Raw genomic sequence first — 115343 nt, 5'->3', positions numbered from 1 at the left:
AGCTTTTGCGTCAGATCTGACAGGGCTTCTAGACTAGCTGCAACCCAATCAGCAGGGTTTTGCTCAGTCCAACCAGGTTGTGGTGTTAACAGGGGATAGCTTCTCGTCGTCTGCGCGATCGGTTTCCCTTGGAGATCGACTGCGATCGCTCGCACCCCTCCCGTACCCAAATCTAAACCAATAACAACTTCAGCCAACCGCTTTTTCCCAAATTCACAAATCCTATCTTAGCGATTTTAAAATGGCGATTGGTTTAAGCTCAGAAGAGAAATAAAATATTACCTCTGAAGCCAACGCCAATAATAGCGATTCCACTGATAAATTCCCTGAATTTCATACTCCATACCCGTATTTATTAAACGAATGATGCAACTAGTAATAATATCTTCACCATTACGAACCTCGTTAACTTGAAGCACGGTACAGACAAACCATTGACGGCTGCAAGGTCCTTCATCTTGAACCCACTCCCACAAAGCATTAGAGACCTCAATGCGATCGCCTACTTTCAATTTCATTGGCGGTTCGTCATCAATTTCTACATATTTTTCAAAATGAGATGGTTCGATCCGATTGAGCCAAGATAAGCCAAAGCGATCGCGAATAAATTGGACGCTGCCTGAATCTCGCTCTTGCAGCCAATCGTTCATTAGTTGAACTTTCCAAGGTCGTTCCTGTCGCTCCTTTTCCCTCACAAACTGTAAAAAACTTTGTCGTTGTTCGAGAGTCAATTCGTCTAGAGGATTTATTTCCTGCCACTCCTGACGATTGCTATTTATCAACCCTTCTTTACAGAGTGATTCCAACACCACTTGCCGCAGAATTTGTTGCTGCTGGGGATTCAAAGGGTAATTCATGGCATCGCAGCGGGCGATCGCTGCTTGCAAGGCTGCTTCTATCTCACCTGGAGTCATAGCCAATAGCACGTTACTGCTAATTTCTATTTTCTTAATTATTACAGAGGGACGAGGAGTGAGGAGACAAGGCAGCGGGGGGAGACAAGGGAGACAAGGGAGACAAGGCAGACAAGGGAGACAAGGCAGACAAGGCAGACAAGGGAGACAAGGGAGACAAGGGAGACAAGGCAGACAAGGGAGACAAGGCAGACAAGGCAGACAAGGCAGACAAGGGAGACAAGGCAGCGGGGGGAGACAAGGGAGACAAGGAAGAATAATTACCGTCAACTGTCAACCAATTACCCATTACCAACTACCAATTACCACTGGTCACCGATAACTGGTCACTGGTCACTGATTAGGGTAAGCTGAGGTTCTAGTCCCGATTAAGATTACAGTTAAAAATATGCGGCGGATTCTGGCTTTAGTTTTCTCTTGCTTTGTGGGAGCGATCGCCTGGTTTAGCCCCTGGTTATATATACCCCCTGCTCATGCCCTGACTCAAATTAAATTAACTAATCTTGATTATCATGAGTGTCCCGCCGAGCTAGCAGCAGGAGCAGTGACAAGTGGTGGTAACACCAGGGCAGCAAAGTGCTTTATTGTCACTGGTAAAGCTGAAAATTCCACGAATAAAACTGTTTATGATGCTGATATTTTCGGACGAGTTTACGATGCTAATAACGACCCGATGATTCAAAACCGCACTCGTCTGGGTTCAATTCCCGAAATCCCACCAGGAGTTAGCGATTTTGAAATGCGACTCTCCGTTCCGGCAAATCAGCCTTTACCTTTACAGTTGAAACAATTTAAAGCAGCGGGTTTTGCTGCCCAAATCCGTAAATAAAGAGGGAACAGGGAACGGGGAACAGGAAATGGGCAAAACTGTTCCCTTCGCTTATTTCCTTCTATAGCCTTTTTCAATTGGATGAAATACAAGATCTGTAGGGGCGCACAGCTGTGCGCCCCTACGAATGTATCGCATCATAACGAGAATCGTTATATCTTAAAAACCCATTGTCGGAGATCCGCTCAATCCACCGACCAAACTACCCGCCAAATTGAGTAAAAGAATTGCCAAGATGGGAGAAATATCAATCCCACCTAGAGGCGGGATAATTGAGCGAAACAAGTTTAAGTAGGGGTCTGTAATTTGGCTCAACGCTGCGAAAGGCTGATTGTACCAGTCAATACTGGGAAACCAGGTCAGCAAAATCCGAATAATAATGAGAACAGAATAAATTTGGATGAAGGTTGCAAGTGTATTTACCAGCAGCTGGGTTGAACTCATAGATGGGTAACTTTCCTGTCAAATATCAATAGTCACAATTCTTTTCAATCTAACCGATCTTTGCGACTAGCAAAGGAGAGAACTGGTTGAGGGTGACATCATCCGTTAGTATCAGCAACCTGAATAGAATAATACTATTCTAGGGCGCGATGTCTTCTTCTCGGTGCGGGACGCGCTCGGAATCCCCTACTCGTTCCCCATTGACTTGTCCTAACGTCAAGCGTACTTCGTCAATTGTCTCATTCAACTGGGCAATTTTATCTTCTAAGCTGCGGCGGGCAATTTCGATACTTTGTTCCGAAGCAGCTTTAAATTGTCGCCGCGATCGCCTGTTGTTAGATCCGGCTAGATTGGCATTGCGTCGATCTGGATCGGCTGCTTGTTCTGACGATCTTTGGGTAACTAGCAGTGCGCCGATCGCACCTCCTAACACACCTCCTACAATCGTCCCGGCGATAAATCCAGTGCTAAATCCATCACGCTGACTCACAATCTCACCATCCCAAAGAATACGATCCCAGCTGCATCTTACCTTATGTGCTGAACCTTATGTACCGAAGGTGCGATCGCCTGCGTCTCCCAATCCTGGCACAATAAACCCTTGGCTATTCACTCCCTCGTCAATGGTTGCCGTGTATACAACTAAGCCGGGATACGCCACACTTAATTTTTGTAAAGCTGGGGGAGCGGCAACAATGGAAATAATTCGTGTTAGCGCCGGATCGACTCCCCGTTTGGTTAGTTCGCTCATTGTCATCATAATCGAACCTCCCGTTGCTAACATCGGTTCGGTAATCAACACCCGCGTCCCAGGTGGAAACTGAGCTGGTAATTTATTCAGATAGCAACTTGCTTCCAGCGTTTCTTCATTACGCACCAAACCGAGATGGTAAATCGATGCTAAAGGTAATACAGTTTGCGCTGACTCTAGCAATGCTAAGCCCGCTCGTAAAATTGGGACGATCGCGATCGGCACTGTAGGATTAATCATTGTTGCCGGACAAGTAGCTAGAGGCGTTTGCACGGTTAATTCCTCTGTTGGCAACCATTCGCGTACTGCTTCGTAGGTCAACCATCGTCCTAGTTCTGTCATTGCGCTTTTAAATAGCACAGAAGGGGTATCAGCATCGCGAGCAACACCCAACCAATGCTGAATTAATGGGTGGGGAGGAACGTAAACGCGCAGTTGCAATGTCATGAATCTCTAGAAGGCAAGGTGATGCAATTGTTGAATCATCATACTCTGTAGAGACACAAAATTTTGCTAACGGGTAGACACGCGAAATTACTCTCCCTTACATCAGGTAGGTCATCTTGGCAATAGTTGAGAATATTTTTCATTAGTATTGACATTTATTCTCAATCAAGTTTATATTGTTTCTCAAGTGTTCTCCTCTCTTTAAGGATCGGCAGACGGGATTGGTCAGCAAGTGCGGCTAATCCCTATTTTTTTAGGGGTGAGGAGCGAGGAGCGAGAGGAAGAAAAGGTACACTATAAATTCAGTAAAGACTTTTAAAGTGCTAACCCCATGCCTGCTGTTCTACCTGCCTCTAACCCTTACTCCTCACCCCTCACTCCTCACTCCTCATTTGATGCCATCATCATCGGCTCGGGCATTGGGGGATTGGTGACAGCAACTCAACTAGCAGCCAAAGGCGCTAAAGTCTTAGTATTAGAACGCTACTTGATTCCTGGTGGTAGTGCAGGATACTTCGAGCGAGAAGGCTACCGTTTTGATGTTGGGGCATCGATGATTTTTGGCTTCGGCACGCAAGGAACGACTAACTTATTAACTAAAGCCTTAGCCGCAGTTGATGTGAGCCTGGAGACAACTCCCGATCCCGTGCAAGTTCAATATCATTTACCCAAAGGTTTAGACTTAAAAGTTCACCGCAATTATGAGAAGTTTTTGCAAGAACTGACAGCCTATTTTCCCCACGAACGCCAAGGCATCCGCAAATTTTACAACGAATGCTGGAAAGTTTTCAACTGTCTCAACAGTATGGACTTGCTGTCGTTAGAAGAACCTCGGTATTTGACGCGAGTTTTCTTTCAGCATCCTTTTTCTTGTCTGGGGTTAGCCAAGTATTTGCCTCAAAATGTTGGCGATGTGGCACGACGTTATATTAAAGACCCGCAACTGTTGCAGTTTATTGACATAGAGTGTTACATCTGGTCGGTCGTTCCTGCCAACATGACACCGATGATTAATGCAGGGATGGTGTTTTCAGACAGACACTATGGCGGGATTAATTACCCCAAAGGGGGTGTGGGTCAAATTGCGCTGAAATTAGTAGAGGGGTTAGAAAAGGCTGGCGGGAAAATTCAGTATGAAGCGAGAGTGACAAATATTCTGACTGAAAACGGACGGGCTGTAGGCGTACAACTGACATCAGGAGAAGTCTATCGTGCCAAGCGCGTTGTTTCTAATGCGACTCGTTGGGATACATTTGAAAAATTACTGCCAGCCGAGAAAATGCCTCCCTCGGAACAGAAATGGCAGCAAAGATATCAAAAATCTCCTGGTTTTCTCAATTTGCACTTGGGAGTTAAAGCAGATGTGTTAGCACCAGGAACCGAATGCCATCACGTTTTATTAGAAGATTGGGACAAGATGGAGGCAGCAGAAGGAACGATTTTTGTTTCGATTCCAACTTTACTAGATCCCCAGTTAGCACCTGATGGATATCATATCGTCCACACTTTTACTCCTAGCTGGATAGAGGATTGGCAAGGATTATCGCCTACTCAGTACGAACAGAAGAAAGAAGATGCAGCCGGACGTGTAATCGATCGCCTCGAAAAGATTTTTCCTGGTCTAGATGCAGGTTTAGACTATATGGAGGTAGGCACGCCTCGCACCCATCGTCGCTTTTTAGGACGAGATGACGGGACGTATGGACCCATACCTCAGCGTAAGTTATTGGGATTGTTAGGAATGCCATTTAATCGCACGGCTGTACCTGGGTTGTATTGCGTCGGCGATAGTACATTTCCAGGGCAAGGATTGAATGCAGTTGCGTTTTCGGGGTTTGCCTGCGCTCATCGAATTGCTGTCGATCTGGGATTGTAGCGTTTAAATAGCAGCATTACGGCAGTTTATCTGATTGCTTTAACTGGGCTTTGGCACGCTGCCAGAGAGCTTCTAATTCTTCTAAAGAGTAATCTGTTAGGGGACGACCTGCTAATGTTTCGACTTGAGATAAGCGCTGAATAAAACGCTGATTTGTACCTTGTAAGGCAGCATCAGGATCGAGATCGTACCACCGCGCTAAATTAATAATGACAAATAGCAAATCTCCCAGTTCTTCTTGTTGCCTTGCAGGAGATTCATGGGCGATCGCCTGTTGAAATTCTGCCAATTCTTCGTTAAATTTTTCCCAGACTCCTTCTACATTGTCCCATTCAAAACCGACTGCCGCAGCTTTGCGCGAAATCTTCATTCCGGCGGTGAGGGGTGGGAGTGTTCGAGCATATCGTAAAAGTTTATTGGTCAGTTTTTCTGCTGCAATTGGCGATTCACCTTTTTCCGCAGCTTTGATTGCTTCCCAATTTTGCCGCACTTGTTCGACGTTTTCTACAGTGACATTGCCAAAGACGTGAGGATGGCGGCGAATTAGTTTTTGGGTAATGCCTTGAGCAACTTCTGCCAAACTAAAATCACCCACTTCTGAAGCAATTTGGGCTTGCAGAACGACTTGTAATAGTAAATCTCCTAGTTCTTCCGCGATCGCATTTTTATCTCCACTCCGAATCGCGTCAACGACCTCATAAGCTTCTTCAGTAACGTAGGGAATTAACGTTTCTGGTGTTTGGACTAAATCCCAAGGACAACCACCATCAGGCGATCGTAATTTGGCTACTACATTAATTAGATCTTGTAAGGCGGCGAGAATTCGCTCTTTTGTCATTGGTAGTTGGTAGTTGGTAGTTGGTAGTTGGTAGTTGGTGAGCAAATTACGACTTACGACTTTTCCTTTGCTCCCTCAGCTTCCTCAGCTCCCTGGGCTCCCTCAGCTCTCTTCTATCTCCTGTCTCCTTTTTTCTGACTATTTTGCCACGTTGCGGTGGGAGATTGCGGTTTTTTTGTTTCTGCTGGCGTTTATAGGTAGAATGGCTCCAATCGCTAATAACGTGGCTCATCGCTCCTAATTCTAGTCCGAGACAGAGCGCGATCCATTCGGTGGTATGGTGAGTTAGCGATCGCTTGACCGTTTCCCACCAGGTCTGCCAGTGCCATCCCACATTCCACACAAATTGAGCAATTCCCAAAAAGAAAAGTCCTAAAATACTTAACCAGATAGCAAGGTAGATGAGGCGTAGGATCGTGCCGATCGCGAATCCGTGAGACAGTATGGAACGGTGCTTGACGGTTTTTTGATAAGGTATCCAAATCCAGCGCGCGTAACCCCAACGCTGGTACTGTCGAGAGTAGAGATCCAAGTCGGGACCAAACATCAGCCCGCTGAATAAATATGCCCCTGATAAGATTAATGTAATATTGCCGCTCTGAGTTTGTCCGAAGGCGATCCCGGCAACTACAGGTAAACTCCAGAGAGTGATGCGATCGTGTGTTTGACCAGAGGGCATGGGCTTGTTTTGGGTTAATTATTCGTAATTGGAACAAGGGGGACAAGGGGGACAAGGGAGACAAGGGGGACAAGGGAGACAAGGGGGACAAGGGAGACAAGGGGGACAAGGGAGACAAGGGGGACAAGGGAGACAAGGGAGACAAGGGGGACAAGGGAGACAAGGGAGAATGGTTTGTGGCAAACAAAAAATTTTTGGAAAAACTGGATCTAAATCGTAGATGTTTGCTATGATAAACATCCGTGAGAAAAACGGCTACACGGGCGATTAGCTCAACGGTAGAGCGCCTGCCTTACAAGCAGGATGTTACAAGTTCGAATCTTGTATCGCCCATAAGTTATCAAAAAATAGAGGTCAAAACTGCTATGGGACAACAACCATAAGTTGTCCCATTCAGATAAGACAATCCCCCCTAGCCACCTAACAACAGGTAGAACAATGTCCCCCTTTTTAAGGGGGGTTGGGGGGATCTTCGAGGATCGATCGCTTTTAACTGAACCGTATTGCTGTATAAGAGTAAAAAATAAAAAGTAGAGACGTTGCATAACACATCTCTACTTTTTGTAAGTTGCCTAACTTGACAGCTAAAATGCTAGCTCTGACCTTATTTAGGCATTTTGACTTTTGACTGATGTACGGACGGGTTTAAGGCAGAATGCTCGGTTCTAGAACAGATCTCTTCTAAAAACCCGCCCCTACAAATGCTTGCCTTTTGACTTTTAACTTTTAACTTTTGACTTTTGTGCTAGATTTTGGCTTCTTCTTTGACTAACTTGTCCCAACCCAAGTCTTTGAGGTTGTTATTGCGACGTAGGGGTCGAGTTACCAATTCGAGAATATCGCGGGCGTTGGTAAAGCCGTGAATTTGCGCAAATGTGAACTCTACAGACCACTTGGTATTGATTCCCCGTGCTTCTAGGGGGTTAGCATGTGCCATACCTGTAATTACCAAATCAGGCTTCAACTCATAAATCCGCTGGACTTGGTTGTAGTTGTCCGGCTTCTCAACAATTTTAGGTAAGGCTACGCCCATTTCTTGACAAGTTTTTTCTAGCATTGCCAATTCAGCCGCTTGGTAGCGTTTATCCATATATGGAATGCCGATTTCGGGTACGGTCATGCCACAGCGAATCAGGAATCTTGCCAAAGAGATTTCGAGTAAATTATCTCCCATGAAGAAGGCAGATTTACCGCGAATCAATTGCACGTAATCTTCTAAATTTGCCCAAATTTGAGCTTCTCGTTCGTCTAACCCTTTGGGAGTGATGCCAAATACAGAGCAAATTTTTTCAACCCAAGCGCGAGTGCCATCGGGACCAATTGGAAAGGGTGCGCCGATGAGTTTGCACTTGCGACGACGCATTAAAGTTGTTGCCGTCCGCGATAAGAAGGGGTTGACACCAACGACATAATACCCTTCTTCTAGAACTGGTAGTTCGGTGTAACGCTTGGCAGGTAGCCAGCCAGAAACTTTGATCCCCTGTTTTTTTAATTCCAAGGTAAGTTGGGTAACAACCGGATCGGGGAGAGAACCAAATAATACTAGTGGCGGATGATTGACATACTCAGATTCTTCTTGGGCAAGTTCTTCTTTTTTCTTCCCAAAGTGGAGCAGTTTTTGAATCGCGTTGCGTTCGTTTTTCTCAGTCTCGGCTACAGGTGCTTCATTCGGACAACGGGCTGCCATTGCTGCTAGAACTGTATCTTCCCCTTGGGTAAAGGCGTAGTCTAAGCCATTTGCCCGCGCTACTACGATGGGGATACCGATCTCGGATTCTAACTTGGGTGCTAAGCCTTCCAAGTCCATTTTGATGATTTCGGTGGTACAAGTGCCGATCCAAACAATCACGCTGGGGTTGCGATCGCGCTTAATTTGCTCGCACAATCGCTTTAACTCCTCATAATCGTTCAACTGGGCGGAAATATCCCCTTCTTCTAGTTCTGCCATCGCATAGCGAGGTTCGGCAAAAATCATCACCCCCATAGCATTTTGCAAGAAATAGCCGCAGGTCTTCGTCCCAATTACCAAAAAGAAACTATCTTCAATTTTTTGGTAAAGCCAAGCAACGCAACTGATTGGGCAAAATGTATGATAATTGCCAGTTTCGCATTCAAAATTGAGTGCTTCCGGTTGTGCCAAAGTCATAAATCGGTGTTCTCCCCTTCTGATTTAAAGGATGAATGGGGAGCCGAGAGACACGGGAGACAAGGAGGACAAGGGAGACAACGGAGGAAAGATTCATTCAATATCTAAAATTCCCCGACTCCCGACTCCCGACTCCCGACTCCCCAATTAAAATTCAGGAAATAAACGTGAAATCTCGTCGTTGCCAGTTTTACCTTCTCTAGGACGGTTAGAACTCGCAGACTGTTCGTCCGCCCAGATATCGCCGAAGTCAGACTGACTAAAATTTTTTTTTGCGTCAGGTGTTTGCCCAGTTGCCTGCGCTGTTGTAGGAGGGACATCACCCGTAGATAATGCATCTAGTTCGCTTTCGGCGCGATCGTCCATCATACCCATGAGCGCATCCATTTGCGTGTCAGGATTAGAGGGATGGGGGTTTCCCATCGGATTGTGCGGGCGATCGCTTTGCATCTTTTCTGGGTCAAAATTTAACTCCAGAACGTCAATCAAAGCATTGAGATCGGGATTGAGTTTAGTAAAAGGAATCATTAATTCCGCTAATTGCGGTTCCAGCGCGCTCACAACTCCCAGGATGAGGTTAGAAGATGGTCGCCTTCCACCATCGGGCGTGGTGACGTATTCTACTTCCATTTGCTTAGCAATCCAAGCATGATTGGCATGAAAGAATTGCACCCACTTTTGTTTTAAAGATGCCGTTAAGTCTGTGAAAAATGCCATCTACTTTACACCTCATCCAAAAATACTAGACCGATCAAACCATCATCAAGTCTAGTTCTTCTTCTGGAGTTGGAACAGGTGGTTTGGTGGGATTGAGGTAAAAATCAGACAACAGGGCAAATAATTCGCGATCTGGCGAGTCATTTGGCACAACTCCTTCTGGACGCGCCAAAATTTGGTCGGCGACGTTGAGATAGTAATCGCAGACGTAATTTAGGGAAGGATCGGACTCAGCCATTTCAAACAAAGTCTTGCCTTTGACGCGAGAAACGCGAATATCTTCGATGAGTGGCAATACTTCTAATACGGGCATGGGTACAGATTCGATATATTTATCGATCAGGTCGCGCTTAGCGGTACGATTGCCGATCAATCCTGCCAATCGTAGGGGGTGGGTGCGTGCTTTTTCTCTCACAGAAGCAGCAATGCGGTTGGCTGCAAACAAGGCATCAAAACCGTTATCGGTGACAATCATGCAGTAGTCAGCGTAGTTTAATGGAGCAGCAAAGCCACCACATACCACGTCACCCAATACGTCAAATAGAATCACGTCGTATTCGTCAAAGGCGTTGAGTTCTTTTAACAGCTTGACTGTCTCGCCAACGACGTAACCACCGCAACCTGCACCCGCTGGTGGTCCCCCTGCTTCAACGCAATCTACGCCACCGTAGCCTTTATAAATCACGTCCTCAGCCCAGACATCTTCGTAGTGATAGTCTTTTGACTGAAGCGTATCGATAATGGTGGGAATTAAAAATCCTGTCAGGGTAAAGGTACTATCGTGCTTTGGATCGCACCCGATTTGTAAAACCTTTTTACCGCGCTTGGCAAGAGCGACAGAAATGTTACAGCTCGTTGTAGATTTACCGATGCCACCTTTTCCGTAGACTGCAAGTTTCACGTTGGGTTGGCTCCTATCGTTGTTTTGTTATGGCTCTGGCTCAAGAAGTACACGAAGTCAAAAGTCAAAAGTTAAAAATCAAAAGCCCTATGTTGTGGGCATTTGGTACTTTTCCTTATTGATGATTTATTTCTGTCGTGCTGTACTAGCTTGCCGATCGCCGTTTTTGGTTCGATTACTTGTCATTATCTGGCAAGGGCAAGGGAAATGAAAGGGCATCTTCAGATAAAAAAGAGAGTAAATCAGTATTTCTGAGCTAAAAAAGTAATATTTTCTCTAATATCCTCCGAAAACTCTATTTAAGCTTAAATTATCCTACTAAAACAATTTTGTGTTTTTATTTTATATAAATAGTTACAAAATACAAATAAACTTGTTTGTGGAAACGATCGCGATCGCCGAGTCCCAAAGCTAGAGTATTTATACTTATTAAACTTGTAATGGCGATCGCAAATATCGCCCTAATCCCTCTTACTCGGGGCGATCGAGGTGTCCTCTGATGAAGAGTTAAATTTTGCTGAAATTGAGCTACGTTACGAGACAAATAGCAAAACTATGGCGATCGCACTGTGAAAATGGAGTTAGCTGGTAAGGAAAGCGGTTGGGAATAAGCGATCGCTCAGTTTATACAAAGAATCATTAATTTTCTCAAGCCATAGACTCAGATCCCCCCTAGCCCCCCTTTCCAAGGGAGGAACAAAAGCCCCTCTTTCGACACTAGGAATAAAAGTCCGCTTCTGACAGTATGAACAAAAGCCCCCTTCCGACGGTGTGAACAAATCGCCCCCCTGCCAACGCCACAAACAAAAGCCCCCCTTAAAAAGGGGGGTTGGGGGGATCTCTTTTGCCGTAGTCGAAAATTCAAAAGGCACGAAATATAGATGCGATATGCGATCGCAAATTCTCGCTCCTAGCAGTAGAATCTACTGTATGCCGATACTACTAACTTAAATTTCTATCTACACTTGCCACAAAATCTCAGGTTTAGAAGAAATAAGGAAGATTTACGCGATCGCAGCTCTAGTTATGGCTGGTATCATATTCTGCCAGTAATTTGCATTGCCAGCTTTTTCTTCTACCTACAAGCCCGTTACTTGCATTTAGCAGCGTTTCCATTTACTGACGAAGGAGTTTATGCAGAAGCGGGTCGATTGATGTTGGAAGGACTCGCCCCCCACAAAGATTTTCCGCTTTGGCATCTGCCGCTGTTACCGCTATACAGTGGCATCGTCTTGAAATTAACCGGAAATATGTATTGGGTACGGCTGTTATTTCTTGCTTTAAATTGCTTTGCCGTCGTTCCCTTTTATTTAACTTGTAAAAAGTTACGAGATAATTCTTCAGCCGCCATTCTTGCCATTTTATTTTACCTGACATTTCACGAACTGATGTTTCAGGATTTTCGATTTCTAGCAATTAGACAAATGGCAAACAATTTTCTAATTGTATTCTTTTATTTAGGGGTCTGTCAAAAGCAGTGGAAATGGAAGCCAATAGTACAAGCTCTCTTATTTGGCTTGTCCGTGTTACTATTTTTACCTAACTTATTAAATTTTTCTTTTCTGGCTTTGGCTATGAGCTACTCTGAAGAGTCAAGAGTACAGCGATCGCGAGAATTAAAAAAATATTTTTTACTCGGTGTTCTAGCAATATTTATCTTATTTATCTATTTTGTGTTTTTTCCTCGCAGTCTTGACCAAATTGTATTCGGACAAATAAACCGCGAAGCAACTGGGAGATTCGAGCGGTTATTTGTTCTTTTACAAGCTAAAAAAGATATATATTTATATCTACTTGGTTGCGGCGGACTAATCTATACTGCTATCTGGCAAAGGAAATTAAGATTTTACGCTTTAGCATTCCTTGGCTTAGTTGTAACTAGCACCTTTCTTTCTTCAAACTTCTTTCCTCACTATATGTCAGGTGCTGCACCAGCATTTGCTTTTGGTATATTTGGGTTAGGAATAGGAATTTACCAATTTTGTCAACGTCTTCCTCTAAGTGCGATCGCTGCAAATTTTATCTCGTTAATTATTTATATCCTGCTTTTTTCATATCAATTTTCAAATACATTTCCCTCGTTGTACGAGCAATGGACAAATAATCGTAATCCTAGTTATTATCAGACAGTTGTAGCACTTACCAAAACGCCCGAACCACTCCTAACTATGGAACCTATCTTTGCTGTTGAAGCAGGAAAACAGCTGGTCAGAACTCCAATTGAAATCTATTTTCGCGCCCCAGGAATTGATTTTCCCAATCCAGATGTTGCAAATAAGTTTAGTCAACAAGATTTTCAAGCTATGGCAACTGAAGCCTGCACGATTTTTTTAGAAGGCAAGGGCGAACAAGTTTTTCCGATTGAGTTACAAAAACGATGGCGAGCAGAATTTCAGACTTTTCAGAAAACTCGCTGGGGAACTATTCTGGTGACAAATAACTTTGGTTGCCATTAATTATCAGTTGTCAGTTAAAGGTTGTTAAAAGCGATCGCGCAAAGGCGCTAAGACGCAAAAGGGTTAGCTTGTGGTTACTTTAAATTTTGAGTTTTTAGTTGCTAGTAATTGCTGATAAATATTGTCGTGTGCTTTGGCGATCGCAGACCAAGTAAAGCGATCGCTTAATTGACTGGCTGTAGCACTGAGGCGATCGCATTTCGCTCGATCTGGAATGAGTTTGAGCAAAGCCTCGGTTAGTGCTGTGTCATTGCGAGTTGGTATGAGTTTCAACAGATTTTCAGCTAATAAATCGGGATCTGGTGGAGTGCTGCGAGTAGCAATTACAGGCAAACCATGCGCCATTAAAGCCAGTAAGGAGCCGCTTTTGAGCGTCACGCCATGATTGAAGGGTAACACGCCCAGATCGGCTCCAGAGAGGTAGTGAGAAGCTGTTTCACCACTTACGTAACCCGTCATGGAAACGCGATCGCTCAGATGGAGTTCCTTAACTAATAGTTGCAGCCGATCCCAATAAGATTTCGCTGCTTCTGCCTGTAAAGCTAAACTTTCTACACCTCCCAGTAATAACAATCGCGCCAGGGGCTGTTGAGTCACAACTTGCCTAAATGCCGATAACAAATACTCGATGCCTTTAACAGGATGCACAAAGCCAAAAAAGACGACTACAAAACTATCTGACAACCAACCAAATTGCTGTCGTAGCTGCTGTCGCGCCTGTTGGCGATCGATCGGAACTACTGTAATGTTTGCGGCGATCGCAATTCGGTGCAAGCGATCGGTATAATTTGGCATTCGTTTGAGGATGACACTTTCTGCCTCGGCGTTAGTCGTAATAATGGCATCGCTTCCCGTGAGTAAAAAACCATCTTCTCGATCCCACCATCCCCGCTGTTGTCCCCACATTTTCAGCCATTCCAAAAACTGAGGTGGAATTCCTTTTGGTTGCCATTCCCACCAACCATACTCATGCACGGTGGTGACAATTGGTTTTCGGTAGCCAAAAATTCGTAATAGGGGTGGTAGGAGAAAAATCGGGCGTTGAAAGCAGTACGTCCCAGCTGCGTGTTGAATGTGAAGCAGATCGGCAGCAGTAGATTTGACAGCACGGACTAGAGATAATATTTGAGACAATCCCCAATCTGTCACGACTCCCTTAACATTAGGGTCGTCGATCGCTGTTGCCGCAGCCTGAGTTGTGAGTACGATCGAATTCACCCCCTGTTTTGCCAGTGCTTGTCTCAAGTAAGCAGTATAGTGGGCAGTACCACAGCGATCGGGTTGATATGTACCTGCAATAATAGCGATGGTAGTCATTAGCAACAATTTTATTTATAATTTATTTTCCTTGCCCTTACGTCCTATTGGTACGCACATTGGTGTTCCCAAAACTGGATCGGCAACAATACGACACTCCAGCTCGAAAACCTCTTGGATCGTATCTTCAGTCATCACTAGCTTTGGCGATCCAGCGGCAAAAATTCGACCATCTTTGACAGCTACTAAATAATCGGCATAACGGCACGCCTGATTTAAGTCATGCAACACCATCACGATTGTCCGTCCCTGATGGTTTAACTCATACAACAAATCTAAAACTTCTATCTGGTGGGCTAAATCGAGAAAAGTCGTCGGTTCGTCCAAAAGTAAAATCTCCGTGTCTTGCGCCAAAGCCATCGCAATCCAAGCTCGCTGTCGTTGTCCGCCTGATAAAGTGTCTAGCGATCGCTCTGCTAGCTCTATCAAATCTGTAATCAAGAGTGCCTGTTGAACGATCTTCTCATCTTGTACTGACCACTGTTGCAACCAGTTTTGATAGGGATAACGCCCTTGTGCTACTAAATCCCGTACTGTTAACCCTTCTGGTGCGACTGGAGCTTGAGGTAAAATTCCTAACTGTTGGGCGACTTCTTTGGTAGAAAGCTGCAAAATCGAAGTGCTATTGAGATAGACCGCACCACCACGAGGTTTGAGTAATCTTGCCAGTCCCCTTAATAACGTCGATTTACCACAACCATTTGCACCAACTAAAGCAGTAATTTGTCCTGTCGGGATTGCCAAATTCAAGTCATGGATAATCGGCGTACCGTCGTAAGCTAAAGCGAGATTTTTGGTTGACAATCCTTTCATAAGCTCGATCTCTAACGATGACGAATTAACAAATAGAGAAGATAGGAATGCGTAGTCCCAGCCTTAATGGTTCGGGATTTGAGTTTTAATTGCGAACTATTGACAACAATTCTACAGATAAACGATCGGAGGAAGTCAGAAGTCAATGATTTTTAGCTGGCTTTAATTTTCATCTCAGCCGGAACTCAGAGTTTTTGCTTAGCGTGTATGAGGTGCGATCGCGCTTATACAAATCATCGGTCAGAATATATAAATGATGAAAAAACGAGATTTTTTACACGCTAGTGCAGCAGTAGTTGGCATGGCGCTGTTATCGCGTTATCTACCTTGGAGATCGGACGATATGGCAACGGCAAATAATGAATTTGAGATCGAAAAAACTGAGGCAGAGTGGCGCAAAACATTAACACCAGAACAGTTTCGCGTCCTGCGTCAACACGGAACCGAACGGGCAAGGACTAGTCCCTTAGATAAGCAATATGGCAAAGGTACATATGTCTGTGCTGGTTGCGGCTTACCACTATTTACCTCGGAGACTAAATTCGACAGCGGTACTGGCTGGCCCAGCTTTTTCACTCCGATTGAAGGTGCGATCGCGACATCTGTAGATAAGTCACTGTTTATGACCAGAGTTGAAGTCCATTGTCGTCGCTGTGGCGGGCATTTGGGTCATGTCTTCGAGGATGGTCCCAAACCGACTGGTAAGCGTTATTGCATGAATGGTGTGGCAATGAACTTTATTTCTAGCTGATAGAACAGCTATGTATGCGCAGGGGCGGGTTTATCTAAAATATCTATCAGAGTCAAAGCTGTTGGAAAAAACCGCCCGTACAAAATTCGTGTCTGTCTTAATAGCGATCGCATAGGCTACCGCATTGGCGCTGGAACCCACTGCTGAAAGCTATCTAAGTGACTCCAATAAGCCATGTATCCGGTCAGCGCCCAAATTAATGCAGCGGCAATTAATCCGACTGCTCCAACGATGCGCCACAAACGATTATTTTTAAAGTACCAGAGTGTTGGTGCGGCACAAACTCCAGCTAATCCCGTCAAAATGAAGCCGATGCCTGAGAGGATAGGTTGTTTCGTCAATCCTAAATTTATCAGGCGTACGCCTACTAAGATTGCGACTAGCCCAGCAAAGAAACCATAAATCGCTAAAGTAATTAACTCCCAGCCTTTAGCCAAACTAATAGACGTACCAATAAACAGGATGCCAAACAGAACGCTCGTTTCACCAAATGCAATATTGAAACTGCCTCTGACAGTCCAGGTTAATGTCATGTGCAATCCAGTGGTAAGTGCGATCGCGCCCGTAATTCCAAACCCAGGAATCCATTTGTTTTGGTAGGGATCGTCCAAGCCAGCATAGACATAGTATGCCAGTAAAAACAACCCAGCGACCATATTAATCAACATCAGCGTGATGTAATCGATAAACACAAATAAACCTCATCAACCAAAAGTAGATTTTCCGAAATCTAGCCTGAGAGTCTTGAAGCTATATAACAACAGTTCAATTCTAAATTTAAAACTCTATATCAAAACTGGGGTGCAAACTATAACTGCACCCCTTATTATTTGCTCTTTTATTTCTCCTGCCAATCGCTCTAGTTTTACAGCAGTACCACTTTACGGTTTTACTGGTTGAGCAGCGGCAGGCAGACGTTCGGGCTTTGGCTTGCCTGCCCAAGGCGGCGGACCCTCAGCAGGGCGAATTTCAATCGTGGAACCATTAGCACGAGTGATAGAAAAGGCATCAAACTCGCCACTTTTTTTGCCGATCTCGCCTCTTACACTTACTTCTTCCCCTGGTTTGAGATTAATTTCTCGCCACCAACGGGGACCAGCATCGACAATAATTTCTCCCGAACCATCTCTAAGAGTGAAATCGTTACCAACAACGCTGACGACTTCGCCAGAAATGACTGTACCTCTGGCACGTTGTTGTAGATCGCCAATTCTAGTTGTACTTTGCGCTTGGGCAAAGCTAGGCAACATAGGAATAGCGATCGCGCCCATAACTGCTGTTAAGGCTAAACTCAAGAATGCTCCATGCTTCATAGTTATTTGCCTCCAATATTTTGCTTCTAGTTTTCAGTATAAAAATGATGCAAATATGACAACAAGAGGTCAGAAATTAGGAGTCAGCAGTCAAAAACTATGACGTGACTTCATAAAATAGCTAAGCTAGATTGCATTTTTTAGTTTTTGAGCTATTAAAGATTACTGAGGAATGTAACTCAAATTACATCTTGAGATAGAGATATTCAATTCTTATATTTGACACAAACTCTCCAAAAGGTAGATCCATCTAGCTAAAGGAAAGTTTTAGCATCGATCCCAACAATAAAGAAATCTATTGGGAGAAAAATTCATGAGTGAAGCAAGATCTAAAGAAAAAGTTACCCGTAATGACGAGATGGATACCTCAACAGCAGATCGGGGCATCATTCCAGCAGAGGTAGCAGCTCGTATGGATCGTGAAGGTGAAGATTATCGGGAAACAGCTGAAGAACAAGCGGGTGCTGAAAGCCTTAATGTTACAGGTGGTGCTACTGTAGACCAAGAGGGTTTAGCCAATAACTATGCAGTTGAACCCGAAATGTATTACGAAACTCCAGGCGATCGCACCGCTATCAAAGAAGCAGAAGAAGCCGAACGCCAGCAAACAGTCGAAGCACTAGATGAAGACGAACAAGGCAAGCTGACTGAAGAAGGCGACCAACGCCACAAAGGACCGGGAATCATTTAATCCTGCAAATATTGGAGACAGCTAAATACTCCAGAGGTCAGCCGCTTGACAATCTTGCAAATTGATTGAAGCGGTTTTTTGTTGCTTATTTGCCTTAGAATAATCTGACGTTGCGGCATTGCGTGGAGCGAAAATCGTGGCAGAGGCAAAAATTGGCATCATTGGAGGCAGTGGACTCTACAAAATGGAAGCACTTCAGGATGTAGAAGAGTTGCAAGTTGATACGCCTTTTGGTGCGCCCTCAGATGCATTAATTGTGGGAACCATAGAAGGAACGCGGGTAGCCTTTCTCGCCCGTCACGGTCGCAATCATACGCTTTTACCTTCAGAATTGCCTTTTCGTGCCAATATCTACGCGATGAAACAGTTAGGCGTAGAATACATCATCTCTGCGTCTGCTGTTGGTTCTTTGAAGGAGGAAGCGAAACCTTTAGATATGGTCGTACCCGATCAATTTATCGATCGCACGAAAAATCGCATCTCGACTTTTTTTGGTGAGGGAATAGTTGCCCATATTGCTTTCGCCGATCCGGTATGCGATCGATTAGCGGGAATTTTAACTGAGGCGATCGCCAGTCTCAATCTCTCAGATGTTACCCTACATCGTGGCGGAACTTACGTTTGCATGGAGGGTCCAGCCTTTTCTACCAAAGCAGAATCTCACCTTTACCGCAGTTGGGGTGCAACGGTTATCGGTATGACCAACTTACCAGAGGCAAAGTTAGCCAGAGAAGCAGAAATTGCCTACGCTACCCTAGCCTTAGTAACAGACTATGACTGCTGGCATCCAGACCACGATAGCGTTACCGTCGAGATGGTAATTGCTAACCTGCAACGTAATGCCAAGAATGCCCAAATGGTAATTCAAGAAACGGTACGGCGCTTGAGTAAAAATCCTCCTGCCTCAGAAGCGCACTCCGCTTTAAAGTATGCTATTCTTACACCCCTAAATAAAGTGCCTGTGGCAACTCAAGAAAAGTTGGGACTGTTGTTGAAGAAATATCTATGAAATTGATATGAAAGAGCAATTTCTCAAATGGATAAATCTTGCCCTAGTAGCAGATTTCTTTCTCGTCCTCTTTGCTTTCTTCTGGCTGGCGATCGCAGTTGCTGGTCACGTCTTGCATTTACCTTTGGGTTTAGACTTATGGTATAAGCTGTGGCAACCTGTTTTTACTCCCGCGATCGGTATTCTCATGGCTGGAACGATTATTAGCGGGTTGGCGAGTTGGGTAACAAAGCGGCTCAATTCTGCTGAGAATTGAGCCAAATGTAAATAAGTTACACAAATTGGTGCGCGAACTCGCACATCAAATCTATCCTTCCTTTGCGTAACATTGCCGGGTCTAATCTTTCTGTCGTATTGCAAGTCATCAACACGACTAACTTTTGTTGCTCCTGAATGCCCGATTCATCAATGACACTTTGATATAACGTGCCATCGAGTAAGCTGAGAATCCGCTCGGTTTTATAATTTGATTGTGCGATTTCTGTAGAGCGATCGGGAGCTAAGTTATCAGCCTCGTTGATAATAATGCAAACTCGTTCTAAATAACTCGGCGGAACAAAATTCTCTACAGCCGCGTGGTCGAGGATAAAAATAATATATCCCAGTGGGGCGAGAATTTCTTTTGCTACGGCTTGCGCCCAAACTGTCTTTCCCGTACCAGGATTACCATACACTAATACAGCCAATTGGTTTTGGGTAAAAACTTTCTCTTGAACGGCATCAGTAAAACTTTGTACGTCAGCCGGAAAAGAATTAATAGCAAACTGACTGTGAACTTGTCCGATCCGACTTTGGTAGCCACTTAACATCACGGCAAGATCGTAAGTGACTTTGTTTACCAATGGTGCGAGTTTCTTTGCCATTATAGTATAACGGCGATCGCGATCCATACTATAAAGTGGATCGATTCTCAGCCAAATTTCATGTTCCGACCAATACGCAAAAATACTACCAATACTTTTGAGTTTATTCCATTCAACAAATTTTTCTGGTGGGTAATAGAAATATTTTCCAGTACTGTACTGCGTAATTAGATCTGGACGACCTAAAAAACTTAAGAGTCTAAAAATAGTAATCTCTTCTAGTTTTAACAGAACTTGTTCAATCGGAATTAAATCGCGTGTCACCGACTTAACAACAGGTGTCTCAATTGATAAACTATCTCTATATCGATTATCTGGCGTAAGTGGTTCGGGCGTGATGAAGTTCCAGAACTCATCAATTTCTTCTCGCGTAGTTTCGTAGAATAAGTTTAAAAAATTTGCCCACCAAGCATAGTGTTCTCGACCGAGTGCATCAGCAATATAGCTGACTACATTCATAGCTTTATGAGATACTTCCCACGGATTATTCAACCAAGTTTCCCAAAGATAATTTAGGTCGATGTCTCTATTTAGGGGTTGCCATCCAGCGCCTATTAAGTTAGGTTCTTTTTGCTTTTTGTACATATTTTTGTGTCATCGATCGCTAAAATATATCTAAACTTGCTGAATCCAGTTTAGTCTTGCTTTCCAAGCAATATAGTTATTGAAAAATGAATTTAATTGCTTCTTTGCTATACTGTTTCTTACTAACAGCATAAATGTTTTTGCCATATATCGTTTGTTTTGAATTTTAACTTTTAACTTTTGACTTTCGCCAAATGGGGATAGTAGAACTCGAACCTACAACCCCCCAGGTTGGAATCGAACCAACGCTCTCCTGTTCTTCACACAGGTGCTACTACCAACTGAGCTACCAGGGGATGACGAGAGTGGGGGAATCGAACCCCTAAATCCACAAAATAGGTAATAATATTCAATTTTTAAGGTTCAAAAAAGGAATTTTTAACTATTACAAATACCATCGATTTTCTAAATAATAAACTTGTTGAATATGACGCATAATTTCGATGGCTTTTGCTTTTGCGCGGCGAGAATTTTTATTTTGGGCTGATTCTAATGCCGTGCGATCGCAATTAGAATCAGATTTATCGCATGGGAAGTCTGAAGGCTTTTCACCTCGATTAATTATGTGAATGTAAAACATTATTGTTTCGGGATTAGATTTGTCTCTCGACTCACTACATATATACTACAAATTGTATTACAAAAATGTCAAGGGTTTGGAGAAACTTTTTTTGAAATTGGCTGTAGCTCTTGTAGAAAATGGATTTAAGCGTATTACAGAATTGTAGTATAGATGGGTAGTACTAATAGTTTATTTATCCAGGTGCGATCGCACGACCGAAGGTAGGTATGCGCGTGTCAGTAATAGCTGTGATTTTGTGTCGCGCATCAGCCGTAGGCGTTAGCGATAGCGAAGGCGAAGCCGTTAGCGTAGCGTTAGCCGCAAAGACGCAAAGTGGTTCCTCACAAGATAGACGCAAAGAAGAACACCAATTACCCATTACCAATTACCCATTACCAATTACCAGTAATAGGACGCACAAAGAAATCCATGCGCCCTAAACAGACATTCTTTTGACTTTTAACTTTTAACTTTTGACTTGCTTAGCGATCGCTCATTGCAGCACTCATTTGAGATTCTTGCCACAAATGAAATAACAATAACTCGATCGCGTAAGACAAAGATGTGACAAACACGCCTGCGGCATTCTCAGCATCGGATGCTAACCAAAATCCTTGCAAGCAGATTTCTACATATTCTGCGTCGCACTTTTCTAATGCAACTTCATCTGTCCCATATCGTTCGATCGCGGTTGCGAGTGAATTCAACTGTGGTAAATCCCCAGGTAATAGAAATGAAGCTGTGCTAGGTTCTATGCAAATGGATTCGCCTACGCGCAGGGCGAATATGGCTCGCATTGCAACCCACTCTTCTAAGGATTGAGTCAAATGCTCTAAGTGAAAACCAGTTTCAGTGTAATTCAATTTCAGCATGAGATAGAGTTTCCTCCTATGTCTGGCGGGAGATGCTCCGAGCGCCAGAATTTTTCGGCAAAAGCAACTGTTGGATGAATCGGTGCTTTGGGTTTAGAGTGCAGTAACATTCCTGCCTGGTGTGGGGTGCGATCGCTTTTATACTGGTTGCATTGTTCGCAAGCTGCCACAACGTTATTCCACGTATGTAATCCACCCTTAGAGAGAGGAATGACGTGATCGATTGTCAAGCGCTTGTTATTACCGCAATATTGACAAGCGTAATTGTCTCTGCGTAACACTTCCCTGCGATTCACAGGGGGAATCTTCCAAATTCGTTCCGTACTGGTAAACGTGAGACGAATATAGGAGGGAACAGCCATGACTAAATTGGGCGATCGCACAAATAATTCTGTCTCTTGCCCAAAATCAAGTGCTTCAGCTTTACCCAGAATCAACAGCGCGATCGCACGCTTGACGTTGATGCGACTGATGGGTAAGTAATTTTGCGAAAACACGACTACAGGTTGCTCTAACACTTGACTTGCGATTGCCACAGCCGTACTCCTCCTATAAAAAATGTTGTCCTCAAAAATTTCTAGACAAAAAACACCAAACAAAAACCCCCGTTTCTAATTAATTCAGAAGCGGGGGCTGAAATTTCTGTAAGTGGTTCTACCCTGATAAAGGTACAGTTTTATACCTGTACCTCCCGCTATCTAGTTGTGTTCGTGGTTCTGACGAATGTAGCTCAATGCTTCCATAGCCAAAATTATCGTTAATTTCTGCGGATTGTGCTTGACTGAGGCGATCGCCTAGCCGCCAAAATCTGGCTGCACCACCCATAAACAAAGACTCCACCGCCATAGCTACTGATTCCCAACTGCCGAGACAGTTGGCGCAAACCAGTAGAGGAGAGATGAAGCCTAAACGTTTCACTGAAGTTATACCTAATGCAGAGAGTTATTTAATCCTTACTTTAAAGATACTACACTTGTATTACTGAGTTGTCTAGATCTTTTAAGGAGAATTCATGATGCATACACTCACTCGCATTCCTACAACAGACATGGAAGTTACTAGCATCCGTCTAGAGAGGGAATTAAAAGAAAAATTAAAAGAGATATCCGGTAACCAAGGATATCAAGCTTTGATCCGAGATATTCTGTGGAATTACGTACAGCAAAAATCAGGTGATTGGAAACCGAAATTTTCTCGCGCTGATATCCGCGCTAGTATTCCAGCGACAGCACAAACAGAGGAACGCTGCGTTTTGACGGGACAAACGATCCAACCACAAGAGGCTATGATGTTAGGATTTACCAGCAACGGCGACTTAGTACCCTTGAGTATGGAAAGTTTGGCAGGATATGAAGAGAGCAGGGAGCAGGGAGTAGGGGCGAATGGAAGTCAAAAGTCCAAAGCTAAAACTCAAAATAAATTACTTCTTTGTCCCCCTTGTCCCCCTTGTCCCCCTTGTCCGCCTTGTCCTCCTTGTCTCCCTTATCCCCCTCAGCACTCTTACATCCCCCTACCCCCCATAAGCTGTATATTCTGTCTCCTGAAGGGTACGGAAGGCATACTTAAGATATAGAGGGAAATTACCTAACGGAATCTGCGGAGTACCTCTGACTCACAGCTTTTATAATCAGGGAAAATACCGATCCAGCGATTTTTGAAGCAAGATAATCTAGATAATCGAAAATACAAATTTTGCTGTTGCAGTAGAAGTCGATCTAAGTTTTTTTAAATTTAGTACCTGCTTGGTCGCGCTCTGGCTAATTTGGGCATCCTAAGTAGGAAGGAGTAATCTAAGGTGAGAAAGCGTGTTAGCCAAGACTGGACTGTTTATAAAAAATCTGCTATCAACCGCTGGAGTAGGGATACACTCAAATCGCTATCAACTGAAGTTGTCCGGTTATCATCTACAAACACCTCACGGATGAAAAATGTTTCTGTTTCATCAGACTCATCCTTACCAGAGCGATCGCCCAAAATCTCCCTCACACGAATGCAGCCAGCAGAAGACTTAGCTCAACTGGGACAACAGATCCTTCAAGTCGCATTGAGTCACTCTGACTCAGAAACAGCACTAACGCAAATTGCCAAATTACTTGGAGAAGTGTTTCAAGTAGATGGCTGTATAATTACGTTTGCCCCTGGAGTCACAGAAACATCGGTAGTGGGTTCGTGGTATTTTAATGCAGCAGTCTCCGTCTCGCCGCAAAAGCTCCTTCAGCCACTCCAAAAGTTAGCAGCGACAATTCCCACTCAAGCTAGCTTGCTGGCAATTGACAATCTTCATGCTCTAACCCATGAAGCGTTAACAGAAGATAAAGACTTCCCACCTACAATTAAAGCAGTATTACAAATTCCGATTTGGGAGCAAAATAAGCTCACTAGCGTTATTAGCTTGCTTTGCTACGATGTCCGTCAGTGGGATGATGAGCTAGCTGCAAATGCAGCTCAACAACTCATGACATCGCTATCAATCGCGCTCGCTCACCTCGCCCAAGCCCAGTCTGTCGCTACTCTACAACGGCAAATCCAGACAGCTGCTCGTACTAAAGCTTTACTTAATCAACTCACAGTCGCCAGCCGCAGCTCGATGGAGCTGAATCAAGTGCTGCAAATGGCGATCGCGGGTACAGCTCAAGCTTTGGCAGTCAGTCGCGCCTCGATTCTGTTATTGAAGTATGTCGAGCCACAACTGAGAAACAGAGTCAGAGAAAAACTACCTAGAGCTAAAGCAACAATTGCCAGCGAATGGTGTCAGGACGTAGAAGCATATACTTGTGGAGCGCATCATAGCAAGAGCGCCGAACAGTCTTTTTGGCTTTCCGAATGTGGGTTGTGCCAACAAGCGCTCGTGAATTCACCGCAACCAATAGCGATCGCCAGTAAAAGCGATCTACAGTTGAGCGAGCTAACATCTTGTTTAGCGCCAATTTTTGATTTTTCGCAATTTCCTGCTGCCTTAATTTTACCAATCGAAAGCCAAGGGACAGTATTAGGCTTTTTAGTTTTGCAACACTGTGGCGATCGCCACTGGCATCCAGAAGAATTATCGCTGGTAGAGTTGGTTTGCGCCCAAATTGGGACGGCAATTATTCAAAACCAAACGCTACGTCAGGTACAATCTCTCGTAGACGACCGGACTTTGCAACTCCAGCGCAGTCTGGAAGTTCAAAGTTTACTTTATGAGAAAACCCGCAAGCACAACGAACAACTACGTCAACTCAATCAGTTAAAGGATGAGTTCCTCAGTACGATGAGCCACGAGTTACGCACACCGCTAACTAGCATGAGTTTGGCGATTCGGATGTTACGGCAACAAGGAATTACTCCAGAGCGTCAGGCTAAGTATTTGGATATTTTAGAAGAACAGTGCGATCGAGAAATCAACTTGATTGCTAACTTGCTCAAGCTTCAGCAACTTGAATCAAACCAAGCACCGCTGAAATTAGAAACTATAGATCTCAAAGTTAAACTGCAAGCCTTATCTCAGTCTTTCAGACAAACTTGGGTAGATAAAGGATTAAACATTCAGTTAGATATCCCAAAATCTTCTCTACTAGCGCAAACAGACGAGGAAGCGTTCGATCGCATTCTTCAAGAACTTTTAACCAATGCCGGGAAGTATTCTCACCCAGATACAACTGTAGTTTTGCAAGTCACGCATCAAGTCGATCTTCAGCTTAACCAAATTGTTTTACAACTGATCAACACTGGTGCTGGTATTTCTGAAGAAGAAAGAAAGTATATATTTGAAAAATTTAGGCGCGGTCAAGGTGTGACACAGCAAGCCATTCAGGGTACAGGATTGGGACTCGCTTTAGTAAAATGCTTAGTACAGCATTTAAATGGCAATATTGAAGTAACTAGCAATCCGACCGATGATTCTGCTGCCGCCTACGCAACCTGCTTTACTATTACCCTACCACAGACCTTTGCTCGTTAAAGTTTAACTATCTACAGTTTAATTATCATCGAACAGTGACTCAACAGTACGACGAATCCGATCTCGATTTCGAGCTTGATGATACCAATGGCGACGACATCGATGCTGCATCTTCAGCCGAGGATGTGGAAGTACAGACAGAAGAATTGGCACACCGTCAACGTCAAATTACCGCTAAAATTCAGATCTCCCACCCCGTAGAAAAGGTGTGGCAAGTTTTGACAGCCTACGATACCTTAGCCGATTTTATTCCTAACTTAGCGGTGAGTCGGCGGCTAGCTCATCCTCATGGTGGCATTCGTCTAGAGCAAGTTGGAACTCAGCGATTGCTGCGTTTCAACTTTTCTGCCAGAGTCGTTTTAGATTTAGAAGAAAAATTTCCCCACGAAATTCATTTCGACATGGTTGAGGGAGATTTAAAAGCTTATTCTGGGAAGTGGCTGCTAGAACCTTACTTTGTATGTGAAAATCCAGGCACAAATCTCTGTTATACAGTGCGAGTATTGCCCAAGCGTACTATGCCTGTAGCAATTGTCGAGCGCCGCCTGCGGCAGGATTTGCGATCGAACCTGCTAGCCATTCGCCGCCGCGTTGAGGAGTTATAGATAGCAGGGAGCGCACGAGCAGATGAAAAAGTCTTGGCACAAATAAACAAAAGAGGTAGTATTTACTACCTCTTTTGTCTTTCATATACCCCCAGGGGAATTCGAATCCCCGTCGCCTCCGTGAAAGGGAGGTGTCCTAGGCCTCTAGACGATGGGGGCGCGTCTGAGTTCAACCTTATCTAGGTTAGCGAATCTAACGAGTTCTGTCAACACTTTCAGCAGAAAAAATTCGCTCCACTCGATCTCTAGCAGATCGAGCCTATGTAAGGTTAGAAGAATTGCGCAGTCGCATCAGTTGACGACGCATGTGGGAAGAGGCTTCTAGCTCAGAGATCTCTTTGGTTTTCACGCAGGAGTGCAAAGGCTCTAAGTATTCATCTGCACCCGCTGTAAATGCGTCAATCAAGAGTTCTAATAATTTTTCGCGATCGTTCAAAACACAATTTTCTTCAATCAGCCGAAATTTCAAATGAATTTCACACTCGAAAACACCGACTTCTATCTGTCGATTTGGATGTGATGCTGCGTCAGGATTCATTGCTTTAAACAAATTCTAATTGGGTGTGCAGTTGCTAGTAGAGTTGTCTGAAATACATCGCTCTCAGCATCGCTAGCTTTACCAAACATTTAGTTGAGACTCTAGCTGATGCTGATGAAAGCATCTCCAAGCAGTTATTGCTAGTAGCTTTCCCCATCCACTGATGCTCGGTGCTTGGCTCTTGTCTCCCTCCTGTGGTATTTTTTACCAAACCTCCTGCTAGGCAAAAAGTGCTTGCATCGCGCTCCAGCTAGTAGCAGATAGTAGTTTTGTAAAGAATGTCGTATTTGCATTTACCGATCTCGTTATACGTTCATAGATACAGTAAACGGCGCGTGCCAGCCCAGGTTATATGATGAAAATTTAGGAGTCGATTTAAGAGACAACTACTATTATTCAACCTTTAAGATTAATTACAGTAAAGTTTGTGTAAGGAATTTGTAAGGCTTTCAATAGTTTTTTGTATTTCGCCTGCACTACGGATAAAGTTTAGTTTTAATTTTTACAAATCTGGATACAGTAGTATTAGTAATATTGCTGCTGCTTCCTGGAAAGGGTCTTTACCTGAAACCATTCCATGTCAATTCTGGACTTTATTTGTCATCCGGTCAAATCAGTATAAATAATTACATCAATTTGTTTCAGCAGCTTAGGGCAGGATAACTTGTTAAAAATTTGTCTTCCCGCGAAGCGAGTCGTGAGTCATGGTAAATTCTCCGTAACTCTCGATTGGCTTTCTCTCGTCTCTTCCAGCGATAGGATAAGTAAAATATCATGGTATAAGCCTTTGGAGACTGCTGTTAATGAGTACTTGCGTTCGCGGTTTAATTTTTGTAGTTGATGATAATATCGATACCGATCAGATCATTCCCGCAGAATATTTAACGCTGGTTCCTTCCAAGCCGGATGAGTATGAGAAGCTTGGTAGTTACGCCATGATTGGCTTACCAGATCGCTACGGCAAGTTTATTGCTGCCGATGAAATGAAAACACGCTATCCAATTATTATCGCTGGAGAAAACTTTGGGTGCGGGTCGTCTCGCGAACATGCACCAATCGCTCTTGGCGCTGCTGGAGTGAAAGCAGTCATCGCTCAATCTTACGCGCGAATATTTTTCCGTAATTGTGTTTCTACAGGCGAATTATATCCTTGGGAGTCTGGCGAGCGACTGTGCGATCGCTTCGTGACTGGACAAGAAGTCACGGTTGACTTTGACAAAAATCAAATCATCAATCATACGCTAGACCAAACCTATTCTCTAAAATCTCTAGGAGAGATTAAACCTGTAATTGATGCTGGTGGTATTTTTGCTTACGCTCGTCAGACTGGAATGATTGCTGCTCGGTAGTCCGCGATCGGTTATCAGCGACTTGCGACTTGCGACTTGTGACCAACAACTGTCAACCAACTCCTATAGAATAAACTCAATACCATAAAGTCAAGTTAGAATCCCTACTTATGGAAGAGCAGCTACTTAAGTCCACAACCCGCCACGTTCGGATTTTCTCTGCGGAAGTTAATGAAGATGGCGAACTCGTTCCTAGCAATCAGGTGTTGACGCTAGATGTTGACCCCGATAATGAATTAACTTGGAATGAAGATGCGTTACAAACGGTATACGGCAAATTTGACGAACTGGTGGAGTCTCACAGTGGCGCGGATTTGACCGATTACAATCTACGCCGCATTGGCTCGGATTTGGAACACTTGATTCGATCGCTGCTACAAAGCGGTCGGATTAGTTACAACTTGAATAGTCGGGCGATTAACTACAGTATGGGACTGCCACAAGTTGCCGTGGAAGATAATCGATAGAGGAGTAAGGAATAGATAATTAAAAGGACGCATCACAATGCGCCCCTTCTTTAAATAACTATTTCACGCCCAGGCGCGACTGCTTTTCATTTCACAAAGACCTTCATTCTAAAGCGAAATACAGCGAGTACGGGAGCTACCACCAAGTGCGTTCGCCGTTTTCGTCAACTCTTGACTGGCGAATGACATCAGAAATTTCTTCTGCGTCTTTAACATGGTGTAAAGCTTTTTCTTCGCCATCTGGTTCTTCTACAGCAAAATAGGTAGGAACTTGAATATGGTCGCCAGTGATATCTGGGGAATCTACAGCAAGTTGTTGCTTTTTCTCTTCAACTGATTGCTCTTCATCAGCGATAACATCACCAGGATTAACTGCACGATGCGTTTCTTTTTCTTGGTTGTTATCCATAATTGTTGTAATCTCTTAAAAACGTAATGACCAATTCACTATTTAAAATTTAAGAATATCGGTTCGCGATCGCCTCCTTCGTAAGTAGGAAATACTTACCTACAAAACGCTAGGTCTGCAAATTGCTCGCCTCGGCTCTAAACACAGGGCGTTCTAAGCTAAACAATCGGATTGAAATCGCTAAAGTAGTAGATAGATCGCGAATTAGACTCGGCTGAATGCGAGAGACTACACTAGCGGGTAGCACTGTAGCAGATTTAGCTGCTTGCGCCAAGCGATTAAATCACAATTTATTCAAAATTCATGTTTGCAATCGATAGTCAAAGCTTGTTAAAGTTAATGCTCAAATCATCTGGGTGGAAGTGAGGTAACAACTGCATCCAGATCTTGCAAAAATATAAGAACAGAAGCGCAATTGCCGTGCGGGAAGCTAAATATAGAGATATAAACATGAATGAGCAGTTTAATCGTCTCTTACGTCTGCTGTTTTAAATTGATTTAATATGGCTAATCGGTGCGCCAGCTATGCAAAATAATGAGGTAACGATCCAATGTCCAAACGATCTGTGTAAGGCTGCCAACTCTGAAGGCGACAAGTTTTGTCAGCGCTGCGGTACATCCTTAATTAAACGTTACTTGTGGGTTGTGGGGCAAGGCACAGAACTCCACGAGATCGGAACGTCGATCGCGGAACGCTTTTACCTCAAAGCCGAGCGAATTGTTTTAGATACTCAACCTGGTTTACTGCTAGACTCTCCTTATTTAGATATTTCTAATGAAATTAGACCTTATTTGAGACTAGTCGCGTATCGTCTCCAAGTTCCGCAGGTATACGGATTAGTATCGCTCGATCGCGAACCACCTGAAAAAGAAATTTTGCTGTTGGAACAAGCACCGATTTATCCCGATGGTGTGTTAACAGCAGGACAGCTAATGCCTCAGATGACTGCTGTTTGGCAGTCCGTTTCTAGCTTACGCCAGCTCAATTGGTTATGGCAAATTGCGCAACTGTGGCAACCCCTATATAGCGAAGGCGTAGCGTCTAGCTTGCTCGTCCCCCAGTTTTTACGAGTAGAAGGATCGTTACTAAGGCTGTTGCAATTGCAATTGGATGATGCCGAACGTCCCACACTAGCGCAACTCGGTCAATCTTGGTCGCAGCTCGCTAAAGAGGCTCGACCAAGCGTGAGTGGATTTATAGAACAATTAAGCCAAGAATTGCAACAAGGAGAAATCGTCAACTCGGAGCAATTGCTAGCGTGTCTGGATCGAGGATTGTTGGAATTAGGGCAAAACATTACGAATAGAGACATTGCCCCCAGTCGGAGTTTCCAGATTAGTACTTGCACCGATACTGGTCCTAGCCGTCAGCGAAATGAAGATGCCTGCTATCCAGCCAGCGGCACCACACTTGCTAAACCACCAGAAGCAAAAGCGATCGCAATTGTCTGCGATGGGATTGGCGGACACGAAGGAGGTAACGTTGCTTCCAGTCTAGCGATCGAAACGCTACAGCACCAGGTACAACAGCTGCCGCTAGATGAAGCAAGTTTAGACCCGAATACCCTCACTCATGCTCTAGAACAGTTTACGCGCAAGACAAACGAATGTATCAGTAGCCGTAACGACAAAGAGCATCGTCAAGGAAGACAGCGAATGGGGACAACCTTGGTGATGGCAGTAGGACATCAACATGAAATATATATTGCTCACGTTGGTGATAGCCGCGCCTACTGGGTGACGCGCACGGGTTGCCATCAAATAACCCTAGACGATGATGTAGCTGCCCGTGAAGTACGGTTGGGTTATGCTGTCTATCGAGAAGCACTACAACAACCCTCGGCTGGTTCTCTCGTCCAAGCGATCGGCATGAGTGCATCGGTACATCCCACGGTACAGCGGTTTGTGTTGGATGAAGACTGCGTATTCCTCTTGTGTTCTGATGGCTTGAGCGATTACGATTTAGTCGATCGGTGCTGGCAAACAGAAATCTTGCCAATTTTAGATGGGAATATGGATGTCGCTACAGCAACTAAGCAGCTTGTAGAACTTGGTAACAACCTTAACGGACACGATAATATTACCGTTGCTTTAGTACATTGTCAGGTAAAGGTGCAAGAGCCAGAAACTCCGCTTGGTTACAGTCAGTCGTTAGACAAAACGAGTAATGGTGCGGTCAGCTCATCTTCATTTGCCGTAACTCTCTCAGAACCACCAACGGCAGATGCGATCGAGCACTACGTCCCGATCGCCAATACGCAGTTACTCTCACCATTACCACCACCGCAACAATCGCGATCGTGGTTGCTCCCAATAGTGTTGGGAATCGGTTTGCTCTTAAGTGCGGCAGCAGGACTTTGGCTGGCTTACAATCACAATTGGCAAGAGCGAAACCCAGCAGCAAATAGTGACAGTAACGATACTACAAATGTTGCGCGATCGCCTGAAAGAGTATATGAGGCTCAGCAGGAAACCCCCCTCCAGCGCCAAGCAGGAGCGACCAACTCTTCTCCCGAGCCACCCCAACTGAATGCACCCGATTTTACTTTGCCCCAGGGCAGTATCGTCAAAGTTCTGAACGAATCAAAACTGCCCTCCCAGCAGCGAGAGACTTGGACGCAGCTGCAAGTCTGCTCAAACCCTGAATTCTCCCGTACTTCTACATCTTCAACTGGCGATCGCCGGATATTAAAACCAGGAGACAATGCTTGGATTGCAAATACCGAACTCGATCGACGATTTAAGGAATTTTCAGGAGGGAACAATCCTTGTTCTACATCTCAGGCATTGCCAACACAGACAGACGGTGGAAATCAGGAGTCAGGAGGACAAGGCAATCGGTAAGAGAGTAGAGGAGACGTTACATATAACGTCTCCACAAAGCGATCGGTGAAGAAAGGGTGTGACTTGTGACTTGTGACTTGCCCCACACCCTTATCACCTCAGCCTCTAGCTCCCAGTTAAATAAACTATTAAACTAAGACAGTTGCATATTTGCGAGTATTTGATAGCGATCGTGGTTATTGATGTCCCAGTCTGACATTCCCTGCTTGAGTTTAGCAATCGAACGTCTTGCCAATGCTGGTAAAGATAACTTTGCCGTTTGGGTAGTGCAAGCCCCTTATCCTGGTGGATATGTGAAACATGATTGTGTTTTGTCCCCTAGATTGATGCAGGCTTGGCAAGCTTGGCAGGCAATGTTTGCGCCTCGCTCATCACCACCAATTTCTCCAGAGATAATTTCCCAGACCTTGGATTTAGTTCCAGAAATCGTTGCCTATCCTGGCGGAAAAACCAACGGACAAGGGGGTCGTCTGATGCAACATTTATGCATCAACCTTTGGCAGTGGATTTTTCAGGGACAAGTACAAATGAGTCTGGAGAAGAGTCAAGGGATTGCGATCGGACAAGGAAAACCATTACGGCTAAGAATAGATATTCGAGAGCCGGATCTCATCGCCTTGCCTTGGGAAATTATGCAGCCTCAGGCTGGAAAACCAGCTATCTCCCTACCTTCGCCACTGCAAGCGCCACAAGTCTTTTTCAGTCGCACGACTAACGATGTTGGTTCCCTGATTTCGCTACCACCCAGTCAGGGTTTAAATGTTTTGCTGGTTTTGGGACAAGACACCGAAGCCGGAAGCTTGCAGTTGGAAACAGAAGCAAAAATTCTCGAACAAACTCTGAGAAGCTTTCAACAACTTAAACCAATTGAAAGGAGAAATTTGGCAACGGTTCCCTGTCGGGTAGACACTTTGCTACAACCTACTCCTAAAGAATTAATCTCGCAGCTAGAAACTCAAGCTTACAATATTTTCTTTTATTCCGGTCATGGTTTGAGCGCTCCAAATGGAGGATTGTTGTTTTTACGCCCCGGCGTGGCGATTGACGGTACGGAGTTAGCCCATGTACTAGCACGTTCTCAAGTCAAACTGTGCGCGATTAATGCCTGTTGGGGAGCGCAACCCGCGTTTGATAACGGACAACCTTTACCGCGTAGCAGTTTAGCAGAAGTTTTGATTCATCACGGCGTACCAGCAGTACTGGGAATGCGGGATGAAATTGCCGATGAGGAAGCTTTAAGTTTTATTCAAGTTTTTACCCAGGCGTTAGCAGCAGGCTCGCCGATCGATCGTGCGGCGGCGATCGCCAGACAGCAACTACTAGCTGTTTATAAATATATTTCTCATGCTTGGACTCTACCCATCCTCTACATGCATCCAGAGTTTGATGGGGAGTTGCTCGGCGCACCCGCTCGTGACGAAATTACTCAGCTACCAGAAGATACGGTCGCGGGTACAGTATACCCACCAGTACGAGCGCAACTGCGTTCTACTTCTGCTCCAGAGCAAGTCTGGCATTTAGGTACGAGATTAGTAAGGGTAGGTCGTCTGGCAGAGAATGATATTGTAGTTCAAGAAGGCTGGGTCAGCCAAAGACATGCAGAAATCTATTGCCGTCAAGATCGCGGCGATACGACTTTTTTCTTACGAGATAATTCTCGTTTCGGGACTTTGCTGTCAAATCTACCCAGTAGCGATCGCTGGCAAAATGTATATCGTGAGGAAGTCCCGCTAAAATCGGGAATGAAGTTAAAGTTCGGCAGCCATAAGGGTCAAACCTACGAATTTATTGTTGAAGACTGAAGCTGAGCGAAGGAAGACAGAAGGTAGAGGGCAGAAAGAAGAAAAAATTGATATATTTTTGCGTAAAGCTCTGTCTTGAGAACTGCTGCCATACAACTCAGACCAAAGTAAATTTTTTATGGAGAAAAGTCAATGCACCAGCTAATTGTTAAATTTATTCAAGTGACGCAGCTCTGCGTAGCAACGGGTTGCCCGCTCGCCGATTTATGAGAATACCCTCTGTCTTCTCAAGCTGGAATTAATCCGCACTTCATGCAGTAAAGAGAGGGAAAAAGCAAGATGCTTTATGCAAAAACTGCAATTAAATACTGCAAAATTGCAGCAGAGATACTGCGATCCCCAATCTTATTTGCATAATTTATGTAGTTGCGGAAATGGCTGTTCAGGTGGTGTAGCTACTCATACAGCGTTTTTGCAGACACCCATGATGAATTGTACAATGACAAACGAATTCAAGTCTTCTGAAATTAACGAACGGCATCGGTTGTTGACTGAATTAGAGTTATTAGAAACACTACTTGCCTCTGAAACAGCAACTTATCCCTGGAACCCTGCTGAAGAAGCAGCAGAAGCATTCTTTCTCGAACAAGAACAGCAATTACAGCAAGAAGACTGGTGGGAAGAGGAACTCTCTGCCCATGCGCCAGATTTCCTCGCTAGCATGGAACATTTATGGGAGAAGACTCAGCCAACAACTGTGTCTGCTAGTGCCACAGACGAGCAGTCTCTTCAAATAACTTTGCAACAGCGATTTGCAGCTTACATGCCGACAGCTTGGTTGCAAGCGATCGCTCATAAAGCAACTGACATGTTAGCGACACAAAAATCTATGGCGCAACAATTGGTACAGTGCGTACAAGAATTATTACCGAATTGTTCGGAAGACGATCTGTTAATTCTCGCTCGTCCATATGCCTACAGTATGCGCAGTAGTATTGAGCCATCTACTACCGCGATCGAATCCACGCTCAATCGTTACGGTCAAGACTGGGAAGTGCGATCTGACATCGAACGCGCTCAAATCAGTTTGGCGATCGCTCGCTACGCTATATCTCAATTGCAAGCTGAGCGGGGCGAGGAGTGAGGGGCGAGATCTTAAAGAGCAATTAACTCAATCTAAAATTCAAAATTTTCTTAATCTGGTCTTCTAGGTGTCTTTTCCAAAAAGCGAGTGGCAAAGTTTTGCGATCGCGTTGGTGAGAGCATTCTGGCTTTGAGAATCGCTGCTGTTAAAAACGCATACGATAGAACGCCTACCACGACTAGGAGCAAACCGCTAAAAGCAGCGGTGGAGTTCCATAAAGCATGAAGTGCGGCTGCACTGACATATCCTACGGTCAAGATCTGCCAACGTTGACGCGGTTTGAGTACGCTTAAACCAATGAAATAACCAAAGTATCCGCTATCTGCCATATGTCCAGCAACTGCACCAATGATACGCGGAATCAGTAATTGCAATCCCACAATTTGACCAGCAGCTTGTCCGGCTGACATCGCCACGTTTTGAGCAATTTCTGGCACGTATTGCCACAACGTTTCGACCAAGGTAAAGCCTACAGCTGAGGCAGTTCCTAGTAGAATGCCGTCTAAAGGTTCCCAGACCCCAATCCATTCACGCCAAGGAGAAGCAAGTCGTCGTCCTAAAGCATATGCCCCCAGGACGGGTAAAGCTTTCAGAAACTCTTCCATTAAGCCAGCTCCGACGAACATCCGCAAGAATAATTCGGGAAAGCTAAGCGTTATAAGAGAGTTAGGTAAATCTCCTGGTAAGATGCGACGGAAGATAAAGATAAATAGGGGTAAGATAGGGCTAAATAAAATGAGTGCTGTAGCTGTGGCAGCAAGAATTGGGAGCCACCAAGGTTTAATTTTTCCACAAAGCCGATAGATAAAATAATAAGCAGCACTACTCAAGTAGGTAGCAACCAAGAGTTGATTGAAGCGAATCGCTTTTGGTTGACCGACAGTAGCAAACATTAATACGACAAATATAACTGTGAAAATACCAGGAATTAAATAAGCTTTGTGGGTTAAGTCTTTAGCCGTAGAGATAATCGGAAATAAGTGGGAGAAATTGACTTCCGCTTCAGTCAGAGGCGATACAGGTGGCGGGATAATACTGGATGGGTGAGGAGAATGAGATTCAAAAATGAATTCTGCGCCGCGATGCCGAAGGCGGTTTGCTTCGCGACCTTCGCCCAACGTGATGCGATCGCCTGGAACGAGTTCCCGACAGCCTTGCAAGCGCTGTCCATTGATAAAAGTACCGTTACTACTGTTCATATCACACACCTGCCACCGATTTTGAGGTTGGGGGTATAAAGTGGCATGATGGCGAGAAACCATACCGTACTGCTCCGATTCCAACACGATATCGCAAGCAAGGTCGCGCCCGATCGCCATTTCTCGCTCGGGTGAAAGGCTGTAACTGCGTGTCAGTCCAGCTTCTCCTGCATTCGGTAATAGCCGCAACCATCCTTCAGCAAGATGTTGTTCGGTCATATAGTATCGGTAATGAGAGGAGACGAGAGACAGGAGACAAGAGACGGAGAGAATCTGACAACTAAACATTCATATATTTGGAATCGAGGCTGTTTGCACTCGCGCTCTTGTTCTCAAGACCATCATTTTATACTTGAGTCCTGCAATTGCTAGATAAATTTAAGGACTTGTACCGATTGAATCTTCCAAACGAATGTCAGTACTTTCTGTCTTCTTCTATCTCCTCTGAATTCACTCGCTGTTTGCATTCCGCACGGCAGCAATAAACAAGAGGACTGTAGCTGGAATACTTACAGCAAGAATTACCGCTGTATTCAAGTTACCTAAATCGGGTTGACCAGAGGCTAGCTCGAACACGGAACCAACTGCTGCGATCGCCGTAATACAACAGCCGCCAAGAAATAAGCCGCTTTTGGGTGTCATTGCATTCATGGTAAATCTCCTCAAGCAACAGGTTTGACTGCACTCATGGAGAAGCCATGCTTTGCCAGTTCTTGGGTTAAAGCCAGCTTGTTTTCGACGCGATCAACGAAGACAATTCCGTTGAGATGGTCGATTTCGTGTTGAATACAGCGAGCCAGTAGATCTGTAGCTTGTAGCGATCGCGGATGCCCGTATTCATCCTTATAAGCAATTTCTACGGCTTGGGGGCGCGTCACGTTCAAATAAATGCCTGGGATACTCAAGCAACCTTCTTCTGCCACGCAGATATCGCTGCTGGTACGTTTGATCGTAGGATTGATCAGGATCAAGGGTGGGTTAGCAGCATTGTCTGGTTCGCAGTCAATGACGATGATTTGCTTGGATACAGCTACTTGTGGCGCAGCCAAACCGATGCCGTCAGCGCTATACATACTCTGTAGCATTTCTCGCGCCAACTGGCGAACTTCTACATCGACTTTGCTGATGCGTTTTGCAGGTTGACGCAGAGCGCGATCGCCCAAATAGCGGATATCTAAGGGAGGGTTTTTTAACTTTTTCTTTTCAACTGCGATTTCAGAAGCCATGTGAATCTACTCGCTACGGTCGGCTAATTTGCAAATTGTGACATTATTTCAATTTTACCAAGTAGAAGTCAGAAAAGGGACTAGTGACTGGTTGTCAGTTGTCAGGGAGCAGGGAGCGCACGAGCAGGGGGAATTACTTGCGACTTATTCTCACCCACTACACTATGTAAAAATCGGTAATTTTTCCCTTTGCATCTATAGCAATCCTATTTGATTCATGAACGTGGAACACGCTTCTAGCCTGCGGCAGGCTAGAAGCCTACTTTACAAATCATTTAGAACTGCTTGTTTTTACTAAAAAATTCGTTGCATTTACTTAGGTAAAATTTGGTAATACTAGACCACCATTGTCGCGATCGCTCTACAAAAGTCATTATGATTTCCCTTGAGGATAAACAATATTGTTGTCACGAGTAGAAATAGTTTCTTAGTATTTTTATGATATTTTCTTGCGCGTATAATTGCAAGTATTGAAATACCTCATTGCAAGATTTATTTTGAAGCCATTTTAGGATTAAAAACTTTCGTAGGGTAGGCAATGAATATTTGTCAAAGATTATATTTCATCTTTATTTGTACGTTTATTTGGGGAGAATTGATAGATGCACTGCGATCGCCATAAATTCAAAAACTCAATCTTTGATTTCAAGAGACGATCGTAACAATGCTGTCATCATTAGAGCGATCGCAAACAGTAGAACAGAGCGAACGAGATGACAGCGCTCGTCAAGCTGAGATTGTGATAAATAAGAAAAAGGAGATAGAAGCAAAATTAACGAAAATCAATCAGTGTTTATTAAATTTTCGTACCGATCCGATCGAAAATATCAATCAATTAACATCATTGTTAGGAGAATTATTGGGAGCGAGTTGCAAATTATATAGTTTTCTAGATAATGGAGGGCTTCGTGCAGTATGACAGTGGCAAACGCCGCCATCCGAATAAACCTACTCACAACAAAATACGCTCAATCTGAGCCTAGTATTCAGGCGCACAACATTAAAACATATATTGGTAAAGTCGTCTGCCAGCAACAAGTTGTTGGTTGTTTGTCTGCCTGGTACACGATCGAATACATGCCCGGCGAGATCGATTGCAAAATAATCGATGTTATTTCTTCTCGAAGCCTACAGATAGCAAGGCGGCGGAAGCTCTACTCATGACTCAGCCAGACTGGGCGCAAGATTTACAGGCAATGGCTCAGTCGGTGCAGGGAAAGCGATCGAAGCCTGTCAAGCCATGAAGCGATCCGGATCGAGCAGGAAATTTAATTATAGAGTTTCGTCTTACTCTTCCCCAAAACACCAAAGGAATACTAACAACAGCCCGCCCAAAAGTAACCAATGCGGTATATTTGCGTGCCTGATTAACTCTATGGGAGTTAGGACGAATATATTAGTCACCATCGATGCGGTAAACAGTAACAAGGTAATCAATAGGAGTGGAGGCACGATTGGGAACCAGGTAGAGAAGTTAGGAAAAAGTAAGTCGAAATTTCTACACTGCAAAGAACGCGAATAAACTTTATCGATCGCACGGTGAGAGATAAGATAAAAGAAGTAAAAATTTTGTCCTGGCTAGGCATTGACCCGTGCTATCTACCATAGCTGCTGACTTCAAGATTATTTTCGATCGCGACCCTGCTGCCCGTAATTGGCTAGAGGTACTGTTATGTTACCCTGGGTTACAGGCAATTGTCTTCCATCGGGTAGCGCATCAACTCTACAAACTGCGTCTTCCCTTCATTCCACGCTTTATTTCCGCGATCGCCCGATTTCTAACCGGGATTGAGATTCACCCTGGCGCGACGATTGGCAAGGGTTTTTTTATCGACCACGGTATGGGGGTCGTGATCGGCGAAACCGCGATCGTAGGTGATGACGTTCTGCTCTACCAAGGCGTGACTCTGGGCGGTACGGGGAAAGAAAGCGGCAAGCGTCACCCGACTGTGGGAAATAATGTCGTGGTGGGTGCGGGGGCAAAAGTCCTCGGTAATATCGAACTTGGCAGTAACGTCAGAATTGGAGCGGGTTCTGTTGTTTTACGCGATGTACCTTCTAATTGCACGGTTGTTGGTGTACCAGGTCGAATTATCTACCGTTCTGGGGCTAGAGTCGATCCGTTAGAACACGGTAGCTTACCTGACTCAGAAGCAGAGGTCATTCGCGCTCTCGTTGACAGAATTGAAGCGTTAGAACAACAGCTAGAAAAAGTACAACAGCAGCAAGCACACCAAGATTCTGTAGTTATGTCTCTTCCCGCTGCTGCTAGCTGTCAAATGAGAGATAAAGTGATCCAGCAGTTTTTAGATGGTGCGGGGATTTAAGGATTGACGGCTTGAGTAGACCAAGTGCGATCGCCCTCTAACCAAGTATAAATGGTACGGTTTTGAGGGTCGCCGCGCAATTCTAAGCGATCTACCTGAACTGGCTCCAAAAGCAGCAAACAAAAGTGCGGTAATGGCACTTCTGCGGATGGTGCTGGAGGATTGAAGGTGTCATCAGCAGCTCTCAGCTGCCCTGGATGCGCCCAAGCAAATTGCAGCCGTGCAGAGTCGCTCAACTCTTGCCAACTGGAGATACGGGCTTGCTGTAATTCTGGATCGGGAGAGTCGGAGGCGATCGCCTTTAGTGTACCAGTAATCCGAAATTGTTCGCGGGTTTTGGGAAAATACCAGCAAGCCTCTGCCCAAGGATGGGCTTCAATTTGGGCAAATTTTTCACTGCGAGTATCGCTGACAAACTTGAGGCGATCGCTGTTATCCAAAAATCCCCGGAATACAACTGTACGATTAGCAGGACGACCATCAAGCCGGACAGTCGCCAATTGGAGATAACGGGCATAAGGCAGACTGCGATTGAGGTGCAGCGCCCGTGCTAGGGGCGATCGCCAAGGAGCAAAAGAATTCGGAATTCGGAATTCGGAATTCGGAATTGTACGATCGCTACTCACTACTCGCAACTTGCTCCCTACTCGCTGCTCCCAGCTCGTCCCTGCTCCCTGCAAGATTCTCAGTTGTTGTCATAGCTGATGCAGCAGCATTAGGACTTTCAACCAGTTGGGGCGATCGCACGGCACTTAAGGCTGTCTTGATCACGACTGCTGTAGGTACGGCAACGATTACGCCCAGCAAACCGCCAACTCTAGCGCCTGTTAAGACGGAAATCAGTACCCATACGGGATTTAATCCAGTTACGCTACCAAGAATACGGGGAGCAACGATATTATCTAAGATCTGCTGAATGATGACAGATGCTACCAAGACTCTAGTACCTAGCCAGAAATCTTGCAGCGCTACTAATAAAGTGGTCAAAATAATTCCCACCGTACCGCCGAAGGGAACTAAAGCCATAAACCCGATCGTGATTCCAAACAGTAACCCAAACGGTACTTTCAGCCATAAGAAAATGGCAGTTAGGGCAGAACCCATACAAATACCGAAAATTAACTGTCCGATGAAGTAATTTTGAAAGCTCAACCGGATAGTTTGGGAAAAAGGCTGGCGAATGGGTGTTGGTAGCCAAGCGATTAAGCTTTGCCAGAGTTCGTCCCCATGCTGTAACAAATAAAATGTTAAAACCATGCCCAGCAGAAAATCGAGCAGGCTTGTCACCGTCACTACAGCTAGGTTGAGTGCTTGGACGGCGATCGCTTGTAATTGTCCCTTAACGCGATCGTTGATTTGTATGACTAAGGCATCGAGATTAATTGGATAACCCTGAGCCTCAGCCCAATCATTTAACAACACCAACTGATAGCGTCCTGAGTCTATCCATTCTGGCAAACGAGTTACGAGCTGCTGCGCCTGACTAATCACTCGAGGCACGAGGGTGACACCTAGCGCCAGTAAAATCGACAAAGCCAACAAAAAGACTAAAATAGCAACTTGTTCTCGCCTTGCGCCTTGCTGCTCCATCCAGCCTACCGGATAGTTCAACAAAAATGCTAGTAAAGAAGCACCGACTAAAATAACAATCAGCGAGTGGAAGTAATCAACGATGGAGGAGATTGCCCAAGCATTGAGTACGAGTAGTGGAGCCAATAGCGCGATCGCCAGAAGTCGCGTCAAAGGTGACATTGCTTGCCACCAACCTATAATAATGCGTTTCTGCATTTTCTCAGTTGCGGGAGCGAACTAAATCAAATGTCCCTTGCAGCCTATTATCCCTAACTCCGCTGTCATAACTCATCCCCCCAAGCTCGGATTCGATTACATCATATGAAAAAGCTTACAGTCTCAGAGCATTTAAATCGCGATCGCCTGCATTTATTTTTTCACCTCATCCCCATTATTGGCTTTTTTCCTTCGCTGTTGACTTTGTATCGTCATGAGGGAGCAGGGACGAGCTGGGAGCAGGGACGAGCTGGGGGAAAGAGAGCTGAGGGAGAGAAGAGAGCTGAGGGAGCTGAGGGGGAAAATACCTACCAACTACCAACTACCAACTACCAATTACCAATTACCAATTACCACAAAGAAAAACTCGCCGTCAGCCGTTTATCTATCACTCTAGCACTAAGCTGGTTGCTGGCATATTTCTTGTTGAGTGCTGGAGCAGAAGCTTCAGAGTTTTTAAATTTTCGTCTATTAATGTTAAATAGTTTACTGACATCTGGGTATTTTTTAGTCAGTGTGTGGTTAATGCTGCGACTAACTACTGGAAAGTCAGTGCGTCTACCTGGATTTTCGGCACTTGCAGATCGGACGCTCGACGAACGCTGAGGTTCAAAGACAACGCCAGCGGTAGAAAGTACGACTCTCTGGCTGGAATTCCGTAATAAGCCAGATGACGACTTTGTAGGATTTGCAGTAGACTCCAGGCAATATTCTCTAATTCGATCCCAGAGCCATGAAATTTACTGTTTCAGTAGCCAGCGTTACCCGTGCAGAGAATATGCCAATTGAGAAAGCGCAGCATATAGCTGTGCCTTTGTCCATTATCATGTTAAAAACTTATTAACTATTTTTGCTGACTAGTGTTAAGTGTGAGGAAGTTGTATCAGTGCAAAGAATATCAGGCTCAAAATCCAATTCTACAAGTAATTCCAAAAATTTTAGGCGCAGTAGTGCTATGAGTAGGACTGGGCGTTGGCTGTGGTTCTGGGTAATCATGAGTGGTGTCGCTGTGTTGTCAGCCACAGCAGGGGCGCTCTTAGCCTATACCATGTCAACCAAGCCGCTGATGCAAAGTCAGCTTAGCCCTGAGGAGCAAGCAATTTTCGGGACTCATGGCGATCGCTTAACGCGGGCTGGTTTTAAACTTTCGGAGCTGACCCGACCAGTTAATATTTTAGTTCTAGGTGTAAAAGTTCTCACTACAGACGTTAATACCCCTGCTGCCGAAATCAAAAAGCAAGGATATCATGCGTTAGTCAACTCCTTCGACGGCTTGACAGACACTATCCTTTTGCTACGATTTGACCCAGCAACCAAAAAAATCGCTGCCCTTTCTATTCCCAGAGATACCCGCACCAAGGTAGAAGGTCGAGGCATAGCGAAAATCAATGAAGCTAATCTCGTTGGTGGTCCAGCAGGCAGTGCTAAAGCTATTAGCGAATTACTAGATGGAGTGCCGATCGATCGCTACATTCGGATCAACGTCCAAGGAGTGGAAAAGCTGATCGATGCTTTGGGTGGCGTAACCGTTTACGTTCCCAAAGACATGAAATATCAAGATGATAGCCAGCATCTATATATTAATCTCAAAGCTGGCAAGCAGCATCTTGACGGCAACAAGACTCTTCAACTACTGCGCTATCGCCACGACGAAAATGGCGACATCGGACGGATTCAACGCCAGCAGCTCGTCATGCGGGCGCTAACAGAACAAACCTTGTCGCCGAATACGCTGACTCGGATGCCGCAGATTCTCTCTGTGGTTCAATCGCACCTCGATACGAATTTGTCGATGGATGAATTGGTAGCACTGGCAAATTTTGGCGTACAAACTAATCGATCCAACATCCAAATGTTGATGTTGCCTGGACGATTTAGTAATGCGGGAGAATATAGAGCTAGCTACTGGTTGCCAGACAGCGATCGCATTGCCAAGATGGCAACGCAGCATTTCGATGCCCCTCTGTCTGAATCCGAGCCAGTTGACTTCGATCCGGCGCGATTGAGAATTGCAATTTCCAATAGCACGGGTAGCGATCGCGCTGTCCGCTCTTTGGTCAAATCTCTTGCTGGTGCAGGCTATCGCAATGTATACATTACAAAATCGTGGTCTGAGCCATTAGACACAACTCACGTCGTTGCCCAGCAAGGCGATACTGAAAGTGCTACAACAATCCGCGACCTCTTAAACGTAGGCGAAGTCCGCGTTGAAAGCACGGGCAACCTTGGCTCTGACATTACTATTCAAGTTGGTAAAGATTGGCTGGAACAAAGTAGGGAGCAGGGACGAGCTGGGAGCAGCGAGTAGGGTGGGACAAGAGGGACAAGGAGGACAAGGAAGACAAGGGAGCAGAGAAAAATCCAAAATCTAAAATTCTCTAGCTACTAGTCACCAGCCACTAGTCACTCTCCCGACTCCCCAATTCCACAATCCACTCCTGCAAGATCGGATTCACCAATTCTGGTGCTTCGTCTTGGGGACAATGCCCGACTCCTTCTAAGGGAATAAACTTCTGTACTTGGGGATAGTTTGCTAGCTCTTGCCCCAACTCTACTGGTTCCCAAGGGTCTGCTGTTCCCCACAAGAAAATTGCCGGACAAGATAGCTGGGGCAACAAATCTTCTGGTAGCGGTCCTTGGGAATAGGCTGTGAAAGCAACAAAGACTGCTACAGCCCCAGCATCTTTCGCTGGAGCCATCAAAAGGTCTACTAACTCATCTGTTACTGCTTCAGGATGAGCGTAGGCTTGGAGCAAGATTTTTTTGACTGTTTTCGGTTTGGCAAGTTGTTGAAAGAAAAATTTTCCAACTGGCTGAACTGCTAATAATTTCTGAATCAGCGGCGCGCCGAAGCGTCGATGCCAAGGTAAGCTAATGCGCTTGCGATCGTGAAGCAAACGTAGGGAACAATTGAGCATCGCTACACCCATAGTTAGCTCGGGGGCGTACACTGCTGCTTGCATTGCCGCAATACAACCGACAGAATTACCAACGAAAACTGCTGGCTCTCTTACTACTTCGCGGCAAAAATCAGCAATTTGTTGTCCCCAAGTCTCAAACGAATATAGGATTTGTTCTCCTGGCTTGAATTCCCCTGGAATCGGTTTAGCAGAACCACCAAAACCGATGAGATCGATCGCGTACACCCTACAAGTCTGCGCCAGATCGGGAATATTCTTGCGCCAGTGCCACCAAGAAGCGCCAAAGCCATGTACCAGGATGACGGGAATACCAGTATCGCCTTGTTGTTGATAGCAAATCGAAAATCCCTGCCAAGTCCACGTTTTTACGGGTGGAAATGAGCTGGATGCAGTTAGAGGTGAGGCAGTCATGAATTTGAATAGCTGGTGACGGATGCTGTTTTTATTGTGACAAATCTTTACATTCTCATCTCTTAACTATCTGTAACTCCTATCTCCGCTTCTGATGTCAGCCACAGTTCCCGCACGTCGATCGCCCGCATTCCCGCACGGTGAGCAGCTTCTAAACCTGCATCGCTATCTTCATAAACGATACAATCTGTAGGCGTAACGCCCATGCGATCGGCAGCCAACAGAAAAATATCGGGTGCAGGCTTACCCCGTTCTACATCGTTAACAGTCACGATCGCATCAAATAAAGAATATAACCCGATTGCCTTTAGGGTAGGTTCTACCACGCGAATATCGCCGCCTGAAGCTACTGCTAGGGGAACTCTACCATAGTGACTGCGGGCAACATCTGCTACTGCTTCAATTTCTACGACTTGGTGCAGTAGATCCAAGAAGTATTTTTTCCGTGCGGGATTGACAGTATTAGCGTCTAAGGCATATCCAAAAGTATGATTTACGGTTTCGATCAATTCTAACGATGACATACCTCGGCGATCGTAAAGCCATTCCTGACTGAGATCGACACCCAAAGGACGCAGCGTTGCCAACCATGCTTGAATATGAGTGGGGATAGTATGCGCTAGAGTGCCGTCACAATCAAAAATTAAAGCGCTATAAGGTGGCGTTGGTACGAGACACGTATCTTGCATACTGCGTTTGACTGACCTACAAACCCTCTTGGGCTACACCGATTATCGCACCTCTACCACCAAAATTTGTCCCCGTCATTCCCCGATTAAAACGGCTAGCTGCGGCTCTGAGGGTAATATTAGGTAGCGGCACGTCGCCCACTTGTAAGACCAAATTGGCATTATCGGGATTGAGATAGAAGTTAGTAAAAGCACTAACTTCTGGACGCGCCGCCGCCACTTTTTTGACATATATAAATACTGGACGTGAGAGGGGTTGGTAACTACTATTGGCGATTGTTTCGGGACTTGGCTGAACGCAACCAGAGCCACTATCAATCGCTACCAGTTTCAATTTATCCTGATTTTTTAAGTAGTAAGCATAGCCAAAATAACCAAGAGCATTGGGATTAGCCGCAACTCCTTGTACTAAAGCGTCGTCGTTAGCATTTGATTTATAATCAGTGCGACTTTTACCTTCCTGCCCTACAGTTGCTAAGGTGAAGTAATCAACAGTTCCCGATTCAGCATCGGGACCGTAAAGCTGTAACGGTTGATTTGGAAAACTACCACGAACTTGGTTCCAATTATTAATCTTACCCTGAGCCGCAGGCTCCCACATTTGTCTTAATTCTCCAGTTTTAAGGCAACTGACAAAATTATTTTGGGGATTCACTACAACTGCCAAACCATCAAAGGCAATCGGTAATTCTGTATATTCAACTTTATTTTGCTGGCACAACTCCATCTCTTGCATGTTAATGGGACGAGATGCACCAGTGATATCCGTTTCTCCAGCACAGAATTTTTTGAAACCGCCACCAGTACCGGATATGCCTACATTTACTTTTACGTCTGGATTATCCTGAGTAAATGCTGCTGCCATTGCCTGAGAGATAGGGAACACCGTACTGGAACCGTCGATAACTACGCTACCCGATAATCTATTCGTGGTTATATTTCTTTGAGCTACATTTAACGCTTGGGGAAAATCCACAGCCGTATCAGTTGTTTGAGTATTCGTACAACCAAATAAGCCCAACATGAAACTCATGACACTTACAGATGCCAGTTTGTATTGCTGCAACATATTTTTTCTGATTAGCGCTGTTTGATAATTAATAATTGGTAAGTCAGTCAAGCAACAAGAGATAAAATGCTAACTTCTGACTTCCAACTTGCGACTTATAAGTTATCTTGCTGCTTGAACTGTTTCTGGTTTCAATTTCAAGTCATTACCAGTATCGGGAATAAGCCTTTGCAAAATTTGAGCGATCGCAGGTAAGAATATCACCATTACCAACACGCCAATTCCATTGAAAAGAATCTGTGCGTTAGCCACTTGACGACCGACACCCGCACCACCAGAAAATGAAAGTACCAGTTGTACTAACAAGGGCGCAAAAATAATTCCTAAAATGGCACTAACTAAATTGAATCCGAAATGAAACGCTCCTGTGCGTAATGCCGGACGACCGCGCCCGATTGTAGCAATTAACGTATCGGCGCAAGTCCCGACTTCTGCACCTAGCATGATGGCAACTCCCGCAGGTAGGGAAATTAGACCGGAGCTTGCTAAGGTAATCACGATCGCTACGGTAGCGGAAGAAGACTGAATAATTACGGTAAATAATGCGCCAACAGCAGCACCTAAAATCGGATTATTACCCAAGGTTTCCATCAAATCGATGAAGGGTTCGTAGGTGCGGAAAGGTTTCATCGCTTCATCGATCGCTTCTAATCCATAAAACATCAAACCAAATCCTAGCAGTACGATACCAAGATTTTTCCAGGTCTTTGTTTTCTCCAAAAATAACAATAATAACCCCGCAAACATCAGTAGGGGAATGTACTGTTCGATGTCCAAAGAAATGATTTGCGCTCCTACCGCAGTGCCGATATTTGCCCCTAAAACCACCCCCAATGATTGTACAAAAGTCAAGACTCCTGCACTCACCATCGCAATCGTCATGATGATTGTGACAGAGGAGGATTCAAGTAGCGTGGTGGCTATAGCTCCCGTAACTACACCTGCAAAGCGGTTTGTGGTGCATTTACTCAAAAAACCTCTCATCCGTTCCGTACCCATGTCCTCTAGCCCTTCGGAGAGACGGGTAACGCCATAGATAAACAGTACTAAACCTGCTAACGCACCCATACCCATTGCGAAGAAGTCTATTAACTCTTCTTTTTCCTCGGCTGCGGCTGGTTCTGGTTTAGCAGCAGGAGCCTGAGCTATTACAAATTGAGTTGAGTTATTTTCAGGTCGGAGCGGAGTTTGAGCTTGAGCGGTTGTTTGTGCGATCGGAAAGTCATGCGAGCGGTTGAAGGGAGAAGGCGCGATCGCGAGGGCTGCTACTAGCAAGCTGAGACTAAAATACTTAAGTACTCTACTCTTAATGTTTTTGAATCTATACATTTTTCTGATGGTGCAACTATACAACAAAAATATATCGATTGAATTTTTATTGCGTGTATAGAAGCCAACATTGAGTCAGATATTTTATCACTTGAAAAAGACAGAAAGCAATTTTGACGACAGATTTTTGGTTACAATTTAGTTAAAACCAAATTAATCACGGGTTAAACCACAAAGAGTTCAATTGATACTGAGAAAGTCTCAGATTGCAACAAATAAGCTAGCTCATATTTTAAGTTAATGAGCATTAGGTAAGTAATTGGCATTTGTGAGAATGAGTCAAGCTTTTATCAGCGTTAATTTTTAAGTATCCTGGTTATCTTTATATTTCTGATTTCGTACAGGTCGGCTCAATATCAAAGCCAAGATAATAATAACTGTGCCATTTTCTAGTTCCAGTCAACGCTTGACTAGACCAAACGGTGAGATGAAGACCTTCAAAACTCGCACAAGAACGAAACGATTCTTCTATACCATCGCTATCTAAATCGCCTACTACTTTTAACCCAACTCTATGAAGTTGGTTACTTGAGGTCAAAATACCAATTGCAGGTACGCTCAGATGAGAGCGATTATTCAGTAGCGATAGCCGATAAGATTTTCCAGAGACATTGTGTGGTTTTGATATCTCACTACACTGGCGATCGCTTACTGATACAACCGTTCCACTAACTACTTTCTGTGGAACAGACAGAAGTACGAGATTGACTTGACTACCAATATTGAGACTTGTCGCGGACGTGATGAGACAAACTAAATTTTCTTTCGCTACCACAATGCCGAGTTTTCGATCCAGCGAACCAGCCATAGCAAATTGCGAGTCGAAAACAAGCATGAAGCCAGCCACAATTGGAAAAACTCGCTTCATTTCAATTTGAAAACTCAATTAATCTTTCGCTAACCTTGATTTTTCAATGAACCCTACCCGCACCAAGATACAATTCTGCGACTTTGGGATCGTTGAGCAACTCATTCCCAGGACCGGAAAAGCGATCGCGTCCCGTGTCTAATACATAACCCCGATGTGCCATTGCCAAAGCTCTACGAGCATTCTGTTCCACTAAGACAATTGCTGTTCCACCTTGGTTAATTTGTTGAATTTGTTCAAAGACACTCGCTACCAATACGGGAGATAAGGCAGCACTCGGTTCGTCAAGTAATAATAAACTCGGTTCTAGCATCAAAGCTTTACCCATCGCGAGCATTTGACGTTCTCCCCCAGAGAGGGTTCCAGCTTTTTGCCGTCTGCGGGTGGCTAGAACCGGGAAAGTCCCATAAATTCTATCTTTTAAAGGAGCTAATGCAGTTTTGCGAATGTATGCTCCCATTTCCAAATTTTCTTCTACGCTCAAAGAGGCGAAGACGTTAGAAATTTGCGGTACATAACACATTCCCATCTGCACGATTTGATTTGACTTCAAACCAGTGATACTGCGATTTTTAAACGTAACTTTGCCTCGATGGGGGCTGAGTAATCCAAAAATCGTCTTAGCTAGAGTCGATTTTCCCGCACCGTTGGGACCAATCACCGCTACGATTTCTCCAGGAAAAATCCGAAAATTAACACCTTGGAGAATATCTAGGTCTTTGACGTACCCAGCCCAAACATCTTCAACTTCTAACAGAGGAGCAGAACTGTACATACCTCAAGGTTGGCTCTCAGCAATTAGCATTTAGCTTATCCCAGATTATGACTCAGCAAGTGCGATCGCTACCATTTACATCTGCCCTCTGCTAGCTAAGGAGTTTTCTGCAAGTCTGGTCTTTCTTCTGGGACAATCGCCCCCTCCACAGGACAAACTTGAATGCAGATGCCGCAGTCTATACAAGTCGTAAAATCGATCCAGTACCATTCTGTCCCCTGAATATTTTTCCCTGGACCTGGATGAATACATGCTACAGGACAGGCATCAACGCAATCCGCAACACCTTCGCAAACTTCAGTAACAATTGTGTGTGACATAGAGCGTTCCCTTAAAATGTTTCGATTTGCAGCGCTAATGCTTGTTTTTGTACTCTAACAAAAAATTCTGTTGTCGTTAATTTTTATTACATTCTCACTCATTTAATTTTAACGAGTAACGATTAAGTATTGTCTCTGTAACTGTAACTGGCAATCTCTAAGATACTTAAACCAACAAAACATACACAGAATCATCTGACTGATATTCTACTCGATGTAATGTATAATAAACTACATTCAATCCGTAAATCTGGGCATCTTTCGTGTAGTGCAATCCAGCTTTCTCCATCACGCACCGGGAAGCTAAATGGTGTGGCAGCGTCAACGCTACAATTTTGTCTAATTGCACTTGCTCAAATCCGTACCTCAAACTAGCTTTTGTTGCTTCAGTTGCTAGCCCTTGATTCCAGTATGCCCGATCGAGACGGTAAAGAACTTCTACTTCATGGCTATCGGGCAAGCAGTTGAGTCCGCACTGTCCGATTAATTTATGGTTGACGCGATCGCAAATTGCCCAAACGCCAAACCCGTGTTGCTGCCAATGGTAGGTAAAGTAGTTATAGGCTGCTTGAGCTGCTTCCCTTACTTGCTCCAGCGGTACGCTCCCCTTGGGAGAGTAACGGGTATATTCTGGATCGGCAAAAATTCGCACGTAATCTTCTAAATCTCTCTCAGTAAAACACCTCAGTCGCAGTCGAGCAGTTTCAATTGCAGGCATCACTGTTTATCGCATCTCTACACATCTTGTAATATAAAAAAGCTTCTCCGAAGCGATCGCACTGTCGTAAACTAAGCTTTGCTTACTAATCAGTTATCAGTTATCAGTTGTCAGTTATCAGTTATCAGTGAACAGGAGTTAGGAGCAGGAGCCAGACTTTTCAAGTTCTTTCTCCCCCAGCCTCCCCAGCTTCCCCAGCTCCCTCAGCTCTCTTTCCCCTCACCCCCCATCATAAATTTTTCTTTAAAACAGGCAAACTCCTATCGGAAAACAGGGGTTTTATGGCAGGATCTGTATAGTAGGCGAACTATGACATTTTGACGACAGGAAAACAAAAATGGCGCTTCAACTTGGCGATACAGTACCTAACTTTACCCAGTCCTCTTCATTTGGGGATATCGATTTTTACGAATGGGCTGGTGATAGCTGGGTAGTGCTTTTCTCTCACCCTGCTGACTATACCCCTGTTTGCACGACAGAATTAGGCGAAGTCTCAAAACTGAAGCCTGAATTTGATAAGCGGAATGTAAAAGTGATTGCTTTGAGCGTTGATGATGCTGAATCTCACAAAGGTTGGATTGGCGATATCAATGAAACTCAATCCACAACCGTTGACTATCCGATTTTGGCAGATCCCGACAAAAAAGTCTCTGATTTGTATGGCATGATCCACCCGAACGCCAATGCTAAAGTTACCGTTCGTTCGGTTTTTGTGATTGACCCCGCCAAAAAATTGCGCTTGACTATCACTTACCCACCTAGCACTGGTCGTAACTTTGAAGAAATCTTGCGGGTGATCGATTCTCTGCAACTAACTGATAACTACAGCGTTGCTACGCCAGTGAACTGGAAAGATGGAGATGATGTAATTGTCGTACCTTCTATGTCAACTGAAGAGGCGAAGCAAAAATTCCCTAAAGGAATTCAGGAAGTTAAGCCATATTTACGGGTAACTCCTCAGCCCAATAAATAAATTCGAGAGTTCGAGAATTCCGATTGATGTAGAGACGTTACATGTAACGTCTCTACTAATTTATGTGCGCAGCTTATTGATAGAATGCTACATCTATCGCTTTGGAGAGGGAAAACACCTTGCAAAGCCTACTACGCATATCAAAAATCATCGACACGATGAACGAATGGATTGGACGCTTCACGGCTGGCTTCGTCCTGCTCATGGTACTCGTCGGAGTCTGGAACGTCGTCGGTCGCTATCTAGGACGGGCAGTAGGACAAAACTTGAGTTCTAACGCTTTAATTGAAGCTCAATGGTATTTATTCGATCTTGTATTTCTTTTGGGTGCTGCCTACACCCTCAAATATAACGATCACGTCCGAGTAGATATTTTCCATCGTAACTGGTCGCCCAAACTCAGAGCCTTGACCGATCTCTTAGGCACAATATTATTTCTGATTCCTTTTTGCATCATCGTGCTGGTTGTTTCTTGGGACACCATTCTTGTCTCTTGGAGAATTGGCGAAACTTCTCCCGATCCTGGTGGATTACTCCGCTACCCAATCAAAACGATGATTATCGTTAGTTTGGTGTTACTGATTTTTCAAGGGATTTCTGAAGCCATCAAAAACTTAGCTATTATCACCAATCGAATGCAGCAGGAGGAACAGAGTGATAACCCTGGAACTGGACTATGAGTGGTTGGGTCCCTTGATGTTTGCAGGGGCGCTGGTACTGCTTTCTTTCGGCTACCCAGTTGCATTTGCTTTAGGTGGAGTAGCAATTTTATTTGGCTTGCTAGGTATTAGTTTGGGTGTATTCGACCCGATTTTTCTCACGGCTATGCCTCAGCGGATTTTTGGCATCATGGCTAATTACACGCTGCTGGCAATTCCCTATTTCATCTTTCTGGGTTCGATGCTGGAAAAGTCGGGTATCGCTGAGAATCTGCTGGAAACAATGGGAATTCTCTTGGGGCGATTGCGTGGAGGTTTGGCTTTAGCAGTCGTGGTTGTGGGGGCGCTACTAGCGGCAACAACGGGTGTAGTCGCTGCAACCGTAGTAGCAATGGGTCTAATTTCCCTCCCAATCATGCTGCGATACGGTTACGATAAACGATTAGCTACTGGCGTAATTGCTGCTTCTGGGACGTTGGGACAGATTATTCCTCCTAGCGTAGTGTTAGTCGTATTAGGCGATCAGTTGGGCGTTTCCGTTGGAGATCTATTTATTGGTTCCGTCATTCCTGGTTTGATGATGGCAGGAGCATTTGCCATACACGTTGTAGTTGTAGCGTTCCTCAAGCCAGAAGTAGCCCCAGCTTTACCAGAAGATGTCAGGGCAGCAGCAGGAAAAAATTTGGGTAAACGAGTTGTACAGGTGATGATCCCGCCCTTGCTGTTGATTTTATTAGTGTTAGGTAGTATCTTCTTTGGCATTGCCACGCCAACAGAAGCAGGTGCAGTAGGATGCTTGGGCGCAATAGTACTAGCTGGTTTTAACCGTCAGTTGAGTTGGCGATCGCTCTGGCAAGTTTGCGACGTTACCCTGCGAATTACCAGCATGGTCATTTTTATTTTAATTGGCTCGACCGCTTTTAGTTTGGTATTTCGCGGCTTAAACGGCGATCGCTTCATGTTTGACGTTCTGACTAATCTACCTGGCGGCGAAATCGGCTTTTTGTTCGTCAGTATGCTGGTGGTGTTTATCCTCGGCTTTTTTATCGATTTCTTCGAGATTGCCTTTATCGTCGTACCTCTATTTGTTCCCGTAGCGCAGAAATTAGGCTTGAATCTCATTTGGTATGGCGTGGTATTAGGAGCTAACTTACAAACATCCTTTCTCACTCCGCCTTTCGGCTTTGCTCTGTTCTATCTACGGGGTGTTGCTCCCCGCGAAGTTACTACTGGAGATATTTATCGCGGTGTGGTTCCGTTTATCATCCTGCAACTACTCGTTTTATTGGCGATTATCGTCTTCCCTGGAATTGTTAGTTTTCTTCCCTCACTGATTCGCTGAACTCGTATCTGTCTGAGAGTCCGTGCGGCTAAGAATTCTATTCACTGAGGCTGAGTCTGAGGCGATCGCCTTGACTTCAAACAAGTTTAATCCAACCAAAATTACAATAACTCCACCACAGTCGCAGGATAATTAAGATAGAAACACTATTTTCATTTGAGTTATTACAGCCAATGGATAAAAATCTAGCAGCTGTCTATCTGCTAATCTTGTTAGTCCTGCTGGGCGGAACGGCACTGGCTATCTTTCGCCAAGTCTTTAAAACGCGCCGCGTTGAAGGTACTCTGGCACAACTGCAAAAAAAGTTGTCTCAAGCCCAAGGCACGGCTGAAGAGCATTACGAGTTGGGTGGAATTTATTTAGATAAAAAACTTTACACCCAGGCGATCGCCAATTTCCAAAAAGCACTCAAAGCAGCGGAGCAAGAAGAGCAAAACCCAGAAAATCTAGCTCTCATCTACAACGGCTTGGGTTATGCTTATTTTGCTCAAGACCAATACGACTTGGCAATTCGCAACTACAAAGAAGCCTTGAGATTATATCCAAGCTATACTACAGCGCTTAATAACGTCGGTCACGCCTACGAACGAAAGAACTTGACTACCCAAGCACTACAAGCTTACGAGCAAGTATTAGAGTCAGAACCAAAAAACAGTACGGCAAAACGACGGGCTGCATCTCTTCGCAAGCGGGTTGCTTAGCGAAGAATAGGGTGCGTTCAATAACGCACCCTAAGCTTTTTAACCCCCCCTCCCTCAAATTAAGCTTCTTTGTTGAAAAAGCCTTGAATTTGTCTGATTGCAGCAGGAGCAATGTTAAATAGCGCCCAGCTAGCAGCAGCGATTACTGGTAGCAGAACAAAAGCAACGCGCAGATCGATGTCCATATGTCTTCCTCTCTTAAATAGAGTTTAAAGATTTTTGAAATTTTCTCATCTTTAATTGTTAGCCGAAAACGACAAATTGACTAGTCCTTTTCAAAAGTCAAAAGTTAAAAGTCAAAAGTTAAAACAAACTGCTTCCTAGTCTCCCTAGTCTCCCTAGTCTCCCTAGTCTCCCTAGTCTCCCTTGTCCCTTGTCTCCCCCCTCTCCCTTGTCTCCCTTGTCCCTAGTCTCGGTAAAATCCTAGATCGGTTCCCTTCCCTGCATGGACGAGGGCGAGTTTTTCGTAGCGACGAGCGTGTTCGATCAATTCTGCGGCTTCGGCTTGGGAGACTTCCCGTAAAATTTTGGCAGGTACTCCGACAACAAGCGATCGCGGTGGTACATCTTTACTCACAACTGCTCCCGCTCCCACAATGCTTCCCGCTCCGACTCTAACACCATCTAAAATTACTGCGCCAATACCGATTAAACTGCCCCGCTCGACGTAAGCTGAATGCACGACCGCCCGATGTCCTACCGTAACATAATCTTCCAAAACAGTCGGTTTTCCAGGATCGCCGTGTAAGATAGCGCCATCTTGAATATTAGTACATTCACCAATTTCAATCCTTTCGACATCGCCGCGCACCACGGCTCCGTACCAAATACTCGCACCTTTTGCCAGCTTGACAGCGCCCATGACGACAGCATTAGCTGCAACAAAGGCAGCCGGGGAAAGATCGGGAATTGACCAGTAGGATTGGGCAGACACGATAGAATGTTCTATATGATGATTAAGAATCATCGTTTAGCTTAAAACCTTAAGATTCCAAATCTATAATGGTGTAGCTATTCTATACAAAAAATCGCAATGTGATAGTCTTTAGGAGGCGGTGGTGGGTCTAAAAAGCTCTAGTTGGTCGCAAAAACAGAATCGAATCAACGGCAGTGGTAGACAAGTCAGTATTCTGGTTTACGCCTCATGATCAATCCAGGCTTGCAGTACCCAATATTTGGTCCAGAAATTCCGTGTCCCCACTGTCGCCAACCGATCCCGGCGCTAACGTTGACGGATACTTATTTATGTCCGCGTCATGGGGCTTTTGAAGCCGATCCGAAAACAGGTGAATTGATTCATCTCCAGTCAGGTCGCCACTGGCGGCGTTGGAATAACGAGTGGTACAGACAACATACCCACCCAGACGGTATTAGGTTTGAAATTCACGAAGCACTGGATAGGCTGTATACACAGGGTTATCGCGCCACGCGGGTGATTATCGCTCGTCGCTATCAAGACTTAATTAGCGGTTACTTGGAGCGCAGTACCCCCTGGAAAGGGCAGTCCGACCAAACCAAACCCAGACTTTACGGCTTACCCGTAGAATTTAGCCCCGATCCTTTAGATGAACCCTGCTGGGAAGTCATTAATTTCGATCTAGAGAAAGAACCAGGAGTCCCCGTTCGCTATCCCTACTTCCGGTTATTTGAGTGAATAGGGAGTCGGGAGTCGGAAGTAGGGAGTAGGGGAAGAAAGTAGTTTTACATCCCCCTTGTCCTCCTTGTCCCCCTTGTCCTCTTTCCCTCGCCCCTCGCCCCTCGCCCCTCGCCCCTCGTCCCTAGTCATGCACCACGTCTCCATTCGGACTGCAAATATTCATAAAGCGATCGCCTTTTACGAGCAGTTAGGATTTACTGTGTGCGATCGCTTTACCACGGGTTACACTCTGGCTTGCTGGATGGAAGGATTAGGAGGGCGGATTGAATTAATTCAAATTCCCCAGCCGCGCCCCGCCCCAGATGCGTTTGGTGACGAGCATTACGTAGGTTATTACCATCTATCGTTTGATTTGACCGATACTGCTACCGATTTACCAAGTTGGTTAACTTCTGTAAAGGATCGATTTGCCCAAGCTGCTGAAACCCAACCAGAACAGTATCAACCCTTAAAAGTCTTATTAGAACCCACGCAACAACAAATCGGCGATCGCGTTTATGAAGTCGCATTTATCGCCGATACTGATAGTTTACCCTTAGAATTTATTCGGACTTTACCCAAACTACAATCGGTCTAAGCCTCAAGCTAGCGCCAAAGTAGGAACGCTAGTTGCAGTACTACGCTTGTGGTCTGGATCGTAGAAGGGAAGAGATTTGATGCTGGTAGGGATGGTTTGCCCGTGAATTTCTACAGTCATTTTGGGGGTGAGGGAAGTTGTCGCTTGGGCGTAGTTGGACGATACACAGGCGATCGCAATATAATTTTGACCTGCGGGCGACCAACAGCCGCTCGTTACCTGACCGATTGTTTGTTCTCCTACGCGGACGGGGAACTTCGTCCGCCAAGGGGTACGCAAATCTTGTAAAAACAAAGATTGTTCGCCGTAAGTTTGATGGAGAAACTGGCGATCTAACTCCAATCCTACCAACTGTCGCTGTACCCCTTGTTCCTTTTCTTTCAGCAATGCTTCCCGACCGATGAAACTTGCCTTGCTAAAGTCTACAGTCCAAGCCAAGCTGACTTCTAGGGGAGACAATTTTTCTGCGTCGGTTTGAGCTTGACGGGAGGGAATGTAATCGTATTCGTACCAAATTAGACCAGCTTCAATTCTTGCCAAGTCCAGCGCGTAGAAACCAGCAGGCTGAATACCTTCCGAGCTTCCTGCTTCCATCAAAATATCCCACAGGGCGATCGCATCTTTAGCATCAGACCAGACTTCATAACCGAGATCGCCTGTATAACCCGTGCGGGAAATCACCACCGGGATATCGCGAATTTTTGTCTCGACGAAATTGAAATACTTTAGCCCATCTAAGTTAGTAGCAGCAACTTGATTTAGGATAGTGCGGGATTTCGGTCCTTGTAAGGGTAGGGTGTTAGTTGTCAGGGTTTTGTCTTGAATCTCGACTCGCAAGCCTGTGGCATTTGCCTGCACCCAATCTAAAGTTGGAGTATTGGTCGTCAATTGAAACGTTGTTTCGTCAAAACGATAAACTGTACCATCGTCGAGCAACTTACCCTCAGCATCGCACAGAGCTGTATACATAACTTGCCCGATTTTGCACTTATTAATATTGCGCGTAATCAAGCGATCCAGTAACAAAGCTGCATCTGCACCGCGAATGAGATAGACGTACAGTGGAAAGAAATCAAACAAAGCAGCCGTATTGCGAATTGCTAAATACTCAGGCATTATCGAGAAGTTATAAGTGTCTGCCATGATGTAACCTTCCCAGGACTGCCATTTCCGAGACTTACATAGTGCTGCGACTCTAGGATATACGGGTGTTGGTTTTAACATAGGTTTTCAGTAAGTAGTGAGTAGTGTGAAGAAGTGGCAAGTGGGGAGTGAGAGAATTTTTTGACTTTTAACTTTTAACTTTTGACTTTTGATTCCCGACTCCCGCTTCTATTGCAGGTTGGAGGAAATGGGGTGATTCGCTCAGCATTGTTCCTAGACGTTTGATTTTTTCGACGAGGGCAACTGTGCGATCGAAGGTGACTAGGGGATTAATCAGGGTAAATTTTAGATATGCCTTGCCTTGGATTTCGGTCTGACCGATGACGGCTTTACCTGTCTGTAATAAGGCTTGTTTGATGCCCAAATTTACAGCATTGGTGGAGCGATATCGAAAGACAACAGTACTCATTTCGGGGCTGACTGCTAGTTCTAGCTGCGGATCTTGCTCGATGTGTGCCGCAATTTGCTGAGTGATTTCAATGCCGCGATCGACAACGCCAGCAAAGAATTCTCGCCCGAGGGCGCGAAAGGCAATATATGGTTTGACTGCATCAAACCGACGAGTGGTCTGAATTGATTTTGTCACTAAATCGGGAATGCCTTCGTCTTCGTTATGCTCTGGATTTAGGTAAGCAACATTCAGCCGCATCAACTCAAAGCGAGATTTATCTTTGAGTAAGAACAGACTACAGGGAATCGGTTGATAGAAGAGTTTGTGAAAATCGATCGTGATAGAATCTGCTTGGTGAATGCCAGCTAGTTTCTGGCGATGGCGATCGCTGAGCATTAACGCTCCACCATAGGCAGCATCGACGTGCAACCAGGTGTTGTGTTCGTGGGCGATCGCAGTCATTTCGGCGATCGGGTCGATACTACCGAAATCTGTCGTCCCAGCTGTTGCGACAATGCAAATTGGAATCAAATCTTGGCGATCGATATCTTCTAAGCACTGCACCAAATGTTGAGAACAGAGGCGATAGTTCTTGTCAACTTTGACGCGCACGACTGCATTCATCCCTAAGCCTAAAATCGCTGCCGATTGTTGAACGCTAAAGTGTGCTACCTCCGAACAGAGAATCCGAAATCGCCCTGCTAAGTTTGGCAACCCGTGCAGCTGACTTGTAAATCCACGTTGCTGCAAAGCATAATCCCGCGCTAGCATAAACGCCATAAAATTTGACTGCGTGCCACCACTGGTAAGAGTGCCATCAGCGTTGGCATCGTAACCATACAACTGACACATAAAGTTAATCAAATTCTGCTCTAGTAGCGTCGCTGCACCGCTCTGATCCCAAGAGTCCATCGACTGATTAAATGCCGAGATCAGCATTTCTGCTGCTAGAGAGGGAATTAAAACTGGGCAGTGCAAGTGAGCCACGCAATCGGGATGATGTACGGCGATCGAATGGCTGAAGATCGCCTCTACAGCTTCTTGTAAAACTTGCTGAGTCGGGATTCCTTGCTCTGGCAGAATCTTTTGAGTGAGAAACTCGCTGAGAGTTGCGGGAGATAAGCCACTGAAAACTCGTTCTTGCTGGCTCAGGCAGTCCTGAATTAACTTCTGAGTTTGCTGTACAGTTTGAGCGTATTGGGCTAAGCTTTCAGGATTGTGATTGAGAAAATGCTGTAAGTCCATTTTTGATTAAATGTTCTCCTGGGCAACAGCTGCAACTGCATCTCGGAAAATTTGACAGACATCATCAATCTGTGGTGCTTCGATAATCAGAGGTGGTAGAAAGCGCACGACGCTGGAATTACGACCACCTAGTTCGATAATTAAACCGCGATCGAGACACTCAGCTTGAAGTTGGCGACCCAGGTGTCTGACTTGTGCGGATAGTTCTACTCCCACCATTAGCCCCCGTCCCCGCACGTCGGCAATCAAGTGGGAAAATTCGGCTTGGATTTGCCATAACTGCATCTGAAAATGCATCCCCATTTGCTCAACATAGCTAGCGAGTTGATTTTCACGGATGTAGCGAATGGTGGCGAGTCCAGTCGCCATTGCAAGTTGATTGCCTCGGAAAGTGCCTGCGTGTGCGCCTGGTTGCCAAACATCTAATTCATCTTTGTAAAGAATGACTGCTAGCGGTAAGCTACCCCCAACTGCTTTGGATAGAACGATAACATCAGGTATGATTCCAGAACGTTCAAAGGCGTAAAGCGTCCCTGTTCTACCTAGACCAGTCTGAACTTCATCCGCAATTAAGGGAATGTTTCGTTCTCGCGTAATTCTGCGTACCTCTCGCACCCAAGCGTCCGGTGCTGGAATTACACCACCTTCACCTTGAACGATTTCCATGACTAAACCAGCTAGGGGAAGAATGCCACCCTCTGGATCGCCCAAGGTTGTCTCTAGGTATTGGCTACACTGTTGATAATCTTGCTCGCAGTCGCCCGTACCGATAGGATAGCGATGATGATAAGGGTAGGGGAAGAAATGAACATCTGGCATTAACCCTGGAACTTGCATTTTGGGACCTAAACTTCCCATCAGTGCCAAAGAACCGTGAGTCATGCCGTGGTAGCCACCGCGAAAAGCACCAACTGCCCGTCTACCTGTTGCCGTTTTGACTAACTTGAGTGCAGCTTCAACGGCATCGGAACCGGAGGGACCGCAGAATTGAATTTTGGCATTTTTGCTAAATTCTGCTGGCAAGGACTCGAATAACTCGGAAACAAACTCATCCTTAATTGGCGTGATCAGATCCAATGTCTGCATGGGCAGATCGTTATTGAGTGCGTCGTAGATTGCTTGCTTGACAGCTGGGTGGTTGTGTCCTAGAGGTAATGCACCCGCGCAAGCTAAGCAGTCGATGTATGTTTTGCCATCTACGTCTTTAACGTAAATGCCCTTAGCTTCTGATATTGCTAACCCCAAGTTTCGAGCGTATGTTCGCGCGTTTGATTCGCGGCGAGCTTGCCTTTCTAAAATGGGAGTCGATCGCTTAATAATAGTTACCATGAATAGTCCTGAGTAATTTGTGAATGAGTTAAGTCAAGAGAAATAACATAGCTTGCAATGCACAGAACTCGCTTGAGATAGCTACGTTATAAGAGCTATACCAGAGCTAAAGAAGTCATCTGAACATGTTTAATCCTACTGAGTTGAGTACAAGAAACTATTTCTACAGCTCTTAGCTGTCAAAGATATTTTTTTTCACCATGCCTTTTACCTATGTTTGGCAAAACTTCAAACTGGAGATATCTCATGCACTACTTCAAAATAGTTAAATTCAGATGAAAAGCCAGGCATATAGCTTTCTAAAATCACTGAATATATATCGATAGGAAATGAAGGATAGCAGATGATTTCTACATATATTTATCAGGTTTTTACTCAATACATAATATAGATATTCAAGCAACAAAGAGTCACTTGTTTTCGATCTTATTTATGTTATTTGAGTTGACCGAGTTTAGAATTTCTTATCGCAAAGATTTAAACTCGTTATGATTCGATAATTTCATTATTTCTTAAGATTGTCAACTAGTATTTTCCGCAAGAAATAAAAATACTCAATGTGTTTTTTTTTACTTAGAACTTAGTAAGTATAATCACTAGGATATATCTAGCGTAAGCAAATAAAGTATTATCTCATACAGGTTCGTACACTTACTCCTCTATATAATACAAGTGAATTTGAAAAACAACTATTGAATAAATAAAGACTGTGCAGCAATCGTATCTATTTATGCATTACAAAGCTAATGCACATAATCCATGTTTAACAATGCTACAAACTGTTAGGTTTATGGACGCAGCGATAATACGAAAATTAAGCTTTCTGTCTCTATTTTAGATAAAAAAATATTTAGATAAATTCATCCATACCCTTTTCAGGTTAACCGATTAGAATGCAGCTATTATAACCCAGTTAGTTCAAATTTAATGTTTTGTATAAAGCATTATTTAAATCTTTAAGTAGGTTAAAAGTTATTGCATGAAACTACAGAGAATGACTAGAGCAAATTGTAAAGCAACGGTGAAAATTGGATTTGAATTATTTTAAGAATATATAAATTATGGGGCGAATATTGAATTGCGAATTGATTCATGATTGTGGGCGATCTCGTCGGTATTACGCAGACTACGTACACAACTAGATGAGTTGATGAATATCCAGGATTCTCAACTCACTTATTTAAGTCTGCGGCGAATGGAGATTGAATAAGTGAGTGTTGGAGGAAAGGCGATCGCAGATAGATTGAGATAAAAAAATTAAACAAAAGTCGATGCTTAGGTAAACAAATGCTAATCCCTAAGTTGCGGTCGGCGGACTACAGTAGAGTCAATAAGACTACTGAACTTAGCAACCACTGACTGTCAATCGAAACAATTCATGCGGATTTTTACTTATTTACGCCGTCATCGGCTATTTGTGATTCCATTCACTCTTTGTCTGAGTGGAGTGCTGTTCTTGGCTAATGGAATAACGCTGAGTTTTCCCGCTGCTGCTGACTCTCAGCGTCCTGCTGCTACAGTCACGCGATCGCCTCTATCCGTCACGGAAGATGTCCGTAAAACAATACTGGAAAACGGTCTAACGATTTTAACTAAAGAAGTCCATACTGCACCAGTCGTTAGCGTCCAGGTATGGTACAAAGTCGGATCGCGCAATGAAGCTCCAGGGGTAAACGGTATTGCCCACCAATTGGAGCATATGCTGTTTAAAGGTACGACGACCCGTCCAATTCAATTTGGTCGCCTGTTTAGTGCTTTAGGTAGCGAGTCCAATGCTTTTACCAGCTTCGACCAAACAGCATATTTTGGCACGGTAGAACGAAATAAATTGAAGGCGCTGCTGGAACTTGAAGCAGATCGGATGCAGAATGCGCTAATTAATGACGAGCAACTAGCAAGTGAAAAGCGAGTTGTCATCTCTGAGCTACAGGGTTATGAGAATAGTCCTACTTATCGCCTCGATCGCGCCGTGAGGCGTGCGGCGTTTCCTAACTCTCCATATGGTTTGCCTGTAGGTGGTACGAAAGCTGACGTGGAAAAGTTTACTGCGGAAAAAGTCAGAGATTATTACAACAGGTTTTACAGCCCCGACAACGCTACATTGATTGTAGTAGGAGATTTTGACACTGCACCAACGTTAAAAGCGGTGAAGGAGGTTTTTGGCAAAGTACCGGATCGGGTGAAGGGAACGGGAGTCGGGAGTCGGGAGTCGGGAGTCGGGGGACAAGGGGGAACTCGGGGACCCCACGACCGAAGGGAGTGGGGATTAGGGGGACAAGGGGGACAAGGGGGACAAGGGGGAATAAACTCTTCCTCAGCTCCCTCAGCTCGTTCTAACAGTAAGCCTATCGTACTCAAGGAACCAGGGGCGGCGGCGACGTTGCAAGTCGTGTATCCCTTGCCGGATGCGAATCACCCTGATGTTCCCGCACTGGATGCGATGGATTATATCTTGACAGAAGGGCGGAGTTCTCGATTGTATCAAGCTTTGGTGGAATCGGGTTTAGCGAGTGCGGCAGGCGGTGGCACGGCGAATATGATGGCAGGGGGTTGGTACGAACTCTCGGCTACGGCGGCTCCTGGGCAACAGTTAGATAAAATTGAAGCAGTTCAAGAGCAGGCGATCGCGAATTTGCGAAATAAAGGAGTCACGCCGGAAGAACTCAACCGCGCCAAAGCCCAACTCAAAGCAACGATAATTTTGAGCAATCGCGATATCAGTTCCCAGGCTACACAACTGGGTTACAGCCAAACCACTGCCGGAGATTATCGCTACATCGATCGCTACCTGGCAGCTTTGGATAAGGTAACGGTAGATGATGTCAAGCGGGTAGCAAATACTTACTTAGCTACCGAGAAACGCACCGTTGGCAAGTTTGAACCTACCCAAATCGCCGGACAACCTGGTGGTGCTGGGGCGGGAACTGGTCAAACTGCGGAAAGCTTTAACTTAGGTCCACCTGTCGATCCGGCAGAAGTGGCTAAATACTTACCATCAGTAGATGTTGCGGCTACACCGAAAGCGCGGCGGCTACCGGAAGAAATTACTTTGGATAATGGCTTGCAGGTGTTGCTTCTGCCCGACTCTAGCACGCCAACCGTGACCTTGAGCGGTTATATCAAGGCAGGGACGGAATTCGATCCGAATCAGTCGGGTGGTTTGGCAAGTATGACCGCAGATAACCTAATGAATGGGACGAAGAATCAGAATGCTTTGCAACTTGCTAAGGCGTTAGAGGATAGAGGCGCAAGTCTAGGTTTTTCTGCGAATCGCGAAGGCGTAGAAATTGGCGGTTATAGCTTAAAAACAGATTTGCCTGTAGTGATTCAAACAATGGCAGATGTGGTACAAAATGCCACATTTCCCGATCGCGAATTAGAGCTATCGCGCCAACGCGCCCTGACTCAACTCAAAATAGACTTGGATAATCCCGGACGGGTAGCGCAACGGAAGTTTCAACAGACGATTTATCCTGCGAATCATCCTTTCCATACCTTCCCAACGAAGGAAAGCTTACAGAGTATTGACCGTCAGCAGGTAGTGGAGTTTTATCAAACTCATTACCGTCCCGACCAAACGATTTTGACTTTATTAGGAGACTTCGATCCAAAAGCCGTGCGATCGCTGTTAACGCAACAATTAGCCAAGTGGCAAGGAACGGGCAAACCGCCAACGATCGCCTATCCAGATGTATCTCTACCAGCGAAGGTCAAGCAGTTTAACCCGATTATGCCAGGGAAAACGCAATCGATTACGATTTTGGGATATCGGGGAATTGACCGCAAAGACCCGCGTTACTATACCTCTTTGGTATTGAATCAAATTTTGGGTGGCGATACGCTTTCTAGTCGCTTAGGCACGGAAATTCGCGATCGCCAAGGGTTGACATATGGCATTTATAGTGCATTTCAAGCTGGCAGACATGCCGGACCATTCGCAATTAGAATGCAAACCGACCCAACTGATGCTCAAAAAGCGATCGCCAGCGCCCGCAAATTAATGCAACAAATTCAAACTCAAGGCGTAAAAGCAGAGGAAGTAGAGGCAGCTAAGCGCTCTCTTACCAGTAGTTATACTGTTTCCCTTGCTAGTCCTGACGCTCTTGCTAGTACGATCTTAATGAATGCTGTTTTCGGGCTGGGTGAAGCGGAATTACGCGACTTCCCACAAAAAATTCAAGCTGTCACTTTAGAAAAAGTCAATCTGGCAGCAAAAGAATTGTTGCAACCAGATAAGCTGGCGATCGTTACAGCTGGTCCTGGTAGTGCTACAGCACAAGGGAAGTGAGGAGTGAGGGGACAAGGGAGACAAGGGAGACAAGGGAGACAAGGGAGACAAGGAAGCAGGGGATAAACTGCTGCGCTTTGCCAAATTCTGAATTCCAAATTTCCCTAACTCCTAACTCCTCGCTCCTCACCCCTCTTGACTCTCGACTCCCGCCCTTAACGAGTTAGATATCTACCATCACAGGGAGATTTTATGATGCGCTATTTAAAAAAATTCTTTCTTGTGGCAGGGTTAATACTCTGTACTGCGATCGCTATGCCAAATTTAGCTCAAGCGGCGACGAGTACAGCCCCATCTGTAGACTTGTTGCGTCAGCCAGCGACAGAAATTTCCGTCAGCTTGGGGACTGCTAGTAACGAGCTGAAGTTTGTGCCAGATTCTTTAGAATTATCTGCCTTTAAACGTTACAAACTCGTGCTGACAAATCCTAGTCCGCAGAAACACTATTTCACGGCGAAGGATTTTGCTGATGGAATTTGGACGCAAAAAGTAGAAGCTGGCAATGTAGAGATTAAAGGGGCGATCCATGAATTGGAACTCAAACCGGGAGCCAAGGCAGAATGGGTATTTGTACCTTTGAAATCGGGTAAGTACGCTTTGCGCTGTCCGATTCCCGGGCATACAGAAGCAGGAATGAAGGGGAATATCGCGATCGCCGCCTAAGTCAAACTACAATCAAAACCACAATCGGCTCAAAGTGAAGGACTGTAAATTAAAATAGAGAAGGTGTTTGAATCGTTAGCCTGGATAACAAATTCAGATAACAAATTTATAGACAAGCGCGATCGCATCAAACCTAGATCGGTTGTTTCACACAGTCACCCCATCTGTTCCCATAAAACTCCATGAATATTCTCAGTAATCTCCTCCCTCAACAACCTGCTCAATCTCAGCGCCAAAAAAAGCAACGGCGGGGTATTGAAATCAAATCTCCCCGTGAAATCGAAATCATGCGGCAGTCAGCTAAGATTGTGGCAACGGTATTAAAAGAGATTTCTGAGATGGTGCAGCCTGGGATGACGACTGCCGATCTCGATGCCTATGCTGAAAAGCGCATCCGCGAAATGGATGCAACTCCTAGCTTTAAGGGTTATCACGGTTTTCCTGCTTCTATTTGTGCCAGTGTTAACAATGAAGTCGTACATGGAATTCCCAATCCAAAAAAAGTTTTGAAGACGGGGGATGTCTTAAAAGTCGATACAGGCGCTTTCCATCAAGGTTTCCACGGCGATTCCTGCATTACGATCGCCATTGGTGAAGTTAGTCCGACAGCAACTAAACTGATCCGCATTGCTGAAGAATCTCTCTATAAAGGGATCGAGCAAGTTAAGGCTGGAAATTATTTGATGGATATTGCAGGGGCAATTCAAGACCACGTAGAGGCAAATGGTTTTACGATTGTCGAAGACTTCACCGGACATGGTGTTGGTCGAAACTTACACGAAGAACCCTCGGTTTTCAACTTCCGTACTCGGGAAATGCCTAACGTTAAACTCCGTGCTGGAATGACGCTAGCAATTGAGCCAATTTTGAATGCCGGATCGAGATTTACGCGCATTCTTGCCGATCGCTGGACGGCTGTAACGGTAGATAATGCCCTGTCAGCACAGTTCGAGCATACCGTCTTGGTGACAGAAAGCGGTTACGAAATCCTCACCGATCGCTCTTTGGTGTAATTTCAGATGAGGCAGTATGGCTGCTGTATGATGGGCATCTTGCCTGTCCTGTTAGATTAAATAACGTATCATCGTAGGGGCGCACAGCTGTGCGCCCCTACAATCTGTGTGACAACGAAATTTTAAATTGTATGATCTCGGACAAGCACCGTATCCGTAACTTTTACAGAATTGGTTTAATAGTCATAGCGATTTTGTTCGTACTTGTCTACCATCCCTCAGCTATAGCAGCCACAGCCAAGCACTATACAGAATTAGAATTTCCCCCCCTCAAACAAGTACAAATTCCCAAATACGATCGCTACGAAATGCCGAATGGTATGGTGGTGTATTTGATGCCGGATCGGGATTTACCTTTAGTGGGAGGAACGGCAATAATTCGGACAGGCGATCGCTGGGAACCACCAGCTCGAGTAGGATTGGCAAATTTAACTGGAGTTGTATTGCGGACTGGCGGAACGCAAAAACATTCCGCAGATGAGTTAAATCAGTTATTGGAACAACGGGCGGCGGCGGTGGAAGTTGGAATTAGTGATGCTTTCGGTTCCGCTAGTTTTAGCGCCTTGAGTGAAGATTTAGAAATGGTATTTGGGCTATTTGCGGAAGTTTTACAACAGCCAATATTTGCTCAAGAAAAGCTGGATTTGGCGAAAACTCAAATTAGAGGCGGAATTGCTCGTCGTAATGACGATCCGAATGGTATTGTCGGGCGGGAGTTTCAAAAGTTAGTTTATGGCAGTGATAGCCCTTATGCGCGAACGGTGGAATATGCGACTTTAGATAATATTTCCCGCCAGGATTTAGTTGATTTTTACCGTCAATACTTTCATCCTAATAATCTGATTTTGGGCATTGTCGGAGATTTTGACTCGCAGAACATGCGATCGCTGATTCAAAAATATTTTGGCAAGTGGAAATCTCAACCCAATCTATCCCAACCCCAAATTCCCACAGCCTCTCAGTCTAAGTTGGGCGGATTATATTTTGTCGATCGCCCCCAATTAACTCAAAGCTACGTCCAAGTCGGGCATTTAGGCGGACGGTTTAATAGTCCCGATTATCCAACATTAGACGTGATGAATCAAGTTTTGAATGGATTTGGCGGGCGATTGTTTAACTCCGTGCGATCGCGTCAGGGTTTGGCTTATTCTGTCTACGGTGTCTGGAGTCCCCGTTTTGATTATCCTGGCTTATTTGTGGCGGGGGGACAAACTCGTTCGGCTGCGACTGTCCCTTTTCTGCGTGCGATTCGGACTGAAATTGAAAAACTCCAAACTGATATAGTTCAACCAGATGAGTTGCAACGTGCTAAAGAGTCGGTATTGAATTCGTTTGTCTTTAATTTTGAAAATCCTAGCCAAACTCTGTCTCGCTTAATGCGATACGAATATTTTGGTTATCCAGCTGATTTCTTGTTTCGCTACCAACGTGGCGTACAAATTACGACTGCGGCTGATGTTCAAAGAGTTGCTAAAAAATACCTCCAGCCAGAAAAACTCGTCACCCTAGTTGTTGGAAATGGTACTGCAATTCAACCACCACTGAGTGCGATCGCTTCAGAAGTCATTCCGATTGATATTACGATTCCCGATGCTAAGTCAGGGTGACAAACAAGTCAAAAGTTAAAAGTCAAAAGTTAAAAATGAAGACTCGTTACTCATCCCTCTTTATTGACAGCTGATAACTGATAACTGACAACTGATGGCTGTTTGCGTCCAGACAGATCGCGTAACAGTCCCATGATGGCGGGAACGACTGTGGGCGTGAGGATGGTTGAGAAAGCTAAGCCACCTGTGAGGACAATGCCCAACCCTTGATATAATTCAGCTCCTTGTCCTGGGACGACTGCTAAAGGTAACATTCCTAGTACGCTCGTGCCAGCTGACATGAAAATAGCCCGGAGGCGATCGCGTGTGGCATTGTAAAGAGACTTATCGTAGTCTTCGCCTTCTGCTTGGAGTTGTAAAGCGCGGTCTACTAAGAGGATCGCGTTGTTTACCACTACCCCAGTCAAAATGATAAATCCCAGCGCCGTAATCATATCCAAGGGGATGATAACACCTGGAATTTGGTTGGCGATAGCCAGACTCAATAACCCGCCACTCATACCCATCGGTACTGTTGCCATAATGACAACTGGGTAGAGAAAGGAGCGATACAGCGCTACCAATAGCAAGTAAATAATTAAGACGGACAGGATAAAGGCAGAGGATAATTGAGACAAGGTTTCAGCCAAGCGATCGGCAGATCCAGATAAATCTAACCGATATCCGGCGGGAAGATTTGCTCGGAGTGGAGCCAAAACTTGAGTTTCTGTCTGATTGACTAATGTTCCTAAAGGTGCTGTAGCTTCGAGGGAAGTTGTTAGAGTAATCGATCGCTCTAGGTTGACGTGGTTAATGATATCGGGTCCTGTTGTCTCTCGTACCTCGGCAACATCTGCTAGCTGCACTTGCTGTCCGCGACTAGTATACAAAGGCAGTTGGCGCAATTGTTCTGGAGTTTCGACAAAAAGATTTTGCAACTCCACCGAAACATCCAATTCTTCTTTACCATCAATAAAATCAGAAGCGATGCGACCACCTAACGCCGCTTCCACCATTGCCCCTACTTCTGCTTCCGACAACCCAACTTCAGCTAAACGTTCGCGGTTGGGAATCACCTGCAATTCTCCAGCACCAAATACATAATCAGACCGGACGTTACGCACGCCTGGAAATGCTCGCAGTTGTTCGGTTATCTGCGTTTCCAACTGGCTCAACTGCTGCAAATCTGCACCCACAATCTGAATTTCAAACTCCTTACCTGGGTCTTGGAAGATCGATAAGCGCGTGGGAATCAGGAAGCGATAGCCAGGAAAGTTATTGCTCTGCTGTCGCATCCGAGCGACCATATTTGCAAGTCCGTTGGTAGTGGCAAATTCAGGCTTGAGAATTGCCGCAATCCCGCGCCTACCAGGACGTTCAACAAACATGACGCGATCGACTTCCGGTTGCTGGCTCAAGAAATCTCTTGCAGGTTGAGATAGGCGAATAGCTTCGGGAATGCTGGTTCCTGGTAATGGTTCTGCCACCCAAAACACTAAGTTGCGATTGCCTTCAGGCAGATAATCAGCAGGAGGCAGTAGAAAGATACTTGTAAATAGCAGAATGACGGGAATAGAGACAAGAATTAGTCTACGTCCAACCCGACCTGCACCCAGCGACCAAAGTACAGTAGATGCCAAAAATGATTCTAATTTACTTTGAAATAAGCGAAAGACAGCAGAAGTACGAAAAACAGCTTGCTCTATTTTTTGGAGGATGGTTGATGGTTGACGGTTATTGGTTGTTGGTTGTTGGTTGTTGGCAATTATTCTCCCTTGTCCCCCTTGTCCCCCTTGTCCCCGAGTTCCCCCTTGTCCCCCTTGTCCCCCTTGTCCCCCTTGTCCCCCTTGTTCCCGACTCCCGACTCCCAGCATTTGCATTGCTTCGTGCTGTTTGAGAAACAAACCAGAGAGCATCGGTACTAAAGTTAATGCAGCAAATAGAGAAAATAGGGAAGCACAAGAAAGGGCGATCGCCATGTCTGCAAATAACTGTCCGGCTTCCCCCTGTACCATGACGAGGGGAACGAACACCACAACGTTAGTCAGGGTAGAACCTAACATTGCGCCCCAAACTTCTTGAGTTCCATCGATCGCGGCGCGAACTGCTCCTTTTCCCTGCTGCATGTGGGTAAAGACATTTTCAATCACGACGATTGCGTTGTCTACAACCATCCCCACGGCAAACGCCAATCCCGCCAAGCTAATAATGTTGAGCGATCGCCCCAAAAATGCCATGACAATAAATACTGTAATTAGGGTAGTGGGAATCGTGAGGGCAACGACTGCTACTGTCCGCATCGAACCCAAAAATAGAATTAATACGGCTGTTGCTAGCAGCGCTCCACTAACTAAGTTACCCTGTACCAAGGCGATCGACTGTCCGATGTAGTCATTCTCATCGTAGTTGTAGACGAAGCGAATACCTTCTCCTTGGCGATCGAACTGGGTTTCCAATTCTGCTAGAGTTGCCCTCACTCCCCTAGATGTCTCCGGTACGTTTGCCCCAACGCGCCGGATAATTCCAATTGCCACGGCAGGAGTATTGTTAAAAACTAAAGCACTCTCTAGAGGTTTACGCCCCATTTGTACGGTTGCCACATCCCGCATGTAGACTGTACCCGACTGGTCGCGCCGCAGCACAAATTCAGCGATTTGTTGTATGTCTTGCGATCGGCTGAGAGTCCGCACGCGGTATTCTCGTCTACCTAACGTTAGGGGACCACCACGAATGTCGCGATTGTTCTCCCGTAACACCCGCACGACATCGCCTATGGTTAGATTGCGATCGAATAAAGCTTTGGGGTCAACCCTCACCTCAACTTCTCGTTCCCGACCCCCAGGAATGATAAACTGCCCTACGCCTTCGACTCGGCGCAATCTCGGTACGATAACTTCTTCTGCTAAATCGCGGTAGCGATCGGGATTACCTTGAAACCCTTGTCTCAATGTGAGGACAACCCACATCATCGGCGAATTATTGCCCCCAACCATCTCGACATCAGACTCATTAACTTCTGCGGGGAGTTCCTCAACTTGTTGCAATTTATTTAACACGTCCACCATCCGCTCGTTTACATCGCTATTCCAAGTAAACTCAAGCGTAATGGCACTGGTTCCAGGACGAGAACTGCTGGTAATTTCCTGTACCCCTAAGACTTCCTCCATCCGTTCCTCAATCGGACGGGTGACGAGATCTTCTACTTCTGTGGGAGCCGCACCAGGATAGGTAGTGGTAATTGTGATTTCAGGGCGATCGCCTCCTGGTTGCAGTTCTAAAGGCAAACTTAGTAGTGAAAAGATGCCAAATACGGCAAGCAGGCAAAACAACACGAAAGTACCGTGCCGCCAGCGGACGGCTGTTTCAATCAAGTTCATGGTAATTGGTAGTTGGTAATTGGTAGTTGATAGTTGGTAGTTGATAGCAGTTAACTGTCAACCTTTACTACCGCTCCATCTTTTAATCCATCTCCACCGCGCACGACGATCGCCTGTCCTTGGCTCAGTTGTGGGTTGGCGATCGCCATTTTTTCGCCCATGTCTGCTACGAGTTCGACTTCTAGTTGTCTGGCTTTGCCATCAGCAACAGTAAATACGAGCCAGCGATTTTCCCGCCGAGTCAATGCATCGCGGGGGACGACGAAACTAGGGGTATTGCTGGGCAACTGTAACTGTGCCTGTACTGCCATTCCTGGCAACAGGTTGGCAGGGGGATTTGATAGTCTCACCCGCACTCGCTGCCGTCGGGAAGCGGTATCAGCAGATGGTACGATACCCGTTAATGTAGTGCGATCGCGCCAGTTGGGTAGCGCCCTAGCAGTCAACTCGACAGGCATACCCGCTCTCACACTTCCGCTAAGTGATTCTGGCACTTCCAGAAATACGTCTAACTGAGTGCCATTGACCTTGGTGGCAATCTCATCACCGCTTTCTACTAAATCGCCACTGCTGACTTGTCGTGTCTGGATAACACCGCTTGATACTGCCCTGATGCGCGTGCGTTGCAAGGCTAATTCTGCTTGGTTTAATGCAGATTCGGCGGCGGCTACATTAGCTCGTTGCGCGTCAATTTCTTCACGAGTGGGACCAGCGGTGGCTTCTGCTAACTCTGCCTGGGCTTGCATTCGTTCCCCTCTAGCAGCATCTGTCCGCGATTCTGCTTCGACTAATTCTCGGCGCGAGAGTGCGCCAGTATTAACTAGACTTCTGGTTCGGTCTGAATTGTCTTGAGCTTCCTGTTCCCGCGCTTGGGCTGCTCGGACTTCGGCTTGCCTTTGGGCGATGATTTCCTGCCGCGTACCGACTTCTAAGCGTGCTAATTCGCTCCGAGCTTGAGCCAGTCTTGCTCTCGCTTCGGCTACGGCTAAACGCTGATCTGTATCGTCAAGGATGGCTACAACCATACCAGGGGTAATGCGATCGCCTGGTTGGACTAACACTTGTTGCACGACTCCTGATGTTCTGGTGCGGACTGTAGCGCTCTCGCTTGCCTCGACTTGCCCTAACATACTAGTGCTTCGAGTTGCCGTGCCTGAAGTTAAAGCGATTGTCTCTATGGGGCGCGGTGGTTGCGGTTTTGCTGCCGCTGGTGCAGTGGCTTGGCTGGCAGGAGTTAATCCCCGCCCCAGTCCAACTCCTCCAACTCCGACTAGAAGCATGAGTAGCAGCCACCACCGTTTCTGGGAGCGGGGTGACGGCGGCGGAGTCTGCAATTCTTCTCGGTTTGAAACGGAAACTTGGGAATCAGAGGTTGGCACGCTCGATACTCCTATCTCAAGAGTTAACGTTTAATTATTGACCGTTGACACTCGTAATGCTGTTTTTGTCAAGCTGTTTTTGTTAACTATCTATGCAGCATGGCAAAGGTTGGTCAGTAGCATGAAGTTTGATGGATAAATGTGACATCAATATGACACATTTATTAAATTTTCCTTAAACCTCAATTCGCAAGATTGAATTACGTAAGTTTCACGAAATAATTTATACTGCCAATAGCTAAATCACATAGAGTTTGCTGTCACTACTGCCAGTAACGGAACCATCGGTACTGGTGTGCTGTCAGCGAGAAAAATAGCTCTGGATATAGAACTAGCCTTTTGAGTGAGATTGATGTGAGGAGGATTTTCGTGCCAAAACTAAAACTGAATTCAAGAATTGTGCGATCGCTCGCACCAGCCTTGCCATTAGCCATACCATTAATTGTTTTAGAGGCAATCCCTAGTATTGCTGCCACTTTTGCTAGTTCTGAATCTACAGTTATAATTGACAATTTTAGCCATAACCCCTTCGATAGCGAGGTAATTACTGACACTTTTACGAATACTTTTGCCACAGATGGCAACGTGAATGCTAGTACAGATGCAATAGCAAACTTGATTACGGAACCACCATCTGCTTTTAACTCATCATTTAGTAGTACTGATGGTACTGGTAACAACTACTCCGGTACGGCAGACAGTTTTGCTGGAATTTTAGGTAATTTTAGCGTCAATAGTGGCGAAACTTTTTCTTTTAATTTCGATGCCAATTTAAATTTAACAACATCCATAGACAATCCACAAACTGAAACTGCGATCGCTGACGGTACGGTTTCTTTTGCCTTATATGATACTAGTAATGTAGATAGTTGGACGCTTCTAGACTCATTTACAATTTCAGGAAATGTGACTTCTGGAAACAACGATTTTCTCAATTTTAATTCCAGTGATGGGACTCAATTAAATCTGAGTAATATTAGTTTGACTACAAATTTTGGTGGCGATCGAGAATCTGCATCAGCTTCAACTGAAGGTCTCTTTTCTCGTACTTTCGATCGCGTGACAAACTTAACCTTAGTAGAAGTCAAGGAAAATCGATCTACTGTTGCCGTACCGGAACCTTCGATTGCTGTTGGCACTGTTTTAGGTATCTTTGCCTTGGGATATCGAGCCTGGAATCGGCGAGTCGGGGTGAAATAATAGCTACGTGAGTAAGGGCGCACGGCTATGCGTTCCTACAAATCGCGGATCTCATTTAATTGAAAATGGTTAGATCTCCTTTTATCCCTAGTCCAGTTAAAGCGGCTAAAATCAGAGATAGATTTTGTTTGTGATGTATTTTTGTGCAGCCTCAGAACGCTTCTAATCAATCTTTTGTGTTTGACTCGATCGATGCCGCTCTCGCCGACCTTAAAGCTGGACGCTCTATTGTTGTAGTAGATGACGAAAATCGCGAGAATGAGGGCGACCTCATTTGTGCCGCTCAGTTTGCGACCCCAGACACGATCAATTTCATGGCAGTGGAGGCGCGGGGATTAATCTGTTTGGCAATGACGGGCGAGCGCTTGGACGAACTCGATTTACCGTTGATGGTAACCAATAACACCGACAGTAACCAAACTGCTTTTACAGTAAGTATCGATGCTGCGACACATTTAGGCGTGACGACGGGTATTTCTGCTGAGGATCGCGCCCGCACGATTCAAGTAGCGATTAACCCCGCCACAAAACCCTCAGATCTGCGCCGTCCCGGTCATATTTTTCCCATCCGCGCCAGGACGGGTGGAGTACTCAAACGTGCTGGACATACAGAAGCAGCGATCGATTTAGCTCAATTAGCAGGGCTGTATCCGGCGGGAGTGATCTGTGAAATTCAAAACCCCAATGGTTCAATGGCACGATTGAATCAGTTGATGGAATACGCCAAACATCACCAACTGAAAATTATTAGTATTGCCGATCTGATTAGCTATCGCTTGCAAAACGAGCGATTTGTGACTCGCGAGACTATTGCTCAATTACCGACTTCCTTCGGTGAATTTCAGATCTATGCTTATCGCAACAGCGTAGATAACTCCGAACACGTAGCAATTGTTAAAGGCGATCCGGCTCAATTTCGCGATCGCCCCGTGATGGTGCGGATGCATTCAGAATGTCTCACGGGCGATGCTTTGGGTTCGCTGCGCTGCGACTGTCGGATGCAACTACAAGCAGCTTTGAAAACGATCGAACATGCAGGCGCGGGAGTTGTCGTTTACCTACGTCAAGAGGGAAGAGGCATTGGCTTAATTAACAAATTGAAGGCGTATTCCCTACAAGACATGGGACTAGACACCGTAGAAGCCAACGAACGCCTCGGCTTTCCCGCCGACTTGCGCAACTACGGGGTAGGGGCGCAAATTCTCAACGATCTGGGCGTGAAACAAATTCGGTTAATTACCAACAACCCCCGCAAAATTGCTGGGTTGAAGGGGTACGGTTTAGAAGTCGTCGATCGCGTGCCGCTGCTGATTGAAGCTAACGATTACAACTCTAACTACCTTGCCACTAAAGCCAGCAAGCTAGGGCATATGCTCTTACAAACATACTTGGTTGCTGTGGCAATTCACTGGCAAGAAGAATCTTTATCTGTCACGCAACGTTACGAACGGTTAGAAAAGCTACGACACATAGTCAGGACACATGATTTGCTATTGCAGGAAGAGGCACGACCGTTAGCAGTAGCACTGTTCGGTCAACCTTCCCTAACATTTCACGTTGGCTTAGATCAACCCGAACTAGCTACACCAGACTGGTATCAGCAACCAAATCATCCTTATCTAAAGGCGATCGCGCAAATTCTCGACAGCATATCAACCTTACCCTACGTCCAGCGACTAGAATTTCTCGTTGCCCCCGGTCACGATCCACTCACGGGTCTGCAAGTCCAACTAAACCGACACAACATTGGTACTGACATCTCACCTTCTGCCATCTTCGACCGACTAGAAACCCAGAAGATTTATTGTTTTGGGTGTTAGTTGTCATTGGTCAGTGACTAGCGGCTGGTGGCTAGTGGCTGGTAGTAAATAAAGTGTGGGAAGTGTGGGAGGACACTCGAAGAATCTTCCCCCCGCTCTCCCTTGTCTCCCTGCTCCCTACTCCCTGCTCCCTGCTCCCTCATAAAGAGGTAATTCAATCCAAAATCGGCTTCCTTGCCCTAGTTGCGATTCTACGCCGACGCAGCCACCCATGCGTTCGATGCTTTTACGCACGATCGCTAAGCCGATGCCCGTACCTGGATAGGTTTCAATTCCGTGCAGGCGCTCGAAAATGCGGAAGATTCGTTCGGTATCGCTTGATGCAATTCCGATGCCGTTATCGATAATCCACAGGCGCACCCATTGCTGTCGATCGCGTTGGGCGAGCTGGTATTTGATTTCAACCTGCGGACGGCTTTCTAGTTTGATAAACTTGAGGGCATTACTGAGCAAATTGGCGATCGCTTGGGTTAGGGTGGGGCTATGTGCCAAAACGGTTGGTAGAGGTGTTGTGACTGTAATTTCTGCCTGCTTTTCTTGTAAATCCATTTCTAATTGTTTGCAGGCAGATTCGATCGTTGCCATTAATGCGACGGGTTGTAAGGTAATTTTCGTGCGCGTCAGCTGGCTGTAGGCTAGTAACTCGGTAATCAGCCGATCCATCTGCACTGCGTCTGCGGTAATTGACTGGAGATATTCTTTACCCGAATCATCAAGGCGATCGCTATAATCTTCTTTCAATGCTTGGGCAAATCCCTGGATCGTCCGTAGTGGTGCGCGTAAATCGTGGGAAACCGAATAAGCAAAAGCTTCTAATTCTTGATTGATCTCCTGAAGTTGTGCCGTGCGATCGCTTACTTTTTGTTCTAAGGTGGCGTTGAGTTGCTGAATTTCGGCGGCGGCGTGTTGACGTTCGGTTAATTGAATTTGCAATTGTTCGTTACTGAGATTGAGTTGCTGCTGTTGCTCGAATAAAGTGCGGACGAGATGCTTTAACGAACGAGATAGTCGCCCAATTTCATCGCTGCTGGTAATTAAAGGTAGTTCTGTATTTGCGTTCCCTTGACGCAGACGATCTGCTGCTGTTGCGATCGCGAGTAAGGGATAGGTGAGGCGACGCATAATAAACCATCCAGCAATGGCGAATAATATCCCTAATGTCAGATCTTGAGTAAAAATCTGCCGTTGTAAAGTTCGCACGGGTGCAAGTGCGAGATCGGCTTGTTGCCTCACCACAACCGTCCAACCGAGTCCGGGGTAATTGCGATACCCTGTACTACGGGCAAAACCCGTGAGATAGAAATCGCCGTCCGACCAGGTTTCGAGCGCGTAGCCGTTGCCTTGCTGTTGCAATGTCTGTAGACTAGGCAACGAGGGAATTCTTTCTTGCAGCTCGATGGGCGCGAGTAGCACTTTGCCAGAGGCACTAAAGATGAAAACTTCCACCTGCGAACGATTTTGTAGCGGTTGCAGTAAAGAGTCCCGAATTTCTTTTGCCCACGTCCAACTGAGATGAGCGCCTAGCACGCCTGCATACTGACCCGCCGAGTCAGTCACGGGAGCTGAGATGTCGATAAATCGTAGGGGTTCGTTGGTTGGATTTGGTAGCAGCTTGGCTAAGAGCATGGCTTCGTGAACGTCGCCCACCGCTGCTTGAGTACGGGCGTTTTGAAACCACGGTCGTCGAGCGACGCTGAGATTTTCTAACAGCTTACCCGTACTGACGAGAACCTTACCTGTGGCATCTGTCAAGCCAATCCAGCTATAAGTAGGATAGGTGCTTTGTAGCCTGTCGAGCAGCGATCGCTTTTGGGATCGAGGAGAATTGGGATTGCTGAGTAAATCTAGCTCGGTCAAGTTTTGGATCTCGCGATAGCGCTCGAACATACCGCGATCGAGTTTGTCAGATACTTGGTATGCTAACTGCTCTAACGCAATGCCCGCATCAGTTTTGACGCGATCGCTCGCCGTAGCACTGACCGTAATACTCGCCATGATTGCCATGACTAGCGCAATACTACATATTGTTAAGCCTAGCCGCGCCCTCAAGCTTTGACGCGGATCGAACCGCTTAGCAACGCGATCGAGCAGTTTTTCTGAAGCCAAAACTTGATGAAATGCCATCGGCGTATTTTCTAGTCCAAACTATTTTAGCGAGTGATTTTATGTTGATTTAGACCGATTTTAGCTTTCTTGCCCCGTCGCATCCCAAAATTGCATTGCGATAGTATATGGACGAGTTATTGCTACTTTTTTAGTTCTTTTTCAGTTGTTTAATAATAAGCCGATGTTATTATTTTCTTGCGATATAATGCAAGCGGAATTATTAAAAGAGCAATACCAATTGCTAAAAATTGTATAATTTGTTGCGGACAATCGATTGCTAAAACTTTCTTAACGACACACCTTAAATTAATCTTCTTTTAATAAGATTTGGATAATGCCATATTACTAAAAATGCTAAAGGAAAAAAATAAAAAATCGAATGTTACGTATTCTGTTGATAGACGATAATCCCAGCGATCGCAAGCTCGAAAGTCGCGAACTTCAACGCGAGTTTGCTGAAATAGAAATTCAAACGGCGATCGATGCAGCTGAGTTTGAACGCACTCTAGCAGCAGGCGGATTCGATCTCGTCATCACAGATCATCAATTGCATTGGAGCGATGGACTAGCTATTTTAGATGCAGTCAAAACTAAGTATCCCGATTGTCCGGTGATTTTATTTACGGATAGCGGTACGGAAGAAGTTGCCGTGACAGCCATGAAGCGGGGAGCGACAGATTACGTCCGTAAGGGAAAACCCTATCGCCTCGCGATCGCCGTGCGCGAAGCTCTAGAAAAGCAAAACCTGCGGCAGGAACGCGCCAAAGCGATCGAACAAATGCAGCTTTCAGAAGCGAATTTACGATTTGCGCTTGAAGCAGCCGATCTTACTGCCTATACTTGGAACCTGCAAACCGGAGAAGTTCGCCGTTTGGAGAATGCGGGTAACGTATCGGAAATTGGTGACGGCGAGATCGTGGGGACATTCGAGCAAGTGTTGAATCTCGTTCATCCCGACGATCGAGAGCTATTTCAAACTGAGATTCAAGCTGCCTTGAAAATAGGAACCTATAGCTGCGAATTTCGCATTCTCAAACCAGATGGCTCAATTGCATGGGTTTTAGATAAAGGACGGGCAATTTACGATCGCTCGGGAAACCCAGTAGGATTGTTTGGCATTGCCTGGGAGATCACGCAACGCAAACAACTCGAACAAGAACAAGCGCGGCTATTCGAGTTAGAGCAAGTTGCCCGTAATGCTGCTGAATCTGCCAACCGGATTAAAGACGAGTTTCTCGCCATGCTTTCGCATGAATTGCGATCGCCACTGAATGCAATTTTAGGTTGGGCGACAATTCTCGAATCGGGACGACGAGATGAAACGACACTACAGCGGGCAATTAGTACGATCTTGCGCAACGCTCAAGTACAAACTCAATTGATTGAAGACCTGCTCGATGTGTCTCGCATCGTTCAGGGTAAATTGAAGTTACAGTTTATTCCACTCAATTTAGCTACCCCAATTCAAGCCGCGATCGAAACAGTTGAGTTGAGCGCCCAAGCCAAATCAATCGATTTACAGATCTTCCTCGATCGCGATCTCGGTTTCGCTTATGGCGATCCCAATCGCTTACAACAAGTTGCCTGGAATCTACTCACAAATGCGATTAAATTCACGCCATTTGGTGGGCGGGTTGAAGTGCGTTTATCAGTAGCTCCAGAGAGCGAGAAGCCAACCGCAGGAGGTACAGCGTCCCCTGACTTTCTTGTACGGGCGAATGGCTTACCCCCACTCACTACCAATCCAACTTACGCTCAAATTACAGTTAGTGACACTGGTAAAGGTATTGCGACTGAGTTTTTACCCCATGTATTCGAGTTATTTCGGCAAGCGGATGCTTCGACTACCCGCAACTACAAGGGGCTAGGACTTGGCTTGGCGATCGTGCGCTATCTGGTGGAAATGCACGGCGGTTCGGTAGCCGTCGAGAGCCTGGGAGAAGGACAGGGAGCCACATTTACAGTATTATTGCCTTTGATGGGGATGGAAAGTCGGGAGTCGGTAGGGGCGCACAGCAGTGTGCCCGGACTGGGGAATCGGGAGCCGCACAAGGAGGACAAGGGAGACAAGGAAGAAGCCAAAGCGATCTTTCTCCCTCAGCTTCCTCAGCTTCCTGGGCTCCCTCAGCTCTCTTCTTCTCTCACTCCTCCATTACCGCTCAATAACTTGCGCGTGTTGGTCGTTGATGACGAACCAGATAGCTGTGAAGTGATTGCAGTGATTTTGCAAACGAGCGGTGCAAAGACGTATACTGCTGGCTCAGTACAAGCAGCTTTGCAAGCCTTAGAAGCTTTCCAGCCAGATTTGCTAGTCAGTGACATAGGAATGCCTGGAGAAGATGGATATGCGTTGATCCGTCAGCTCAGAACGAAAACAACAGCACATCGGCAGATTCCGGCGATCGCAATGACAGGATTTGCCAGACTTGAGGATCGGACTCAAGCGATCGCGGCTGGCTTTCAACGTCATTTACCTAAACCCATCGATCCAGACACGCTGATTGCCGTAGTTACAGATTTAATTCAAGAGATAGGTAAGACATTTAATAGTTGGTAGTTGGTAGTTGGTAGTTGGTAGTTGCGTTGTGTGTGTTGCGGTGCGGTGTGGTGCGAGATCGAAAGTGGCGAGAGGCAAATTTTGACTTCTGACTTTTGACTTTTGACTTTTGCTCACCGCCAGTCTTTACCAACACGGATTGTGAGCGAAGAATCCAAATCGCCGATCGCGGCGGCTTCAATATTGCCGACACCTAAGATTTGCTGAATTTTAGCTGCTGCTGCGGTATCGCCTTTTTGAGCAATGATATTTGTCTGGCGCTGAATATCCGACCAATCGGAGACTGCATAGACGTTGGTAAAGCCTTTTTGCTTGAGATAGCGGACGACTTTTTGACTCAATTGGGGTTTGCCCGAAGCATTTTGCACGGCAATTTTCAGACTTGTCAGCGGTTTGGGTTTGGGTGCAGCCCCAATCGTAGAAGTACCAAAGTACTGACTCATAATCTGGTCTTGACCTGAAGTATAGAGCCAATAGCTGCTGGGGTCTTGACTGTAAGGGCTGAGATCTCCTGGTAAAAGCAGCATTTGCCAGTGTTCCGGCTTCATTTGGACGCTAAAACGCACGATCGCCCGCAGTTCTTCTGGGCTGAGATTGGTTTCAACTGCAGTTTGCATAATTTTGGTAATTTCCGGCAGTTGGGGTAGTATTGCCGGACTGGTAAGGCGATCGCGCAAAGCTGCAATCAACATCTGCTGGCGCTGGACGCGATCGAGATCTCCCTGGTTTGAGGCGCGGAAACGAGCAAACTGTTCTGCTTGTTCCCCACTTAAAGTTTGCCAGCCTTGTTCTAGATCGATCTGCAACCGTTGCGTCCGGTCTTGGTATGCCATGCGTTCGGGAACAAATACCTCAATCCCTCCGATTCGATCTACCAATTGCCGCAAAGCATCTGTATTGATGCTGAGGTAGCGATCGATCGGGACATTATTTAACGTGCGGCTGACAACTCGCGCTGCTAAAGGTGCGCCTCCCAAGGCATAAGCGCGAGAAATTTTATCTAGACCGAGCTTGGGTAAGACAACTTGACTATCTTTAGGAATTGAAAGTACCCTGATGGCTGGGCGAGCGGGGTTGAAGCGGATTAACAGCATTGTATCGCTAGTCCCAGTTGCCGACGCAGATTTAGGATTATACCCGATGGTGCTAGGAGGAGGTTCGATACCCAGAACGAGAATATTTACCGGACGGGAGAGATTGTAGGGCAAGCCATTGCGGAGGAAAGTACTACGCGGTTGCGGAGAGTCTCTAGATAGCAAGTCAGAAGAAGTGCGACTGCCCCAAATTGGTAGTAGCAGCGCCACCATTGCCCCTAGCAAGATCGACAGATTGACTACGCCAATCCAAAATAGGAGACGGTTTCTTGTCATCTGAAACCACAACCAACGGCGAAAAGTCAAGAAATTGTGGCGAGTGACAGACAGCGATCGCCTCACCTCCACTTCTTGCAGTTGTCGTTTCAACCGCCGATCGACTCGTTTTAGTACACCAATCACAACAACTTATTCCCCCAAGCCAAACCCTACAGAAATAGTAATCCAATAAGTTACGATTGCCTTTAGCAAAAGCAAAGTAAACTCGAAAGCAGATTTAACAATTTTTGACGCGAACGCTTATGAATGGTTCTCTCATCCCTGTGATTTTGGCTGGAGGTAAAGGCGAACGTTTTTGGCCCCTCAGCCGCAGGCATCGCCCCAAACAGTTTTTAAGTTTAGATGGTAGCGGTAAAAGTTTACTGCAAGCGACAGCCGATCGCCTCTTACCTCTAGCAGGGAATTGGGAAAATCTCTGGGTGGTGACATCAAGCCAACTTGCCGAGGGAGTAGCCGCACAACTCCCCCAGATGCCAGCCCACAACATTTTGGCAGAACCAGAAGGGCGAGATACAGCCCCAGCCGTAGCTTGGAGTACGTTGGAAATAGCGCAACGCTACGGGGAAGACGCTGTTATAGGTTTTTTTCCTGCCGATCCTTGGATTGGAGATTTGCCAGGGTTTCAACACACTCTACAAGCTGCTGCTCAATTAGCTGCCACCACAGATGCGATCGCCACACTGGGAGTTAAGCCCAGCTACCCGGCAACTGGCTACGGTTATATCGAGCAAGGCGATCGGACTGGAATTTATGGTAACTTACCTGTCTATCGCGTCAACCGCTTTACCGAAAAACCAGACCTACATACAGCCGAAGAATTTCTCTCCACGGGGCGGTTTTGCTGGAATAGCGGCATGTTTATCTTTCGAGCCGGGGTGGTACTCAAAGAACTGCATACCCACGCCCCAGACATCCTCATCCCCCTCAAACAGCAAGGCAGAGCGGCTTACTCCCAGTTGCCCAAAATTAGCATCGATTATGCTCTGATGGAGAAAACCAAACTTGCCTACGTGCTACCAGCCGACTTTGGTTGGGACGATTTAGGCGACTGGAATGCGATCGCCCGTTTGCTCCAAGGAGAAACCCCCAACGTCGAAGTCGGTCATCATGTCGGGCTAGATACCGCAGGCAGCTTAGTTTATGCTGAGAACGACGAAGATGTCGTTGTGACTATTGGCTTAGAAGATGTCGTCATCGTGCGCGATCGTAACGTTACCCTCATCGTCAAGAAAGACCGCACTCAAGAAATCAAACAAGTTTTGAAATTATTGCAGGATAATCCTAAATTTAGTCATTTATTGTAAAGGGGTAATTGGTAGTTGGTAGTTGGTAGTTGGGTGGTGCGTGGCTTGCGACTTGCGACTTGCGACTTGCGACTTGCTACCTCAGCTCCCTCAGCTTCCTCCGCCCCCTCAGCTCTCTTCTTCCCCTTGTGGCAGATGAGTTAAGTTGCTATTTAGGATAGAAATTGACTGTTGGTAGCGAGATGAATAGTTATGCTGACAAGCCAGTGGGATGCAGCCGCCAGAACAGTAGCGTTAAACTTGATTGAGTTTTATCAGAGATCTGTTTCTCCTCGTAAAGGCTTTGATTGCTCGCACAGGATTTTGTATGGCAGCCAATCTTGCTCTGCTTATGTCAAACACTTGCTCGTGCGGCAAAGTCTATTATCAGCCATGAAATTATCAACTCAACGATTTCAGGCTTGTTCCCGTGCCAGGCAAATTCTCAAATCTCAAAAAACGTCTGCTGGCTTCTGCTGCATCGTAATTCCTTGCTGCATACCATTATGAGTAGTCAGTTATTAGTTGTCAGTGACTCGTGGCTAGTGGCTGGTGACTAGTGCGTGAAGAACTTACCAACGACTAATGACTAATGACTAACAACCAATTACCCATTACCCATTACCAACTACCTAAACTGTGTTCCTAACTCAAAACACTTCTCGTCAACGAGAAATCGCTGAAATTCTGTTCCGTAACGGCTGGGACTACATGCGACGGCTGCTAACTGGGGGCAAAACAGACGAGCCTCAGTTACCGACACCAGCCGTATTGCGTAAAATTCTGGTGGATTTGGGACCTGTTTATGTTAAATTCGGGCAGCTCATGTCTACCCGCCCCGATCTATTACCTGCTTCTTATATTGATGAGCTGTCAACCCTACAGGATGATGTTCCACCCGTGCCTTGGGCAGAAATTGAAGTTGCGATTCGCCAACAGCTTAAAAAACCTTTAGAAGAAACTTTCAGTAAAATTAACTTTCAAGCTGTTGCCGCTGGATCGATCGGTCAAATTCATCGTGCTACGTTGACAGATGGTCGAGAAGTTGCTATCAAAGTGCAACGTCCCGGGATTGATGCGATCGTCGCTCAAGATATTTCCTTAATTCAAGGAGTCGCCGATTTAGTAGCGCGAAGTGAGTTCGGTCAGAATTATGAGATTAAATCTTTAGCGAATGAATTTACATCTGCATTAGAGGCAGAACTAGACTTCACGAGAGAAGCACATTTTGCCGAACAATTACGCCGCAATTTGTCAGCTAGTCGGTGGTTCGATCCACAGCAATTAGTCATAGCAGAAATTTTCTGGGACTTGACCACAGAAAAATTGTTAGTGATGGAATGGTTAGATGGAGTCCCTTTATTAGCAGCAAACTTTGCTGAAAATAATGGTGTTTCTCCAGAAACCAAACGACAAGAAATTACGACTTTGCTATTTCGGGCTTTTTTCCAGCAGCTTTATATTGATGGATTCTTCCATGCCGACCCGCATCCCGGCAATATTTTCTATCTCAAAGATGGGCGCGTTGCGCTGTTAGATTGCGGGATGGTAGGCAAACTCGATCCTCGGACTCAGCAAATTTTAGTAGAAATGTTGTTGGCAATTGTTGATATTGACGCTCAACGATGCAGTCAGTTGACATTACAATTGTCAGATTCAGCTCAACCCGTAATTTTATCGCGATTGGAAAACGATTACGATCGCATGTTACGGAAGTACTATAACTTAGATCTGTCTCAAATCAATTTCAGTCAAATTATTTATGAATTACTGCAAGTTGCTCGTAACAATAAAATCCGCTTGCCGAGTAATATGGGTTTGTATGCAAAAACCCTTGCCAATTTGGAAGGATTAGCACGTCAATTTAATCCAGAAATTAATTTTCTCGATGAAGTCAAACCTTTGTTAACAGACTTGTTTCGTCGCCAGTTATTAGGCAATCGTCCTGTAGAATCTTTATTACGAACAGCCCTCGATATCAAAAGTCTTTCGCTGCAATCCCCCCGCCAGATCGAACTGTTATTAGACCGCGTGACCTCAGAGACATTGCAATGGAATTTATCGGTACGGGGATTAGATAGCATACGTCGTACCCTTGATGACTCTGCTAACCGCCTCTCGTTTAGCGTATTAGTTGGCTCGTTAATTATGGGCGCAGCGATTATTTCTTCCAAAGCCCAGACAGCACAGCTATCGTGGCTCAGTAGCGTCCTATTTGCAGTAGCAAGTTTGTTGGGATTGTGGCTGATTTTTAGTATCCTGCGATCGGGGCGTTTGCGGTAGGCTTTGTTAAAGCTAGACGAGCCTGCTCAACTTTCAAATCTTCAATAAGAATCGCTCCTCATGTTCCCATTTAAGACTCACGACTCACCGCCTTAATGCAATATCAAATCGTACACAAAACAATCTACACCTACAGCCAACCAATAACTTTAGAGCCGCACACAATTCGATTGCGCCCTCGGTCGGATGGATGGCAAACGTTGCAGAACTTTGAACTAGAGATATTGCCAACTCCCGTGAGTCAGTCTCAAATTATCGATTTGGATGGCAATGCGGCAATTAAAGTTTGGTTTGGTTCGCAAACTACAGAATTATTAGAAATTCAAACGCGATCGCAAGTAGAAACTCACTGCACCAATCCGTTTGGTTTTCTGTTAGAACCGTGGGCGAATAAACTACCAATTGATTATCCAACTTCGTTGCGATCGCAACTCCAACCATATCTACAAGGATATTGGAATACAGCAGGAATAGATCCAATTGCCATTCAACTGGCACAAGAAATTCATCACGCCCAAAATGGGGAAACGGTAGGATTTTTAACAGCACTCAACGAACGAATTTATCAAAATTGCCAGCAAGTTATTCGCGAGACGGGCGCACCTTTACCTCCAAGTATTACTTGGACAGAAAAATCTGGTTCTTGTCGCGATTCAGCAATTTTATTTATGGAAGTTTGTCGTGCTATAGGTCTAGCAGCACGTTTTGTTAGTGGCTACCAAGAAGGCGACCCCGATGCAAACGATCGCCATCTTCACGCTTGGGCTGAGGTGTTCTTACCAGGCGGGGGCTGGCGGGGTTTCGACCCTACACACGGGTTAGCTGTGGCTGACGGTCACATTGCTGTAGCTGCTAGTGCCATTCCTCAAAGTGCCGCACCAGTCAAAGGTGGATACAAAGGAAAAGCACAGTCAGAGTTAAAATACAAGTTATCGATTCAACCTGCGATGGGACAATAGATTTGGTAATTGGTAATTGGTCACGCACCACGCACCACTCATCACAAATTATCGTACTGCTCTAAATGTTCTGGTTCGACTTGTGCCGCAGTTATCCAGGCTTGCATGGCAGGAAGATGCCGAATTGCTTCGGCGTAGTCTTGGCAAATCGGATCTAATTTGACTCCGTAAGTGATAAATCTGGAGACAACTGGGGCAAACATGGCATCAGCAATTGTAAAGTGACCGAACAGCAGATCGCCGTTATTATTGCCAAATTTTTCGCGGCATTCACGCCAAATTGTGGTGATGCGATCTATATCTTCTTGTACTCCTGGTTTCATCCCTTTACCAGGAAAGTGACTGCGGCAATTCATGGGCATATTTTGACGCAAATTTTGAAAACCTGCGTGCATTTCGGCACTAATCGATCGTGCTAAGGCACGGGCAGCTAGTTGAGTTGGTAATAATTTAGCAGCGGGAAATTGTTCGATTAAATATTCGCAAATTGCCAAAGATTCCCAAATTGTAATATCTCCATGCTGCAATACTGGCACTTTTCCAGTCGGGCTGTAGCGAAAAATTTCTTGGCGAAATTGTGGTGTGTCGAGCGGAATTCTGATTTCGTTAAAATCTACGCCAATTTGTGTTAAAACTAGCCAAGGGCGTAGCGACCAAGAAGAGTAATTCTTATTGCCAATAACTAAAGTGAATTGTGTCATAAAAGTTATCAGTTAACAGTTATCAGTGACTCGTGGCTGCTGGCTAGAAAAGAATCTAGTCACTAGCCACTCACCACTCTCTTACTAATGACAAATAACAAATGACGAATGACCAATAAGTTTAACGAATCGGGACGAACCCAGCCTGCTTGACGATCGCCTGACCTTCTTTAGATAGCAACATGTTGACATAGGCAAGTCCAGCTTTTTCATCGACTGAGCGATCGCGACGGATCATGATAAATAGGCGGCGAGTCATTGGATAAGTGCCGTCTAGAAACGCTGGTGCATTAACCTGTCTATTCTCTGTCAAAGGTTGCACGTATTGTTTGGTGTTGGCTTTGGCTAAAGCAATGGGACGGATTGACTTCTGGTTAGCAAAGATAGGAGCCGAACCGTAAGAAATTCCACCCTGTGTTGCAGCAACCTTACGAATTGCTGTGGTGTAATCGCGGACAATTTGCACGTTAGAACCGACATCTTCGCCTTCGCCGCCTAGTAGTAACTTAAGTACGCTAGTAGTTTTGGGATCGAGTCCGACAGGCACAATTGGCACGTTTGGTCCTCCTACCTGCTGCCAGTTTGTCACCTTGCCTCTGAAGATTGCTTGTAATTGGTCTATGGAAAGCCCAGTCACAGGTAGAGATACAGGAGTATAGAAGATCACTCCGTCAATCGCCACTGGTATTTGTTCCAAGGACAATCCACGGACTTTAGCCTTGTTGTAGTCACCTTCTTCAAGGGATCGAGCGCTCTGAGCAATGCTCAATTCACCATCGATCAGCATTTTAATTCCCGTACCAGAACCAGGTTCGCCATTAAAAGGCTCGGTGTAGCGCAGGTGAAAATCTGGGTGGGCTTTGGCGATCGCATCGTTCATGCCAGCAGCAGTCAGCGCTGCAAAAGTGTGAGCGCCACCATAGTTAAATAGACCAGATGGCACATTTTCTACCTCCTGCATTGAATTCCGCAGTTGCAAACCAGAAGTCTCGGCAAGTTCTGCTGGTACTGGCTGTGGTAGGAAGGTCGGGTAATTTTTCCAGACAACATAGGTGAGTCCCCCAGCAACGACTAGAAGTGCCGGAACTAGAAACTTAGCAGGAATTGCAATGGTTCGCCAGTTTTGTTTCAGATAATTTTGTGGCAAGAAATGACGTTTCTGCGGATCTCCATTCAGGGATTGGGAAGTCTTAGGAGCGATTCTCGATGGGTGTGAAAATCCAGACTGAGTAGTCTGAGGGATCTCTAGCTGCCTTGAATGTTCGTTTGGAAGGGCAACGGGCAAGATGGGGTTTAAAACCTGTAAAATCTCATCTGCTGATTGAAAACGATTGGCAGGTTTTTGTGCCAACATTCGATTCAGAGTTTTTGCCAGAAGTGGACTTAACTTTAACTCCTGCTCCCAAGACCACTGTAGAGTATCTGGATCGAGCAACTGCTGAGGTTTTTTCCCCGTCATCAATACGAGGATTGTAATTGCTAGAGCATACAAATCGCTGTGGGGAGCTACTATGCCAAAATAAAGCTGTTCCTCTGGGCAATAACCGATTTTACCGACACAAGTAATCGCAGAACCAGGAAGATTTTGCTCTGCTTCTAGCTGCGTACCTATTTGAATTGCTACCTGTTTCACCCCTCCCATATCAATTAATACGGGCAGACTATCTTCTCTACGAAGGATGATATTATCAGGCGCGATATCTCGGTGAACTACCCCGCGACGGTGAAGATAACTAAGAACTGGTAGTAGGTTTTGTAAAAGTTCTAAAATTTCTGTTTCACTAAAGCATTGACCTTGCTCTAAGCGATGCTCAAGAAGATCCTTATATGTTGGTCCATCAACATAATCTAATACTAAAAAAATTCGTCCTTCTTGCCGAAATATCTGCCAAAATCGAGGAATTTGTGGATGTTCGAGCTGGTGCAGCATCGCTGCTTCTCGTTGAAATAATTCTTCTGCTTTCTTGAGGGCGGTAGTGTTCCTCATCGAAGGCATAAACTCTTTAATCGCGAATTTTTCTCGAAACCGCCCCATGTCTTCTGCCAAGTAGGTTCTACCGAAACCTCCCTGTCCTAGCTGTCGTTGGATGATGTAGCGCTCGTGCAGGCAAGTTCCAGGTTGCAATGGCTCACCATCATTTTCTGTGAGCGAAATTGCACCTACTGGCTGGGATTGTACTATTTGTAAAAGTTCACCACACTGAGAACAAAATCTTGCTCCTGCTGCAACTTGGTGTCCTCTACTACACACAATACTCATAGTCGTTTTCCACCCAGATGACACAAGTATAAAACACTTCAGAAGTCAGCTTATAATTTCGGTATTTATTCGTTGCAATTTCCTGCTTGACAGCATAGATGAAAAAGATGTAAAAAAACCATTAAATCTTCTAGCAGATCGCTTAAGTACTAACTACAAGCCTTCCGATCGCCATTACAGATTTTGTATAGATATTTAAAAATGTCTTGTTTAGAGCAGTGATTTGTAGTAGCCTTTCTTCTCCAAATATTGTTGATGATAGTCTTCCGCCAGCCAATAAGTTGAAGCGGGTTGTATTTGGGTCACGATCGCCTTATCGTACTTATGCGATCGCTCTAACTGCTCTTTAGACTGTCTAGTTGCTTGTTCTTGTGCGGGTGTGTGATAGAAAATGACCGAGCGATATTGTTCTCCTCGGTCTGCACCTTGTCGATTTAAACTTGTCGGATCGTGGATACTCCAGAATAAGTCGAGTAGCGTCTCATAGCTGACTACCGCAGGATCGTACTTTACTTGGCACACCTCAGCGTGTCCCGTAATCCGAGAGAGTACGTCCAAATAGCTTGGATGCTCGAAATGTCCACCCATGTAACCAACAGAAGTGGAGACAACACCTTTACAGGTGCGAAAAGCAGCTTCTACACCCCAAAAGCATCCGGCTCCAAAAGTTGCTATTGCCATAATAAGTGGTGAGTGGTGCGTGGTGAGTGATACGTGGGAAATTGTAGAGACGTTACATGTAACGTCTCTACACTGTCAAAGTTGACAACGCCCTTCGGTATTGCACTCAGTCTTTTGTTGGCGTTGGGCAACAATTGTTTTCAGATCCGGTCGTCCCGTTAGCGCTAAGCGCCAGTCAGCCCAAATTCCGTAGAGGCGATCGACTATAGAACCAACTATAGGCAATTTGGTTGCAGCATAGACCCAACCCATGCCCAAGATTTCGTAAACTCGGCGAAAAACTTCTACGTTTTTGACAATCGTGCCGTCAGGAAGAATAGCGTGGATGCGTCCCATTGCCGTTTCAAAGTCAACTCCACTATTAGCTGCGGGGTTGTAATTCTCGTCTGCAATGTCTACAAACTCGACTAGTCCCCGATTGGCATCTCGTTTGCGCAAAAAATTGACCTCACGCATACACAAGGGACACTCGCTGTCATACAACAGCTTAATTTGCCAGGTCGGAGACTGTATAGCTGTTTGAGTTGCGTGAGGCTGGGTGTTTGATAACGACATATAGCGATCGCGGTTAAATCAGTGACCAGTTTGACAGTGACCAGTGACCAACAACATACGGATTTTTTGTGTGATAACTGATAACTGGTCACTGTCTATTAACTATCTTAATAAAAGTTAATAGCTAGAAACTGCGATCGACGGGCGCTTTCCTAGAGAAGCGAGTTTCGATTGACTTGATAATGATATACAGCACGGGGATGACGAATAGACTCAACACAGTTGCAACGCACATCCCGCCGAAAGTTGCCGTTCCCAGTGATTGACGCGCCGCCGCACCGGGACCCGTAGCTATCATCAGGGGAATACCACCCGCAACCGTGGAAAAGGCTGTCATCAAAATCGGTCGCAAGCGTTCTTTCGCCGCCTCAACGGCTGACTTGGTAATACTCAATCCCTCATCGTGCAGTTGGTTGGCAAACTCGACAATCAGAATTGAGTTTTTACTTGCCATCCCAATTAGCATCACAAATCCAACTTGAGTGTAAATATCGTTGGCTGCACCTCGAACGAGAACGGCAAGTAAAGCGCCAAGAATTGCTAATGGTACTGTCAGCAGAATAATAAACGGATCGACAAAGCTTTCGTACTGGGCTGCTAGTGTCAGAAACACGAAGATTACGCCCAAACCAAAGATAAAAATTGCCTGTCCGCCAGACTCGACTTCTTCTAAAGAAAGTCCAGACCACTCATAGCCAAATCCTCTTGGTAGTGTTTCTTTTGCCACTGCATCCATCGCTTTAATAGCTTGTCCCGAACTCACCCCTGGGACAGGGGAACCGTTGATTTCCACCGAGCGGGACAAGTTGTAGTGGTTGATAATTGAAGGGGCGATGATTTCTTTCACGGTCACTAAGTTACCTAACGAAATCATTTCACCCGTTTGCGCTCCTTCAGGGACATTACGCGATTCTCCTTCGGAGACGCTGCGCGAACGCACGTACAATTTCTTAATATCTTCTGGGTTGGAACGAAACTGAGTATCAGCTTGTACGTAAACTCGATACGCCCGATTGAACTGGTTGAAGTCATTCACGTATGTAGAACCGAGAAAGGCTTGTAGGGTGTTGAAAATATCTTCCACCGGAACCCCAAGCGCGTTAGCCTTATCGCGATCGACTTCTACAGAAATTTGCGGTGTATTTGCACTGAAATTAGGACGTAAACCCGTCAGTTGCGGTCGTTCGGGAGATGGGTAAGTGTTGGCGCGACCCATAAATTGACCCAAGGCTGTACCCATCGCGTCAAAGCCTAAATTTGCCCTATCTTGTAGGTGAAACTCAAAACCGCCAAAATTACCCACACCATTGATCGCGGGAAAGTTAAACGGAATGACGGTAGCTTCTTGAATACTCAGCATTTTCGGGAATAAACCCGAAGGCTGGGGGAAAAAGCCGCCAATAATTGCTTGTAACGATTGGTTTGCGCCTCGTCTCTCTGCCCACGGTTTAAGAGTGGTAAAAATCAAGCCGTTATTAGGTGTCGAACCGCTGAAGCTAAAACCACCGACAGCAAAAACTTGTTGCACTTCTGGCACTTCCTTGAGTATTGCCTCGGCTTTTTCTAAAACTTTTTCGGTGTAGTTAAGCGATACCCCTTCTGGGGCTTGGACGATGGTAATAAACACCCCTTGGTCTTCATCGGGAATAAAGCCTGCGGGAATGAAATTGTAGAGCCAATAAGTAAACCCTAACGCGACTGCAAATAGGGCGAGAATAATTCCCTTAGCATTAGTCAGCTTAGAAATACTACGACTGTAAATTATTCGGGTTTTCTCGATCGCCCAGTTAATCCCATTAAAAAACCAGTTATTCGGGACTTGCCCGCGTCTGAGTAACACCGCAGACAGCATCGGCGTAAATGTTACGGCATTAAACGTCGATACGGTAATCGAAAAGGCGATCGTCAATGCAAACTGTCTGTATAACTGTCCGGTTGTCCCAGGGAAAAACGCCACCGGAACGAATACGGTAATCAAGACGAGAGAAGTGGCAATGACGGCACTAAACAACGAATTCATCGAGGCGATCGCTGCATCTACAGGTCGCATCCCATCATCTTGAATTCGGCGCGTGATATCTTCGACAATCACCACCGCATCATCTACAACTAAACCCGTTGCCAAGGTCAAGCCGAAGAGAGTCAGGGTATTAATTGAAAAACCGAAGATTTTGACAAAAATAAACGTCCCGATTAAAGCTACAGGCATGGCAATTGAAATCACCAATGCCGATCGCCAATTTTGCAAGAAGATGTAAACGATAATGACGACCAATCCCACCGCTTGCAGCAGCGAGACGATCACCTCTTCCGTTCCAGCTTGGATAAATGTCGTGGTATCGAAAGCAATTTCGTAGTGCATCCCAGGCGGAAAAGTTTCTTTTAATCGTTCCATTTCCTGCTTCACAGCCGCCGCCGTATCGAGGGCGTTACTGCCAAATTGCTGATTGATGCCTAAGCCTACACCCCGGTGCGTGACGCGATCGCTTGCAGTAAACCGCAATAGAGAACTATAATTTTCCGCACCCAACTCTGCTCGACCGATATCCCTAAGTCTGATTAAAGTGCCATCTTCAGCAGTTCTAATAACCAGGTTGTTAAATTCTTCCTCGTTCTGTAATCTGCCTTGGGCGTTGACTGCATACTGGTACAGTTGCTCGGATTTATTCGGTGGTTGTCCGATCTGTCCTGCCCCAACTTGCAGGTTTTGCTGTTGCAATGCCGCGATCGCATCTTGGGGAGTCAAGTTACGACTGGCGAGACGATTGGGGTCGAGCCACAAGCGCATTGCATATTTGCGTTCGCCAAAGATTTCTACACCACCAACTCCTTTAATCCGTTTGAGGGCATCGGCAATGTAGAGATCGGCATAGTTGCTTAAATAAGTTTCGTCATAGATATCTTGTTTTTTGTTTTCATCGCGATCGGAATAAACTCCAAATGCTAGCAAAAAGTTGTTGTTAGCTTTCGTGACTTGCACGCCTGTCTGCGTCACGGGTCCAGGCAACCGCGATAGTACCGTCGATACCCGATTTTGCACGTCTACCGCTGCTAAGTCTTGGTTGCGTCCTAATTCAAATGTCAGATTGATGCTACTGGTTCCATCGTTAGCGCTGGTCGATTTGATGTAGCGTAAGCCTTGGATACCGTTGAGTTCTTGCTCTAAGACGTTGGTAACGGTCGATTCAACAACTGAGGCATTTGCTCCCACATAGTTTGAAGTGACGCTGACTTGCGGCGGAGCAATTTCAGGATACTGCGCGACTGGTAATGTAGGGATAAATGCAATTCCCAGCAGGGCAATGATAATCGAACACACCGCTGCAAAGACGGGGCGTTTGATGAAAGTATCGGAAATCGAGAAAATCATAAAGTATTATTACGAAGTCGGAAGTCGGCAGTCGGAAGTTATTCACCCGACTAGAGGTCTGACACGCTTGAAATCCCGATCGGTAGCATTTTTGCTTCTCTCCATAGCTGAAGTTAGCGATGTGCGCAGGCTAATTGGTAAAGTACCCATTTTTCTCTCAATTCAGGCAAGGAGGCAAAGCCTACAAAAGCAAGATGATTTGGTTATGAATCAGAAAACAGAAAACAGAAAGCAGGGAGCAGATAAAACAACTTGAGTATAAACTCGGATGAGCGATCGCTCGCGACAGTTCCGGATACAAGAGTTTGTGAATGGACGAATTGCTAGATCGCAGTGTAATACACATACTACACAATTGGTAAATAACTTTGGGGCGATCGCGCTTTTCCTTTCAAGGCAAAATTTACACCTCTTATAGGGTAAGCATTCTACGTATCTGGTCAGGTATGTTAAGCATACGATATATTCTTGTAGTCTATTATTCTGACACAAGTGAGGTACATTGCAAGGTCAAGTAGCGAACAAATGTACTAATAATATAAAATTAGTGCTGATGTCTCAAGACGCTGTTGGAGATCGCTGTAATATCAATGTTCGGTAGTGGGTTCCACAGAGGAGCTTTCCCAATGGCTTAAGATGACAGCGTTAACCGTATTACTGACGACATTTAAAACAGTTTTCAAGCCATCCGTGAGGCGATCGACACCTGCAACAAGGGCTACTCCCTCTACGGGCAGTCCGGCGGCTGAGAGTACAGTTGTCATCATAATAATTCCTGCGCCTGGTACGCCTGCGGTACTAAATGAAACCAGAAAAGTACTGAGAGCGATCGCTAGCATTAGTGATGGAGTCAGCGGAATCTGATAGAGTTGGGCGATAAATAGAGCGTTAAACCCTTGTAAAATTGCCGAACCGTCGCGTTTTAAAGCCGTACCCAAAGGAATAGCAAAACTAGCAATATCTTCGCGCATTCCATAGTTTTCTTGGGCATTCTGTAAGGCAATTGGTAGCGCTGCATTCGAGCTTGCCGTACCAAATGCTAAAGATAAAGTTGGGAAAAAACATTGAAAAAAGTGTATCGGCTTGGCTTTAAGAATGAATAGAACAAGAGCATAAAAACCAATCATAATTATCGAGCCAATACATAAACCGATAACATAGACAAAAAGTTTAACAATTAATTCTAATCCCTGAGTGGCGATCGCCGAACTAATTAAAGCAAAAACTCCAATTGGAGCTGTATATAAAATCAACGATAAGATCTTCTCAAAAATAAAATAAACACTTTCTATTAAGCTAACAAAGTTTGTAGCTTTATCTCCAATTAATTGAAGGCCAACACCAATTAAAGCAGCAGAAAAAATCGTCTGAAGTAAGTTCCCCGTGCTTAATGCTTCTAGAGGATTAACCGGAATCAAACTCACTAACCACTCAATTAAAGATTGCTTTTGGGTTACTTGGGTAACTTCGGCAATCTGAAAGCCAGTAACTCCAACTCCAGGTTTCAAGACAATTGCCAGAAAGATACCCAAACCAACCGCGATCGCGCTAGTAACTGCATAACTAGAAATTAACTTTAGCGCGTATCTGCCAACTTGAGTAGCATTTTGAATCCGAGTTAAGCCGAGAATCAGCGAAGAAAAAACAATCGGCACAACTACAAATTGAATCAGACGTAAGAAAGCCTCACCAAGAGGGGAAAGAAGGTAGTAGTCGAGAAACGCAATCGCCTCTGGAAAGCCATAAATTAACAAGATTCCAAAAGCAATTCCTAATCCAAGCGCAGCTAAGATTAACGTTGATATTTTCATTAAATCAACTATTTTGACAGAACTTTTTATCTGAGTATATATTATAATGTTTCACAAACACAGCTTAAATACTCTTTGTGTCCTTCTTTGCGTCTTTGCATCTCTGCGCGAAACAAAGAAAAAAATATCCTCCACCCAGCTATATAAAGAGGATAAAAAACTAGATCTCCTCAACTACAATATCTTCTCCAAAAATTGCTTAGCGCGATCGCACTGAGGATGAGTAAAAAACTGCTGAGGCGATGCATCCTCCGCTAACCGTCCTCCATCTAAAAACAAAATGCGATCGGCAACTTCTCGCGCAAATCCCATTTCATGAGTGACGATCGCCATTGTAATCTTAGTTCTAGCAAGATCTTTCATAACTTCCAACACCTCCTTCACCATTTCTGGATCGAGGGCTGAAGTTGGCTCATCAAACAACATAACTTCTGGTTTCATAGCCAAAGCACGAGCGATTGCCACTCGTTGCTTTTGTCCTCCAGATAATTTTGATGGATATACCTTAGCTTTTTCTGCTAAACCAACTTTTTCTAGCAGTTCCATTCCTGCTTCACGGGCTGTATCTTTCGGTACGTGCTTGACTTTAATCGGAGCATAGGTGACATTATCTAATACTGTCATGTGCGGAAATAAATTGAAATGCTGAAATACCATACCGACATTTTGACGAATTTTCATAATATCAGTGTGGCGGGAAGTAATATCAGTACCATTAATATAAATTTTACCCGCAGTTGGTACTTCTAGTAAGTTTATACATCGCAAGAATGTAGATTTTCCCGAACCAGAAGGTCCAATAACTGCAACAACTTCTCCTTTTCTAATTTGGGTCGAAATCCCTTGCAAAACTTTGAGACTGCCAAAAGATTTCTCTAAATTTTCAACATGAACAGCAACATCTTGCTCAAGTGCTACGCTGTAATCTTCTTTCAAGTACATATCCCCCCCAAGTCAAACTCATGACTAATAAGTAGTAAATTAAACCCGCAAACAGCAGCGGTTCAAAATAGATATATTTTTCTGCTCCAACGATTTGAGCGCGACGCAAAAGATCGGCTACGCCTATTGTAGAAACTAATGCCGAATCCTTAAGTAAAGTAATACTTTCATTCACCAAAGCTGGTAAAATATTTTTGATTGCTTGAGGCAAAATAATATCTAACATCATCGGCTGGTAGGCAATTCCTAATGACAAAGCTGCTTCCCTTTGTCCCTTATCGACTGCCAAAATGCCCCCGCGAATTGTCTCAGAAATGTACGCTCCTGAGTTGAGGGTGAAGGTGATGACCCCTGCTAATAAAGCGGGAATATCAAAGCCCGTGAGTTGTGGTGTAGCATAGTAGACTAAAGCAATTTGTAGTAGTAATGGCGTACCGCGAAATATAGAGGTATAGGCATTAGCAAGCCACACCAACGGCTTAAATGTAGAAATTTTTAACAGTGAAAGAATTGTTCCCCAAATGAAGCCGAAAAAGACAGACAAGGCACTAAAAAGTAGTGTAGTTCCTACGCCTTCAATAATGAAAGGAATACTGGCAGAAATATTACCAGAACCCGATGTTGCTGCGTTGGTAGCTGGTTGTTCGTTATTCCCAAACCATTTATTAATCAGATTTTTCATTTCACCGCTGTCCTGTAATTGTTTAAGGACGCGGTTAAAATCGCCAACTAAATTTGAGCCTTTGGGAAAAGCGATCGCAGATCCAGCTTCTTCTGTATTAGCAAGAGTATGAAATTCTAAATCTGGATTGTTAGCAACAAAACCTTTGGCAATTGTATCTTCAATAATTGCTGCTTGAATTCTACCAGATTTAACTTCTTGGATAATTTCACCAATTCTGTTTAAAGGAACTAAGTTTACTCCTTTAAATTTTTTCGCGGCTTTCTCTTGCAGAGAACCGAGTTGAACGCCGACTTTTTTGCCTGCTAAGTCTGTTGATTTAGTTAGGTTACTACCTTTCTGGGCAATAATTGTATTTTTAGCTTCGTAATAAATGTCAGAAAAATCGACATTTTTTCTGCGTTCGGGGGTAGGTGTCATTCCCGCCATCGCAAAATCAGCTCGTCGAGATTGCAGAGCCGGAATAATACCGCTAAAGTCAGTATCGCGAATTTCTAGCTCAAAGCCTAACTCTTTAGCGATGTATTTTGCAATATCAACGTCAAAGCCGATGATTTCGCCTTTACCTTTTGCCGTATCGCGAAATTCGTAAGGTGGATAGTCCGCTGATGTTACCATTACCAGTTTTTTGCCTGCATATGGCTGTTGGGCGACTAGTTCATTTACCCAGCCAAAGCAGAGACTAACAAATAATGCCGTACTCAATAAAAGTGCAAACAAAAGCCTTTTTTTTCTGGGCATAGCAATCAACTTTTGTTTTTATCTATGGTGTTGAACTGTTGCTAAGCTATATTTGAGAGATTTTAAGAACAGTTCCAACTATCCTAAGACTTATTTTCAGAGTTAGGCGATCGCTTTGCTACAAATTTATCGCAATTCTCGATTGCGTGCGTGATGTTTGTAGAGGCGCACGGCTGTTAGGGCGCACAGCTGTGCGCCCCTACACCCTTAAACAGGGGGAATTAAAGCCCTCTTTTCAATTCAGTTAGGGAATCGAGCGAGGATCTCCTGTGAAAATTCAGACTAAAATCTTTTTAGCTTTTGCAGATCGGTTTTTTCTTTGTCCAAATTTCTGAGTTGGATTTTTTGCTGTTCTAAATTACTTTTAAGTAACAACTGATTCTTTTCAATATCGATAATATAAGTAGTAAATTTATCGTTAGCAATTTCTAGAGCATCTTTCAATCGCTTCTCTTCTGTCTCTAAAACTGTCGTAATTTCCAGAACTAATTTCTCGACTAAATTTTTACTCAAAGACTGATAGTGATTGGATAATTCTTTTCTTAATTTATCAGCGATCGCCTCTAGCTGAAGCGTGGTATCTTTCTGATAAGTGTAGGTCAGCAAACAAATTAATAAAAATATCACAATACCAAACAGAATAGGATTTTCTCTTAGAGGTTGGGTAATACTGGAAATAACTTGCTTGCCACCACCACTGACTCTTATCCCAATAAACATAGCACCAAAGCCAACTAGAAAAGTAAATTGCATCATGTTGGCTCGGATTTGTTTCAGGACGTATGTTAATGGAGAAACCCCCTGATAGCGACCTTCATAAGGAGCTTCAATAAAAGAATTCATTAAGCTTTTTTGAAGATCTATGCGTCGGTCAGAATAAAAAAGGGATTTATCTAGGTTTATCGATGGTAAGAAATTGAGTATTTTATATACAGTTTCAACTATGGTATTTAATCCACCTTCACCATAAGTCGTAGTCACTAATTGCCATTCTTTATCTGCCCACTTTTTCAATTCATGGCTGCAAAAATACGTTAAGTCGGCGTTGACGTTACCATTCGCAGTGACTGGATTTTCTGCTTTTAGTTGAATATATTGAAATCCCCCTTTTTTCAAAACTTGTGGTTTTAGTCGCTCGATAAACTCTTCAACTTTGTACGTAATACTTTTTTTACTATACGTATCTAATAAAGCAGCTTTCGATTGATTGAGTTCGAGCTTAACTTGCTTAAAAAACTTATCCTTGTCATCACTAGCTTTTCGTAAAGCTTTCTTTGCCTGCTCTTTTACATCGTCAGTTGCTAAACCTTGAATTCGCGCTTCTTCTTGCTGAAGTTGTTGAGCGATCGCCTCAGCTTCGCGATCGAGAACTTGCTCTATGACGCTAAGTTCTTTTATCACTCGTGCAGTCAATCGTTGAGCTAAAATATCTTCTGGCTTACCTTTAATAAATGTTTCTAAAGATTGACAAAATTTTTCTAGTTCCTGTTGCGCTACTGAATTAATTTCTGAGGTTTGAGTTTGGAGAGAGAACGAACTGAGAGATAGAACTACTAATTCAAAAACATCACTTAGATCTTGACTGCGCAGCCAGGTTTCAACTTGAGTTAAACTGGGAATACTACCAATAACAACGCACTTAGCGATCGGTGCTGCATTAGCGATCGTTATTAATCCCTGCCAAGCGTTTGTAAGTGTGGCGAGATCGCACACCAAACAAAGAATATCGCAATTGAGTATTTCTACTAAAGATTCTGGGTATTCAGTCGTTAAACTGTACTCAAACACAAATTCTGGATAAGCCGAACTTGCTGATGCGGCGAGAGTAATGCGATCGCCTGTCTGTAATTTTTGGCATCCTTGTAATCGAACTCCATTAATATAAGTCCCATTAGTGCTGTTGCGATCGCAAATTTCCCAAGCTAAATTTCCACAAGGACTAATTTGAGCGTGATTCCAAGAAACTTTTTTGTACAAACTTGAATCGATTGCTATTTTGCTATCAGGATTACGTCCGATACTAGTTGTTTCAGTAGTAGAAAGCGGGTATATTTTTTCGCTGCTAGATGTTGATAATACTAGTATGGCACTTCCTGCCGATCGCACGGGTTCGACCTGCTTTGGTAAAGCGCTGACTCCAACCTGATAAAATTGCGATAATCTATGCCGCTCGAAATAAATTTGAAGCGATCGCGCTGCGATCGAGTTATTGCTGACAATTTGTAATTTTATTTTTTCTGTTTTGAGACAAGCGGCAATTTTTTCTAATTCTTGAAAAACCGTTCTAAATTTTCGATCTCGCTCAAAGTTAGTGCTGACAAATTTTTGAATTTCCTGAATTCGTGCTTGTAGCTTTTCATATTTGGGTGACATAAGTTGTCAGTTGTCAGTTATCAGTTATCAGTTATCGGCGCTCGGTGACTAGATGAAGAATCTAGTGACTGGTGACTAGTGACTGGTGACTAGATGAAGAATCTAGTGACTGGTGACTAGTGACTGGTGACTAGATGAAGAATACCGCTACTAGGCACTAGCCACTAGCCACTAGCCACTATTAAATAAACACACTACCAACCTGGATTATTATCCTCGGTGCTGTTACCATTTGGTTCTTGCTCAATCGGACTGTCAGGTACTGCTTCGGCGGCGCTATTATTGTCATCCACGCATCCAAATGCTGGATCGCCGTTGGGACAAGGATCTGACGCATCTGGCTCGACAAATGTAGAAGTTTGTTTCAACTCTGGGATTGATGCTTCAGGAGTCGATTTAGCAGCTTTACTAGATCCTGGAATCTTCTGCTGTATAGGAGGATTTACAGCTTTGATAACTGGCTGTGGCTGTTGAGGCAGGACTTGAGCTGGTTTGGCAGCAGCGGGAGATGAAGTTGGTGGATTTGGTTTTTGCGCCAGTCGAGAATTAGCTTGCTCGACAATTTCATTACGTTTTGTATTCCAAAATAGCGTGCTGGATGGAATTTTTTTAGCTGTGTTAACTGCATCCTGCCATCGACTTTGGCTGAGGGCTTGTTCTGCTAGTTTTAAGTAGTCTTGATTCGTTTTTGATTCTCTTTCCCAAGTAGCGACTGTTTGTCTTACGTCTTTAAAAATAGAGCTTTTTGGAGGAATTGCTCTGGTTAATAAAACAGCTTTTTCAAAATCACCATCTCTTTCATAAGCGTCTTTCGCTTCTTGAAAAATTCTCTTAGACCACTGACTAGTGAGTAGTTGAGCTTCTTCAAACAAAGGTTGCTCCGCTGGCACTGTAGACACGACTGCTAGCGCCTCAGCAATTTTGAATTCCTCTGCTAAAGCTTTAGCTTGAGCGATGCGACACTCATTAACCGATTTCGTTAAATTTGTTTGTGCTTGTTTATCTTCTATGGTATTGCTGCTAGGAATGTTAATAGTTGCGCCATGCTTGATGCATTCTTCGTATTGTTTTGTTTTTTTCAACACTTCAACTTGTGCTAAGCCAGATTTGATGCTTTCTTTATTCATCACGACCAGTCCGAAAGCAGCCGCGACACTAACGACAGCAGCAGCACCCATAGTCATTCCCAAAGGAGATTTGAGTTTAGCCGCAAAATTAGCTAAACCACCCGATCGCTTGCTAGGTTGAGTGCTGGGTGAATTTGTCGTGATGTTTTGGTTCGTCGCTGGCTGAGTGAAGTTAACTGGAGTCTGAGGAATTGACGGAGCCGAAAACTGACTGCTGGGAACTGTCGCTGGTAAGACGGCGTATTGACTTGCTTGTTGCGTCTGCGAGTATTTGGGGCGTTGGTCTAACTCTGTCGTGGCATAACCAGCGTTGATTGAAGATGGCGATCGCAATGCCTCTATAACTTCAGCTGCTGACTGATAGCGCTCTCTAAAGTCGTAGCGTACCATTTTGTCGATCGTTGCTGCGAGGCGATCGCTAACTTGTGCCTGACCTTGCCAGTCAATTTCTCCCTGAAAATTTTCTCTTAAATCTTGCGTCGTGAGTCCGGTGAGTGCCTGAATCGCAATGACTCCCAGGGCGTAGATATCGCTATTAAATTGCGGTCTACCTCGCGCTTGTTCCGGTGGCATATATCCAACAGTACCCACGGCGATCGAGGCGCTAACTTGGCTTTGAGCTGTCAGCAGTTGGACGTTAATCTCTTTAACAATACCAAAATCTACGAGGACTAATTTATTATCTTGTTGGCGACGAATTATGTTATTTGGTTTGACATCGCGATGGATTGCTCCCTGCTGATGCACGAAGTTAAGAATCCCTAACACGTCTAAGAGCATTTGGATTACTCGATCTTCGTGCCAACGACGACCACCGAACAATTCTGCACTTAGCAAATGTCCTTCGATTAACTCTTGCACCAAATAAAATTCTTGGTCTTGCTCGAAATAGGCTAGTAATCTGGGAATTTGGTCGTGAATTCCTAGCTTTTCTAAAATTTTGGCTTCTTTATCAAATAATCGTCTAGCTGCTATTAAAAAGTTGGTATTGCTATTTGCTGGCTTCAAATGTTTGACTACACAGCAAGGATTACCAGGACGACGGGTATCTTCAGCGATGTAAGTTTGGCTAAATCCACCTGCACCCAAGACTTTCAGGACTCGATAACGCCCATCTAATAATTGACCTAGCATTGATGTGATATTTTGCGAGTTAAAGATGCATTCAATTGAAAAGTAGATGATTTCGGATATTATCTGTTTTTTATTTACTTTTTGTTAAAAAATTGGTTAGTAAGATAATCCGCAATCAGACAAGTAATTCTAAAACCTAACTATGACAGATTTATGGATTATGAAATCATAAGCTTTGCTAAAAATATTTACTGTTCTAATTACGCAGTACAATTACTATAAAGTGGTAGGGGCGCACAGAGAAAGAGCCCCTACAAAGATCGCGTACGCAATCGAGAATTGCTATAACTGCCACAGCACGATCGCCTTGTCGCGATCGCCACTAGCGAGGAATTGCCCGTTCGGACTAATCGCGATCGCCCCAACTTGCCATGCATAGCCGCAGATAGCATACACTTCCTCTGCTGCACTTAGATCCCAGACTTTGAGTAATTTATCTTCAGTCGCGATCGCTAGTAGTTTACCATCAGGACTAAAGGCGATCGCGTTTACCGCAGCCCGCAAAGCTGGCAAAGCAGATTCTTCACCCGTATCGATATGCCACAGTTTAATAATCTTATCTGCACCGCCACTAGCGATAATTTGACCGTCAGGGCTAATAGCCACCGCATTCACCCCTAATTTGTATCCTTCCAGTTTGTGGATTTCTGCACCCGTGCCGAGATCCCATAGTCTCACGGTTTTATCCGCGCTGCCACTCACTAGCATCTGACAATCAGAACTAAACGCAACGCTATTTACAGCCGAACTATGACCGATAAAAGTAGAGATTTCTTCAGCCGTGCTGAGGTTCCAGAGTTTGATTGTCTTATCGGCGCTACCACTGGCAAGAACTTGACTGTCAGGACTAAACGCAACGGCATTAATCGCCGATTTATGTCCGTTAAAGGTATTGACAACTTGCTCAGTATTGAGTTGCCACAATTTGATGGTTTTATCAGCGCTACCGCTAGCAAGAACTTGACCGTCAGGACTAAACGCAACTGTACGTACCAAATCTGAATGTCCGGTTAATGTCAGAATTGTTGGATTTAAACCAAGCTCCCATAAGCTTTTACCAGTATCGGGTAGTGCTGGAATCGCAGGACTTGCAGAAATGACAGCAGATATAGGTTCGGGGACTGGAGCGATCGCTGCTGCTTCTGGTTGGGCGATCGCCGCAGGTTGTTCCACCGCATCAGTCTGTGGTGCTGGCTTGGCTGGCTCGATTTCAGGAGCGGGTGGCTGTACTGCTTCAGGTTGCGGTGGTTCTGGTGTAGCAACGATTGGTTCAGGCTCAACTGCTGATTCTGCTACAGGGACAACTACACTTGCATGAGCTTCCGTTATCGGTTTTTGGGCGCTCGTCGGAGCTTTAACGAGTACAGTCGCAGGCAAAGCTTGGCATTCAAACAGAAACTCTGCACCTTCCCAACTAAGGGTAATGCGATCGCCCGATTGTAACCTCCGCCATTCTTCGCCAATTTGCTTACCGTTAATATACGTGCCGTTGGTCGAGCTGAGGTTACAAACTTCCCAAACAGGCTCGGAACTTTTTTGCCAGCGTAACTTGGCGTGATAGCGCGAAACTGTCGTGTAACGCTTAGGATCGAGAGCAATTTGACAATCAGGCGATCGCCCAATGACAATTTCTTCATCGGGAGAGAGAAAATAACGCGGTTGTTCTCGCGCTCCCGCTGGCTCGGAAGATTCGCAAAGCGTCAGTGTAGCAGAAGATTGCATTGTCAGTTATCAGTTATCAGTTCTCTGCGAGCGGTTATCAGTGTAGAAATACGACCTCTTACCTGTTATACAAACACCAATCGGTCTTGCATTCAAGAGAAGCGATCGCCCCAAACTTGCGATCTCTTAGTAGAACAATATACTAAATCGATCGCGTAATTCTACGTGGGATTGGTTGTCAGTTGTTAGTTGGTTGACTGATAACTGGTCACTGATAACTGATAACCGACAACTAAAGTTTATTGACTTGGATAGGGAACGAACTCATTTTTTGACAGGTACGATCAATTGCCGTACAATACTCAGTATAGTTGAACATAATTAGACATATTTGGACGTATTTGGACAGTATTCGGACACAATTATTATGCATAACACGGCAAATAAAAGCCGTAAGCCTACAAGAGAACGTGCTAAGGGTGAACGGTTAGAGGCTCGCGTTACTAAAGAGCAAAAAGAGTTGTTTCAGCGAGCTGCCGATCTCCAAGGACGTTCGCTGACAGATTTTGTGATTAGCAGTGTAGCTGAGGCAGCAAAACAGGCGATTCAGGAACAGGAGCTGATGATTTTAAGCGCGCGCGATCGAGCAGTTTTTGTTGAAGCGCTGCTTAATCCCCCAGAGCCAAGCAATAAACTACGAGCTGCCGCTAGACGTTATCAGCAAAAAATGGAATTGTAGGTGAAATCGCTCAATGGATTTTGATTATTTAATAGAGCCGCTGGGTTCAGAGCATAACCGAGCGGTTTTTTGTTGCGGCGTTGAAAAACTAGATCGTTATCTTCAGAAGCAGGCAGGACAAGATGCTCGTAATTATGTTGCTATTCCTTACGTCTTGTTTGACAAAACCTCTAATGTCGTTATTGGGTATTACACGTTGAGCGGAACGAGTATTATTGCAGGAGAACTACCAGCCCAGATAGTTAAAAAGCTGCCGAGATCTCCAAGTTTACCAGCAACTTTGCTGGGACGATTAGCAGTTGATGAAAATTACCGAGGCAAGGGATTAGGCGAAGAGTTATTGATGGATGCCTTGTACCGCAGCCAGTCACATGCAAATAGTGTCGCTTCAATGGCTGTAGTGGTTGATGCCAAAGATGAAAAGGCTCGTTCTTTTTACGAACATTATGACTTTATTCCGTTTCCAGATCGTCCAAATCGACTATTTTTGCCTATGACTACGATAGTCAAGATGTTTAACTATTCAACTTAAAGCTTGACTTGCCTTTTTGGATCGCAGCTACGTCACTTCAGGCGATCGCTCATTCGAGGCGATCGGTTTCCAGCGGAGATTGAGTCGGTGTATCGATCGCGAATTTTGCTAAGCGCCTCCTGAATTCATCGAACGCGACATAATGAATAAAGATGGGGCAAGAGTGTAAGTCATACTTCTTGCCCTAGCAGATTGTAAGATAAGACTTTCAAGATTTAAATCAGCAGCGCTATGCAATCAGCAGTAGGTTCTGACCAATCTCCCGCAATGGATGCACCGAAACAGGGGCTACCAGTTACTATCATTACAGGCTTTCTCGGTAGCGGTAAAACAACTCTGCTCAATCACATCCTGACTAACCAGCAAGGTCTCAAAACAGCCGTTTTAGTGAATGAATTCGGCGAAATTGGGATTGATAACGAGTTGATCGTCACCACAGGCGATGACATGGTGGAGTTGAGTAACGGCTGTATCTGCTGCACGATTAATAATGATTTGGTAGAAGCCGTTTACAAAGTGTTGGAACGTCCAGAAAAAGTTGATTATCTCGTCGTAGAAACAACAGGAGTTGCCGATCCTCTCCCTGTGGCGCTGACTTTTCTAGGCACGGAGTTACGCGACATGACACGCCTAGATTCAATCATCACGGTCGTAGATGCGGCAAATTACAGTTTGGATCTGTTTAACTCTCAAGCAGCTTACAGTCAAATTGCCTATGGGGATGTCATCATTCTTAACAAGGCGGATTTAGTCGAGGAAGCAGATCTCGATCTTTTAGAAGTCAAGATTCGGGATATTAAAGATGGGGCAAGAATTTTGCGGACAACGCGATCGCAAGTTCCTCTCCCATTGATTCTTAGCGTCGGTCTGTTCGAGTCGGATAAGTATTTCGATACTCCCGCTGGTCACGACCATCACGACCATCACGACCATTCAGACTGCGACCACGACCATCACGACCATCACGACCATCACGACTATCACGACCATCACGACCATCACGACCATCACCATCATCACTCCGATCACTTAGAGAACGATGGTTTTACCTCAATATCTTTCCAAAGCGATAAGCCACTGGCAATTAGAAAGTTTCAGTATTTTCTAGACAACCAACTTCCTGAAAATATCTTCCGCGCCAAGGGGATTATGTGGTTTGAGGAAAGTCCAAAACGCCATATTTTTCACCTCTGTGGTAAGCGCTTTACTCTAGAAGACGAGGAATGGAACGGCAAACCCAAAAAGAATCAACTGGTACTGATCGGACAAAATCTAGATCGAGAGGCTTTGCTTCAACAACTACAAAACTGCATTTGTCTGCCTTCTACCAGTCGTGGTAAAGGGTTTAGCAAAGGATGAAAATATGGCGCAAAGATGCAGAGCTGATTTAGCGCCTTTGCGGGAAATACTTGGCATTACATTCGTAGGGGGGCACAGTTAGCTGTGCCCCCCTACACATTGTGTACCCTACGTAACTGAAAACAGCGATTTATGTTAGGAGATATTGCGATCGCATCTCCACAAATGTAAAAAAATGTATTTCTAGCTACAGACGTATTTATTTATCCGCCGAGTTATTATAAAATCGTATCAATAAATACAGTTTTACTTATAACCGTGTCACAAATCGATTGGGAAGAAGCTTTTGAATATTTGCCAGGACTCGTAGTTGAGCTGAAGTCTCGTCCCGGCGTAATTGATACGATCGCGGCTTACGATCTAACTATGGTTCCCCCCATTTGGTTAGAGAAAGATCCGCGCCCCCGCTATCCCCACGAATTGCAGATTGTCTCGCGGGAAAGAGTACAGGCGTGTCAACTGGTAGAGACAGTTAACAGTTAATAGTGGTGCGTGGTGCGGGAAAATACTACCGATCGGCGATCGATGAGCAATGCCCATGAACGGCTATTTTATTAACTAGTTAACAGTAGAGAGCTTACTCTAATCGATCAGGTGAAATTCTTTGAGTGCGGGTAGAAAATTTCGGTTTTCGTGGCTCGAACGGCTGAGTTTAATTAATGCAAATCTTTCTACGGGTGGTAAATTTGCCCATTGCTCTGAACTAAGCGTCACGCCAAACTCGCCAGCTTTCTCCCCAATGCTAGCAGGAACAGTTGCTGCATTCATCCAATCGGGATTCTCTTCTACTGGCAGTTCGCTAGCCGATTTACCAGTATATTGAAAAACTAAGTCTTGCAACCACTGACGATATGCTTGAATTTCTGCTGGCGTATTACAGGGGCGATCGATTAGTGCTTGTCGATCTTCCTGACTGAATTGGTTCCATTCAGGTAATTTCAGTTTAATTCCACAAGTATCTAACTTGTAACGTACCTGCATGGGAATACAGCGCAGGGAGTCTACAAAGTCAGCTTCAAATTGAAAAAATCGTGTCATATCATGATTCGCGATGCGAGAACGGCATTGGATATAAAGCATCGCCCATACTTCCAGCGTAAAACATCAGCAACCCATCTCCGACAACCTGCAATCGCGAATGCAAAATTCGGGATTAGGTTGCTAACCGCTGCCGAGTTGGTCACTGGTCACTGGTCACTGATAACTGTTAATGTTGTGTTTTTTCTTGTAGTACAGAAAGCATTTGTTTTCTGACTGCATTCGCCCAAAGATCGAAGTTAAAATCTTTGCTATCGGCGATCGCGTTATTTGTCACGGGTTGAGTTTTTTGAAGTTGTGCTTTTTTATCCATTGTGCCTCTGAGTAATAGATTGAGAAATTTTGTGGTTAGTAATATCTATACAAAATTAGTCATAAATAATAAACAGTTATGATGTGGAAAATGCATCAAACTGATTAGCTTTTAGAATATACAGGAAAGTACTACCTATACTCAAGCATGAATTTGTACTTAACTTGAGCAAAAAGAATTGACAGTTTGACTAAATTGTCTGAAAAGCTCAAGTATAGGCAATCAAGCGACCGCAGATAACGATCCCCGTCCATGCGAGTAAGGAGATCGTGGCGATCGCTTTTACAAAAATTAATTGATAGCAAATTCTTCCGCTGAAGCCTGCGGGAGTATGCTTTTGCATGGCGACGCGAAGATGCATCACCCATAGTGGAAGCATTTAGTCAAGTGGTTGAAGAAGTTAATTGTTGAATGGTAGTTGGTAGTTGGTAAGTCGCAAGTCGCTACTCCCTACTCCCTGACAACTGAGCTAGCTCATAGATAACTCAAAGCTATTTTGTCACAGTAAAGGTAGCCAAGAATTAACTTAGAGGTCAAATGTATGACCCACGCTACCCTTAACTACGAAACTGCCCCAGGACATGAAGTTTTAGCAGCAGCAGGCAAAAAATATCTCCGTCCAGGCGGACGTTTAGCGACAGAGCAACTATTTCAATGGGCGAATTTTCAACCAGGGGAAACGGTTTTAGAATTAGCAGCGAGTTTCGGTTTAAGCGCGATCGCAATTGCTCAGCGCTATGGCGTGCGGGTTGTGGGAATTGAGAAAAATCCCGATTCTGTGGTTCGCGCTCGTGCTAATGTTGCCGCAGCAGGTTTGAGCGATCGAGTTGAAATTATTGAAGGCGATATCTTTCATCTCGATCGCTTGACAGAAAAGTTTGATTATGTATTGGCAGAAGCGATCCTGACCATGCAATCTCCGCCAGGAAAAGCGAAAATCTTAGCAGGAATTCGCGATCGCCTCAAGCCTGGTGGTAAGTTTTTATCTCACGAACTTTTAGCACAAAATCGAGAAGAAGAGATTCACCGCGCTTTAGCACAAGCGATCCGAGTCAATTCTACGCCTTTATCAGAGTCTAGTTGGATTGCAGCTTGTGAAGCGGCTGGATTAACAGTACAGCAACATCAAACCGGAGAAATGGGATTGCTCAAACCGCAGCAAATGCTTGCAGACGAAGGTATTTTTAACACAATTCACATTTGGTGGAATATACTGACGCGATCGCAAATTCGGCAACGAGTTTTAACAATGCGCCAAGTTTTCCAAAAGTATCGGCAGGACTTAGGTTACATTATTTTGTCTGCTGTTCGCTCTTAAGCTCACACCTATCAACAATAGCTCTGAGCATTTTGACTTTTAACTTTTAACTTTTAACTTTTAACCGAGGAATTCATGAGTACCACCCTATTACCCTTACGATCTTCATCCACGCAGTTACGGGCAAATATTGAATATCCCCAAGCTGGGGTATTGAGTAAAGTGCTGGTTAAAGATAGTTGCTGTCAATACACTCTGTTTTGTCTCGCGGCTGGAACTGAAATTTCCGAACATACATCTACTCGCAACGCTACCGTCAACGTGTTGGATGGCAAGGGAATTCTCACCCTAGAAGGACAAGACATTGTTCTAGAACCAGGAGTATTCATCTTCATGCCTGCAAATGCTCCTCACGCTTTAAAAGCCCAGGAAAACTTAGCTTTTTTACTAACCTTGTCAGAGAAAAACGGGTAGCGCAGCATAGCGAAAATAAATCACCGATCAGTCAAATAAACCACTACATAAGTTATAGCGTCAAAAGCTCATAGCACTAGATTGATGACGCTGTAACTTTTGTACGGGCGGGTTTTGGCAAACGATCTTCGTTCATGATGAGAGATTCTCGCCAAACCCGCCCCTACGAACTTTTAACTTCGCGTGCTATTTACTTTTCAAGGGAATTGATACAGGATACTTTTCTGGTTTGAAGGCTGGTGTGGGGGAGTGGGAGGCGAAATAGATACCTACGAGTAAAGTCGCTAAAGCGATCGCGCCAATTCCTAAATCGATTAAGGAAGTCGATCTTTTGGCTGAAATTGCAGCTGTAGCTTTGCTAATTGTATTTGGTATTTGTAATTGCGGGCGATCGCCCCAGCTATAAGAAACAGTCTCTTCTTCACCCAGTAAAGAGTGCGAATCTTGCGCTACTGTGGGGATCTGAACCTGAGTACCATGTAATTCGTGAAAACCATAATGCAGCACGGGTTGATACCGATTTGCTAGAGGTTCTAGGGCTGCTAAGACTTCCGTTGCCGATTGGTAGCGATCTTTAAAGCCGTAGCGCACCATGTTATCTATAATTTGCGCTAGTTCGGGGCTGATTTTACGATAGTGTCGCCATAGAATTTCACAGGTATCTGGATCGGTATCTAGCTGAGTCGGATGAATGCCTGTCAAACCTTGAATTGCCACCATCCCCAAAGCATAGATATCGCTGTTAGGACGAGGCTTGCCTCGTTCTTGTTCTGTAGGCATGTAGCCAGGAGTGCCGATTGTAATCGTTGCTGGTAAGCCAATGGAAAACGTATTGATCTTCTGCCCTTGCAGCGTCACAACCTGCGTCCATGCTTGTTTGACCGAACCAAAATCAATTAGCACCAGACGGCGATCGTGCTTGCGCCTGAGTAAGTTATTTGGCTTGATATCGCGATGAATTAAGCCGTGCGAGTGAATAAACTCTAAGATTTGCAGTACTTCTTGCAACATGTAAAACACTTGGCTTTCACTCCAAGGCTTACCTGGTTGTAGTTCTGCACTTAAGGTATGCCCTTGTACGAATTCTTGAATGAGATAAAATTCTTGGTTTTCCTCAAAGTGGTCTAGCAGCCGAGGAATTTGATTGTGACATCCTAATTTTTCTAAAGCTTGGGCTTCACCTGTAAACAACCATCTCAACGTTTGTAGGGCATTAGGAGAACTATTGGCAGGTTTGAGATGCTTGACTACGCATGTAGGGCGATTGGAAATATGGGTGTCTTGAGCGAGGTAGGTCTGACAAAAACCCCCTGCACTCAGAACTTGCATGACTTGATAACGTCCCTCTAGTAACTTGCCTAACATTGTAGTTGACCGAAAGTTTTTGACCCAAATTTCTCGATCCAAATTTTTATGGACGGCAGCCCACTATTGGTTGCTCAATCGATCGCATTCGTACAATTTGTAAAGTTAACTCGATCTATTTCTAATAATCTGTTATCAAGTTATAGCTGTCTGTATATGCTGCACGGTTTCATTTAGCTTGGTTGGTGGACTGTAACGAGACTCATTCAAGTTTTACACTATCTTCATAGATTATAGAGCAGGGTTGCAGGCAATAAGAGCGATTGAAATCGCAATTCCTGCGTTATGCTCTGTTTGCTGCAATTTCTTGCAGGAATTTGAACATTTCCTTAACTGAGCATCGATTGCTCCCTTGCTAGGCAGAATAAGGCTTGTGACTTTGCCATGAGATCTCATAGAGCGACTGTAGCTAGAAAATGACAGTAATTTATAAGAATAGCTTATGTAACTTTGTGTTACCTTGACCTACCTATTGATATAGTTGCTGTTTTGAAGGGGAAGAATACAGCTAGATTCATGAAATCGCATGTCAATTGAACAATTAGTAGGATAAATTTCAAATGCCGCATTCAGCAAATTTGATTGGAGGTGTTTCTATTGGGGAGATGAAACTGCCTCAACCTTTAGCGAATTTGTCAGCAGATTATAACCAACTAAAACTCAATGTTTTTTTGTTGGCTGACTATAAATTTTACCCACAGCAAATTGTTTCTTTAGAAAAAACGTGGGGTGGAGTTAGAATTAGACACACCGTTGCTGAATATCCTGCCAATATTGTTTTTTTGACTCAAAGTACTCAGAGCTTTTTTGATTGCATTAAACAAGCTGGTTTTCTACCAGCAGCGCGTGTTGAGGAATTTCCCCGTCGAAACGGTAGTCCTATTTACTGGCAAGTTGTCGTTTCAGCGCTTGTGTTATGGAATATTTTTTTATTAGTTTGTGCTAATTATTCCTATCTAAATTTATCAGTTTCTACTTTAAGTTTACCCTTTTGGTTTGTTTTGTTCGTGTCTATTTCAGTACAGCGATCGCGCTTTGTACAAAGTTTCTTTCTCAAACCAAATCGCCATATAGAAGAAGTTGCCCCCGTGTTTAGATTTCTTGCCTTAGTATCTAGCCTGTTTGCAGTTTTATTCGTTGTTCAAGGTTTAATTTAGTAGAACTGCCAGATTTAGATTTTAGATTTGGATTCGATCGCTATGGCAAAATAGCAGAAGGTAGAGTGCGGCAATCGGGCATATAACACAGCTCGTAACGTTTGCTGCATTCCTAGCCCCAAGCTGAGATCGCCACAGTTTCGCAACAAAATCTATAGTTTTAATCAATTGTGAGAGCAAAAGACTATAAAATCATTTTTAACGATTAAATCTACAGTTATCAAAATTCAAAATGGATGTGAATCCACAAGAAGTCAAACAAGTTGCCTCCCAAATTCTAGCCGGGATGCTCGCCAATCCTCATATTTACCCTAAAGTCAGCGATGAAGGTGGTCAGGGACAGCAAGAACAAGAACTAATCGTTGTAGCAGTTGAAATGGCTAAAAAGTTATTAGAAAAGATAGAACAGACAAATTAATCAGTCGTAAGTCGTAAGTCAGAAACTACTTACTAATGATAAATGACAAATGACAAATAATTTATTCAGGTGATCGACGATGGATTTTCAGGATTTTCTCAAACGGCAATATACTCAAGTTACAGTTGGAGAATTCAAACCGGGCAAGTTTGAAGAAGCAAGAAGAATTTACGAACAGGCAGTTTCAACTTATAGACATGGGTTTAAAGGTGCATATCTCCTGCAAGAACCAGGTACAGATCGAGGCGTTTCTGTGATTTTCTGGGAAAGTGTAGATGAGATGGAAGCTAACGAGCATGAAGAAAACTACAGGAGCATACTAAAAAAGATGTCTCCTTTATTCGATCGCGCTCCTACAACTACTCTTTATGAAGTGGTTTGTCAAATTCAGCCCCAGGCAGCGGAAGAGAGCTGAGGGAGCTGAGGGAGCGATCGGAAGCTGAGGGGGAAAAGAATCAACCGTCAACCAATGACCAATGACCAATGACCACTGATCACTGTCAACAAGATCGCTATCTTTTCTTTCCTAAAGCAATCATAGTTGAACCGTTGGGGAAGTTTTTGAATAAATACCAATCTAACATGCCAAAACCAACGCAAGCTTGAGGTATGCGCTTAAACAGCCTACCTTTAGGGGCAAGGGTTTCAAATAAATGGGCGCGATGGTAGATTTTATAAATATCTATCCCGACATCAGAGCATAGAGATTTCAGGTGGCGATCGCAAAGTCGGCGTAGATGTCCTGGTTCATCGGTTTTAAATCTGCCATAACCATCAAATGATGGCTGCAAGCCTCCCGTCAAGCGATTTTGCCACCATTCAAAAGAAAATTTATTAGCGCAAGGCGTGGATAATATTGTCATTCCTTGCGGTTTGAGCAATCGACCGATCTCTCTTATAGACTGAGCAACATCACCTACATGTTCTAGAACTTCTATGGAGATGATGAGATCGAAAGAATTGTCAGGTAAATTAACTGTTTCATCACTCATGGGAGTATATTGAGCTGATGAATATAGATTTTTAGCAATTGTTAATGCTTCGTCTGATATATCACAGCCGTGGAGAGCAGATGTAGGAAAGAAATCTTTTAACAAATTGAGATATCGTCCTTCGCCACAACCATAATCTAAAATCGATGCTGGATTGAAACCGCTCGATTTTATTTGCTTCAATATATCTTGCATTGCATAAAATCTACAGGACTCAAATAATCCTGAAAAGTCCTGCATATAACCTGCTTGAAACCGAGAATTGTAAAACTGTTTTTGATCTTGGAGTGCCTCGTAGGAATAGGATTGTTCGTTCATGTTTTGGTAGAGATAAGGAATAAGGAGAGAAGTCGTAAGTCGTAAGCCGTAAGTCGTAAGTCAAAAACCTCTTGCCTCTCGCCTCCTTCCACACACCACGCTCTCGCCCCTCGCTTTAAGTTTATATACGATCGCCAGAAATGGTGCTACTACGGTTCACAAATTATTCACATTTTTCTTTTAACTTCAGATTTAAAGTCAGACAACTTAGCCGGAGATCGATCGCCGATCGCTGGTCAACGGTAAACTGTCAACGCACTGTCAACCACTCTGTGTTGTCTTGTCTGCCGATGGGTGAGTGAAGTGGAAGGCAGCCATTATGTGTATATCTAATAGTACCTGTAAGCCACATGTTGAATTAGCTGTAGATGTGTTTAAAACTCAGACACCTACGCTAATTAGCTCGCTTAAAGACTTTTTTACCGCTTTACCTAGCCCTAAATGTGTCGAGCAGATCTTAGCTACGGCACTTTATCAGCTTGCCGATACCGATCCCGATGCTTGTCGTTGGCTTTTACGTCATCCTCAATATCTCGAACCCGAACTAGATTTGGTAGAGTGGGCAACCCAGTTTGCCCTGAAGAAACTCCAAGCACAAGGGTTTGTACGGGAGCAAGATTTTCAGTTCGAGCCAAATGGTAAGTTACATGCCTGCGATCGCGCTAAAGTAAAGCTGAGTGCGGGTAACTCTACTGCTGAAAAGTTGATTTTAGAAGAGATTTTACAAGTAGATAATTGAATATTTTATAGAGACTTACATATAACGTCCCTAGAATTCTACCACCCACAATCAAGGAATCATCCATGAGCTTAGACACTGTTTCTCAGCCTACATCAGTCGTAGAATCCAATCTGCAACAAACTGGTGAATATGACTTCGATCGCTTCAAAGAGTCAGTCATGGACACATATGCCCGTTTCCCGATTGCCTTAGAACGGGGTGCGGGTTGTCGAGTTTGGGATA

The 115343-nt window shown here is 44.8% G+C and carries 109 protein-coding genes, 3 tRNA genes and 1 pseudogene (1 of these 113 running past the window's edge); 51 read left to right on the top strand and 62 right to left on the bottom strand.

Going from position 1 to position 115343, the window contains the following annotated elements; genetic code table 11:
* Both xylB and DSM107010_RS11865 read right to left on the bottom strand, forming a co-directional pair.
* A protein-coding gene (gene xylB / locus DSM107010_RS11870) for a xylulokinase (protein WP_106167771.1) crosses the window boundary here: on the bottom strand, positions 1-197 show its 5' portion. The gene continues 1267 nt to the left of window position 1, outside the view; 197 of the gene's 1464 nt are visible here — the first part of the coding sequence; its start codon is at positions 195-197; its stop codon lies off the left edge, out of view.
* Positions 198-278: 81 nt separating this feature from the next.
* Positions 279-914, bottom strand: a complete 636-nt coding sequence (locus DSM107010_RS11865; protein WP_015156465.1) for a hypothetical protein — start codon at positions 912-914, stop codon at positions 279-281.
* Between DSM107010_RS11865 and DSM107010_RS11860 the strand changes: the two genes are divergently transcribed.
* Both DSM107010_RS11860 and DSM107010_RS11855 read left to right on the top strand, forming a co-directional pair.
* Positions 856-1236, top strand: coding sequence for a hypothetical protein (locus tag DSM107010_RS11860; protein ID WP_127023030.1), 381 nt, complete (start codon positions 856-858; stop codon positions 1234-1236). The two genes, DSM107010_RS11865 and DSM107010_RS11860, sit on opposite strands and share 59 nt — an antisense overlap.
* A 66-nt stretch (positions 1237-1302) precedes the next feature.
* Positions 1303-1743, top strand: a complete 441-nt coding sequence (locus DSM107010_RS11855; protein WP_015156464.1) for a hypothetical protein — start codon at positions 1303-1305, stop codon at positions 1741-1743.
* A gap of 159 nt (positions 1744-1902) precedes the next feature.
* On the opposite strand, the gene DSM107010_RS11850 is transcribed toward DSM107010_RS11855, so the two are convergent.
* From DSM107010_RS11850 to upp, 3 genes are all read right to left on the bottom strand, one after another.
* On the bottom strand, positions 1903-2187 hold the full coding sequence (locus DSM107010_RS11850) for a YggT family protein (protein WP_015156463.1): 285 nt from the start codon (positions 2185-2187) through the stop codon (positions 1903-1905).
* Positions 2188-2326: 139 nt separating this feature from the next.
* Entirely contained in the window at positions 2327-2677 is a 351-nt protein-coding gene (locus DSM107010_RS11845; protein WP_015156462.1) for a ssl2009 family thylakoid membrane protein, read from the bottom strand.
* Between the two features lie 57 nt (positions 2678-2734).
* A complete protein-coding gene (upp, locus tag DSM107010_RS11840; protein WP_015156461.1) occupies positions 2735-3385 on the bottom strand; it encodes a uracil phosphoribosyltransferase in 651 nt (216 codons plus the stop codon).
* A 331-nt stretch (positions 3386-3716) separates the two neighbouring features.
* Between upp and crtH the strand changes: the two genes are divergently transcribed.
* Positions 3717-5261, top strand: coding sequence for a carotenoid isomerase (gene crtH, locus DSM107010_RS11835; protein ID WP_015156460.1), 1545 nt, complete (start codon positions 3717-3719; stop codon positions 5259-5261).
* A 16-nt stretch (positions 5262-5277) separates the two neighbouring features.
* Here crtH and mazG read toward each other — a convergent pair whose 3' ends face one another.
* Together mazG and DSM107010_RS11825 are read right to left on the bottom strand one after the other, a co-directional pair.
* Entirely contained in the window at positions 5278-6099 is an 822-nt protein-coding gene (gene mazG, locus DSM107010_RS11830) for a nucleoside triphosphate pyrophosphohydrolase (RefSeq protein WP_106167773.1), read from the bottom strand.
* A gap of 46 nt (positions 6100-6145) precedes the next feature.
* Positions 6146-6778, bottom strand: a complete 633-nt coding sequence (locus DSM107010_RS11825; protein ID WP_015156458.1) for a metal-binding protein — start codon at positions 6776-6778, stop codon at positions 6146-6148.
* Here DSM107010_RS11825 and DSM107010_RS11820 point away from each other — a divergent pair.
* On the top strand, positions 6760-7011 hold the full coding sequence (locus tag DSM107010_RS11820) for a hypothetical protein (RefSeq protein WP_041462593.1): 252 nt from the start codon (positions 6760-6762) through the stop codon (positions 7009-7011). The genes DSM107010_RS11825 and DSM107010_RS11820 overlap by 19 nt on opposite strands.
* 28 nt (positions 7012-7039) lie before the next feature.
* A tRNA-Val gene (locus DSM107010_RS11815) sits at positions 7040-7111 on the top strand.
* 412 nt (positions 7112-7523) lie between these two features.
* Here DSM107010_RS11815 and DSM107010_RS11810 read toward each other — a convergent pair.
* The 3 genes from DSM107010_RS11810 to bchL all read right to left on the bottom strand — a co-directional run bounded on the left by DSM107010_RS11810 (position 7524) and on the right by bchL (position 10542).
* On the bottom strand, positions 7524-8924 hold the full coding sequence (locus tag DSM107010_RS11810) for a ferredoxin:protochlorophyllide reductase (ATP-dependent) subunit N (protein WP_106167860.1): 1401 nt from the start codon (positions 8922-8924) through the stop codon (positions 7524-7526).
* 147 nt (positions 8925-9071) lie between these two features.
* Entirely contained in the window at positions 9072-9641 is a 570-nt protein-coding gene (locus DSM107010_RS11805; RefSeq protein WP_106167859.1) for a DUF5331 domain-containing protein, read from the bottom strand.
* Between the two features lie 34 nt (positions 9642-9675).
* On the bottom strand, positions 9676-10542 hold the full coding sequence (gene bchL, locus DSM107010_RS11800; protein WP_106167858.1) for a ferredoxin:protochlorophyllide reductase (ATP-dependent) iron-sulfur ATP-binding protein: 867 nt from the start codon (positions 10540-10542) through the stop codon (positions 9676-9678).
* A 965-nt stretch (positions 10543-11507) separates the two neighbouring features.
* Here bchL and DSM107010_RS11795 point away from each other — a divergent pair.
* A complete protein-coding gene (locus tag DSM107010_RS11795) occupies positions 11508-12998 on the top strand; it encodes a hypothetical protein (RefSeq protein WP_106167857.1) in 1491 nt (496 codons plus the stop codon).
* A 63-nt stretch (positions 12999-13061) separates the two neighbouring features.
* Here DSM107010_RS11795 and DSM107010_RS11790 read toward each other — a convergent pair whose 3' ends face one another.
* Together DSM107010_RS11790 and DSM107010_RS11785 are read right to left on the bottom strand one after the other, a co-directional pair.
* Positions 13062-14315 (bottom strand): glycosyltransferase family 4 protein, encoded by a 1254-nt coding sequence (locus DSM107010_RS11790; protein WP_106167856.1) that lies wholly within the window; start codon positions 14313-14315, stop codon positions 13062-13064.
* A 15-nt stretch (positions 14316-14330) separates the two neighbouring features.
* Positions 14331-15128: an ABC transporter ATP-binding protein gene (locus DSM107010_RS11785; protein ID WP_106167855.1), complete on the bottom strand. Its 798-nt coding sequence runs from the start codon at positions 15126-15128 to the stop codon at positions 14331-14333.
* Positions 15129-15384: 256 nt separating this feature from the next.
* Here DSM107010_RS11785 and msrB point away from each other — a divergent pair, with 256 nt between their 5' ends.
* The gene (msrB, locus tag DSM107010_RS11780) at positions 15385-15879 is read left to right on the top strand and encodes a peptide-methionine (R)-S-oxide reductase MsrB (RefSeq protein WP_106218586.1); all 495 of its coding nucleotides are present in this window, start codon (positions 15385-15387) and stop codon (positions 15877-15879) included.
* 116 nt (positions 15880-15995) lie between these two features.
* On the opposite strand, the gene DSM107010_RS11775 is transcribed toward msrB, so the two are convergent.
* Both DSM107010_RS11775 and DSM107010_RS11770 read right to left on the bottom strand, forming a co-directional pair.
* A complete protein-coding gene (locus DSM107010_RS11775; protein ID WP_106168907.1) occupies positions 15996-16571 on the bottom strand; it encodes a DUF981 family protein in 576 nt (191 codons plus the stop codon).
* Between the two features lie 189 nt (positions 16572-16760).
* Positions 16761-17192, bottom strand: coding sequence for a NirD/YgiW/YdeI family stress tolerance protein (locus DSM107010_RS11770; protein WP_106168906.1), 432 nt, complete (start codon positions 17190-17192; stop codon positions 16761-16763).
* A 313-nt stretch (positions 17193-17505) separates the two neighbouring features.
* Here DSM107010_RS11770 and DSM107010_RS11765 point away from each other — a divergent pair, with 313 nt between their 5' ends.
* The 3 genes from DSM107010_RS11765 (at position 17506) to DSM107010_RS11755 (ending at position 19148) form a co-directional block, all read left to right on the top strand.
* Positions 17506-17883, top strand: a complete 378-nt coding sequence (locus tag DSM107010_RS11765; protein WP_106168905.1) for a hypothetical protein — start codon at positions 17506-17508, stop codon at positions 17881-17883.
* A gap of 136 nt (positions 17884-18019) precedes the next feature.
* Entirely contained in the window at positions 18020-18892 is an 873-nt protein-coding gene (locus DSM107010_RS11760) for an S-methyl-5'-thioadenosine phosphorylase (protein WP_106168904.1), read from the top strand.
* Between the two features lie 7 nt (positions 18893-18899).
* Positions 18900-19148, top strand: a complete 249-nt coding sequence (locus DSM107010_RS11755; RefSeq protein ID WP_106168903.1) for a hypothetical protein — start codon at positions 18900-18902, stop codon at positions 19146-19148.
* Positions 19149-19164: 16 nt separating this feature from the next.
* On the opposite strand, the gene DSM107010_RS11750 is transcribed toward DSM107010_RS11755, so the two are convergent.
* Together DSM107010_RS11750 and DSM107010_RS11745 are read right to left on the bottom strand one after the other, a co-directional pair.
* Positions 19165-20340 (bottom strand): AAA family ATPase, encoded by a 1176-nt coding sequence (locus tag DSM107010_RS11750; RefSeq protein WP_015156444.1) that lies wholly within the window; start codon positions 20338-20340, stop codon positions 19165-19167.
* A gap of 222 nt (positions 20341-20562) precedes the next feature.
* A tRNA-Phe gene (locus DSM107010_RS11745) sits at positions 20563-20636 on the bottom strand.
* Between the two features lie 147 nt (positions 20637-20783).
* Here DSM107010_RS11745 and DSM107010_RS42190 point away from each other — a divergent pair.
* Entirely contained in the window at positions 20784-20909 is a 126-nt protein-coding gene (locus tag DSM107010_RS42190) for a hypothetical protein (RefSeq protein ID WP_255410077.1), read from the top strand.
* 186 nt (positions 20910-21095) lie between these two features.
* Here DSM107010_RS42190 and DSM107010_RS38355 read toward each other — a convergent pair whose 3' ends face one another.
* The 4 genes from DSM107010_RS38355 to DSM107010_RS11725 form a co-directional block, all read right to left on the bottom strand.
* A complete protein-coding gene (locus DSM107010_RS38355; protein ID WP_146139846.1) occupies positions 21096-21281 on the bottom strand; it encodes a hypothetical protein in 186 nt (61 codons plus the stop codon).
* Positions 21282-21384: 103 nt separating this feature from the next.
* Positions 21385-21774, bottom strand: a complete 390-nt coding sequence (locus tag DSM107010_RS11735; protein WP_106168901.1) for an alr0857 family protein — start codon at positions 21772-21774, stop codon at positions 21385-21387.
* Positions 21768-22310, bottom strand: coding sequence for an HNH endonuclease (locus tag DSM107010_RS11730; protein ID WP_015156440.1), 543 nt, complete (start codon positions 22308-22310; stop codon positions 21768-21770). The genes DSM107010_RS11735 and DSM107010_RS11730 overlap by 7 nt, the downstream gene beginning before the upstream one ends.
* A 118-nt stretch (positions 22311-22428) precedes the next feature.
* Positions 22429-22692 (bottom strand): hypothetical protein, encoded by a 264-nt coding sequence (locus DSM107010_RS11725; RefSeq protein WP_015156439.1) that lies wholly within the window; start codon positions 22690-22692, stop codon positions 22429-22431.
* A 97-nt stretch (positions 22693-22789) separates the two neighbouring features.
* Here DSM107010_RS11725 and DSM107010_RS42920 point away from each other — a divergent pair.
* The 3 genes and pseudogenes from DSM107010_RS42920 to DSM107010_RS11710 form a co-directional block, all read left to right on the top strand.
* A pseudogene (locus tag DSM107010_RS42920) lies at positions 22790-23122 on the top strand (ribbon-helix-helix domain-containing protein); the annotation flags it as partial.
* Positions 23123-23569: 447 nt separating this feature from the next.
* On the top strand, positions 23570-25714 hold the full coding sequence (locus DSM107010_RS11715; protein ID WP_127023024.1) for a GAF domain-containing sensor histidine kinase: 2145 nt from the start codon (positions 23570-23572) through the stop codon (positions 25712-25714).
* A 35-nt stretch (positions 25715-25749) separates the two neighbouring features.
* Positions 25750-26319: an SRPBCC family protein gene (locus DSM107010_RS11710; RefSeq protein ID WP_015156436.1), complete on the top strand. Its 570-nt coding sequence runs from the start codon at positions 25750-25752 to the stop codon at positions 26317-26319.
* An 86-nt stretch (positions 26320-26405) separates the two neighbouring features.
* Here the strand turns inward: DSM107010_RS11710 and DSM107010_RS11705 are convergent.
* Together DSM107010_RS11705 and DSM107010_RS11700 are read right to left on the bottom strand one after the other, a co-directional pair.
* A tRNA-Glu gene (locus DSM107010_RS11705) sits at positions 26406-26478 on the bottom strand.
* A 100-nt stretch (positions 26479-26578) separates the two neighbouring features.
* On the bottom strand, positions 26579-26857 hold the full coding sequence (locus tag DSM107010_RS11700) for an Npun_R1517 family heterocyst differentiation transcriptional regulator (protein ID WP_106168326.1): 279 nt from the start codon (positions 26855-26857) through the stop codon (positions 26579-26581).
* An 803-nt stretch (positions 26858-27660) separates the two neighbouring features.
* On the opposite strand from DSM107010_RS11700, the gene DSM107010_RS11695 reads away from it, so the two are divergent.
* Both DSM107010_RS11695 and ndhM read left to right on the top strand, forming a co-directional pair.
* On the top strand, positions 27661-28206 hold the full coding sequence (locus tag DSM107010_RS11695) for a LeuD/DmdB family oxidoreductase small subunit (RefSeq protein ID WP_106168325.1): 546 nt from the start codon (positions 27661-27663) through the stop codon (positions 28204-28206).
* A 110-nt stretch (positions 28207-28316) separates the two neighbouring features.
* Entirely contained in the window at positions 28317-28673 is a 357-nt protein-coding gene (ndhM, locus tag DSM107010_RS11690; RefSeq protein WP_015156433.1) for an NAD(P)H-quinone oxidoreductase subunit M, read from the top strand.
* Between the two features lie 136 nt (positions 28674-28809).
* On the opposite strand, the gene DSM107010_RS11685 is transcribed toward ndhM, so the two are convergent.
* Positions 28810-29082 (bottom strand): hypothetical protein, encoded by a 273-nt coding sequence (locus DSM107010_RS11685; RefSeq protein ID WP_015156432.1) that lies wholly within the window; start codon positions 29080-29082, stop codon positions 28810-28812.
* Positions 29083-29607: 525 nt separating this feature from the next.
* On the opposite strand from DSM107010_RS11685, the gene DSM107010_RS11680 reads away from it, so the two are divergent.
* From DSM107010_RS11680 to DSM107010_RS11670, 3 genes are all read left to right on the top strand, one after another.
* Entirely contained in the window at positions 29608-31926 is a 2319-nt protein-coding gene (locus DSM107010_RS11680; RefSeq protein ID WP_106168324.1) for a protein phosphatase 2C domain-containing protein, read from the top strand.
* 182 nt (positions 31927-32108) lie between these two features.
* Complete coding sequence (locus DSM107010_RS11675) at positions 32109-33728, top strand: CHAT domain-containing protein (RefSeq protein ID WP_015156430.1); 1620 nt, start codon at positions 32109-32111, stop codon at positions 33726-33728.
* Between the two features lie 439 nt (positions 33729-34167).
* Positions 34168-34812, top strand: a complete 645-nt coding sequence (locus DSM107010_RS11670) for a hypothetical protein (RefSeq protein ID WP_127023021.1) — start codon at positions 34168-34170, stop codon at positions 34810-34812.
* 50 nt (positions 34813-34862) lie between these two features.
* Here the strand turns inward: DSM107010_RS11670 and DSM107010_RS11665 are convergent, their stop codons facing one another.
* The 3 genes from DSM107010_RS11665 to def form a co-directional block, all read right to left on the bottom strand.
* Positions 34863-36230, bottom strand: coding sequence for a PrsW family glutamic-type intramembrane protease (locus tag DSM107010_RS11665; protein ID WP_015156428.1), 1368 nt, complete (start codon positions 36228-36230; stop codon positions 34863-34865).
* 231 nt (positions 36231-36461) lie between these two features.
* On the bottom strand, positions 36462-36662 hold the full coding sequence (locus tag DSM107010_RS11660; RefSeq protein WP_015156427.1) for a hypothetical protein: 201 nt from the start codon (positions 36660-36662) through the stop codon (positions 36462-36464).
* Between the two features lie 11 nt (positions 36663-36673).
* The gene (def, locus tag DSM107010_RS11655) at positions 36674-37237 is read right to left on the bottom strand and encodes a peptide deformylase (RefSeq protein ID WP_015156426.1); all 564 of its coding nucleotides are present in this window, start codon (positions 37235-37237) and stop codon (positions 36674-36676) included.
* Between the two features lie 664 nt (positions 37238-37901).
* On the opposite strand from def, the gene DSM107010_RS11650 reads away from it, so the two are divergent.
* The 3 genes from DSM107010_RS11650 (at position 37902) to cysE (ending at position 39564) form a co-directional block, all read left to right on the top strand.
* The gene (locus DSM107010_RS11650) at positions 37902-38156 is read left to right on the top strand and encodes a hypothetical protein (RefSeq protein ID WP_106167191.1); all 255 of its coding nucleotides are present in this window, start codon (positions 37902-37904) and stop codon (positions 38154-38156) included.
* Positions 38157-38331: 175 nt separating this feature from the next.
* Complete coding sequence (locus tag DSM107010_RS38350) at positions 38332-38481, top strand: hypothetical protein (protein WP_158631774.1); 150 nt, start codon at positions 38332-38334, stop codon at positions 38479-38481.
* 348 nt (positions 38482-38829) lie between these two features.
* Positions 38830-39564: a serine O-acetyltransferase gene (cysE, locus tag DSM107010_RS11645; RefSeq protein WP_015156424.1), complete on the top strand. Its 735-nt coding sequence runs from the start codon at positions 38830-38832 to the stop codon at positions 39562-39564.
* On the opposite strand, the gene DSM107010_RS11640 is transcribed toward cysE, so the two are convergent.
* Both DSM107010_RS11640 and DSM107010_RS11635 read right to left on the bottom strand, forming a co-directional pair.
* Positions 39561-40190, bottom strand: coding sequence for an Npun_F5749 family FMN-dependent PPOX-type flavoprotein (locus DSM107010_RS11640; protein ID WP_106167193.1), 630 nt, complete (start codon positions 40188-40190; stop codon positions 39561-39563). The genes cysE and DSM107010_RS11640 overlap by 4 nt on opposite strands.
* Positions 40183-41352 carry an AI-2E family transporter gene (locus DSM107010_RS11635; RefSeq protein ID WP_127023018.1) on the bottom strand — a complete coding sequence of 390 codons (1170 nt, stop codon included), beginning with the start codon at positions 41350-41352 and terminating at the stop codon, positions 40183-40185. The genes DSM107010_RS11640 and DSM107010_RS11635 overlap by 8 nt, the downstream gene beginning before the upstream one ends.
* Positions 41353-41457: 105 nt before the next feature.
* Here DSM107010_RS11635 and DSM107010_RS39565 point away from each other — a divergent pair, with 105 nt between their 5' ends.
* Both DSM107010_RS39565 and DSM107010_RS11625 read left to right on the top strand, forming a co-directional pair.
* The gene (locus DSM107010_RS39565) at positions 41458-41958 is read left to right on the top strand and encodes a hypothetical protein (protein WP_181246333.1); all 501 of its coding nucleotides are present in this window, start codon (positions 41458-41460) and stop codon (positions 41956-41958) included.
* A gap of 349 nt (positions 41959-42307) precedes the next feature.
* A complete protein-coding gene (locus DSM107010_RS11625) occupies positions 42308-43660 on the top strand; it encodes an LCP family protein (protein ID WP_106167194.1) in 1353 nt (450 codons plus the stop codon).
* 91 nt (positions 43661-43751) lie between these two features.
* On the opposite strand, the gene DSM107010_RS11620 is transcribed toward DSM107010_RS11625, so the two are convergent.
* The 8 genes from DSM107010_RS11620 to DSM107010_RS11585 form a co-directional block, all read right to left on the bottom strand.
* Positions 43752-44684 (bottom strand): alpha/beta fold hydrolase, encoded by a 933-nt coding sequence (locus tag DSM107010_RS11620; RefSeq protein ID WP_106167195.1) that lies wholly within the window; start codon positions 44682-44684, stop codon positions 43752-43754.
* A 62-nt stretch (positions 44685-44746) separates the two neighbouring features.
* Positions 44747-45373: an HAD family hydrolase gene (locus tag DSM107010_RS11615; RefSeq protein WP_015156418.1), complete on the bottom strand. Its 627-nt coding sequence runs from the start codon at positions 45371-45373 to the stop codon at positions 44747-44749.
* Between the two features lie 16 nt (positions 45374-45389).
* On the bottom strand, positions 45390-46442 hold the full coding sequence (locus DSM107010_RS11610; protein WP_106167196.1) for a PstS family phosphate ABC transporter substrate-binding protein: 1053 nt from the start codon (positions 46440-46442) through the stop codon (positions 45390-45392).
* Between the two features lie 102 nt (positions 46443-46544).
* Positions 46545-47771: a Na/Pi cotransporter family protein gene (locus DSM107010_RS11605; RefSeq protein ID WP_106167197.1), complete on the bottom strand. Its 1227-nt coding sequence runs from the start codon at positions 47769-47771 to the stop codon at positions 46545-46547.
* Between the two features lie 322 nt (positions 47772-48093).
* A complete protein-coding gene (locus tag DSM107010_RS11600; RefSeq protein ID WP_106167198.1) occupies positions 48094-48639 on the bottom strand; it encodes a hypothetical protein in 546 nt (181 codons plus the stop codon).
* 43 nt (positions 48640-48682) lie between these two features.
* Positions 48683-49414 carry an ABC transporter ATP-binding protein gene (locus DSM107010_RS11595; RefSeq protein ID WP_106167199.1) on the bottom strand — a complete coding sequence of 244 codons (732 nt, stop codon included), beginning with the start codon at positions 49412-49414 and terminating at the stop codon, positions 48683-48685.
* A gap of 95 nt (positions 49415-49509) precedes the next feature.
* On the bottom strand, positions 49510-49734 hold the full coding sequence (locus DSM107010_RS11590; protein ID WP_015156413.1) for an indolepyruvate ferredoxin oxidoreductase subunit alpha: 225 nt from the start codon (positions 49732-49734) through the stop codon (positions 49510-49512).
* A gap of 166 nt (positions 49735-49900) precedes the next feature.
* Positions 49901-50452, bottom strand: a complete 552-nt coding sequence (locus DSM107010_RS11585) for a GNAT family N-acetyltransferase (RefSeq protein ID WP_015156412.1) — start codon at positions 50450-50452, stop codon at positions 49901-49903.
* Between the two features lie 337 nt (positions 50453-50789).
* Between DSM107010_RS11585 and DSM107010_RS11580 the strand changes: the two genes are divergently transcribed.
* The 4 genes from DSM107010_RS11580 (at position 50790) to DSM107010_RS11565 (ending at position 54127) form a co-directional block, all read left to right on the top strand.
* Positions 50790-51425: a peroxiredoxin gene (locus tag DSM107010_RS11580; RefSeq protein ID WP_015156411.1), complete on the top strand. Its 636-nt coding sequence runs from the start codon at positions 50790-50792 to the stop codon at positions 51423-51425.
* 119 nt (positions 51426-51544) lie between these two features.
* The gene (locus tag DSM107010_RS11575; RefSeq protein ID WP_015156410.1) at positions 51545-52105 is read left to right on the top strand and encodes a TRAP transporter small permease subunit; all 561 of its coding nucleotides are present in this window, start codon (positions 51545-51547) and stop codon (positions 52103-52105) included.
* Positions 52089-53426 carry a TRAP transporter large permease gene (locus DSM107010_RS11570; RefSeq protein WP_041463399.1) on the top strand — a complete coding sequence of 446 codons (1338 nt, stop codon included), beginning with the start codon at positions 52089-52091 and terminating at the stop codon, positions 53424-53426. The genes DSM107010_RS11575 and DSM107010_RS11570 overlap by 17 nt, the downstream gene beginning before the upstream one ends.
* Positions 53427-53599: 173 nt before the next feature.
* Positions 53600-54127, top strand: coding sequence for a tetratricopeptide repeat protein (locus tag DSM107010_RS11565; protein ID WP_015156408.1), 528 nt, complete (start codon positions 53600-53602; stop codon positions 54125-54127).
* Between the two features lie 59 nt (positions 54128-54186).
* On the opposite strand, the gene DSM107010_RS11560 is transcribed toward DSM107010_RS11565, so the two are convergent.
* Together DSM107010_RS11560 and DSM107010_RS11555 are read right to left on the bottom strand one after the other, a co-directional pair.
* Positions 54187-54312, bottom strand: coding sequence for a photosystem II protein Y (locus DSM107010_RS11560; RefSeq protein WP_015156407.1), 126 nt, complete (start codon positions 54310-54312; stop codon positions 54187-54189).
* 221 nt (positions 54313-54533) lie between these two features.
* Positions 54534-55094 carry a gamma carbonic anhydrase family protein gene (locus tag DSM107010_RS11555; protein WP_015156406.1) on the bottom strand — a complete coding sequence of 187 codons (561 nt, stop codon included), beginning with the start codon at positions 55092-55094 and terminating at the stop codon, positions 54534-54536.
* Positions 55095-55271: 177 nt separating this feature from the next.
* Here DSM107010_RS11555 and DSM107010_RS11550 point away from each other — a divergent pair, with 177 nt between their 5' ends.
* Complete coding sequence (locus DSM107010_RS11550; RefSeq protein ID WP_015156405.1) at positions 55272-55781, top strand: TIGR02652 family protein; 510 nt, start codon at positions 55272-55274, stop codon at positions 55779-55781.
* Here the strand turns inward: DSM107010_RS11550 and DSM107010_RS38345 are convergent.
* A complete protein-coding gene (locus tag DSM107010_RS38345; protein WP_158631773.1) occupies positions 55770-55913 on the bottom strand; it encodes a hypothetical protein in 144 nt (47 codons plus the stop codon). The genes DSM107010_RS11550 and DSM107010_RS38345 overlap by 12 nt on opposite strands.
* On the opposite strand from DSM107010_RS38345, the gene DSM107010_RS11545 reads away from it, so the two are divergent.
* Positions 55912-56361 (top strand): VOC family protein, encoded by a 450-nt coding sequence (locus tag DSM107010_RS11545; RefSeq protein WP_015156404.1) that lies wholly within the window; start codon positions 55912-55914, stop codon positions 56359-56361. The genes DSM107010_RS38345 and DSM107010_RS11545 overlap by 2 nt on opposite strands.
* 3 nt (positions 56362-56364) lie before the next feature.
* Here DSM107010_RS11545 and DSM107010_RS11540 read toward each other — a convergent pair whose 3' ends face one another.
* From DSM107010_RS11540 to DSM107010_RS11530, 3 genes are all read right to left on the bottom strand, one after another.
* Positions 56365-57585, bottom strand: coding sequence for an aminomethyl transferase family protein (locus DSM107010_RS11540; RefSeq protein WP_015156403.1), 1221 nt, complete (start codon positions 57583-57585; stop codon positions 56365-56367).
* Positions 57586-57652: 67 nt separating this feature from the next.
* Positions 57653-59161: a pyridoxal phosphate-dependent decarboxylase family protein gene (locus tag DSM107010_RS11535; protein WP_127023015.1), complete on the bottom strand. Its 1509-nt coding sequence runs from the start codon at positions 59159-59161 to the stop codon at positions 57653-57655.
* Between the two features lie 6 nt (positions 59162-59167).
* Positions 59168-60490 carry a diaminobutyrate--2-oxoglutarate transaminase family protein gene (locus DSM107010_RS11530; protein ID WP_015156401.1) on the bottom strand — a complete coding sequence of 441 codons (1323 nt, stop codon included), beginning with the start codon at positions 60488-60490 and terminating at the stop codon, positions 59168-59170.
* 1378 nt (positions 60491-61868) lie between these two features.
* Between DSM107010_RS11530 and DSM107010_RS11525 the strand changes: the two genes are divergently transcribed.
* From DSM107010_RS11525 to DSM107010_RS11510, 4 genes are all read left to right on the top strand, one after another.
* Positions 61869-64778, top strand: coding sequence for a M16 family metallopeptidase (locus tag DSM107010_RS11525; protein WP_127023012.1), 2910 nt, complete (start codon positions 61869-61871; stop codon positions 64776-64778).
* A gap of 255 nt (positions 64779-65033) precedes the next feature.
* The gene (locus tag DSM107010_RS11520) at positions 65034-65441 is read left to right on the top strand and encodes a plastocyanin/azurin family copper-binding protein (protein ID WP_342669349.1); all 408 of its coding nucleotides are present in this window, start codon (positions 65034-65036) and stop codon (positions 65439-65441) included.
* A 182-nt stretch (positions 65442-65623) separates the two neighbouring features.
* Complete coding sequence (gene map, locus DSM107010_RS11515) at positions 65624-66454, top strand: type I methionyl aminopeptidase (RefSeq protein ID WP_015156399.1); 831 nt, start codon at positions 65624-65626, stop codon at positions 66452-66454.
* 131 nt (positions 66455-66585) lie between these two features.
* A complete protein-coding gene (locus DSM107010_RS11510; RefSeq protein ID WP_106169153.1) occupies positions 66586-68061 on the top strand; it encodes a M16 family metallopeptidase in 1476 nt (491 codons plus the stop codon).
* 50 nt (positions 68062-68111) lie between these two features.
* On the opposite strand, the gene DSM107010_RS11505 is transcribed toward DSM107010_RS11510, so the two are convergent.
* Positions 68112-71417 (bottom strand): efflux RND transporter permease subunit, encoded by a 3306-nt coding sequence (locus DSM107010_RS11505; RefSeq protein WP_127023009.1) that lies wholly within the window; start codon positions 71415-71417, stop codon positions 68112-68114.
* A 50-nt stretch (positions 71418-71467) separates the two neighbouring features.
* Positions 71468-72796 carry an efflux RND transporter periplasmic adaptor subunit gene (locus tag DSM107010_RS11500; RefSeq protein WP_106169261.1) on the bottom strand — a complete coding sequence of 443 codons (1329 nt, stop codon included), beginning with the start codon at positions 72794-72796 and terminating at the stop codon, positions 71468-71470.
* A 369-nt stretch (positions 72797-73165) separates the two neighbouring features.
* On the opposite strand from DSM107010_RS11500, the gene DSM107010_RS11495 reads away from it, so the two are divergent.
* Complete coding sequence (locus DSM107010_RS11495; RefSeq protein ID WP_127023006.1) at positions 73166-73996, top strand: PEP-CTERM sorting domain-containing protein; 831 nt, start codon at positions 73166-73168, stop codon at positions 73994-73996.
* Positions 73997-74139: 143 nt separating this feature from the next.
* Entirely contained in the window at positions 74140-75816 is a 1677-nt protein-coding gene (gene ribBA, locus DSM107010_RS11490) for a bifunctional 3,4-dihydroxy-2-butanone-4-phosphate synthase/GTP cyclohydrolase II (RefSeq protein WP_106169263.1), read from the top strand.
* Between the two features lie 117 nt (positions 75817-75933).
* On the opposite strand, the gene DSM107010_RS11485 is transcribed toward ribBA, so the two are convergent.
* Positions 75934-77940, bottom strand: a complete 2007-nt coding sequence (locus DSM107010_RS11485) for an ATP-binding protein (protein ID WP_127023002.1) — start codon at positions 77938-77940, stop codon at positions 75934-75936.
* Between the two features lie 361 nt (positions 77941-78301).
* Between DSM107010_RS11485 and DSM107010_RS11480 the strand changes: the two genes are divergently transcribed.
* Complete coding sequence (locus tag DSM107010_RS11480; protein ID WP_127022999.1) at positions 78302-80479, top strand: hybrid sensor histidine kinase/response regulator; 2178 nt, start codon at positions 78302-78304, stop codon at positions 80477-80479.
* Positions 80480-80592: 113 nt separating this feature from the next.
* On the opposite strand, the gene DSM107010_RS11475 is transcribed toward DSM107010_RS11480, so the two are convergent.
* Complete coding sequence (locus tag DSM107010_RS11475; RefSeq protein WP_127022997.1) at positions 80593-81975, bottom strand: LCP family protein; 1383 nt, start codon at positions 81973-81975, stop codon at positions 80593-80595.
* A gap of 119 nt (positions 81976-82094) precedes the next feature.
* Between DSM107010_RS11475 and DSM107010_RS11470 the strand changes: the two genes are divergently transcribed.
* The 4 genes from DSM107010_RS11470 to DSM107010_RS11455 all read left to right on the top strand — a co-directional run bounded on the left by DSM107010_RS11470 (position 82095) and on the right by DSM107010_RS11455 (position 86377).
* Positions 82095-83156, top strand: coding sequence for a mannose-1-phosphate guanylyltransferase (locus DSM107010_RS11470; protein ID WP_106166961.1), 1062 nt, complete (start codon positions 82095-82097; stop codon positions 83154-83156).
* Between the two features lie 192 nt (positions 83157-83348).
* A complete protein-coding gene (gene yidD / locus DSM107010_RS11465; protein ID WP_106166960.1) occupies positions 83349-83645 on the top strand; it encodes a membrane protein insertion efficiency factor YidD in 297 nt (98 codons plus the stop codon).
* A gap of 129 nt (positions 83646-83774) precedes the next feature.
* Entirely contained in the window at positions 83775-85418 is a 1644-nt protein-coding gene (locus DSM107010_RS11460) for an ABC1 kinase family protein (RefSeq protein ID WP_106166959.1), read from the top strand.
* Positions 85419-85513: 95 nt separating this feature from the next.
* The gene (locus DSM107010_RS11455) at positions 85514-86377 is read left to right on the top strand and encodes a transglutaminase family protein (RefSeq protein WP_106166958.1); all 864 of its coding nucleotides are present in this window, start codon (positions 85514-85516) and stop codon (positions 86375-86377) included.
* Between the two features lie 41 nt (positions 86378-86418).
* On the opposite strand, the gene DSM107010_RS11450 is transcribed toward DSM107010_RS11455, so the two are convergent.
* The 11 genes from DSM107010_RS11450 to DSM107010_RS11400 all read right to left on the bottom strand — a co-directional run bounded on the left by DSM107010_RS11450 (position 86419) and on the right by DSM107010_RS11400 (position 104476).
* The gene (locus tag DSM107010_RS11450) at positions 86419-87078 is read right to left on the bottom strand and encodes a glutathione S-transferase family protein (RefSeq protein WP_015156386.1); all 660 of its coding nucleotides are present in this window, start codon (positions 87076-87078) and stop codon (positions 86419-86421) included.
* A 121-nt stretch (positions 87079-87199) separates the two neighbouring features.
* Positions 87200-89338 (bottom strand): serine/threonine-protein kinase, encoded by a 2139-nt coding sequence (locus DSM107010_RS11445; protein WP_106166957.1) that lies wholly within the window; start codon positions 89336-89338, stop codon positions 87200-87202.
* Positions 89339-89548: 210 nt separating this feature from the next.
* Positions 89549-90019: a peptide-methionine (S)-S-oxide reductase MsrA gene (msrA, locus tag DSM107010_RS11440; protein WP_106166956.1), complete on the bottom strand. Its 471-nt coding sequence runs from the start codon at positions 90017-90019 to the stop codon at positions 89549-89551.
* A gap of 75 nt (positions 90020-90094) precedes the next feature.
* Positions 90095-90574 carry a thiol-disulfide oxidoreductase DCC family protein gene (locus tag DSM107010_RS11435; protein WP_106166955.1) on the bottom strand — a complete coding sequence of 160 codons (480 nt, stop codon included), beginning with the start codon at positions 90572-90574 and terminating at the stop codon, positions 90095-90097.
* Positions 90575-90698: 124 nt separating this feature from the next.
* The gene (locus tag DSM107010_RS11430) at positions 90699-93944 is read right to left on the bottom strand and encodes an efflux RND transporter permease subunit (protein WP_106166954.1); all 3246 of its coding nucleotides are present in this window, start codon (positions 93942-93944) and stop codon (positions 90699-90701) included.
* A 587-nt stretch (positions 93945-94531) separates the two neighbouring features.
* On the bottom strand, positions 94532-95755 hold the full coding sequence (locus tag DSM107010_RS11425; RefSeq protein WP_106166953.1) for a dicarboxylate/amino acid:cation symporter: 1224 nt from the start codon (positions 95753-95755) through the stop codon (positions 94532-94534).
* Positions 95756-95929: 174 nt separating this feature from the next.
* Positions 95930-96697, bottom strand: coding sequence for an amino acid ABC transporter ATP-binding protein (locus DSM107010_RS11420; RefSeq protein WP_106166952.1), 768 nt, complete (start codon positions 96695-96697; stop codon positions 95930-95932).
* Positions 96663-98120: an ABC transporter substrate-binding protein/permease gene (locus tag DSM107010_RS11415; RefSeq protein WP_015156380.1), complete on the bottom strand. Its 1458-nt coding sequence runs from the start codon at positions 98118-98120 to the stop codon at positions 96663-96665. Before DSM107010_RS11415 ends, DSM107010_RS11420 begins: the two co-directional genes overlap by 35 nt.
* A gap of 282 nt (positions 98121-98402) precedes the next feature.
* Positions 98403-100493, bottom strand: a complete 2091-nt coding sequence (locus tag DSM107010_RS11410; RefSeq protein ID WP_127022994.1) for an FHA domain-containing protein — start codon at positions 100491-100493, stop codon at positions 98403-98405.
* A gap of 194 nt (positions 100494-100687) precedes the next feature.
* The gene (locus DSM107010_RS11405) at positions 100688-102754 is read right to left on the bottom strand and encodes a serine/threonine-protein kinase (RefSeq protein WP_106171430.1); all 2067 of its coding nucleotides are present in this window, start codon (positions 102752-102754) and stop codon (positions 100688-100690) included.
* Positions 102755-103036: 282 nt separating this feature from the next.
* A complete protein-coding gene (locus tag DSM107010_RS11400) occupies positions 103037-104476 on the bottom strand; it encodes a WD40 domain-containing protein (protein ID WP_127022991.1) in 1440 nt (479 codons plus the stop codon).
* 367 nt (positions 104477-104843) lie between these two features.
* Here DSM107010_RS11400 and DSM107010_RS11395 point away from each other — a divergent pair, with 367 nt between their 5' ends.
* From DSM107010_RS11395 to DSM107010_RS11380, 4 genes are all read left to right on the top strand, one after another.
* Complete coding sequence (locus DSM107010_RS11395; RefSeq protein WP_015156376.1) at positions 104844-105155, top strand: type II toxin-antitoxin system TacA family antitoxin; 312 nt, start codon at positions 104844-104846, stop codon at positions 105153-105155.
* Between the two features lie 13 nt (positions 105156-105168).
* Positions 105169-105687 (top strand): GNAT family N-acetyltransferase, encoded by a 519-nt coding sequence (locus DSM107010_RS11390; protein ID WP_106168605.1) that lies wholly within the window; start codon positions 105169-105171, stop codon positions 105685-105687.
* 231 nt (positions 105688-105918) lie between these two features.
* Complete coding sequence (locus DSM107010_RS11385) at positions 105919-107046, top strand: CobW family GTP-binding protein (protein WP_106168606.1); 1128 nt, start codon at positions 105919-105921, stop codon at positions 107044-107046.
* A 258-nt stretch (positions 107047-107304) separates the two neighbouring features.
* Positions 107305-107529, top strand: a complete 225-nt coding sequence (locus DSM107010_RS11380; protein WP_015156373.1) for a hypothetical protein — start codon at positions 107305-107307, stop codon at positions 107527-107529.
* Positions 107530-107628: 99 nt separating this feature from the next.
* On the opposite strand, the gene DSM107010_RS11375 is transcribed toward DSM107010_RS11380, so the two are convergent.
* The 3 genes from DSM107010_RS11375 to DSM107010_RS38335 all read right to left on the bottom strand — a co-directional run bounded on the left by DSM107010_RS11375 (position 107629) and on the right by DSM107010_RS38335 (position 108776).
* Entirely contained in the window at positions 107629-108084 is a 456-nt protein-coding gene (locus DSM107010_RS11375; RefSeq protein ID WP_041462584.1) for a nitrate reductase associated protein, read from the bottom strand.
* Between the two features lie 169 nt (positions 108085-108253).
* On the bottom strand, positions 108254-108397 hold the full coding sequence (locus DSM107010_RS38340) for a hypothetical protein (RefSeq protein ID WP_015156371.1): 144 nt from the start codon (positions 108395-108397) through the stop codon (positions 108254-108256).
* Between the two features lie 208 nt (positions 108398-108605).
* Positions 108606-108776, bottom strand: coding sequence for a hypothetical protein (locus DSM107010_RS38335; protein WP_015156370.1), 171 nt, complete (start codon positions 108774-108776; stop codon positions 108606-108608).
* Between the two features lie 162 nt (positions 108777-108938).
* On the opposite strand from DSM107010_RS38335, the gene DSM107010_RS11370 reads away from it, so the two are divergent.
* Both DSM107010_RS11370 and DSM107010_RS11365 read left to right on the top strand, forming a co-directional pair.
* Positions 108939-109715, top strand: coding sequence for an SAM-dependent methyltransferase (locus DSM107010_RS11370; RefSeq protein ID WP_106168607.1), 777 nt, complete (start codon positions 108939-108941; stop codon positions 109713-109715).
* Between the two features lie 75 nt (positions 109716-109790).
* Entirely contained in the window at positions 109791-110129 is a 339-nt protein-coding gene (locus DSM107010_RS11365; protein WP_015156368.1) for a cupin domain-containing protein, read from the top strand.
* Positions 110130-110315: 186 nt separating this feature from the next.
* Here DSM107010_RS11365 and DSM107010_RS11360 read toward each other — a convergent pair whose 3' ends face one another.
* A complete protein-coding gene (locus DSM107010_RS11360; protein ID WP_206751824.1) occupies positions 110316-111536 on the bottom strand; it encodes a serine/threonine-protein kinase in 1221 nt (406 codons plus the stop codon).
* Positions 111537-112054: 518 nt separating this feature from the next.
* Here DSM107010_RS11360 and DSM107010_RS11355 point away from each other — a divergent pair.
* From DSM107010_RS11355 to DSM107010_RS11345, 3 genes are all read left to right on the top strand, one after another.
* On the top strand, positions 112055-112651 hold the full coding sequence (locus tag DSM107010_RS11355) for a hypothetical protein (protein ID WP_127022988.1): 597 nt from the start codon (positions 112055-112057) through the stop codon (positions 112649-112651).
* Between the two features lie 232 nt (positions 112652-112883).
* Positions 112884-113069, top strand: coding sequence for a hypothetical protein (locus DSM107010_RS11350; RefSeq protein ID WP_106171313.1), 186 nt, complete (start codon positions 112884-112886; stop codon positions 113067-113069).
* Between the two features lie 79 nt (positions 113070-113148).
* A complete protein-coding gene (locus DSM107010_RS11345) occupies positions 113149-113484 on the top strand; it encodes an antibiotic biosynthesis monooxygenase family protein (protein WP_015156365.1) in 336 nt (111 codons plus the stop codon).
* Between the two features lie 97 nt (positions 113485-113581).
* Here DSM107010_RS11345 and DSM107010_RS11340 read toward each other — a convergent pair whose 3' ends face one another.
* Positions 113582-114379 carry a class I SAM-dependent methyltransferase gene (locus DSM107010_RS11340; RefSeq protein WP_015156363.1) on the bottom strand — a complete coding sequence of 266 codons (798 nt, stop codon included), beginning with the start codon at positions 114377-114379 and terminating at the stop codon, positions 113582-113584.
* A gap of 319 nt (positions 114380-114698) precedes the next feature.
* On the opposite strand from DSM107010_RS11340, the gene DSM107010_RS11335 reads away from it, so the two are divergent.
* Positions 114699-115118, top strand: a complete 420-nt coding sequence (locus tag DSM107010_RS11335; protein WP_106171316.1) for a hypothetical protein — start codon at positions 114699-114701, stop codon at positions 115116-115118.
* The last annotated feature ends 225 nt before the right edge of the window (positions 115119-115343 follow it).

Source organism: Chroococcidiopsis cubana SAG 39.79 (assembly GCF_003991895.1).
In the GTDB taxonomy this organism is placed as follows: Bacteria; Cyanobacteriota; Cyanobacteriia; order Cyanobacteriales; family Chroococcidiopsidaceae; genus Chroococcidiopsis; species Chroococcidiopsis thermalis.
Note: the sequence above shows the minus strand (reverse complement) of the source record. Positions and strands in the feature narration are given on the sequence as shown.

Coding starts and splice junctions, on each gene's coding strand:
- DSM107010_RS11860 (WP_127023030.1), top strand. CDS start 856: ATGGCATCGCAGCGGGCGATCGCTGCTTGCAAGGCTGCTTCTATCTCA.
- DSM107010_RS11865 (WP_015156465.1), bottom strand. CDS start 914: ATGACTCCAGGTGAGATAGAAGCAGCCTTGCAAGCAGCGATCGCCCGC.
- DSM107010_RS11855 (WP_015156464.1), top strand. CDS start 1,303: ATGCGGCGGATTCTGGCTTTAGTTTTCTCTTGCTTTGTGGGAGCGATC.
- DSM107010_RS11850 (WP_015156463.1), bottom strand. CDS start 2,187: ATGAGTTCAACCCAGCTGCTGGTAAATACACTTGCAACCTTCATCCAA.
- upp (WP_015156461.1), bottom strand. CDS start 3,385: ATGACATTGCAACTGCGCGTTTACGTTCCTCCCCACCCATTAATTCAG.
- crtH (WP_015156460.1), top strand. CDS start 3,717: ATGCCTGCTGTTCTACCTGCCTCTAACCCTTACTCCTCACCCCTCACT.
- mazG (WP_106167773.1), bottom strand. CDS start 6,099: ATGACAAAAGAGCGAATTCTCGCCGCCTTACAAGATCTAATTAATGTA.
- DSM107010_RS11825 (WP_015156458.1), bottom strand. CDS start 6,778: ATGCCCTCTGGTCAAACACACGATCGCATCACTCTCTGGAGTTTACCT.
- DSM107010_RS11810 (WP_106167860.1), bottom strand. CDS start 8,924: ATGACTTTGGCACAACCGGAAGCACTCAATTTTGAATGCGAAACTGGC.
- DSM107010_RS11805 (WP_106167859.1), bottom strand. CDS start 9,641: ATGGCATTTTTCACAGACTTAACGGCATCTTTAAAACAAAAGTGGGTG.
- DSM107010_RS11790 (WP_106167856.1), bottom strand. CDS start 14,315: ATGACTACCATCGCTATTATTGCAGGTACATATCAACCCGATCGCTGT.
- DSM107010_RS11785 (WP_106167855.1), bottom strand. CDS start 15,128: ATGAAAGGATTGTCAACCAAAAATCTCGCTTTAGCTTACGACGGTACG.
- msrB (WP_106218586.1), top strand. CDS start 15,385: ATGAAAAAACGAGATTTTTTACACGCTAGTGCAGCAGTAGTTGGCATG.
- DSM107010_RS11770 (WP_106168906.1), bottom strand. CDS start 17,192: ATGAAGCATGGAGCATTCTTGAGTTTAGCCTTAACAGCAGTTATGGGC.
- DSM107010_RS11765 (WP_106168905.1), top strand. CDS start 17,506: ATGAGTGAAGCAAGATCTAAAGAAAAAGTTACCCGTAATGACGAGATG.
- DSM107010_RS11755 (WP_106168903.1), top strand. CDS start 18,900: ATGAAAGAGCAATTTCTCAAATGGATAAATCTTGCCCTAGTAGCAGAT.
- DSM107010_RS11750 (WP_015156444.1), bottom strand. CDS start 20,340: ATGTACAAAAAGCAAAAAGAACCTAACTTAATAGGCGCTGGATGGCAA.
- DSM107010_RS42190 (WP_255410077.1), top strand. CDS start 20,784: ATGGCTTTTGCTTTTGCGCGGCGAGAATTTTTATTTTGGGCTGATTCT.
- DSM107010_RS38355 (WP_146139846.1), bottom strand. CDS start 21,281: ATGGGTAATTGGTGTTCTTCTTTGCGTCTATCTTGTGAGGAACCACTT.
- DSM107010_RS11735 (WP_106168901.1), bottom strand. CDS start 21,774: ATGCTGAAATTGAATTACACTGAAACTGGTTTTCACTTAGAGCATTTG.
- DSM107010_RS11700 (WP_106168326.1), bottom strand. CDS start 26,857: ATGAATCCTGACGCAGCATCACATCCAAATCGACAGATAGAAGTCGGT.
- DSM107010_RS11695 (WP_106168325.1), top strand. CDS start 27,661: ATGAGTACTTGCGTTCGCGGTTTAATTTTTGTAGTTGATGATAATATC.
- ndhM (WP_015156433.1), top strand. CDS start 28,317: ATGGAAGAGCAGCTACTTAAGTCCACAACCCGCCACGTTCGGATTTTC.
- DSM107010_RS11685 (WP_015156432.1), bottom strand. CDS start 29,082: ATGGATAACAACCAAGAAAAAGAAACGCATCGTGCAGTTAATCCTGGT.
- DSM107010_RS11680 (WP_106168324.1), top strand. CDS start 29,608: ATGCAAAATAATGAGGTAACGATCCAATGTCCAAACGATCTGTGTAAG.
- DSM107010_RS11675 (WP_015156430.1), top strand. CDS start 32,109: ATGTCCCAGTCTGACATTCCCTGCTTGAGTTTAGCAATCGAACGTCTT.
- DSM107010_RS11670 (WP_127023021.1), top strand. CDS start 34,168: ATGACAAACGAATTCAAGTCTTCTGAAATTAACGAACGGCATCGGTTG.
- DSM107010_RS11665 (WP_015156428.1), bottom strand. CDS start 36,230: ATGACCGAACAACATCTTGCTGAAGGATGGTTGCGGCTATTACCGAAT.
- DSM107010_RS11660 (WP_015156427.1), bottom strand. CDS start 36,662: ATGAATGCAATGACACCCAAAAGCGGCTTATTTCTTGGCGGCTGTTGT.
- def (WP_015156426.1), bottom strand. CDS start 37,237: ATGGCTTCTGAAATCGCAGTTGAAAAGAAAAAGTTAAAAAACCCTCCC.
- DSM107010_RS11650 (WP_106167191.1), top strand. CDS start 37,902: ATGCTGTCATCATTAGAGCGATCGCAAACAGTAGAACAGAGCGAACGA.
- DSM107010_RS11635 (WP_127023018.1), bottom strand. CDS start 41,352: ATGCAGAAACGCATTATTATAGGTTGGTGGCAAGCAATGTCACCTTTG.
- DSM107010_RS39565 (WP_181246333.1), top strand. CDS start 41,458: ATGAAAAAGCTTACAGTCTCAGAGCATTTAAATCGCGATCGCCTGCAT.
- DSM107010_RS11625 (WP_106167194.1), top strand. CDS start 42,308: ATGAGTAGGACTGGGCGTTGGCTGTGGTTCTGGGTAATCATGAGTGGT.
- DSM107010_RS11620 (WP_106167195.1), bottom strand. CDS start 44,684: ATGACTGCCTCACCTCTAACTGCATCCAGCTCATTTCCACCCGTAAAA.
- DSM107010_RS11615 (WP_015156418.1), bottom strand. CDS start 45,373: ATGCAAGATACGTGTCTCGTACCAACGCCACCTTATAGCGCTTTAATT.
- DSM107010_RS11610 (WP_106167196.1), bottom strand. CDS start 46,442: ATGTTGCAGCAATACAAACTGGCATCTGTAAGTGTCATGAGTTTCATG.
- DSM107010_RS11605 (WP_106167197.1), bottom strand. CDS start 47,771: ATGTATAGATTCAAAAACATTAAGAGTAGAGTACTTAAGTATTTTAGT.
- DSM107010_RS11600 (WP_106167198.1), bottom strand. CDS start 48,639: ATGAAGCGAGTTTTTCCAATTGTGGCTGGCTTCATGCTTGTTTTCGAC.
- DSM107010_RS11595 (WP_106167199.1), bottom strand. CDS start 49,414: ATGTACAGTTCTGCTCCTCTGTTAGAAGTTGAAGATGTTTGGGCTGGG.
- DSM107010_RS11590 (WP_015156413.1), bottom strand. CDS start 49,734: ATGTCACACACAATTGTTACTGAAGTTTGCGAAGGTGTTGCGGATTGC.
- DSM107010_RS11585 (WP_015156412.1), bottom strand. CDS start 50,452: ATGCCTGCAATTGAAACTGCTCGACTGCGACTGAGGTGTTTTACTGAG.
- DSM107010_RS11580 (WP_015156411.1), top strand. CDS start 50,790: ATGGCGCTTCAACTTGGCGATACAGTACCTAACTTTACCCAGTCCTCT.
- DSM107010_RS11565 (WP_015156408.1), top strand. CDS start 53,600: ATGGATAAAAATCTAGCAGCTGTCTATCTGCTAATCTTGTTAGTCCTG.
- DSM107010_RS11560 (WP_015156407.1), bottom strand. CDS start 54,312: ATGGACATCGATCTGCGCGTTGCTTTTGTTCTGCTACCAGTAATCGCT.
- DSM107010_RS11555 (WP_015156406.1), bottom strand. CDS start 55,094: ATGATTCTTAATCATCATATAGAACATTCTATCGTGTCTGCCCAATCC.
- DSM107010_RS11550 (WP_015156405.1), top strand. CDS start 55,272: ATGATCAATCCAGGCTTGCAGTACCCAATATTTGGTCCAGAAATTCCG.
- DSM107010_RS11545 (WP_015156404.1), top strand. CDS start 55,912: ATGCACCACGTCTCCATTCGGACTGCAAATATTCATAAAGCGATCGCC.
- DSM107010_RS38345 (WP_158631773.1), bottom strand. CDS start 55,913: ATGACTAGGGACGAGGGGCGAGGGGCGAGGGGCGAGGGGCGAGGGAAA.
- DSM107010_RS11540 (WP_015156403.1), bottom strand. CDS start 57,585: ATGTTAAAACCAACACCCGTATATCCTAGAGTCGCAGCACTATGTAAG.
- DSM107010_RS11535 (WP_127023015.1), bottom strand. CDS start 59,161: ATGGACTTACAGCATTTTCTCAATCACAATCCTGAAAGCTTAGCCCAA.
- DSM107010_RS11530 (WP_015156401.1), bottom strand. CDS start 60,490: ATGGTAACTATTATTAAGCGATCGACTCCCATTTTAGAAAGGCAAGCT.
- DSM107010_RS11525 (WP_127023012.1), top strand. CDS start 61,869: ATGCGGATTTTTACTTATTTACGCCGTCATCGGCTATTTGTGATTCCA.
- DSM107010_RS11520 (WP_342669349.1), top strand. CDS start 65,034: ATGCCAAATTTAGCTCAAGCGGCGACGAGTACAGCCCCATCTGTAGAC.
- map (WP_015156399.1), top strand. CDS start 65,624: ATGAATATTCTCAGTAATCTCCTCCCTCAACAACCTGCTCAATCTCAG.
- DSM107010_RS11510 (WP_106169153.1), top strand. CDS start 66,586: ATGATCTCGGACAAGCACCGTATCCGTAACTTTTACAGAATTGGTTTA.
- DSM107010_RS11505 (WP_127023009.1), bottom strand. CDS start 71,417: ATGAACTTGATTGAAACAGCCGTCCGCTGGCGGCACGGTACTTTCGTG.
- DSM107010_RS11485 (WP_127023002.1), bottom strand. CDS start 77,940: ATGGCATTTCATCAAGTTTTGGCTTCAGAAAAACTGCTCGATCGCGTT.
- DSM107010_RS11480 (WP_127022999.1), top strand. CDS start 78,302: ATGTTACGTATTCTGTTGATAGACGATAATCCCAGCGATCGCAAGCTC.
- DSM107010_RS11470 (WP_106166961.1), top strand. CDS start 82,095: ATGAATGGTTCTCTCATCCCTGTGATTTTGGCTGGAGGTAAAGGCGAA.
- yidD (WP_106166960.1), top strand. CDS start 83,349: ATGCTGACAAGCCAGTGGGATGCAGCCGCCAGAACAGTAGCGTTAAAC.
- DSM107010_RS11455 (WP_106166958.1), top strand. CDS start 85,514: ATGCAATATCAAATCGTACACAAAACAATCTACACCTACAGCCAACCA.
- DSM107010_RS11450 (WP_015156386.1), bottom strand. CDS start 87,078: ATGACACAATTCACTTTAGTTATTGGCAATAAGAATTACTCTTCTTGG.
- DSM107010_RS11445 (WP_106166957.1), bottom strand. CDS start 89,338: ATGAGTATTGTGTGTAGTAGAGGACACCAAGTTGCAGCAGGAGCAAGA.
- msrA (WP_106166956.1), bottom strand. CDS start 90,019: ATGGCAATAGCAACTTTTGGAGCCGGATGCTTTTGGGGTGTAGAAGCT.
- DSM107010_RS11435 (WP_106166955.1), bottom strand. CDS start 90,574: ATGTCGTTATCAAACACCCAGCCTCACGCAACTCAAACAGCTATACAG.
- DSM107010_RS11430 (WP_106166954.1), bottom strand. CDS start 93,944: ATGATTTTCTCGATTTCCGATACTTTCATCAAACGCCCCGTCTTTGCA.
- DSM107010_RS11425 (WP_106166953.1), bottom strand. CDS start 95,755: ATGAAAATATCAACGTTAATCTTAGCTGCGCTTGGATTAGGAATTGCT.
- DSM107010_RS11420 (WP_106166952.1), bottom strand. CDS start 96,697: ATGTACTTGAAAGAAGATTACAGCGTAGCACTTGAGCAAGATGTTGCT.
- DSM107010_RS11415 (WP_015156380.1), bottom strand. CDS start 98,120: ATGCCCAGAAAAAAAAGGCTTTTGTTTGCACTTTTATTGAGTACGGCA.
- DSM107010_RS11410 (WP_127022994.1), bottom strand. CDS start 100,493: ATGTCACCCAAATATGAAAAGCTACAAGCACGAATTCAGGAAATTCAA.
- DSM107010_RS11405 (WP_106171430.1), bottom strand. CDS start 102,754: ATGCTAGGTCAATTATTAGATGGGCGTTATCGAGTCCTGAAAGTCTTG.
- DSM107010_RS11400 (WP_127022991.1), bottom strand. CDS start 104,476: ATGCAATCTTCTGCTACACTGACGCTTTGCGAATCTTCCGAGCCAGCG.
- DSM107010_RS11395 (WP_015156376.1), top strand. CDS start 104,844: ATGCATAACACGGCAAATAAAAGCCGTAAGCCTACAAGAGAACGTGCT.
- DSM107010_RS11390 (WP_106168605.1), top strand. CDS start 105,169: ATGGATTTTGATTATTTAATAGAGCCGCTGGGTTCAGAGCATAACCGA.
- DSM107010_RS11385 (WP_106168606.1), top strand. CDS start 105,919: ATGCAATCAGCAGTAGGTTCTGACCAATCTCCCGCAATGGATGCACCG.
- DSM107010_RS11375 (WP_041462584.1), bottom strand. CDS start 108,084: ATGACACGATTTTTTCAATTTGAAGCTGACTTTGTAGACTCCCTGCGC.
- DSM107010_RS38340 (WP_015156371.1), bottom strand. CDS start 108,397: ATGGATAAAAAAGCACAACTTCAAAAAACTCAACCCGTGACAAATAAC.
- DSM107010_RS38335 (WP_015156370.1), bottom strand. CDS start 108,776: ATGCTTCCACTATGGGTGATGCATCTTCGCGTCGCCATGCAAAAGCAT.
- DSM107010_RS11370 (WP_106168607.1), top strand. CDS start 108,939: ATGACCCACGCTACCCTTAACTACGAAACTGCCCCAGGACATGAAGTT.
- DSM107010_RS11365 (WP_015156368.1), top strand. CDS start 109,791: ATGAGTACCACCCTATTACCCTTACGATCTTCATCCACGCAGTTACGG.
- DSM107010_RS11355 (WP_127022988.1), top strand. CDS start 112,055: ATGCCGCATTCAGCAAATTTGATTGGAGGTGTTTCTATTGGGGAGATG.
- DSM107010_RS11350 (WP_106171313.1), top strand. CDS start 112,884: ATGGATGTGAATCCACAAGAAGTCAAACAAGTTGCCTCCCAAATTCTA.
- DSM107010_RS11345 (WP_015156365.1), top strand. CDS start 113,149: ATGGATTTTCAGGATTTTCTCAAACGGCAATATACTCAAGTTACAGTT.
- DSM107010_RS11340 (WP_015156363.1), bottom strand. CDS start 114,379: ATGAACGAACAATCCTATTCCTACGAGGCACTCCAAGATCAAAAACAG.
- DSM107010_RS11335 (WP_106171316.1), top strand. CDS start 114,699: ATGTGTATATCTAATAGTACCTGTAAGCCACATGTTGAATTAGCTGTA.